93 protein-coding genes and 2 tRNA genes (1 of these 95 cut by a window edge) are annotated in these 90,270 nt (G+C 32.9%); 44 read left to right on the top strand and 51 right to left on the bottom strand.

From position 1 onward, the window contains the following. Positions 1-177 precede the first annotated feature (177 nt). Positions 178-396 (top strand): hypothetical protein, encoded by a 219-nt coding sequence (locus BGO27_08015; protein ID OJV15842.1) that lies wholly within the window; start codon positions 178-180, stop codon positions 394-396. An 8-nt stretch (positions 397-404) separates the two neighbouring features. On the opposite strand, the gene BGO27_08010 is transcribed toward BGO27_08015, so the two are convergent. Both BGO27_08010 and BGO27_08005 read right to left on the bottom strand, forming a co-directional pair. Continuing rightward, positions 405-932, bottom strand: a complete 528-nt coding sequence (locus tag BGO27_08010) for a hypothetical protein (protein ID OJV15841.1) — start codon at positions 930-932, stop codon at positions 405-407. A gap of 134 nt (positions 933-1,066) precedes the next feature. Beyond that, positions 1,067-1,264, bottom strand: coding sequence for a 30S ribosomal protein S21 (locus BGO27_08005; GenBank protein ID OJV15840.1), 198 nt, complete (start codon positions 1,262-1,264; stop codon positions 1,067-1,069). An 87-nt stretch (positions 1,265-1,351) separates the two neighbouring features. On the opposite strand from BGO27_08005, the gene BGO27_08000 reads away from it, so the two are divergent. Genes BGO27_08000 through BGO27_07985 form a run of 4 tightly spaced genes read left to right on the top strand, consistent with a single transcriptional unit; the run spans position 1,352 to position 6,278 of the window. Next, positions 1,352-1,987 carry a hypothetical protein gene (locus BGO27_08000; protein OJV15839.1) on the top strand — a complete coding sequence of 212 codons (636 nt, stop codon included), beginning with the start codon at positions 1,352-1,354 and terminating at the stop codon, positions 1,985-1,987. Continuing rightward, on the top strand, positions 1,984-2,487 hold the full coding sequence (locus tag BGO27_07995; protein OJV15838.1) for a hypothetical protein: 504 nt from the start codon (positions 1,984-1,986) through the stop codon (positions 2,485-2,487). The genes BGO27_08000 and BGO27_07995 overlap by 4 nt, the downstream gene beginning before the upstream one ends. Continuing rightward, on the top strand, positions 2,480-3,250 hold the full coding sequence (locus BGO27_07990) for a hypothetical protein (protein OJV15837.1): 771 nt from the start codon (positions 2,480-2,482) through the stop codon (positions 3,248-3,250). The genes BGO27_07995 and BGO27_07990 overlap by 8 nt, the downstream gene beginning before the upstream one ends. Continuing rightward, entirely contained in the window at positions 3,228-6,278 is a 3,051-nt protein-coding gene (locus BGO27_07985) for a hypothetical protein (protein OJV15836.1), read from the top strand. The genes BGO27_07990 and BGO27_07985 overlap by 23 nt, the downstream gene beginning before the upstream one ends. Positions 6,279-6,327: 49 nt before the next feature. On the opposite strand, the gene BGO27_07980 is transcribed toward BGO27_07985, so the two are convergent. The 3 genes from BGO27_07980 to BGO27_07970 all read right to left on the bottom strand — a co-directional run bounded on the left by BGO27_07980 (position 6,328) and on the right by BGO27_07970 (position 7,987). After that, complete coding sequence (locus BGO27_07980; protein OJV15835.1) at positions 6,328-7,194, bottom strand: hypothetical protein; 867 nt, start codon at positions 7,192-7,194, stop codon at positions 6,328-6,330. A 12-nt stretch (positions 7,195-7,206) separates the two neighbouring features. Continuing rightward, positions 7,207-7,830, bottom strand: a complete 624-nt coding sequence (locus BGO27_07975) for a hypothetical protein (protein OJV15834.1) — start codon at positions 7,828-7,830, stop codon at positions 7,207-7,209. A gap of 82 nt (positions 7,831-7,912) precedes the next feature. Continuing rightward, positions 7,913-7,987, bottom strand: a tRNA-Thr gene (locus BGO27_07970). A 267-nt stretch (positions 7,988-8,254) separates the two neighbouring features. Here BGO27_07970 and BGO27_07965 point away from each other — a divergent pair. From BGO27_07965 to BGO27_07950, 4 genes are all read left to right on the top strand, one after another. Beyond that, positions 8,255-8,950 carry a hypothetical protein gene (locus BGO27_07965; protein ID OJV15833.1) on the top strand — a complete coding sequence of 232 codons (696 nt, stop codon included), beginning with the start codon at positions 8,255-8,257 and terminating at the stop codon, positions 8,948-8,950. An 18-nt stretch (positions 8,951-8,968) separates the two neighbouring features. Further along, positions 8,969-9,763, top strand: coding sequence for a P-type conjugative transfer protein VirB9 (locus BGO27_07960; GenBank protein ID OJV15832.1), 795 nt, complete (start codon positions 8,969-8,971; stop codon positions 9,761-9,763). A 3-nt stretch (positions 9,764-9,766) separates the two neighbouring features. Then, the gene (locus BGO27_07955; protein OJV15831.1) at positions 9,767-10,414 is read left to right on the top strand and encodes a hypothetical protein; all 648 of its coding nucleotides are present in this window, start codon (positions 9,767-9,769) and stop codon (positions 10,412-10,414) included. 111 nt (positions 10,415-10,525) lie between these two features. Next, positions 10,526-11,920: a hypothetical protein gene (locus BGO27_07950; GenBank protein ID OJV15830.1), complete on the top strand. Its 1,395-nt coding sequence runs from the start codon at positions 10,526-10,528 to the stop codon at positions 11,918-11,920. Positions 11,921-11,963: 43 nt separating this feature from the next. Here BGO27_07950 and BGO27_07945 read toward each other — a convergent pair whose 3' ends face one another. From BGO27_07945 to BGO27_07935, 3 genes are read right to left on the bottom strand one after another with little or no spacing between them, the layout of a single operon-like run. After that, the gene (locus tag BGO27_07945) at positions 11,964-12,623 is read right to left on the bottom strand and encodes a hypothetical protein (GenBank protein OJV15829.1); all 660 of its coding nucleotides are present in this window, start codon (positions 12,621-12,623) and stop codon (positions 11,964-11,966) included. Further along, a complete protein-coding gene (locus BGO27_07940) occupies positions 12,589-13,425 on the bottom strand; it encodes a hypothetical protein (protein ID OJV15828.1) in 837 nt (278 codons plus the stop codon). Before BGO27_07940 ends, BGO27_07945 begins: the two co-directional genes overlap by 35 nt. A gap of 5 nt (positions 13,426-13,430) precedes the next feature. Beyond that, positions 13,431-14,750, bottom strand: a complete 1,320-nt coding sequence (locus BGO27_07935; GenBank protein ID OJV15827.1) for a cysteine--tRNA ligase — start codon at positions 14,748-14,750, stop codon at positions 13,431-13,433. Between the two features lie 217 nt (positions 14,751-14,967). Here BGO27_07935 and BGO27_07930 point away from each other — a divergent pair, with 217 nt between their 5' ends. Both BGO27_07930 and BGO27_07925 read left to right on the top strand, forming a co-directional pair. Next, positions 14,968-16,089, top strand: coding sequence for a hypothetical protein (locus BGO27_07930; protein OJV15826.1), 1,122 nt, complete (start codon positions 14,968-14,970; stop codon positions 16,087-16,089). Positions 16,090-16,129: 40 nt separating this feature from the next. Continuing rightward, a complete protein-coding gene (locus BGO27_07925; protein ID OJV15825.1) occupies positions 16,130-17,230 on the top strand; it encodes a hypothetical protein in 1,101 nt (366 codons plus the stop codon). Here the strand turns inward: BGO27_07925 and BGO27_07920 are convergent, their stop codons facing one another. Next, positions 17,231-18,001, bottom strand: coding sequence for a flagellar biosynthetic protein FliR (locus tag BGO27_07920; GenBank protein OJV15824.1), 771 nt, complete (start codon positions 17,999-18,001; stop codon positions 17,231-17,233). It abuts the gene before it with no gap. Further along, complete coding sequence (locus tag BGO27_07915; GenBank protein OJV15823.1) at positions 18,001-18,267, bottom strand: flagellar biosynthetic protein FliQ; 267 nt, start codon at positions 18,265-18,267, stop codon at positions 18,001-18,003. Before BGO27_07915 ends, BGO27_07920 begins: the two co-directional genes overlap by 1 nt. A gap of 419 nt (positions 18,268-18,686) precedes the next feature. Here BGO27_07915 and BGO27_07910 point away from each other — a divergent pair, with 419 nt between their 5' ends. Continuing rightward, positions 18,687-19,934, top strand: a complete 1,248-nt coding sequence (locus BGO27_07910; protein ID OJV15822.1) for a hypothetical protein — start codon at positions 18,687-18,689, stop codon at positions 19,932-19,934. 20 nt (positions 19,935-19,954) lie between these two features. Here BGO27_07910 and BGO27_07905 read toward each other — a convergent pair whose 3' ends face one another. Both BGO27_07905 and BGO27_07900 read right to left on the bottom strand, forming a co-directional pair. Continuing rightward, on the bottom strand, positions 19,955-21,445 hold the full coding sequence (locus BGO27_07905) for a hypothetical protein (protein OJV15821.1): 1,491 nt from the start codon (positions 21,443-21,445) through the stop codon (positions 19,955-19,957). A 110-nt stretch (positions 21,446-21,555) separates the two neighbouring features. Beyond that, positions 21,556-22,269 (bottom strand): alpha/beta hydrolase, encoded by a 714-nt coding sequence (locus BGO27_07900; protein OJV15820.1) that lies wholly within the window; start codon positions 22,267-22,269, stop codon positions 21,556-21,558. Between the two features lie 133 nt (positions 22,270-22,402). On the opposite strand from BGO27_07900, the gene BGO27_07895 reads away from it, so the two are divergent. The 10 genes from BGO27_07895 to BGO27_07850 all read left to right on the top strand — a co-directional run bounded on the left by BGO27_07895 (position 22,403) and on the right by BGO27_07850 (position 33,163). Continuing rightward, entirely contained in the window at positions 22,403-22,828 is a 426-nt protein-coding gene (locus tag BGO27_07895; GenBank protein ID OJV15819.1) for an Rrf2 family transcriptional regulator, read from the top strand. Further along, positions 22,821-23,942: a hypothetical protein gene (locus tag BGO27_07890; GenBank protein OJV15818.1), complete on the top strand. Its 1,122-nt coding sequence runs from the start codon at positions 22,821-22,823 to the stop codon at positions 23,940-23,942. The genes BGO27_07895 and BGO27_07890 overlap by 8 nt, the downstream gene beginning before the upstream one ends. Then, entirely contained in the window at positions 23,933-25,150 is a 1,218-nt protein-coding gene (locus tag BGO27_07885; GenBank protein ID OJV15817.1) for an IscS subfamily cysteine desulfurase, read from the top strand. The genes BGO27_07890 and BGO27_07885 overlap by 10 nt, the downstream gene beginning before the upstream one ends. A gap of 197 nt (positions 25,151-25,347) precedes the next feature. Then, positions 25,348-25,731 (top strand): Fe-S cluster assembly scaffold IscU, encoded by a 384-nt coding sequence (locus BGO27_07880; protein OJV15816.1) that lies wholly within the window; start codon positions 25,348-25,350, stop codon positions 25,729-25,731. Between the two features lie 8 nt (positions 25,732-25,739). Next, positions 25,740-26,093 carry a Fe-S cluster assembly scaffold SufA gene (locus BGO27_07875; protein ID OJV15815.1) on the top strand — a complete coding sequence of 118 codons (354 nt, stop codon included), beginning with the start codon at positions 25,740-25,742 and terminating at the stop codon, positions 26,091-26,093. 440 nt (positions 26,094-26,533) lie between these two features. Then, positions 26,534-27,103, top strand: coding sequence for a Fe-S protein assembly co-chaperone HscB (locus BGO27_07870; GenBank protein OJV15814.1), 570 nt, complete (start codon positions 26,534-26,536; stop codon positions 27,101-27,103). Further along, complete coding sequence (locus tag BGO27_07865; protein OJV15813.1) at positions 27,081-28,859, top strand: hypothetical protein; 1,779 nt, start codon at positions 27,081-27,083, stop codon at positions 28,857-28,859. The genes BGO27_07870 and BGO27_07865 overlap by 23 nt, the downstream gene beginning before the upstream one ends. A 1-nt stretch (position 28,860) precedes the next feature. Then, positions 28,861-29,190 carry a 2Fe-2S ferredoxin gene (locus tag BGO27_07860; GenBank protein OJV15812.1) on the top strand — a complete coding sequence of 110 codons (330 nt, stop codon included), beginning with the start codon at positions 28,861-28,863 and terminating at the stop codon, positions 29,188-29,190. A gap of 9 nt (positions 29,191-29,199) precedes the next feature. Beyond that, positions 29,200-30,417: a hypothetical protein gene (locus BGO27_07855; GenBank protein OJV15811.1), complete on the top strand. Its 1,218-nt coding sequence runs from the start codon at positions 29,200-29,202 to the stop codon at positions 30,415-30,417. Positions 30,418-30,538: 121 nt separating this feature from the next. After that, positions 30,539-33,163, top strand: a complete 2,625-nt coding sequence (locus BGO27_07850) for an alanine--tRNA ligase (GenBank protein ID OJV15810.1) — start codon at positions 30,539-30,541, stop codon at positions 33,161-33,163. Between the two features lie 266 nt (positions 33,164-33,429). Here the strand turns inward: BGO27_07850 and BGO27_07845 are convergent, their stop codons facing one another. The 6 genes from BGO27_07845 to BGO27_07820 all read right to left on the bottom strand — a co-directional run bounded on the left by BGO27_07845 (position 33,430) and on the right by BGO27_07820 (position 38,262). After that, positions 33,430-33,852 (bottom strand): hypothetical protein, encoded by a 423-nt coding sequence (locus BGO27_07845; protein OJV15809.1) that lies wholly within the window; start codon positions 33,850-33,852, stop codon positions 33,430-33,432. Positions 33,853-33,885: 33 nt separating this feature from the next. Further along, a complete protein-coding gene (locus BGO27_07840) occupies positions 33,886-34,566 on the bottom strand; it encodes a hypothetical protein (protein ID OJV15808.1) in 681 nt (226 codons plus the stop codon). 11 nt (positions 34,567-34,577) lie between these two features. Further along, entirely contained in the window at positions 34,578-35,555 is a 978-nt protein-coding gene (locus tag BGO27_07835; GenBank protein ID OJV15807.1) for a hypothetical protein, read from the bottom strand. Between the two features lie 15 nt (positions 35,556-35,570). Next, positions 35,571-36,299, bottom strand: coding sequence for a hypothetical protein (locus BGO27_07830; protein ID OJV15806.1), 729 nt, complete (start codon positions 36,297-36,299; stop codon positions 35,571-35,573). A gap of 262 nt (positions 36,300-36,561) precedes the next feature. Continuing rightward, positions 36,562-37,035, bottom strand: coding sequence for a hypothetical protein (locus BGO27_07825; protein OJV15805.1), 474 nt, complete (start codon positions 37,033-37,035; stop codon positions 36,562-36,564). 33 nt (positions 37,036-37,068) lie between these two features. Next, positions 37,069-38,262: a hypothetical protein gene (locus BGO27_07820; protein OJV15804.1), complete on the bottom strand. Its 1,194-nt coding sequence runs from the start codon at positions 38,260-38,262 to the stop codon at positions 37,069-37,071. On the opposite strand from BGO27_07820, the gene BGO27_07815 reads away from it, so the two are divergent. From BGO27_07815 to BGO27_07790, 6 genes are all read left to right on the top strand, one after another. Next, entirely contained in the window at positions 38,261-38,887 is a 627-nt protein-coding gene (locus BGO27_07815) for a YggS family pyridoxal phosphate enzyme (GenBank protein ID OJV15803.1), read from the top strand. The two genes, BGO27_07820 and BGO27_07815, sit on opposite strands and share 2 nt — an antisense overlap. A gap of 45 nt (positions 38,888-38,932) precedes the next feature. Next, on the top strand, positions 38,933-39,259 hold the full coding sequence (locus BGO27_07810) for a hypothetical protein (GenBank protein OJV15802.1): 327 nt from the start codon (positions 38,933-38,935) through the stop codon (positions 39,257-39,259). Positions 39,260-39,324: 65 nt separating this feature from the next. Further along, positions 39,325-39,400 (top strand) — tRNA-Ala (locus BGO27_07805). Positions 39,401-40,017: 617 nt separating this feature from the next. Next, a complete protein-coding gene (locus tag BGO27_07800; protein OJV15801.1) occupies positions 40,018-40,614 on the top strand; it encodes an orotate phosphoribosyltransferase in 597 nt (198 codons plus the stop codon). Between the two features lie 8 nt (positions 40,615-40,622). Next, entirely contained in the window at positions 40,623-41,453 is an 831-nt protein-coding gene (locus BGO27_07795; GenBank protein ID OJV15800.1) for a hypothetical protein, read from the top strand. 26 nt (positions 41,454-41,479) lie between these two features. Continuing rightward, positions 41,480-42,601 (top strand): hypothetical protein, encoded by a 1,122-nt coding sequence (locus tag BGO27_07790; protein ID OJV15799.1) that lies wholly within the window; start codon positions 41,480-41,482, stop codon positions 42,599-42,601. Positions 42,602-42,676: 75 nt separating this feature from the next. Here the strand turns inward: BGO27_07790 and BGO27_07785 are convergent, their stop codons facing one another. The 10 genes from BGO27_07785 to BGO27_07740 all read right to left on the bottom strand — a co-directional run bounded on the left by BGO27_07785 (position 42,677) and on the right by BGO27_07740 (position 50,903). Further along, on the bottom strand, positions 42,677-43,210 hold the full coding sequence (locus BGO27_07785; GenBank protein ID OJV15798.1) for a nucleotide exchange factor GrpE: 534 nt from the start codon (positions 43,208-43,210) through the stop codon (positions 42,677-42,679). A gap of 32 nt (positions 43,211-43,242) precedes the next feature. Further along, positions 43,243-45,057, bottom strand: a complete 1,815-nt coding sequence (locus tag BGO27_07780; protein ID OJV15797.1) for a hypothetical protein — start codon at positions 45,055-45,057, stop codon at positions 43,243-43,245. Between the two features lie 75 nt (positions 45,058-45,132). Beyond that, positions 45,133-45,573, bottom strand: coding sequence for a ribonuclease HI (locus BGO27_07775; GenBank protein ID OJV15796.1), 441 nt, complete (start codon positions 45,571-45,573; stop codon positions 45,133-45,135). Next, positions 45,570-46,661 (bottom strand): hypothetical protein, encoded by a 1,092-nt coding sequence (locus BGO27_07770; GenBank protein OJV15795.1) that lies wholly within the window; start codon positions 46,659-46,661, stop codon positions 45,570-45,572. The genes BGO27_07775 and BGO27_07770 overlap by 4 nt, the downstream gene beginning before the upstream one ends. Further along, positions 46,654-46,908 (bottom strand): hypothetical protein, encoded by a 255-nt coding sequence (locus BGO27_07765; protein ID OJV15794.1) that lies wholly within the window; start codon positions 46,906-46,908, stop codon positions 46,654-46,656. Before BGO27_07765 ends, BGO27_07770 begins: the two co-directional genes overlap by 8 nt. Next, a complete protein-coding gene (locus tag BGO27_07760) occupies positions 46,886-47,194 on the bottom strand; it encodes a hypothetical protein (protein OJV15793.1) in 309 nt (102 codons plus the stop codon). The genes BGO27_07765 and BGO27_07760 overlap by 23 nt, the downstream gene beginning before the upstream one ends. A 3-nt stretch (positions 47,195-47,197) precedes the next feature. Further along, complete coding sequence (locus BGO27_07755) at positions 47,198-47,470, bottom strand: hypothetical protein (protein OJV15792.1); 273 nt, start codon at positions 47,468-47,470, stop codon at positions 47,198-47,200. Further along, a complete protein-coding gene (locus tag BGO27_07750; protein OJV15791.1) occupies positions 47,439-48,851 on the bottom strand; it encodes a hypothetical protein in 1,413 nt (470 codons plus the stop codon). Before BGO27_07750 ends, BGO27_07755 begins: the two co-directional genes overlap by 32 nt. An 89-nt stretch (positions 48,852-48,940) precedes the next feature. Continuing rightward, positions 48,941-49,519: a hypothetical protein gene (locus BGO27_07745; protein ID OJV15790.1), complete on the bottom strand. Its 579-nt coding sequence runs from the start codon at positions 49,517-49,519 to the stop codon at positions 48,941-48,943. 67 nt (positions 49,520-49,586) lie between these two features. Continuing rightward, positions 49,587-50,903, bottom strand: coding sequence for a hypothetical protein (locus BGO27_07740; protein ID OJV15789.1), 1,317 nt, complete (start codon positions 50,901-50,903; stop codon positions 49,587-49,589). 157 nt (positions 50,904-51,060) lie between these two features. Here BGO27_07740 and BGO27_07735 point away from each other — a divergent pair, with 157 nt between their 5' ends. Both BGO27_07735 and BGO27_07730 read left to right on the top strand, forming a co-directional pair. After that, the gene (locus BGO27_07735) at positions 51,061-52,101 is read left to right on the top strand and encodes a hypothetical protein (GenBank protein ID OJV15788.1); all 1,041 of its coding nucleotides are present in this window, start codon (positions 51,061-51,063) and stop codon (positions 52,099-52,101) included. A gap of 10 nt (positions 52,102-52,111) precedes the next feature. Continuing rightward, positions 52,112-53,326, top strand: coding sequence for a 5-aminolevulinic acid synthase (locus BGO27_07730; protein OJV15846.1), 1,215 nt, complete (start codon positions 52,112-52,114; stop codon positions 53,324-53,326). Here BGO27_07730 and BGO27_07725 read toward each other — a convergent pair. Further along, positions 53,323-54,219, bottom strand: a complete 897-nt coding sequence (locus BGO27_07725; protein OJV15787.1) for a hypothetical protein — start codon at positions 54,217-54,219, stop codon at positions 53,323-53,325. The two genes, BGO27_07730 and BGO27_07725, sit on opposite strands and share 4 nt — an antisense overlap. A gap of 166 nt (positions 54,220-54,385) precedes the next feature. Between BGO27_07725 and BGO27_07720 the strand changes: the two genes are divergently transcribed. Continuing rightward, on the top strand, positions 54,386-55,165 hold the full coding sequence (locus BGO27_07720) for a hypothetical protein (GenBank protein ID OJV15786.1): 780 nt from the start codon (positions 54,386-54,388) through the stop codon (positions 55,163-55,165). A 26-nt stretch (positions 55,166-55,191) separates the two neighbouring features. On the opposite strand, the gene BGO27_07715 is transcribed toward BGO27_07720, so the two are convergent. Genes BGO27_07715 through BGO27_07695 form a run of 5 tightly spaced genes read right to left on the bottom strand, consistent with a single transcriptional unit; the run spans position 55,192 to position 59,135 of the window. Next, a complete protein-coding gene (locus tag BGO27_07715) occupies positions 55,192-55,878 on the bottom strand; it encodes a hypothetical protein (GenBank protein ID OJV15785.1) in 687 nt (228 codons plus the stop codon). A 15-nt stretch (positions 55,879-55,893) separates the two neighbouring features. Beyond that, complete coding sequence (locus BGO27_07710; GenBank protein OJV15784.1) at positions 55,894-56,994, bottom strand: redox-regulated ATPase YchF; 1,101 nt, start codon at positions 56,992-56,994, stop codon at positions 55,894-55,896. A 13-nt stretch (positions 56,995-57,007) separates the two neighbouring features. After that, positions 57,008-57,580 (bottom strand): aminoacyl-tRNA hydrolase, encoded by a 573-nt coding sequence (locus BGO27_07705; protein OJV15783.1) that lies wholly within the window; start codon positions 57,578-57,580, stop codon positions 57,008-57,010. Positions 57,581-57,588: 8 nt separating this feature from the next. Beyond that, positions 57,589-58,194, bottom strand: a complete 606-nt coding sequence (locus BGO27_07700) for a 50S ribosomal protein L25/general stress protein Ctc (protein ID OJV15782.1) — start codon at positions 58,192-58,194, stop codon at positions 57,589-57,591. Between the two features lie 11 nt (positions 58,195-58,205). After that, positions 58,206-59,135 (bottom strand): phosphoribosylpyrophosphate synthetase, encoded by a 930-nt coding sequence (locus BGO27_07695; GenBank protein ID OJV15781.1) that lies wholly within the window; start codon positions 59,133-59,135, stop codon positions 58,206-58,208. Between the two features lie 137 nt (positions 59,136-59,272). On the opposite strand from BGO27_07695, the gene BGO27_07690 reads away from it, so the two are divergent. Both BGO27_07690 and BGO27_07685 read left to right on the top strand, forming a co-directional pair. After that, positions 59,273-59,890: a hypothetical protein gene (locus BGO27_07690; GenBank protein OJV15780.1), complete on the top strand. Its 618-nt coding sequence runs from the start codon at positions 59,273-59,275 to the stop codon at positions 59,888-59,890. Between the two features lie 71 nt (positions 59,891-59,961). Continuing rightward, positions 59,962-60,867 (top strand): hypothetical protein, encoded by a 906-nt coding sequence (locus BGO27_07685; protein ID OJV15779.1) that lies wholly within the window; start codon positions 59,962-59,964, stop codon positions 60,865-60,867. Between the two features lie 320 nt (positions 60,868-61,187). Here BGO27_07685 and BGO27_07680 read toward each other — a convergent pair whose 3' ends face one another. From BGO27_07680 to BGO27_07665, 4 genes are all read right to left on the bottom strand, one after another. Continuing rightward, a complete protein-coding gene (locus BGO27_07680; protein OJV15845.1) occupies positions 61,188-63,602 on the bottom strand; it encodes a DNA gyrase subunit B in 2,415 nt (804 codons plus the stop codon). An 84-nt stretch (positions 63,603-63,686) separates the two neighbouring features. Then, the gene (locus tag BGO27_07675) at positions 63,687-64,814 is read right to left on the bottom strand and encodes a hypothetical protein (protein OJV15778.1); all 1,128 of its coding nucleotides are present in this window, start codon (positions 64,812-64,814) and stop codon (positions 63,687-63,689) included. After that, entirely contained in the window at positions 64,807-65,601 is a 795-nt protein-coding gene (locus BGO27_07670) for a hypothetical protein (protein OJV15777.1), read from the bottom strand. Before BGO27_07670 ends, BGO27_07675 begins: the two co-directional genes overlap by 8 nt. A 3-nt stretch (positions 65,602-65,604) precedes the next feature. Then, positions 65,605-66,291, bottom strand: coding sequence for a phosphatidylserine decarboxylase (locus BGO27_07665; protein OJV15776.1), 687 nt, complete (start codon positions 66,289-66,291; stop codon positions 65,605-65,607). A 286-nt stretch (positions 66,292-66,577) separates the two neighbouring features. On the opposite strand from BGO27_07665, the gene BGO27_07660 reads away from it, so the two are divergent. Beyond that, on the top strand, positions 66,578-67,813 hold the full coding sequence (locus BGO27_07660) for a sodium:proton antiporter (GenBank protein ID OJV15775.1): 1,236 nt from the start codon (positions 66,578-66,580) through the stop codon (positions 67,811-67,813). 2 nt (positions 67,814-67,815) lie between these two features. Then, the gene (locus tag BGO27_07655; protein OJV15774.1) at positions 67,816-68,757 is read left to right on the top strand and encodes a hypothetical protein; all 942 of its coding nucleotides are present in this window, start codon (positions 67,816-67,818) and stop codon (positions 68,755-68,757) included. Between the two features lie 69 nt (positions 68,758-68,826). Here the strand turns inward: BGO27_07655 and BGO27_07650 are convergent, their stop codons facing one another. Both BGO27_07650 and BGO27_07645 read right to left on the bottom strand, forming a co-directional pair. Next, on the bottom strand, positions 68,827-70,239 hold the full coding sequence (locus tag BGO27_07650) for a hypothetical protein (GenBank protein OJV15773.1): 1,413 nt from the start codon (positions 70,237-70,239) through the stop codon (positions 68,827-68,829). Positions 70,240-70,330: 91 nt separating this feature from the next. Then, positions 70,331-71,638, bottom strand: a complete 1,308-nt coding sequence (locus BGO27_07645) for a hypothetical protein (GenBank protein ID OJV15772.1) — start codon at positions 71,636-71,638, stop codon at positions 70,331-70,333. A 179-nt stretch (positions 71,639-71,817) separates the two neighbouring features. Here BGO27_07645 and BGO27_07640 point away from each other — a divergent pair, with 179 nt between their 5' ends. Beyond that, entirely contained in the window at positions 71,818-72,666 is an 849-nt protein-coding gene (locus tag BGO27_07640) for a hypothetical protein (GenBank protein OJV15771.1), read from the top strand. A gap of 7 nt (positions 72,667-72,673) precedes the next feature. Here the strand turns inward: BGO27_07640 and BGO27_07635 are convergent, their stop codons facing one another. Next, positions 72,674-73,441, bottom strand: coding sequence for an NAD kinase (locus BGO27_07635; GenBank protein ID OJV15770.1), 768 nt, complete (start codon positions 73,439-73,441; stop codon positions 72,674-72,676). A 227-nt stretch (positions 73,442-73,668) separates the two neighbouring features. Here BGO27_07635 and BGO27_07630 point away from each other — a divergent pair, with 227 nt between their 5' ends. From BGO27_07630 to BGO27_07615, 4 genes are all read left to right on the top strand, one after another. Next, positions 73,669-75,351 carry a hypothetical protein gene (locus BGO27_07630; protein ID OJV15769.1) on the top strand — a complete coding sequence of 561 codons (1,683 nt, stop codon included), beginning with the start codon at positions 73,669-73,671 and terminating at the stop codon, positions 75,349-75,351. Between the two features lie 93 nt (positions 75,352-75,444). Next, positions 75,445-75,570, top strand: a complete 126-nt coding sequence (locus tag BGO27_07625; protein ID OJV15768.1) for a 50S ribosomal protein L36 — start codon at positions 75,445-75,447, stop codon at positions 75,568-75,570. Positions 75,571-75,636: 66 nt separating this feature from the next. After that, positions 75,637-76,515, top strand: a complete 879-nt coding sequence (locus BGO27_07620) for a hypothetical protein (GenBank protein ID OJV15767.1) — start codon at positions 75,637-75,639, stop codon at positions 76,513-76,515. Positions 76,516-76,566: 51 nt separating this feature from the next. Next, positions 76,567-79,863: a hypothetical protein gene (locus BGO27_07615; protein ID OJV15766.1), complete on the top strand. Its 3,297-nt coding sequence runs from the start codon at positions 76,567-76,569 to the stop codon at positions 79,861-79,863. A 36-nt stretch (positions 79,864-79,899) separates the two neighbouring features. On the opposite strand, the gene BGO27_07610 is transcribed toward BGO27_07615, so the two are convergent. The 10 genes from BGO27_07610 to BGO27_07565 all read right to left on the bottom strand — a co-directional run bounded on the left by BGO27_07610 (position 79,900) and on the right by BGO27_07565 (position 85,913). Continuing rightward, on the bottom strand, positions 79,900-80,133 hold the full coding sequence (locus BGO27_07610; protein OJV15765.1) for a TonB box-like protein: 234 nt from the start codon (positions 80,131-80,133) through the stop codon (positions 79,900-79,902). After that, positions 80,133-81,398, bottom strand: coding sequence for a serine--tRNA ligase (locus BGO27_07605; GenBank protein OJV15764.1), 1,266 nt, complete (start codon positions 81,396-81,398; stop codon positions 80,133-80,135). The genes BGO27_07610 and BGO27_07605 overlap by 1 nt, the downstream gene beginning before the upstream one ends. Continuing rightward, the gene (locus tag BGO27_07600) at positions 81,391-82,137 is read right to left on the bottom strand and encodes a twin arginine-targeting protein translocase TatC (GenBank protein ID OJV15763.1); all 747 of its coding nucleotides are present in this window, start codon (positions 82,135-82,137) and stop codon (positions 81,391-81,393) included. The genes BGO27_07605 and BGO27_07600 overlap by 8 nt, the downstream gene beginning before the upstream one ends. Continuing rightward, positions 82,085-82,393, bottom strand: a complete 309-nt coding sequence (locus BGO27_07595) for a hypothetical protein (protein ID OJV15762.1) — start codon at positions 82,391-82,393, stop codon at positions 82,085-82,087. Before BGO27_07595 ends, BGO27_07600 begins: the two co-directional genes overlap by 53 nt. Further along, a complete protein-coding gene (locus BGO27_07590; protein ID OJV15761.1) occupies positions 82,371-82,826 on the bottom strand; it encodes a hypothetical protein in 456 nt (151 codons plus the stop codon). The genes BGO27_07595 and BGO27_07590 overlap by 23 nt, the downstream gene beginning before the upstream one ends. A 12-nt stretch (positions 82,827-82,838) precedes the next feature. Further along, a complete protein-coding gene (locus BGO27_07585) occupies positions 82,839-82,973 on the bottom strand; it encodes a DUF1674 domain-containing protein (protein OJV15760.1) in 135 nt (44 codons plus the stop codon). Beyond that, a complete protein-coding gene (locus BGO27_07580; protein ID OJV15759.1) occupies positions 82,939-84,177 on the bottom strand; it encodes a hypothetical protein in 1,239 nt (412 codons plus the stop codon). Before BGO27_07580 ends, BGO27_07585 begins: the two co-directional genes overlap by 35 nt. 129 nt (positions 84,178-84,306) lie before the next feature. Continuing rightward, positions 84,307-84,522 (bottom strand): hypothetical protein, encoded by a 216-nt coding sequence (locus BGO27_07575; GenBank protein OJV15758.1) that lies wholly within the window; start codon positions 84,520-84,522, stop codon positions 84,307-84,309. A 163-nt stretch (positions 84,523-84,685) separates the two neighbouring features. Next, entirely contained in the window at positions 84,686-85,342 is a 657-nt protein-coding gene (locus tag BGO27_07570; GenBank protein ID OJV15757.1) for a DNA polymerase III subunit epsilon, read from the bottom strand. After that, entirely contained in the window at positions 85,317-85,913 is a 597-nt protein-coding gene (locus BGO27_07565; protein OJV15756.1) for a dephospho-CoA kinase, read from the bottom strand. Before BGO27_07565 ends, BGO27_07570 begins: the two co-directional genes overlap by 26 nt. A gap of 94 nt (positions 85,914-86,007) precedes the next feature. Between BGO27_07565 and BGO27_07560 the strand changes: the two genes are divergently transcribed. The 4 genes in view from BGO27_07560 to BGO27_07545 are tightly spaced (at most 13 nt apart) and all read left to right on the top strand, a layout consistent with a single transcriptional unit that may run on beyond the window. Next, the gene (locus BGO27_07560; GenBank protein ID OJV15755.1) at positions 86,008-86,550 is read left to right on the top strand and encodes a hypothetical protein; all 543 of its coding nucleotides are present in this window, start codon (positions 86,008-86,010) and stop codon (positions 86,548-86,550) included. Between the two features lie 11 nt (positions 86,551-86,561). Then, positions 86,562-88,091 carry a F0F1 ATP synthase subunit alpha gene (locus BGO27_07555; protein ID OJV15754.1) on the top strand — a complete coding sequence of 510 codons (1,530 nt, stop codon included), beginning with the start codon at positions 86,562-86,564 and terminating at the stop codon, positions 88,089-88,091. Between the two features lie 12 nt (positions 88,092-88,103). After that, positions 88,104-88,991, top strand: a complete 888-nt coding sequence (locus BGO27_07550; protein ID OJV15753.1) for a hypothetical protein — start codon at positions 88,104-88,106, stop codon at positions 88,989-88,991. Between the two features lie 13 nt (positions 88,992-89,004). After that, positions 89,005-90,270 carry the 5' portion of a F0F1 ATP synthase subunit beta gene (locus tag BGO27_07545; GenBank protein ID OJV15752.1) on the top strand. 162 nt of this gene lie beyond the right edge of the window, so the window shows 1,266 of its 1,428 coding nt (coding positions 1-1,266); the start codon lies at positions 89,005-89,007; its stop codon lies off the right edge, out of view.

The following is a 90,270-nucleotide window of genomic DNA, read 5'->3' as shown; positions in this document are numbered from 1 at the left end:
GAAAGCGTTTTACACAACCCTTTCAGACTTATTGTCAACCCTTTTCACTCAAAATTCCGTCACCGATACTCCGAACCTATACAATTGCGAAAAATATGAAATATTTTGAAGCAATCCATATAAATATAAAATGACAAGCGAAGAGCCTGGTAATGCTTCGGTTAGTGAGAGTAATAGATGCACCAGAGTTATAAAGACTTAACTATAGTTATGATACATGCTGGAAGTTTAGGTGTAGAAAAAAATATGTTATCTCAAAGTCTTTCCAAATCATCAGTTACTGTCGTTGCGAAAAATATGAAATATTTTGAAGCAATCCATAAATCTACATGTATCCATAAGGTACTTGGTTGTAAGTGTATAATTTATGTGTCAGAAGGGTTGATAGTGGATTAGTAAAACCCCTACCTTTTAGCAATAGATTCTGCTTTTGCAAGTTCAGTAATAAGTGCAATTATATTTGTTGAAATTTCTACGTTAATCTTTTTGATCCTTGTTAGGTTCGTGTGATATTTAATAGCATTTTTAGAACTTGGAGTTTTTACTATTGATGTTGCAAGCTCTTTAAGTAGCGTTATAGTGTTGGTAGTTAAGTTTTTACATATATGCATTGATAATTGCATTGAAAGTTTTTTATATTCAGGTGAAATTTCTTGAAAATCCCTAAGGCTATATGCAACCGATAAATAGTCATTTGCTCCTATAATATCAAGTTTATAAGCTTTTGACTCTTCTGGGAAATTATTATCTATGAGTATTTTAATCGCTTTTGCCAAATCTTTTCTAAGTCCGGATATTTCATTTGTAGCTGTATCTGGTCTGTCATTGTTAACATAGGATTCTATCGCAGATAATCTGACTTGTGTATCTGCTAATATAGTTATCGCTTCTGCTGTGCTTGCTACTTTGTCAGCTGAATTTAAATAATTCATGAAATCAGAACCTTTGCCTGCAAAACTGGTACAAGGTATTAGTGAAAGCAACAGTATAATGAAATATTTTTTTATCATAATTGTATATATGTATTTAAAAAAAAAGGTCGGCAATTGAACCGACCTTTTTTTATTTATTTATCTTCGTTTTTAGACTTAAGCTTACGCTGACGCTTTATGCCTTCAGTTTTCTTGCGTTGTCTTTTTTCGCTTGGCTTTTCGTAATGCCTGCGTTGTTTCATTTCGCGATAAACTCCTTCTCTTTGCAACTTTTTCTTTTGCGCGCGAAGTGCCTGCTCAACGTTATTATCTCTTACAACAGTATTTACCAATTTCTTTACCCCCTTTCCGGTCTTTTTTGACAAACTATTAAATAGCTGGTAACCTGATCCCGAGATAATAATACACAAATTACCAACATGCAAGTAAATTTAAGTTTTTTAAGAAAAAGCATTGTAAATCAGCTAGTTAATCATATACCGTTTGATGGCTGGACAGATGTATCGCTTAAAGCAGCCTATAGTGATGCCAATATCGACTATGCTTTAAATGATGTAATCTTTCCAAAAGGTTTTGTTTCAATAATGCAGGAGCTTATTAATATAATAAATGCTGACTTTATTGAGAAATTAAACCAGGCTGAATTTCACAATATGGGAATCAGGCATAAGATAGCTCATGTTATTATAAAAAAACTTGAGGCTGCTCAGCCATATAAAGAGATTTTAGAAACTGGTTCATCAATGTTGCTGATTAAGGACAGAAAATTGCTGCTTAAGCAAATTTGGAAAGAGTCAGACGAAACATGGAGAATAATAGGGGATAAAGCCTTAGATTTTAATTATTATTCAAAGCGTTCATTATTATACATTGTATATACAAAAACTATATTGTTCTGGTTTAAAGATAAGTCGCTAAATAACTCCGATACAATAGCTTATATGTACAAAGAATTAGATAATACTGTAAAATTTGGACAAATGCTTGGCAAATTTAAAGATTTTGGTAAAATAGTAACAAAACTACCATTTATCAGATTGCTTTTTATAAAATGAACAACCGGCATATTATCACTATAAGTTTATATATTATTCTCAATAGCTTCTTTATATTAATAATATCACAATCAAAATTTACGCCCCATAATGAAAAGCCTGTATATGATGCTTCAACAAATGAGCATACCATGCAAAAGAAAGTAGAATCTTCAATGGTTGGAACCTTAGAAGAAAGCTCAAGACTTGCAATGTGGGTTTTTAAAAGGAATTATCAGGGTGAATATGAAATTAGCATAGACATTAACGACTTATTTGAAAATGATACATTAAAGCCGCAGCACCTAAATTTTTTTAAAACAGTTTTCGCAGTAATTAATGACAATAAAAAGCTTATGAAGCTTAAAATTGAATTGCCTGAATATCCTAAATTTTCCTCACGCGACAACATATCATATTTGTTTGATCTTTTTAGCACTCAGCTTGATAGAAAAGATTTGCTAACATTGATTATAGTTCCCAATAGTAAGCTTACAATGAGGATCAAGAGCAATGACTGATGATGCAGAATTTATTTTTTACCGTAAGCCATCCTCTGAAGCTTCATCTGAAGATTCAGATAAAAAAGACGCAGATGATAAAGAAATAAATTCTAAAAAACTATATAATAGCTCAAATAGCAAAACTTTAGATTTGGTTATTCGTAATTTATCATCTACCTCCGAAGTATCGCAGCCATGGATGATGATACTTGGCGACTTACTTTCTCTGATACTTTCATTTTTTATCTTGCTATACATTGATATTATGCCTACGCAAAAATTATGGGATAACATAGTAGCATCAGTAAACCTAAGGCATAATGTTAAAAACTTTCACGAAATAGAAAATAATATGAAGAAAGTTTCAGAAATGCCAAAAGTTGAAGGTATTAAAAACGTTTACCTAGAGCAGGTGATTAAAAATCATATTGAAAATTATGAAGGTAAGTTTATAGCAGAAGTTTATTCAGATATAGACGGTATCATAGTTTCTGCGCCAGAAAAAGAAATTTTCCTGCTTAACGAATATGTTGATGACGAAGCTAAAGACTTTATAAGCTTTTTATCCACTATTTTATTCAATATGCAGAAAAAATTAAAAGTCAGAACATATATACACACCGAAGACTTAACGCAGCAAACTTTTATAGACAGATCAAATAAATGTTTGAGAATTGTAAAATTCTTGAGAAATGCGACAACATTAGATAATATCAATTGTGAATTAAAATATACTAATGGTTTAGGTGAGAATAGCTTTGAAATTATTATTAGCAATTAGTTTGATAATTATATCATTCATATGTTCTTTAAGCTCAGCAAATGCTGCGGCTATAAACTCTATTAAAGTAAGAAATCTTGATACTACCAATGAAAGGCTTATTTTTAACGCTAAATATAATAAAACTATTAAAGTAATTCACAACGATACAAAAGTTATCATTATTTTAAAAGATCCAGTGAAGGGTAAAATATCTGCCCCTAAAAATTCTAAATATATTAAGTCAATTATATCAAAAAAAAATGAGATAATTATTACACTAAAAAGTAATCCTGGAAAAGTTAGAAAATTCCTAGGAGATAATGCTTTTGGTATAGAGATTATTAAAACTGCTAATATTCAAAAAAATGCTGATCCTAAAAAACAGCTTGATGCAGCTAAAAAAGATACAAAGTCCATTACTAAAAAAGAAGAGAAAAAAGTTGTAAAAACAGAAGAAACTAAAAAAGTAACCCCTTTAGATAATGGTAAACTTAAGCAGGTTGAAACTAAAAAGATTGAAACTGTAAAAACTGAAACAAAAACAGTAAAGGCGGTTAAGTCTCCAAAAAATCCTGAGCCAAAAAAAGAAACTCCCGTTCCAACCTTAAAATCAGATCAGGTTTTGAAGCTACCTTCTAAAGACGAAGCAAAAAAAGAAGAGCCAGCTGAAAAAGAAGAGATTGTAAAAGCACCAATAACAAAGGTTAAAGAAAAAATAACCGAACTTAATTTAATAAAATTTGCCCAAATTGGTACTGACCTTGAGTTAAATTTTGAATGGCAAAACCCTGTTGGTGCGGCAATCTTTAAGAGATCTGGTTATATTTATGTAGTCTTTGATAGTAATGATAATCCTCCGGTAATGCCTAAAGATGCGCCTATTAAGTTAACTTCATCAGCAATGGGTAATTATGTATATTATAAAATTCCATCTAACAAAAATATAAAAGTAGCCAGAGAAAGAAGTTCATGGCTTATTACACTTACCAGAGACAATGTGCCAAAAGATGCTTATGAGGTTGGTGAAAATCAAATTACACCAGAGTTTCAAATCTCTTTTACCATACCAGGACTTACAAATAGCGTAAATATTATAGACCAGGATACAGGTGAAAATTTTATAGTTTATACAGTAAATAATGATGTAATAAACGTTGAGAAAAATTATCACTTCACTGATTTTGATCTTATTAGAACTGTACTTGGTGCAGCATTACTTAAGAAAAATGATAATATTAAAACGTCTATTAAGAAAAATAATTTAATAATAGATTCCCCAAGTTACAAAAAAACCAGTATGAATTATCAAACCAGCGATAGTATGTTTAATTTTGGTAACTGGAGAGAGCCAGTGCCTGACTACAGCAAAAAGCTTGGAAAAATACTTTATGATCTGACTAAAACTGATACTAAATACAAATATATTCAAAGATTAAGGCTTGCGGATTTTTATTTTCAAAACGGAATGACAGAAGAAGCAGAAGCGGTAATTGAGAATGCCATTATTTATGACCCGCAAATTCAAAAAAATATAGACCTGAAAATCAAAATGGCGCTACTTAGTTTTTTAAACAATAAATTTGTGGTAGCGAAAAACAGGTTTAATGAATTAGATATGAGTAAAGTACATTCAAAATATCATAATGAACTGAGCATGTGGATAGCGGCGGCAAATCTTAAAGTTAACGATGAGTACAAAGACCGTAGAATAAATTATGTTATAAATAGCGAATTTTTTTTAAAAAAGTACCCGCTATTAGTTAGCAGTAAGCTTGCGTTAATTGAGCTTGAGGACATGCTTGATAACGAAGAATATGATGCCGCAGCAAATATTATTCAGCATGCTTCTATGGCTATGCATAGTAAGTATGTTAATGATTTTAAATATTTTCAGGCAATGCTTGCCGAGAGAAATAAAAATAACAAGTTTGCGATGAAAGTACTTAAAGACCTTTCAGATGATTCAGGCGACCTTAAAAACAGAGCAAAAGCAATTTTTAAAATTGCTCAAATTGAGTATGAAGAAAAAAAAATTGATGCGACAGCCGCTTTGGATAAAATGGAAAAAGCTTTATCTATATGGAGAGGGGATGCGACCGAAGCTGAAATGCTAATTGGTTATGGTAATCTTGCTTATGAAAACGGTATTTATAATAAAGCATTTAGAGCATGGCAAAATGTTGTTGAAAATTTTATAGGTATTCCAGAGGCTATCGTACTAGCATCAGATATGAGTAAAAAGTTCGTAGAATTATTTAGCCAAACCGAGCTTCCTAAAAGTATTAATGAAATGGAATATGCAAATTTGTTTTTTGAATTTCGAGAGCTTACACCAATTGGTGATAAAGGTGATGAAATTGTAAGGAAAATGGTGAACAGACTGGTAGATATAGATTTGTTAGACCAGGCTCAAAACATTCTGAATCACCAGATAAGATTCAGGTCGAAAGGCTTAGAACGAAATAACTTAATTAAGCAACTGGCTTATTTATACTTGGTTGATAATAAACCAAAAGAGGCAGTAGAAATTTTAGCCTTACCTTTAGAGATAGAGCCTGACTTTGATGAAAGCCGTAAATTTAAATATTTAAAAGCAACTGCATATGCTGAAAATGAAAAATATGACATAGCTCTGACAATGCTGAAAAATGATCTTAGTACTAATGCAAGCGGTATCAGAACAGATATTTACTGGAGGCAGCGAGACTGGGCTGCAATAAAGAACGAGCTTAATCTTGCAACAGAAATTTGGTCAGAGTCAGAAGGAAAGATTGACCAACTTCAGGAAAAGCTTATAGTCAAGCTTGCAGTTGCTTATGAAATGTTAAACGATAAGGGTGCAATTTTGCGTCTTAGAAAGCAATTTTTCATGCGCTTTAATGATGGTAATAACAAAGAACTTTTAAACTATCTTTGTGAAGAGCCAATTAAAGCAGACGTAAGGTTGATTGCAAACAATATGGATGCTAAAATGCTGGATAATTTTGCAAGTAATTACAAAGACTTTATAAGCAAGAATTACAATTTATCAACAGCTGCTTATTAAAATCCTGTAAAAGCACAGGATTTCAATTGATTGTTATAAATTCTCAGTCTTACCTTTTACCTACATCTAAATCATGCGCAAGTTTTGCAAGTTCAGTAATTTCTCTAAAGCTTTTAGCATTTTCTTTATCATGGTATGGGTGGGATGCAAGTAACTTAGCTATCTCAACATATCCTTCCTGAAAAGCTATATCGATCGGGGTATCGCCTGCTAGGTTTTTAATAGAAGGATTGATTAGCATATAATTATTAGATCTATCATGCTTTAAAAACGCTTCTACAAGCTTTATCATTCCGTTTTCAACAGCTTCATGAAGAGCGGTTTCTCCGAAAATATTCTGAGCTTTAGGATTAATACGTCCATCCCTAAGTATAGTTTCTATGTTAACAGCGGTAAGGGCGGTATGTAGCGCAGTATTACCAAAATTGTCGCAAATTCCAGGTTTTATATTTTTATGAGATAGCAGAAGTTCAGTAATCCTTGAATTGCTAAGCATTGTTGCATAATGAAGTGGCGTTCTGCCCATTTGATTCTGAATATTTGGATTAATATCTTTATGAGATAAAAGCCTTTCAACTTTATCGTAGTAACCAATATTACATGCATCATGAAGCGGCGCATTGCCTTTTGTATTAAGTAAATTGGGGTTTACAGGGAACTTAAGAAAAAACCTTGTTACAACACTATCAGCCGCGTGAAAAATGCTACCCAACTCTTCTGATACATGATTCAAATTTATAGGCTTAGTTAGATAATATTTAACTTCAGGCTTGTTCTTTTCTTTTACAGCTTTTAATAAACTTTCTTCCATAGGAATGGGCTTATGGCTATTAAAATGCATGGTTTGCGTGAAAGCCCCTTTAAATGTATTTTTACTAGCATATGTGGAAGCTTTAATGAATAATTGTTGTAACATGATATTCCTATATTAATATTTCCCTGTTGAAACTGCTGAAGAATTAGCAAGCACTGCTTCAGAGTCAATTTCCGAACGCCACTTGGGAACAGGGCTTGGCATAGACTCTTTATCTTCTATAAACTTTGTTAGCTGCACTTGGTTAAGTTTAGTAATAACTGAGCGTGCCATTTTTATGGGATTGGTTGATAAAATAATTTTTTTAATTTTTTTATCATCAGATTCTTTGAATCTTATTTCCGCGCCTTTAAGTATCAGCGCGGCTGTAACTTCTAAATGATTATTAAAAATCGCAATATCTAAAGGTGTTTGTTTGAGTTTGTTACAAATTTCAATACATGCGGGTTTTTGAAGTAGAAGAACAGCAATATTATAGTCATTATTCTCAGCTGCATAATGTAGGGCTGTATTGCCATTAATATCTTGCATAGTTTTATCAGCGCCTTTCTTTAACAATATGCCCACTATCTTTTCATGTCCAAGTTCACATGCTGAAATAAGAGGAGTAGTGCCATTTTCATCAACAAAATTAATATCAAAATCGCCATGAATTATTTCCAGCACTGCATCTTTATTATTATCGAAAATAGCGTTCATTAAGGCTTCTTTAAGCTGGCAAGTAAGGCTGGATCCCATATATTTTCCTGCAATCACAATGGATTTAACTAGTTATACTAAAGTTTTTTTTAGGAAAATCAATAATTTAAGGGAAATTTAATGGTGCCGCTAGAAAGAATCGAACCTTCGACCTCTTCATTACCAATGAAGTGCTCTACCACTGAGCTATAGCGGCATTATAGCTAAGTCTTTATAATATTGGTATGCGTCATTTCCTTGCTCATGTAGAGTATTTCTACACTTCGCTCGTCATTCCTTTACCATTATTAAAATATCTTAGCTCTAATAATTTGTAACCATTTACATGTAATGGAATTATGAAAACTTATATAATTACCGTAAATATTTTGCAAGTAATTTCTGTAATAGGCTGCTAACAGTTGTAGTAAGTAAAATATTATGATAAAGTATTAATAATAAATGAATTGTTTCTGCTAAAATAATGGATGATATTCAAAAATCAATATTTAGAAACTTAAAGTCTGGGGATTATTATCATGATGCCCTTGAGTGGTATTCATTTAATTATGTTTATCCAGCCAGTCAGCGTATCTTCATAGCTCTTATATTAACCCTGATCATGGCCATGACTTCTATTTTGTTTGCTACATATAAAGACGGCACATTTGGCACAGAAGAATATTTCTACTTTACCAGTATTAAAGATGAAACAAAGCAGAAGCTGACATTAACAGAGCTTACTCACCCAATTTCCGAACAATTGGCTGTAGCAGAATTTATGCTTAAAAAATACGTTAGTAAATACGAAGTTTATGATACTGCAAATATCACTCAGCAAATAGATTATATTAGAAGAAATTCATCAAAATCAGTGCTTAAGAGCTTCTTTAAAGATATTCAAAATTTTGAAAATGACGCCCAAATTAGCCAAAATAAAGATTTTATTAAAATTATGCCACAAAATATTAATATAAGATTTTTATTAGACCAGAATCAAAATGCAGAAGAGGCTGAAGTTACTATTAAAAGTATGAAAATGGACTATGCCAAAGGTGAACAGGTAACTATTGATAAAAAAGTCTTCCTCCGTTTTGAGCTTACAAATATTAAAGATATTATTGAGTATCAAAAACCTTTGATTTTTCAAGTTAATGAGTATAGAATTATTGATAAATAAGATATTGGATGTATTTATATGAAGGTAATCGCTGCTTTTATTATAGTTTTATTAACAACAACAAGCGCTCATGCGCTTAGAGAACCTAAGCCTACAATGATTGATGGAAGGCTTCGTGTTGTTGTTTACAACCCTGAAGATGTAATTAAGTTTACGGGATTTTTCGGATATCAGGCAAGCATTGAGTTTGAGGAGTCAGAAACAATTGACAATATTTCAATAGGTGACTCGGTTGCATGGCAGTTAGTCCCATCAGGAAAGCGTTTGTTTTTAAAGCCAGTTGAAGCAAATCCTACTACAAATATGACTTTAATTACTAATAAAAGAGTATATCATTTTGAGCTTCACGGTAAGGAAGCTACAGATATTAACGATCCCGAAATGGTATTTAACGTAAAATTCGTATATCCTGAAGAGGGTACAGCTGGCATTGGCGCTGGTATTGGCGGTAATGGTGGTATAGCTTTACCTGACTTATCAAATCCTGAAAAATACAACTTTAATTATACTATGAGCGGTCCTGATGCCATGGCTCCTGTTAAGGTGTTTGATGATGGTGAATTCACCTATATGGAATTTAGAGATAAAAATGCTGAGGTTCCTGCAATATTCTTAGTAGATTCTCAGGCAAAAGAGTCTGTTGTGAACTTCCGTGTAGCGGGAAAATACATTGTTATTGAAAGAGTTGCTAGCAGATTTACACTTCGTAATGGTCCTGACATTGTTTGTATTTTCAATGAAACATTGCCTTTAGATCTTGCAGATAGTGTGAAAAAGAAGAAACCCTCAGAAAAGGTTACCCTTAGAAAGTAAGATATGTTAAAAAAATATTTGCCGTTTTTAAAAGAAGAGACAATAAATCCAAAGCTTTTGGTATATCCTCAAAAAACTGGTGAGCTAAATATTTCATATCCAAAAGTTTCTCGCCGCATTTATGCTGCTTCTTTTGATCTTATGCTTATTACATTTATATCTTATCCGCTTATACATTTCATAACCTGGATTTTTAAATCGAAGTTTGAAGTTGTAAAGGAAGGTCAGCAAATTATTATGTCATATCTGTCGAAAGACCCTGGATTTCCAAGTCTGATAAAAGCGTTTAATGACCCTCGAATCATGAATATGGATTTTATGAATAATTATATATTATCTCAGATTCTAACTCAGGGAACAGTGCTTGCATTAAGTATAGGTTTTTTAATTTGGGTTAATAATAAATACTCAACTTCTCCAGGAAAATGGCTCTTTGGTCTTAGAATTCTTGATAGCAGAACGTATTCTAAACCTAATATATTCCAGTTAGTCGTTCGCAATATATCATCTGTTATTACTGCGATAACCTTTTTAGTTCCTATGATTTTTGCTAAATTTGAGCTTCGTCACAGGGCAATTCATGATCTTATAGCAAATACAGTAGTTGTAAGACTTACCAAACCTAAAGCCCCTAAAGTGAAAATCAGTTAGTAAAAATTACTATACATATCATATTTTCCCATATAAATTTTAATAAATATTGACATTTTATTAATGAAACGTTAGTTGTATTGTATTAATTAATGGTTTAGAAAGGTGGTAATGAAGTTTAGTATATTAAATGAAAAACAATTAATTGAATATATCAAGATAAATAAAGATAAGATTGATCCAGAATGCTATATGGATTTTCTTCTACATCTTGATGATATTATACAATTATTTCATACTGATAAAATGAGTTTGGAGAATATAATTACTCTCCTAAAATTTAAGAGTACACATTATAGTAGTTCAACTAATATATTTAGTAATGTTATAACACTATTCAACGCAAATATTAGTTTCGATCAAATTATGATTCTTTTGGAAACTAATGAGTATGTTATTGATATTAGTGAAAATATCATAGAATTGCTGGATTCAAATATTACCTTTGATCAAATTATTAAATTATCTAAATACACGACCACAAATAATTTAATAATTAAAAGCTCTGCTAACATTATAGAATTATTAGATGCGAATATTACCTTTGATCAAATTATTTACCTGATTAATAAAAATATAGATTTGTTTTATAGTGATCGTATTATAAAATTATTAGATTCACATATTACCTTTGAACAAATTCAAAGTCTTATTGAAATAAGTATATATTCTATATCTGATCATCATGAATTGATTGTTTTATTATTAAATACTAAGCAAATAAGCTTTGATGAAATAGTTGATATATTTAAATGCAATGAATCAAATGAAATTAGCTCTAGAATTTTTAATATTATAGAACTGTTAATGCAGACTGATCTTACTTTTAATCAAATTAGAAGTCTGAATAATGTTGATTGTTTTGCTTTGCTAAATTCAAAAGGAATTATCAATTTACTGAGACTAAATGTTAGTTTTGATCAAATTATTAATTTAGCTAAATGTGATCCTGTTCTCTTAAATGATATAACAAATGATAATGCTATAAATTTATTAAATTCTAACTTACAAATTGTAGATCTAATAAAATATGATTTTAGATTATGTTCAATAGTATTAAAAAAGTATCAATCATTAAATCAAAACATTATCGTAAAAATTATTAGTGTTATTGATCAGATTATTCCAAATTTTATTGAAGATTTTTCAATAGAAGATTTAGTCAAGTTTGTTACCAACCCTGATTTAGGTAATGAAATGTTTAAAGAAGCTATGCAAAAAACACAAGCTTTAACTAAAGACATGACAAAAAGTTTAATTAAAAACGCTACTGAAGAGGTTCCTGCTGTTTCAACAGAATCAGATGCTGAACTTACAAACTCTAATACATGCCTTAACGCTCTACCATTTGAAATAGGTACAGAGCATATTGCTAAATATCTAAGTTCAAGAGATTTGCAATCTTTATCGATTATCAATAGAGAAACTGCAAGTAAGTCAAGGGACTTCAAGCAGAGGATTATAGATGAGCGTAATAAAAAGTCTAATACTATACATATGAGCTAAGAATCGCTAATGAGTAAAGCCCTGAATGTTTGCAGGGCTTTACTTATATGGTATTTGCAAGCCAGTTGTATAAATCATTTGCTTTAATGCGGTCGTTTTTAGCTAGTTCAATTCGGTCATGTTTTTCAAATATATAAGCTCGTTTTAGGTAGCAAATGGCTGCATTTTTATGATATAAATCATGTTTTTCTTCTATCAAATTAATTGCATCATCAATGAATTTTTCAGCGTTTATAATGTCATTATTTCTATAAAATTCAGTTGCTTGCATGAATAATTTTCTATGGCTAAAAAGTAGTTCTGCTGGGGTGTAATCAATTAGCGCAAATTTTAAAAAGTCGTCATCTGTCCTTATATTGTGCGGGTATCCAAGGATGTCTTCTATGCCTAATTCCTTACCATTTTTAGCATCTATTGCCGCTTTATTCTGATGATCCTGAAATAAGGATTTTTCAATATAATACGCGCTCTTTTCTTTATTTATCAAAGCCTTGAATAGGTACAGTGCGGTCTGCTCAAAATGAAAATAGCTATGAAACTTGTTGATGATCAGTATAGATTTCATGATATTATCAACATCCTCATCGCCTAAGAAATACCAGTATTCTGCGGTATAGATATGGTTTTTGATTGCTTTATCAGGTATGCCTAAAACATCCCTGGAGATATTAAAACTCGTGAATAATGTGGCTTGGTCTTGCATTATACTTACTGCTTAAGTCGTTGATATTATTAGTAAATATACTATTCTCTAAATGTTTGCCAAGTTTTTCGTTAAAAATTCCCTGAGTAACAAGGCAGGAATCTATACCAAAGTTATTTGCCCCCAGAATATCTGTATACAAACTATCACCCACTGCCAAAATCCTGGACTTTGGGGTATCATAGTTATGGCATACAAGATTATAAATATCCTCGTATGGCTTGCCGAAATATTTAACGTTTCCGCCCATGTCTTTATATTTTTCAGCTATTTTACCAGCGCAGTAAAGAGTTCTTCCCATGTTGATAACTGTGAGGTCAGGATTTACACAGATCATGGTTAAATTTTTAGAAATTCCCATTTCTAGAATATTGTGAATTTCATCATCACGATTATCTCCAAAATATCCATGGCACAGGATAAAATCAGGATAATATCCTGGATTTATCCTAAAATATCCTAAATCATCAATCATGCCGATATCTTTATCAAGACCAATATAAGTATATTTTTCACCATAAGTTTTAGTTTTAAGCATCTCATAGCAGGTATCGCCAGATGAGGTTATACCACTGTATAGGTCAGGGTTAACGCCAAGCCTTTCAAGTACGGGTTTTACAGCCGAATTAAGGCGAGGGGCGTTTGATATAAAATGCACCTTTTTATTTTGACGTTTTAATTCTTTTAAGGTGTTTAACACATTGATATATAATGAATTTCCATCATGCACAACACCCCAAAGGTCAAATAAAAATAGGTCGTATTTTTCTATTAAATCATTAAACTTTGAAATTTTATGCATTGTTGTTACCTGTAATATTTAGTCCCATCCTTAGTATCCTCAATCGTAATCCCTTGATCAAGAAGGTACTGCCTTATTTTATCGGCTTCAGCATAGTTTTTCTGGAGTTTTGCATCTTGCCTGTCATGTATCAGACTTTCTATCTCTAAGTCACTGATTGTATGGATTTTTGTAGTATAATTTAGACCAAGTAAGTCTAAAGCCCAGTTTAGTTTAGCAACTGACTCGTCAGTATTGTCGCGGCTAAGCTCATGAAGGCGGGCTATAACCATGGATATATTAAGGTCATCAGCTAAATACTCTAAGATCTCATCATCCCTGAAATGATCATTATGACTTAGATTTTTTCTAAATGCCTTAAGTGCTTTTTCGGAGTCATCAAGTAATTTTTCGTTAAAATCCAGTGGTTTACGGTAATGCGTGCTAAGAAGTGCTAAGCGAAGAGCGCTACCATCTATGCCCTTTTCTCGCATATCATATACGGTTGTAAAATTGCCTAAAGACTTACTCATTTTTTCGCCATCTACTGTCACAAAGCCATTATGAACCCAGTATTTTGCATAATGTGATCCTTTGAAAGCGCAGGTACTTTGGGCGATTTCGTTAGTATGATGTGGGAACATAAGGTCTGCACCACCACCATGGAAGTCAAAATTATTACCCAAATATCTACTGCTCATAGCTGAACATTCTATATGCCAGCCGGGTCTGCCTTTGCCCCACGGGCTATCAAAAACGCTGTCTAAGGTATCTTCGCTATCCATAGGCTTCCAAAGTACAAAATCCGCCGGATGGTGCTTATTTTCCTCAACTTCTATCCTTGCCCCTGCTTTTAGTTCATCTAAGTTCCTGCCTGCAAGTTTGCCATAGTTTTCATCAGTCTCAACGCTAAAATATACGTGGTTATTAGCTACATATGCATGCTTATTTTGAATAAGGTGTGCTATGATTTCTATCATTTTATCAATGTTTTCAGTAGCTTTCGGCTCAAAATTAGGTAGCAAGCAGCCAAGATAATTAAGGTCGTCATGAAATAAATCTGTTATTTCGCGGGTTAAATCATGGACTTTAACACCATTTTCCTTAGCTTTTGCTATGATTTTATCATCTACATCTGTAATATTTCTAACGTAAGTTACGTTTTCACGGCCATACATTTCCCTGAAAAACCTGTAAAAAAGGTCATATACTAACGCCGATCTTGCATTTCCTATGTGTGGTCTGTCATAAACCGTAGGGCCGCAAACATACATTTTTATATTATCACTTTCAGGCATAAACTCTTCTACCTGCTTAGTAAGAGTATTATGAACATATATTTTCATGATATTTAACCTTTTTTATATTCTTTCTGGCTCTCACAATAATACTTTTTTCAGGAAAAGAAATACTTAAATTGAGGAATTTGAAGGGGCTATAATAAGTTATCATAAATTTAAATAGCTCTATAAATAGAAATATTATATTAAAACTATATTGACAAATAGTTAATATTATATTATTTTTTGCTTAAATTTTTAAGAATTATTAATGGTATAAATTATGAAAAGTATGGAAGAAGCTTTAGTAGAAGCTGTTATAAAAGGTGATTTAGATACACTTAATGTACTTATAGCCCAAGGTAAGGATGTCAACTTAAAAGATAAAGAGGGAAACCCACTGCTACATTTGGCAATAGAAAATGGTCATGTAGATATAGTTAAATCTCTTATAGCTTTAGGTGCAGACGTTAATGCAAGGGATAAAGAAGGCAAAACATCTTTAAATAAAGCAATAATTTATATCAAATCTGAAGAAATTATACATATTCTTGAAGGTGCAGGTACAAATGACAAACTATTAGATTATTGGAAAGATTGGGCAAGGGTTATACTTGAAAAAGCTAAACATGATCCTCAAGGGTTTTCAAATTTTTTACAAAATTTAAATGATCAAAGATTTTCTGATAATACTTTGTTATACATGACTATTCAAATTAATGAATTAAAACCTGCGCTTTTATATATTGCATTAGGTGTTGAAGTTAATACAAAAAATGAATTAGGTATGTCACCATTACACATTGCAGCATTGTCTGGATACCTAGAGGTAGTCAATGCTCTTATATCAGCAAAAGCGGATCTTAGTTTATATGATGAATTTGGCCATACAGCTTTACATTGTGCAGTAATTGGTCGTCATTTAGAGGTAGTAAAAGCACTTATAGCAGCAAAAGCGGATGTTAATATAAAGACTATAAATAATAAAACACCTTTACAGTCGGCAAAAACCGATGATATTGCAAATGCTCTTAAAGCTGCTGGAGAAAAGCAATTTAAGGAATTGTTAGCCAAAAATAATATTCCCGATATGCCACTTAATTATTTTGAAAACCTCTCGCCTAAGTATTATAACAAACTTAAGGAATCTTTGCCTTACATCGGTAAGATGATAGCGGCTGATTATAAAGCGAATAGCGAGCCACTTACCGATGCTCAATTTGAGGCATATATTACAAAGTTTCGTGACTACGCATCAGTATGCAAAAAATTTAATATAGAAGGACTTCTTCCTGAGATTTCTAACCTAATATTAAATGAGTTAGGAACTAGCCATAAAGCTATAGCTGATTTTAGAAGCATGGTAGATCAAAAGGCACAAGAAAATCAGGCGAAAGGGAAGTAATAAATCTATAGAACAGATAATTTTAAACAGGACGAAAAATATGAAAAATACGAATGAAGCTTTATTAAAAGCAGCAAGGAATGGTCATTTAGAGGTGGTGAATGCACTAATAGCAGCAAACTGTAGTGTTAATTTTAAGGATGCATATGGCAATACAGCTTTACACCGTGCAGCAGGGAATGGTCATTTAGAGGTGGTGAATGCACTAATAGCAGCAAAAGCAGATGTTAATTTACAAGATAAAAATGGCAATACAGCTTTACACCGTGCAGCAGGGAATGGTCATTTAGAGGTGGTGAATGCACTAATAGCAGCAAACTGTAGTGTTGATTTCAAGGATGCATATGGCAATACAGCTTTACACATTGCAGCAAGGGATGGTCATTTAGAGGTGGTCAATGCACTAATAGCAGCAAACTGTAGTGTTGATTTCAAGGATGCATATGGCAATACAGCTTTACACATTGCAGCAAGGGATGGTCATTTAAATGTGGTGAATGCACTAATAGCAGCAAAAGCAGATGTTAATTTACAAGATAAAGATGGCAATACACCTTTACACTTGGCATCAGAGAATAGTCATTTAAATGTGGTGAATGCAATTATAGAGGCAAAAGCGGATGTTAATCAGAAAAGCACAGGTGGCGATACAGCATTGTATTTAGCAAGAATTGATGGTGATTTTGAAGTAGTCAGAGTTCTAGAAGTAACTAGTGAAAAACAGTTTAAGGAATTGTTAGGCAAGCATAATATTCCTGATATGCCACTTAGTTATTTTAATAAATTATCATATAAGTACTATAACAAGCTTAAGGATTCGTTACCGTTTTTAGGTAAGATGATTGCTGCTGATTATAAAGCAAATAGCGAGCCACTTACAGATGCTAAGTTTGAGTCATATATTGAAAGATTTAAAATGACACAGCAAATTGTATCAATATGTAGAGATTTTCAATTAAGTTTGGAAGTTACGAGTACTAATAACTCTAATCAACAGTCAGAAACTAACGTAATTGTTATTCCTTCGGATATTATAAACTACCATATATTACCAAAATTAGGAACAAGCCAGAAAGATATGGTTGATTTTAGAGCTATGGTTGAGCAAAAAGCTAAAGAAAATCAGGCAAAAGGGAAGTAACTAAAGCCCGAACATTTTGTTGATGTTTTCGCTTAAAAATTCAAAATACCACATTATTATTGAACCGAGTGTTAGGGTCATAAGTGTGAAGCTTACCAGAATTTGTATTGGCATAAGCAGGAAGAAAATTTGAATATTCGGCATAAGCCTTGATAAAATACCAGCAGAGAACATCAAAATAATGCCCACAACAATATGTGGGCTTGCCATTTTAAATGCCATGATAAAACTCTGGCCGATCAGGTGTGAAATGTCGTTTGCTAAATGCTCATAGTTAATAGTATGAAGCAGTGGGAAAACTTTATAACTGTGGACAATACCATATAATAAGTGATGGTGCATGTCGGTTACGAAAATTAACACAACAACCACCGCACTTAAAAAGTTACCCTCTACAACACCTTGTGAATCTGTATTAGGGTCAAACATCATGGCAGATGAAAGCCCTGATTGTGATGAAATCATAATACCGCATAAGCCAATAGTTGCCATGAGTACCTTAACCAAAAACCCCATTATAACGCCTATAAGAACCTCATTAAATATGCGGAGGGTCATGATCATAACATTTTCATGAACTCCTTTAAATGCGTTGTCAACAACAGGTACAATTACAATGCTGGTAATAATTGCTGCTATAAGCCTGATTCTTGTGGATATATAAGCCTCACCAAGTGCTGGCATTGTCATATATGCCGCGCCAATACGGCAAAATATAAGGAAGTAACTAACAACTACCTGAGTAGTAAGGTCTGAAAGGCTGTTAAGCATTATGGTATTCCTATGATTTTTTCCATAACCCTTTCATTGAAGGTTCTGAGCTGAGATCCCATCCATGGCATAGCAATCATAAGGCATACTAAAATAGCTATCATTTTAGGAACGAAAGATAATGTATTTTCCTGAATCTGTGTAAGTGCCTGAAATAGCGAGATTATCAAACCAACCGATAAAGCAACAAGCAATATAGGCGCACCAACTTTCATTAGTACTATAATAGCATCGTGTGCAATAGTTAAAACTTCCTGTTGTTCCATTTATAAAGTATTTTATATTGATTATATATGCGTCATTTCCTTGCTTACCTAGATTTTACTAGGTTTCGCTCGTCATTCCTGTATTTAATCTAACCTAAAATACTTTATATCTCAAGGTTTAAAAAATGAATATATTTTAAACTAAAAGATATTTTAAGCTTGCCATATTTTACTCGCAGAATGGCTTTTACGTCTAAGAAGTTAAAAATTGGTTGACTAAAAATTATCATGATGCTAGTTTATCACTATTATGGAAAAAAGTTTTTATACATCAACTAATCTTTTTATTCATGTCGCTGTGATGTGCGCAGCGGCCACAGTCGCGGTTTGTCCGCTATAATATCTTTTTACTCTTGCATCTTTGCAGCCTTATTTTCAAAACTAAATCAACAAATAATATCAATAGGAGAGCGATCAAAATGAGCACTTCACAGGAAAACAAAGTTAATCCAATTTTACTATGGGCTATAGGTTCTGTATTTTTACTATATCAATATATTGTAAGAGTTGCGCCAAGTGTAATGATTACGGATATTCAAAACCGTTTTCAGGTGGATTCTGCGGCTTTCGGTCAGTTTTCTGGTGTTTATTATATTGGTTATTCCTTAGCGCACGTTCCAATTGGAATAATGCTTGATAGGTTTGCCTTAAAAAAACAAATGCTTGCTTATGTGTCGCTTGTAATACTGGGTATTGCGCCAATAGTATTTTCTGATTCATGGTCTATGGTAGTTATAGGCAGGCTTATTACAGGTATTGGTTCATCTGCGGCAATACTTGGATTATTTAAGATAGTTTCAAGCTGCTTTGCGCATAATAAATTCTCACAAATGATTGGTTATTCGGTTACAATTGGTCTTATGGGTCCTTTATATGCTGGTGCGCCACTTAATTTAATAAAGAATACATTTGGTTTTGATTATGCTGTAAATCTTTTAATGATATTAGGTGCAGTTTTATTTGGCTTAATTAGCGTTCTGTTTAAAAATGAAACTAACAATAGTGAAGTTAGCGTTAAAGATATGATTAATGACGCTAAAACTGTTTTACTCAACAAGTACGTTATCAATATTAGTATTATGTTAGGTCTTATGGTTGGTGTTATTGAAGGTTTTGCCGACATTTGGGGCCCGCTTTTCATGAAAAATGTAAAAAGTTTTGGAGAATATGAAGGTCCTGCGCTTGTTTCTGTTGTGTATGTGGCAATATGCGCATTTACCCCAATACTTGGAATACTCACAGAGAAAATGGGCAAATATTTTTTAATGCTTGCTATATGTGCATTCATGATGGGTTTTGGAATGTTATACGTAATTTTCCTCATGCCTACAAACCAGTTTATTGCAGGGTTTATGATGGTTATGCTTGGTTGTGCAGCTTCGTATCAGGTAATTGGAATATATAAGGCTTCTGAATATGCTCCTGAAAAAAGCAGAACGCTTGCTGCTTCGGTTGCAAATATGATGATCATGATTTTTGGTTACGTTTTCCACAGTATTATTGGTCAGGCAATTACAAGTCTTCAGGCTGGTGGTATGATGGAAGCTGAAGCAATGCAGTGGGGTCTTACTATTATACCTGGGCTTTCAATTATAGCAGGTGTTGTAATGCTTGTTCTAAATGGAATGGAAGTTTCGTCTAACAATAAAATAGTAAAAGCCCAATAATTTTTGGGCTTTTACGAAATCTAAAAATTTCTGGTTGGAGTTTGCTTACTAGTAGCGTTAGCCCTATTTCTAGTATTTGTATTAATACTAGGTTTTTTCGGTTCAGTTTTAAATTCTTCCAAAGCTTTCCTCATTGTATCTGAATCTAAATTCTGATTTGTACTATTACGACGGCTTCTGTTAACTGGTCTTGCATTTTGTTTTGCTGTTTCTGTTTGTTTTTCAGGTTCAGCTTTTGGCTTTAAAGGATTTCCTACTTTAGCTTTAACTTCATGCTGCGCTTTAATCTCATTTTGAACCTTATGTTCTATTAGATCAACTGCTAAAGTATCAATGTTCATAGATGATTTAGATCCTACGCCTTTTGATTTAACTTTACTTGCATTTTCTTTAACGTGTTTTTCAATAATGTTTGCTGTATTTTTATCAATTTCTGCTATGTGATTTTCTTCACAAATTTTATGAATTAAATTGGTCAGTTTACCAGCTGATTCTTTATTTAAACCTAAAGCTTTAGTCATTTTGTTTGATAAACTTTCAGGGCTTTGACCTTTAAGTTCTTTTACATCATTTATAAGATCTTTTTCAATTCTTTTGATAGATTCTGAAGTTAAATGACGTATTGGTTTGCCATTTTCATCTTGTTCTTTAATTGCAGAATTCTCTTTAATGCGTTTGATGATTAGATCTGTAATAGTTGGGTTTAAATTTTCTATCTTTGATTCCTTGCAAATTTTATTAATCAAATCCACGACTTTTCCTTTAGATTGCTTAGTATAATTAAGACTATTAGATATTTTATCTGTAAGCCTCGATACCTGATCTTTTAAGCCATGTTCTTTATGCATTTTTTCTAAAGAATTGCCCGCAATTTTTTTGATAATATCTGGATTTATAGGATCTTTCCAGTTTAATGAATCTTTAATTTGGGATATGTAAGGTTTTAATTCAGGTAAAATAGTTTGGTAATTTTTGCTAACATTGTGTTCTGATAATGTATGAATATAGTTATCGTAAAAGTTTTTTAAGGGTAAATTAGCATTTTTTACAGATTTAAGTACTGCATCTATTGCCTTGTTTTTTTGATTATTATCTTCAATATTTAAATTATTCACTATCATTTTAGTTAAAGCCATATCGGCATAATCTTTAAAACCTTTTTTATAAAAGTCTTCTCTTTTCTTGGGGTCTTGTAGAGAATTTAATAATTCCTGAGTTTCTTTTAATTTTGCGGCAACCTTTGGATTATTTTGGTAAGCAGCGGCATCTTTAAATGTTGATTTAGCTAAATCATTCATTAATCTTATATGCGACTCTACAGGGCTGTAACTGCTTTTAGTGTCCGCTTTCTGTGAATAATCTAAGTTAGTGTAAGCCGATTCTCTTAAAAGATCTTTAAACGGAATATTTTCAAGCTGAAGATGATTAGCTGTAGTGTTAATTATCTTGCTTTGAATTTGGTCGCATTCATCTAATATATTTTGAATGCTTGCTTGACTCTCTTTGCCCATATTACCCTTCATTATTTGTGATATTTATTAATAATTTAATGATATCACAAAATTGTAAAAGGCTAAAGCAAAATTAGAATTTCAATTAAGTTGTTGAATTTTAAAGAATTTTATTCTTCGTCATCTTCAGAAATTGTTACTTTTCTTCTGCGTCTGTCAACTTTTTTATATCCGCCTTCTGATAGCTGAATTAGTCTTCTGTCAATATATTCATTAACTGCCTGATTAAACTGATCCATAGTAGTACGGAAATAATGATCTGCACCTTGTATTACAGTGTAATCGATTTCGATATTTTTTTGTTTAGCAACTTTAGAAACCAGCTTACTTACTGATTCTTCTGTAGAAATTGAATCTGCATCACCCTGAATAATAATACCTGAAGAAGGGCAAGGTGATAAAAATGAGAAGTCATATTTATTTGCAGGAGGAGAAACAGCAATAAAGCCTTGAATTTCAGGTCTTCTCATAAGAAGCTGAAGGGCAATCCATGAGCCAAATGAGAATCCGCCAATCCAGAAGCTTGAAGCAGATGGATTGTGAAGTTGTAGCCAGTCGAGCGCGATAGCTGCGTCGATAAGCTCACCAATACCATGGTCAAAAGTACCACTAGATCTTCCAACGCCCCTAAAATTAAAGCGAAGTACTGAAAATCCCTTAGCAGCAAACTGGCTGTATAGATTATAAACTACCTTATTATTCATAGTGCCGCCATATTGCGGATGTGGATGAAGTATAAGTGCCGCAGGTGCATTAGGTTCTTTACCTTGTGTATATCTTGCTTCGATTCTACCTTCTGAACCACTAATAATAACTTCTGGCATGTAATTTATTCTCCCGGAATACTTGACTAATTTAATAGGGTATTATATAACTTTCTTCAATATATTAGAAAAATTTTTTACGAAATGCAATGTTTTTGCATAAGTGGCAACATTTTTATGGTACTTTCTTATCATGATGCTAACAACCAAGGGTAGATACGCTGTGATGGCTATGGTTTATTTGGCCATGAATAAAAACCGCAATACCCCAACAACTATAGCGGATATTGCTGAAAAACAAAGTATCCCTCTTAATTATCTGGAGCAGATTTTTGTAAGACTCCGTAAAAATGATATAGTTCAGTCTGTTAAAGGTCCTGGTGGGGGTTATACACTCGCTAAAGATTTATCAGAAATATCAATCGCTGAAATTATTCATGCAGTCGAAGAGCCTATAAAAATTGTAAGATGCACTAACGACGGATTAGCTGGTTGTATGCCAAATGGGGCAAAGTGCGCAACCCATGACTTATGGGATGAGCTTGGTATCAAGATTGAAGCTTATTTAACATCTGTGACACTTGAAGATTTTAAAAACGGTAAGTTTAGCAATGCATAATATATATTTAGATAATAACGCTACAACTAACATACTTCCTGAAGTGTGGGCGTATATGTCTGAATTTGTGTCAAAACCTATGAATTCTTCTTCGGTTCATAATTTGGGAAGAGAAGCAAGAAAGTACATCGAAAATGCCAAAGATATTATATGTAAGTCTCTGAATATAAATAAAAACGATTATAGAATTATATTTACTTCATCTGGCACTGAGACAAATAACTGGGTGGTAAACTATATTGAAAATGTAAAAGTTATTACATCTAAAACAGAACATGCTTCTATACTAAATAGTAGAGAAGACTTAATGCTTATAGATGTTGATAATAATGGTCATATAGACCTAAATCAGCTTGAAGTAGAGATTCAAAAACATAACAAGCCGCTAGTATCTGTTATGTATGCTAATAATGAAACTGGTGTGATTCAGGACATTGTAAAGATACGCGAAATCACTAAAAAATATGGCGCTATGCTTCATTCAGATATGATTCAGGCAGTTGGCAAGGTTAAAGTTGATTTAGCAAGTTTAGATTTAGATGCATTTACATTATCAAGCCATAAAATTCATGGCGCTCAGGGAGTTGGGGCGCTGTTTATCAAACGCGGCATACCGCTTGCGCCAATGCATAAAGGTGGCGGTCAGAATCAGGGGCTTAGGGCAGGTACTGAAAATACTATAGGCATAATTGGTATGGCAAAGGCAATTGAAATTGCTGTAAGTAATATAGACAGTTATACCAGTATTTGTGTTGATAATCAAAAATTCCTTGAAACCGAGATTCTTAAAAGAAAAGGTGCAAAAATTATATCGCAAGGCTCAAAAAGGCTTCCTAATACAAGCTTAATATATATGCCAGATGTTCCAAATGAAACGCAGTTAATATCGTTTGATATGGCAGGCATTGCAATAAGTTCGGGTGCTGCATGTTCTTCAGGGAAAATTGCAGCCTCTCATGTACTGCTTGCGCAAGGAATGAATGAGAGTGAGGCGAGGTGCGTGGTAAGGGTTAGTACTTCGCAGTTTACTACTAAAAATGAGATTGAAGAGTTTATAAAAGTTTGGGATGAAATATACCAAAAGAATGTAAAAACAGAGGAAATATGTCGTTAAAATTACCAATTTATCTGGATTATCAAGCTACAACTCCGGTTGATCCCAGGGTTATGGATAAAATGATTCCTTATTTTACCGAGAAATTCGGTAACCCACATTCCAGAAGCCATGCATATGGCTGGGAAGCAGAAAAAGCAGTAGAAAATGCAAGAGAAGAGATAGCGAAGCTTATAAAAGCAGATAGTAAGGAAATAATTTTTACTTCAGGTGCTACTGAGTCAAATAACCTTGCAATTAAAGGTGTGGCAAGGTTTTATAAAGATAAAAAAAACCATATTATAACTGTTGCAACCGAGCATAAATGTGTTCTAGATGCTTGCAGGCATTTAGAAGAAGATGGATTTAAGGTAACTTATCTGCCAGTTAAGCCAAATGGACTCATTGATTTAGATGAGCTTAAAAACGCAATTACAGATCAGACTTCTATTGTTTCAGTTATGTTTGTAAATAACGAGATAGGTGTGATTCAGCCACTTAAAGAAATTGGTGCAATTTGTAAAGAAAAAGGTGTGTTTTTCCATACAGACGCTGCACAGGGTTTTGGGAAGCTCCCAATTGACGTGAATGAAATGAATATTGATTTACTAAGTATTTCAGGTCATAAGGTCTATGCTCCAAAAGGAATAGGCGCTCTTTTTGTGCGTAGAAAACCAAGAGTAAGACTTGAGCCAATTATTAATGGTGGAGGTCAGGAAAGAGGAATGCGCTCTGGTACTTTATCAACACCGCTTATTGTGGCGCTTGGTGAAGCGGCAAAAATTGCTGGTGAAGAAATGCAGAAAGACCATGATATGCTCAAAAAATATTTTGATATGTTCTATTCTGAAATAGTAAGAGATATTCCTGAAGTATTCTTAAACGGTGATAAAGACGCTAGATATCCTGGTAACCTAAACCTTAGCTTTGCATACATTGAAGGTGAGTCAATGATTATGGCAATTAAAGATTTAGCAGTGTCTTCAGGTTCTGCCTGCACATCAGAGTCACTTGAACCGTCATATGTTTTAAGGGCTTTAGGGCTTGATGAAGAGCTTGCTCATACATCAATAAGGTTTGGTTTTGGAAGGTTTACTACAGAAGAAGAAGTAAAACATGCGATTGCTACAGTAAAAAGCAGCATAGCAAAATTAAGAGAAATGAGCCCACTTTGGGAAATGTTCCAGGATGGTGTAGATTTAAAATCAATCAACTGGGCCGCCCATTGATAAATTTTTGAAATACGTCAACTAGTGCGTTGCGCCTCGCTCAGCTAGGTTTTACTAGCTTTCACTCGTTGCGCCTACTATTTGAAATATTTGAAAAATTTATTTTAAAGGAATAAAAATATGATTTTTACTAATTGGTAGTAGATTTAAAAAACTGCTTTTGATCATTGTGATCAAGGGTAAAACGGAGGAAAAAAATGGCATATAGTGAAAAATTAATCGATCACTACGAAAATCCAAGAAACGTAGGATCACTAAATAAAGATGATGAAAACGTAGGTACAGGCTTAGTTGGCGCGCCAGCTTGCGGTGACGTAATGAAACTGCAAATTAGAGTAAATGATCAGGGCATTATTGAAGATGCTAAATTTAAAACATTTGGCTGCGGATCTGCAATTGCATCAAGCTCATTAGTTACAGAATGGGTAAGAGGCAAAAGTGTCAATGAAGCTATGACCATTAAAAATACCGATATAGCTAAAGAGCTTGCATTACCACCTGTAAAAATTCACTGCTCAATTTTAGCAGAAGATGCAATTAAAGCAGCAATCGAAGATTATAAAAATAAGCATAAAGCTTAAAGGTTAAAATGGAAAAGACTGCAAGGCCGAGACGTGCCGTAATAAATATAAGTGAAAACGCTATAAAACGTATTAAAGAGTTACTCTCTAAACGTGATAAAGAAAGCGCAGGTGTAAGAGTAGGCGTACGTTCAGGCGGCTGCTCAGGGCTTTCCTATACCGTAGAATATGCAGATTCAGTAACAGAATTTGACATAGTAGTAGAGCAAGACGACGTAAAAGTGCTAATCGACAGAAAAGCAGAGCTATATCTATTAGGCACAACAATGGACTTCGTAGAAGAAAAATTTAAGTCAGGTTTTGTTTTCGTAAATCCCAATGAGAAGGGTAGGTGTGGTTGCGGCGAATCCTTCCACATTTGAATTAACTTATCTTTTATTGCATTACTTCGTCGTTCCTTGTTCAGCTAGGTTTTACTAGCTTTCACTCGTTACTTCTTGTACTGCAATAAAATTTAAATTAATTATCGTAACTACGTCAGGTAAAAAATTATCTCCTATAAATTCTCTAATAAAATCGAATTTCAGAAAAGATTTAACTTAAATACAGAAATTTCTATGCATCATTACTTTAGAATTTCATAATTTGGTGACGGAAATCTCTGTAAGTCATTGCGAAAAATGCACAGCATTTTGTGGCAATCTAAATCTGTTATAGCCTCAAATAATCAATAGCCTTGTTTATAATATGGATCACCACGGAAAATTTCATTTTCCTCGTGATGACGTCAGGTTTTGTAGTAATGTCTATTAGCAAAAAATACGTAGTATTTTGTGGCAATCTATTTATAAAGTAATTGCTTATGTGGTGTAATTCAATTAAGCTCACTGCAACAAAAATTCATAAGTATTCTTATGCCAATTATTTAATAAAATTAATCATGAACTATTTTGAATTATTTAATCTACCTGAATCTGTAATAATTGATAAAGATTATTTGCGTGGTAAATATCAGGATCTACAAAAGGAATTTCATCCTGATAAAGTAAATGAAGTGAGCTTTAATATACTTGATAAGTCTGTTATGGTGAACGAAGCTTATAGAGTACTTTCGCATGATGTTAGGCGTCTTAGCTATATTATAAAGCTTAAAGGCATTATAGTTAATGAAGAGAATGCAACCATAAAACCATCTATGAACCTTTTAATGGAAGTTTTAGAGATTCATGAAATTATAAATAGAGCAAACGACGTAAAAGAACTCAAATCTCTGGAAGCTAATTTAAAAGCGAAATTTTCTAAAATGTTAATGGATGCAGATAATAGCTTAAAAAACGACGATCTTGCAAAAGCTGCAGAAATTGCTATATCTATGCAGTACATAGATAAGATTCTAATAGAGATTAAAAATGAAATTATACGACATATCTGAGCCAGGCGAGTCTAAGCTTCCACATCAGGAAGACAGTGAAATCGCAATCGGTATAGATCTTGGTACTACTAACTCACTGGTAGCTTTGTCACATGAAAGTAAAGCAAGTATAATAGAAGATAGTGAAGGCAGAATTATACCTTCTATTATTAATATAGGTGATAGTTCAGCAGCATCTTTTAAAAGACTTATGGGTAAAAGTTTGCTTGAATCAGCAGCTTTTAAAAAGTTTTACGATATAGAGCCAGTTTTTGGAGATAATCCAGGTATAAAATTTGCTGATAAGGTTTATTCTGCTCCTGAACTCTCAGGAATGATACTTAAAAGACTTAAGGATAAAGCTGAAAAAGCAACTAATAAAAAAATTAAAAAAGCTGTAATAACAGTTCCTGCTTATTTTGATGAAGCCGCAAGAATAGCAACAAAAGATGCCGCAAATATTGCAGGACTTGATGTTATGCGTTTAATAAACGAACCAACAGCGGCAGCAATAGCATACGGGCTTGATAAAAATGCAAATGGTATATACTTGGTATACGATTTAGGCGGCGGTACATTTGATGTATCTTTACTACGTATGGAAAATAATGTTTTCCACGTAGTTGCATCAAGCGGCGATAGTGAGCTGGGTGGGGATGATTATGATGACAAAATATACGATTATTTAATAGCAAACTTTGAAAGTGCAAAAAATTTAGAGCCTCTTAAGCTAAAAGAAATAGCTAAAAAATTAAAAGAAAATCTAACTTTAGAAGAAAATGCTACTATTGATGACTTTTCTATTTCACGCGAAATATTTGAAGAAATTACCCGAGACCTTACTTCTAAAACTTTAAAGTTAGTACAGAAAGTAATTATCGATTCAGGCATCGATGAATCTGAAATTAACGGAATTATTATGGTTGGCGGATCAACCAGAATGCCTGTTATAAAACAGTCTATAGCCAATATTTTCGATATAAATATATTAGACGATTTAAACCCAGATGAAGTTGTAGCAATGGGCGCTGCAATTCAGGCTGAAAGCTTGATTAAAGGCTCAGGTCACTTGTTACTTGATGTTTGCCCTATGTCGATAGGAATAGAAATTATGGGCGGAATAGTTGAAAAAATTATTCCAAGAAATACCACAATTCCGGCAAGTTTTACCCAAAGTTATACTACGTATACAGATGGTCAAACTGCTATGAGCTTTCATATTGTGCAGGGTGAGAGGGAAATGGCCGAAGATAATAGGTCACTGGCTAGGTTTGAGCTTAAAAATATTCCGCCAATGAAAGCAGGGATTCCAAAAATTCATACCAAGTTTATGATGGATGCTGATGGCTTGCTTACAATAACTGCGTGGGAAGAAATTTCAAACTCAAGGCAAACAATTGAGGTTAGCCCGTCTTACGGTTTGCCAAAGGAAGCTATTAGAGAGATGATCTTAGATGCTATGGACTTTGCTAGAGAAGATTTTAATAAACGAAAACTCGCCGAAAAAAGGGCGGAAATCAGGATTTTAGCAAGTCAGATTAATTCTGCCATAGCTGATATGCCAATTTTAAAAGTGAAGAGTTTAGATAAACTACTTGAAACTTTAAATAATCTTGATAATTATAACGATATCGAAAATCTTGAAGAAATTTTTATAGAATTTGAACACATCGCTGAATTTGTAGCAGAAAAACACTTGGAATTTGGTCTGACAAATAAGTTAAAAGGCATGAATATCAAAGACTTGGAAAATACTTTAAAAACAAAAGGAGAATAATATGCAGACTATTAAAGTAAATTTTCTTGAAACGGACGGTACTGTAAAAACAGTAGAAGCTCCACTTGGAGTTTCTCTTTTAGAAGTTGCGCATTCAAATGATATAGACCTTGAAGGTGCTTGTGAAGGGTCGCTTGCATGTTCAACATGTCACGTGGTTGTCGATGAAGAATGGTTTGATAAACTACCAGAAGCTAGTGAGGATGAAGAGGATATGCTTGACTTGGCCTTTGGTTTGACACATACTTCCAGACTAGGTTGCCAAATAATCATGACAGAAGGTTTAGATGGCCTTACCGTAAAATTGCCAAACGCAACAAGAAATATGTGAGATTAAAAAATGAACGCAAAAAGAATATCAATATTAAGTGCAATTCTATTATTAGTATACTTACTAGTATGGAATCTTGCACACTCAAATTTAAGCCACCATTTAAAACATACGTTAGCTCAGGATTTCCCTGCACTAACTTATGAAGATATGAAATCAGGTGGTTTCCCTTTCAGATTTGATTTTGTACTTACAAAACCAAAACTTACTTTAACTGCGCCTGAACCATCAGGGAAAAATATTAAAACAGAATTTGAATCTGATCATGAGCTTGTTCTTTCAGCGAATGTGATGGCTGATAATTTTAGATTAATTATGCCGAAAGAACTTGCAATTAAAACAGAAGGTTCTGATAAACAAACAGTCATGGAATTTGGAAGCAATAACGCTTACGACTTGACTCTTGAAAAATCAATGCACTTTGCTAAGAAAGATATGACATCTGAAGAAGTGATGAATATGATTAAAAGCTTTGAATATAATCAACCAAATCAGCTTAAAACATATGAGCTAGCTGGAGATAAAAAAGAGCTTATAAATACAATCGATAAATCTAATTTTTCTGTAACAAAAAAAGATAAAGAAAAGAAGCTTTACGATGTTAAATTGTATATTCAAAACTATAAAATAGCTCATATCGGTGAAGAGATTAACAATGTTCCAGAAAAATTACGTGAATATGTAAAATCACTAGCTGCTAAAGATAATGAAATGAAGATTAATGCTGAAGTTGATCTTACAAATGGACAAGAATTTGTTATCGAAGACTTTAGCTTTGTGTCAGATTATTTTAATTATTCTGCTAAAGGTGATATTAAACATGATGCAATTAAAGTTACATTTGTTGTTAAGAATCACGAACTGTTAACTAAAGTTTTATCGGTATTATTTAATACAGATGAAAATGTTGTTAACGAAAAAATTAAGCTTTATGCAAATACTGCTACAGAAGCTGACGAAGCTAACAAAACACCAGCTATTGTTACATATGATTTAGTATTTAACAAAGCAGGCAACGAAATGAGCTTCGGCAAACTTAATAGCCAAGATTTATTAGGTGCGTTCTTAGGACTTACATCAGGTGCAAATGTTACAACTCCTGATGCTATACCTGGAAAACCAGAAGAAAATAAACCAGCTATTACGAAGCTTCCTGCTGTAAATGAAAAAGAAGTTGCTCCAAAAATTGAAGCAACTCCAAAGAAAGAAGAAGCTCCTAAACAATAAGTTTAGTTAGTTTTTCATAAAAAATATTTCCCCCAGCTTTCAAATTATTTGAATTATAAGTCTGGGGGAAATATTATTTAAGTAGTTTTTTATATAAATAAATTTTTGTAAGATGTAGATTATGATTACGGTTAATGACATTCGTAAAAGCTTTTTAGATTATTTTGTTGATAAAGGACACTCTCACGTTCCTTCAAGCTCGCTTATTCCACATAACGATCCAACCCTTATGTTTACTAACTCGGGAATGGTGCAGTTTAAAAACTATTTCACAGGTGTAGAAACTCCGCAGTTTTCAAAAGCCACAACTTCACAAAAAAGTGTTAGAGCCGGTGGTAAGCATAATGACCTTGAGAACGTTGGTTATACTGCGCGTCACCATACATTTTTTGAAATGCTCGGTAATTTCTCATTTGGTGATTATTTCAAGGAAGAGGCAATTTATTTCGCATGGGATTATTTAACACGTGAACTAAAAATCGATAAGTCTAAATTATACTTTACAGTGTATCATACTGATGAAGAAGCTTATTCTTACTGGAAAAAATTAGGTGTTGAAGAAAGCAGAATTATCAAAATTGCTACATCTGATAATTTTTGGTCAATGGGTGATACAGGCCCGTGTGGTCCTTGTTCGGAAATTTTCTATGATCATGGCGCGCATTTATCGGGTGGACTTCCTGGTCAGCCAGATGAGGGCGGCGAAAGATATGTAGAAATCTGGAACCTGGTATTCATGCAGTTTGAACAAAAAGCTGGTGGTAAAATGGATCCGCTTCCAAAGCCAAGTATTGATACAGGTATGGGCTTAGAGCGTTTTGCAGCTGTAATGCAAGGGCAGTATGATAACTATCAGATTGATATGTTTAAAAACCTAATATCGGCAACTTCTGAGCTAATTAAAGTAAAACCAACTGATGACATATTACCTTCATTTAAAGTAATTGCTGATCATTTAAGATCAACATCATTTTTAATTGCAGATGGCGTTATTCCTTCTAATGAAGGCAGAGGATATGTTCTTCGCCGCATTATGAGAAGAGCAATGAGGCATGTGAACCAGTTAGGTTCTAAAGACAATATTATGCATAAGCTTGTTCCAAGTTTAATTCGTGAAATGGGTGAGGCATATCCTGAGCTTATCAGAGCTAAAGATTTTATTACCGATACAATCTATCAGGAAGAAGAGAGATTCTCTGAAACACTTGATAGAGGGATGAAAATTTTAAAAGAAGAAACTCATAAACTTGGCTCACAAAAGACCCTAAGCGGTGAAGTTGCATTTAAGCTTTATGATACTTACGGTTTCCCGCTTGATTTAACATGTGACGTTTTAAGAAAAGATGACATAGCGGTCGACACAGAAGGCTTTGAAGCAAGCATGCAAAAGCAAAAAGAACTTGCGAGAAAGTCATGGCTTGGTTCTGGTGAAAATAAAACAGATACAATCTGGTTCGATCTTAAGGCTGAACACGGAGCAACTGAGTTCTTAGGATATAACTCTGAAAATTCCACAGGTGTAATTCTAGAATTAATTAAAGACAACAATAAATTAGATAGTGCTAAAGAAGGAAATTCTGTATTATTTATTACAAACCAAACGCCATTTTATGGTGAGTCTGGCGGACAAGTAGGTGACATGGGAACAGCTAAAACTGATACAGCGGATCTTGCTATTAAAGATACTAAGAAGTTTAATGATCTTCATGTTCACTTTGCAGATGTTATAAGTGGTGAAGTGAAAAAAGGTCAAACTGTACAGCTTCATATTGATGTTGAAAAACGTTTGAAAGTTAGAGCTAACCATAGTGCAACGCATTTACTCCATGCGGCGCTTCGTAAGATTTTAGGTAACCATGTTACCCAGAAAGGATCGATTGTTACTGATGAAAAATTACGTTTTGATATTAGCCATAACAAGCCAATAACATTTTATGAAATCAGGCTGATTGAACAAGAAGTAAATAAGCTTATCAGAAATAATACTGAAGCTACTACTAAACTCATGAAACATAGTGATGCTATGGAAAGTGGCGCTATGGCACTTTTCGGTGAAAAGTATGGTGATGACGTACGCGTAGTTGCAATGGGTGATGAGCTTGATAACGCAAAAAGATATTCTGTTGAGCTTTGCGGCGGTACGCACGTTAGAAGAACAGGTGATATTGGCTTATTTAAAATCACATCTGAAGGTGCAATTGCTGCGGGCGTAAGAAGGATTGAAGCTGTAACAGGCGAAGATGCTATAAAATATACTCATGATAAAGAGCAGATTTTAATTGATGCTTCAGCGCAGTTAAGAGTGCCAGTTAATGATTTTGTTACCAAGGTTGATAGCCTACTTTCTGGTCAGAAAAATTTAGAGAAAGAGCTGTTTAACTTACAAAGACAAATTTTAGCTACAAGTTTTGAGAGTACTACAGAGATTGAAGGAATTGAAGTTGCAATTTGCAGAATTAGTAATATGAACCCTAAAGACCTTAAGTCTTGGGTTGATAATAGCCTTAAATCGCAAAATGATAAAGCTGTAGTAATATTAAATGAATCAACAGATAAATCTATTGTAGTTGTAGCACTTGGTGCAAGTCTTACAAGTAAGCTAAATGCTGCTGAAGTTGCTAAACACATTGTAACTAAAATGGGCGGAAGCGGAAGCGGCGGCTCGGCTAACTTTGCACAAGGGGCAGTTCCAACCTCAAAAGGACTTGAAGAAGCAGTAAATGAGGCTATTTCTAATAATATATAGTATTTGAAGATATTGTGCGGCGTTAATTCGCCGCTCAATAAGGAATGATAATATCGGTTAATCGTACGTGAAGCAACTGCTCTAAAATTTAGTTTTTATAGGTGCAGTCTGCTAGTATACTTAAGTCTTTATAATTATGGTATGGTTTTTTAAGTTTAGGTTTTCATGCGTCACATTTACTAGGTTTCGCTCGCTATTCCTATGTCATAATTCAAATACTTTAACTATATTATCAAAACATATAAAGCAACTGTTACATTGGTTCTTTATTTGTCTTTCTTAAAATGACCTTTTTTGCCTTTAAAAGCGTTCATCTCATGTAAATATGTGGTGTAATGCTCTCTATAAGTCTTATAAACTAGCACACCTGCCTTACATGTAACAGTATCTTTGATAAACTCGAAATTATCTATTGGCATTTCTTTCTTGGAAAAATGGTTTTCCCTGTTTTCAAAGAATTCATTGTCAATTAAATGCTTCCAGTCGTAACCATCATATACGTAAAGTTTGAAATATCCAGCATATCCTATTTTGTAGTACTCACCTTTAAATGGACTTGTTGCGTCATTATTGAGTACAAACATTATGTCGCCGGTTTCAAAAGTTTGTTCTTCCTCGTATTCGTATTTGAGGAAAATATTACCTGTAAGAGTAATTGATTTAACTTCTTTTTTTCTGCCTCTGGTCATGATTTTTTAAAATTTAAAATGAAATATATAGTATTAATAATCAGCAGAATGATCTTTAAGCAAACAATCCATCATATCTGCAAGGTATTTTCGTGGGTAGATATTATAGAAAGAATGGTTATCCGTCAAAACATTTGCTGATTCATCAAGCATTTCGGCTAAATGTCCAATAAAATAACTTTTATTTATCTTAGAAATGCCATAATAATCTTCATTATACGGCTTTAATAAATTATCAACCTGATTTTTAACTAGCTCTGAAATTTCAGCTATATCACCATATTTTCCAGAACTGGCTAAATTATCCAGAAATTCACAATATAACTTTGTAGTTAAGCAAATATCATTTTGGACAGCAAATTTGCAAGCTTTTACTATGCCATATCTATCAGCTATCAGTTTTACAAAATCATTTTCTGCAAATATAGAAAAGCTCTCATGCTTTCTTACTGAGTTTAGTACAATCATTGCTGCATGAGAATTTACCAAACTATAATCATCAGCTATTAAGCTTAATAATTTGCTGGTTAAAAGCTCATCAGATGGAAGTGATTTAATAATATCTTCTTTAGAGTCTTTAGAAAAAAACGATGTTGAAATATATGATAAATACTCAAGCCCTACAGCGTTATCGTCATTTTTAAACGCATCTAATGCATTCTTATAAAGAGACTCATTGCTACTAAAATAGTTTATAAAGCTAAATATTCCCATATTAAAAACACCTACATATCCATATAAGGGGCAGAAGCCATATCTGGGTAATTTACAAGCTGATAATAACCATTTACATGATCGTAATACAAATTATTTGTAGGATCATAATAAACATTCATTGCTGGATTATAATACAGGTTTGTATTTTGATCGTAATAAAACTGATTATGATTCTGATAGTTATTATACGTATTATCAGGGTAGTGGTTTACTTTTGTTTCTTCTACTTTTGTATGCGGATGATACTTAATTTCTTCCTGCTTTTTATGCTCTTCAAGTATTTTCTTTTCTTTCTCGAGTTCTTTTCTATCAGCTTCAATTTTAGCTTTCTCTCTCTCAACTGCTTCTTTTTCCAGAATTTGATCGTAATGAATTTTAGCAGCAAGTTTTGTTGTTTTGTAAAACTCGATTGCGTCTACTTTTTCATAATATGTATAATTATTGAATCTGTTTATGCTTGAATCCCTTAAAAGTTTTTCCTGCTGATCCATAAACTTTATAAAATTTAGTAAGTCAGCTTTTGAAGATGAACAGTCAATAAGCATTGAATTTGTATCTTTAGGACTTAGAATAATTCCATATTCTGAAATTAAATGCATAGCATTTTTAACTTTATGATCAACTACGCATTCATGAACAAGGCTTGTAAGGTATGGGTGATCGACAACGCCGTACATGTTCCCTGCAATAATACCAAAGTCAGCGGCGCTATCCCAGCCTCTTGCTAGGGCTTCGGATATAATTTTTCTGGAATACTGGGCAATGAGATCTGAATCTTTTGAAAATTTTATTACAGATTCAGGACGACTTACATAAGATAAATGTAAAGTAGCCTCCCAAATGTCATTCGGGGAATAATAGCCAAGATTATCCACAACTTTTTTTAGAACTGCTTCTGAAGCTTTTAAGTGATCTTGGTCATTCCAAAACAACTTATAGTACATCCATCTAAAAGGTGGTATCTTTTCTATAAATCCCATTGCCATATTTTTCCCTATAAATTAAGCATTTACCGGTGTATTATGTCTTAAACAGTAACCTACCGATCTGATTGTTTCGATGATTGGAAGCTCATCTTTTGTAAGTTTGAGAACAGAACGTAAACGGTTAATGTGTACGTCAATTGTTCTTGGCTCGATAGAGTCAGAATGTCCCCAAACATACGCCATAATTTGCTCTCTTGAAAGAGTAGATTCAGCATTTTCCAGGAAACATTGTAAAATTTTGAACTCTGTCGGACCTAATTTTAAGTCTTTAGTCTTTCTTGTTACAACATATGAATCTAAGTTCATTGTGATATCACCATATGTCAGCTCTGTGTTTGGTTTTGTAGAGCGTCTAACAATATATTGATATTTAATTTTAGAAATAAAGTCTAAGTCAGATTTATCTTTTAAAATGTATGCATGTGGACGTTTTTTTGCATCTTGCTCTTCTTCAGTATTAGAATCAGCAAATTTTGCCATTACTACAACTGTATCTTTAAGATTATCTAATGTTTTTGTGTATAAACAAAGCTCAGAACCTGTTGTAATACCAGAAATTTTCTCTGAAATTACAATAATTGTTGGGTAATGAGTACTTAAATACTTCATAGCATTTTGTATATTTGTCTCATAAGAAGAAATAAAGCCATGTTGCTTTATTATTGAGTCAATGTTTTTTAAAGATTCCGATTTATCATCAATGATGTAAATGGTGGGCTGAAAAGCGTTTCTTACAATAATCATGTCACACCTATTTTTATTATTACGTTAATTTATCGGCTCGAGTATATAATATAATTAAACAAAAGTAAACAATTTATTTATAAAATAATTACCTTTCACATTGACGAAATAATTTTCAAATAAATCAATAATTTAATACTAACTTACAATATGTATATACATTATTTAATAAAAATAAAGCCAATTTTTATGATTTATTAGAAAAATATTAAGGTTATGTGGGATTAAATGCGATTTTTACTGATAAAATTTGATAACTTTACTATTCATCATCATCGTCTGATGAAATAGCTTCGCCTAAGAACTTCTTTTTAAAGCCAACTTTTGGCCCCCATTCGTCGTAAAGTTTTTTTTGCTCATCTAAGTAAGTTTTAATTTTTCTTTCTTCTCTATATACAAAATAGCTGCCAAAAACTTGCGGTACAACCCAAATTAAAATCCACCCAATACTTGCAGATCCGTAAACTATAAACCAGACGGTAAGGTCAGTAAGCATTGCCTGAGCTTTTGAACTTGCACCCAAACCTTCCTGAAGTAATTCTACTGCATATGGAAGAACGCCTAATATATTGAATCCACCAATAGTATTTGATGCAGCACGGCTGGATCTTTTATCTATTGAAACGGCAACAATAGTAGGAAGTAATGCAAGCAATACAAAAACAAATGCATAACCAGAAATAAGCAGCATGCCAAAAGCCACTAAAAAACCGATTACTCTTAGAAAAATTGTCATTGCTATACTATATCAAATTAATTACTAACTTTTTTATGATAATTTAATTTTTTTATTAATCAATAAATAGATAATATAAGATGATATATTTAACAAGAACACTACTGCTGCAATTGGAATAATTGTTCCGTCAAAGAATAAGCCAGTAGCTGAAAGTATTAGTGAAGTTGAAAGCAGTCTAAAGAATGTGCAGAACGATGATGTTATACCTTTATTATCTGCAACTTGCTCCATATAATCACCAAACGATATTGTAATAAATAGCGCAAGACCAAGTGAAATTAAGCACATAAACGCTGTAATAATATATGGGTTATTAGGATTTAAAACCGAAAAAATAATAAAACCAACAGAAGAGCTACCAGTAATAAATGCAGATAAATTTCGTGTAGTTACATAACCAATTTTTTTAATAATCAGCGAAGTAAATACACTCATGAAAGCATATGAAGCGGTAATTGCAGCCTGTAAATAACCATACGTAATTTTTTCAACGTGTAAGTAGTCAATAAATATAATCGATAAATACGTTACATATACAAAATAAGATGCGACAGTTAAGGCAACTATCATAAGCAGCCCTAATGCAATTTTGGATGTCACTATATTTTTATATGCAGTTAGCACTTCTGTAGCTGATAATTTTTTGCGGCTTTCGACTGGTAAAGTTTCAGGAACATATTTTAAAGTTACTAAAGTTGAAAATAAACTTGCTATAAAGATTACATAAAAATTATATTTCCAGCCTAAGGTTTCATTAATTACACTTCCAAGTATTGGTGACCCTGCCATAAATAAAGTAATTACACTATTCATGTATCCATATGTCTTAGCAGCATCTTCTTTATTAAAAATATCAAAAATAATAGCACTGCTAATTACAAATACAGAACTACACCCAAATCCCTGAATAAAACGGAATATTAAAAGCTGTGTAAAATTGTTAAGTGATAGAGCGCATCCTAAAGATCCGGCTAAAAATATAAACTGACCTATAAGTAAAGGCAGCCTACGTCCATATCTTTCTGATATAATTCCATAAATGAGGCTTGAGATACAAACGCCAAGGTAATTAAGCCCAACAACAAATTGCATTAATTGAGGTGTTGTATTAAAGTGGTCTAACATATCAGGAAAGCTAGGTATATTAATTTCAGTTTCAGCGGAAGCTACTATATCTAGTAACATTAAAACCCAAATTAATATTTTATTGCTCGAACTTGCCATGATAAAACCTATGAATCAGAAAATATTAGCACACCTGCCTTCTAATATCAAGCTCATTGCAGTTACTAAAGGAAGACCAGCAATCGATATAATAAATCTTGATACTCAAGACTTCGGGGAAAACCGTATAGAAGAAATTGAAAGTAAATGGGAAGCAGAACCTTTACTACGAAACTTATTAAATAATAAAAATGTAAATATTCATTTTATTGGTAAGTTATCAGGCAAAAAAATTAAAAGGATTGTTAAGTTCTGCAGTTACATACATTCTCTTGACTCAATTAAGCATGCTGCTCTTATTGATAAGGCAGCTAGTGATAGCAATAAAATTATAAACTGCTTTATACAGGTAAATTTAGCAAAGGAGCCACAAAAGTCTGGTATAGATGCAGGCGATTTAAATAAATTTATAGAAGAGTGTAATAAATTTCATAATTTGAAAGTTATTGGTCTTATGACAATGCCGCCTGTAGATGTTGATCCGTCACCATATTTTCAGGAGCTACAGAACTTAGCTAAGCAAAATAATTTAAGCGGCTTAAGTATGGGAATGAGTGATGATTATGAAATTGCGATTAAATATGGCGCAAATTATATTAGAATAGGTAGAAAACTATTTGAATAAAATAATTTTTAGTTTAATCTCTCAAAAAAATTATGAGGGAAAGTTATGCAGAAATTATATTTTTACATGGAATCTAATACTCTAACGCAGCCTGATGCTGCATTTAAATTTGCAGACTATGTATTTAGTGAGAACGAAAAAAACTTTTTGCTTCATATTGATTTTGTCGATCAGGAAAGTTTTAAGCTCAAAATATATAAAAATGATTTTTCTGAAGATTTTAAAAATGACCTTATGGAGTCTCTATCACAATGTAACTTTAACGTTGAAAAATTCATGGAAGCAGAAAAACTTTTAGTATCTAAATATGGATTTACTCATGTAGATACCGAGTTTCCACTGGCTTTTGCAGAAGGAACATGGATTTTTTAAAAATTTTTTTAAGTATCTATTGACAACATAAAACCTGTATGCTAAAAAATGCGTATCTTTCTTATGGGGGTGTAGCTCAGTTGGTAGAGCACTTGCTTTGCAAGCAAGATGTCATCGGTTCGATCCCGTTCACCTCCACCATTTTTAAATTTCCCTTAAATAAAATTTAATATACAAAGTGCAAAGTTTTTTGCTATTGTTCATATGTTGTATTTTTAATACAAAAGACAGAATATTTATGTGTTTTTGTAAAAAAACTATTCCAAATAATTTAAAAATGTGTAGAATGAACTTGTACTTAATTTAGTAGTACTAATAATCAACACAATTTTTGGGTATAAATAATATGTCTAAAGTACTTTTAGCTCTTATCGCTTCTGTATTTGCATTCAACGTTGCTTCTGCAGCGGTTGCAGCTGATGAACACAAAGATGGTGACAAGCCAGCTGAGCAAACAGAAGAAAAGAAAGAAGAAGCTACAGAAGAACACAAAAACTAATTTAGTTTTTTTCTTTTATAAAATAGGGGGCGCTTTCGTCCCCTTTTTTATTTTTAGAGAATTTTTTTAAACCTCATTTATTTTGCTAGTTTAATTTATATTATTACATCAACTTAATAATTCACAAATTTCAATAAGCTTTTGATAAAAGTTAAAATTTTAATATATTTTTAATATTTTATGCAAAATTGCTTGAGCTAAAGTTTCTTTTGTGGTATAATGCCTAAACATTGATAAAAAATTATAGGAATTACCAGAGATGAATGAGCAACAAGTAATTGATATTCTTACAAAATCTGAAGCTGTAGTAAAAGGTCATTTTAAACTCTCATCAGGTCTGCATAGTGATACATACGTACAATGCGCAAAACTTATGATGTTAGGTGATCAGGCTGAAATTTTATGTAAAGAACTTGCTCAAAGAATCTTACAAACAGTACAAAATTTAGGTATTACTAAAGTTATTTCACCAGCAATGGGTGGTTTATTAGTAGGTTATGAACTTTCTAAGCAACTAAAAATGCCAAATATTTTTTGTGAAAGAGTAAACGGCACATTTGAACTTAGAAGGGGTTTTACAGTAAACCCAGGTGAAAAATTAATAGTTGTTGAAGATGTTATTACCACAGGTAAATCATCTTTTGAAGTTGTAGAACTTATGAAGTCGCTTGGTGGAGAAGTAGTTATGCTAACTTCACTTATCAATAGAAGCGGTAAAAAAGATATAAATGGTATTCAGGTTGAGTCATTACTTAACTTAGATATCCCGGCATACCAAGAATCAGAGTTGCCGGAGCATTTAAAGAACGTGCCTGTTACAAAACCAGGAAGTCGGTATTTATCAACTGTATCATGAGGTAAATCATGTCAATTAAATTAAGAGCTGTTTTTTTGTCGCTATTAGTAGTAATTACTGGTTGTAGACAACACGTTCAAGATACAACTGAACATGATTATGGTTATATTAATCAACCATATGATGGTCACTATAAAATTGGTGAGCCATATAAAATTAAAGATAAATGGTATTATCCTGAAGTTAATGAAAAATACGTAGAAGAAGGTGTAGCTTCTTGGTATGGAACAAGTTTCCACGGTTCAAAAACTGCAAACGGTGACCAGTATAATAAAAAGTCTCTTACTGCAGCACACAGAACTCTTCCGCTTCCAAGCATGGTACGTGTTACAAATATGGAAAATGGACATTCTGTGATTGTTATGATCAACGACAGAGGACCTTTTGCAAACGATCGTATTATTGACGTATCAGAAAGAGCTGCCGAACTTCTTGATTTCAAGAAAAAAGGTACTGGTAATGTTAGAGTAGAATATTTACCTAAGCAAACCGCAGATTTAAGAAGCGTTTTAGGTTTAAGCCAGGCTTCTAGCAAGGTTCAGGCAACTGGTGCGTCTGTTAAAGATACAGAACTCGAAGAAGTAATGACTGAAAATTGTGATGCAAATTGCGGTGCATATTATGTACAAGTTGGTGCTTACAAAAATAAAGTCACTGCAAAAAAACTTGCTGCTAAATTTGCAAAACTAGGTGGAATTGAAGTCAATCAAATTACTAAGGCTGATGTAAAACTACACCGCGTTAGAATCGGTCCATTCGAGAATGAGACAAAAGCAAAGAAAATTGTTGCAAAAGTTAAAGAATTGGGTTCTTATAAAGCTATAGTTACTCAGGATTAATTAACAATTTCAACAGGTTAAAAAGAATGAAAAAAGCTTCTTTGGCTTTGTTTACATCAATTTCAATAATATTTTCTTTCAACGCTTTTGCATTAGAAACAAAAGCACCACATGCAATACTTGTGGATTATGATACTGACACTGTAATTTTTGAAAAAGAAGCAGATGTACCAACAGTACCATCATCCATGAGTAAGCTTATGACTGTTTACGTTATCTTTGATAAGCTTAAAAAAGGCGAACTTAAACTAAATGAAAGATTTTTAGTAAGTGAAAACGCATGGAGAAAGCAAGGATCCAAAATGTTCCTGCATGTTGGCTCAAGTGTAACACTGGAAGACTTAATCAAAGGAATCATCATTCAATCAGGAAATGACGCTTGTATTACAGCAGCTGAGGGTATTGCAGGTACTGAAGAAGAATTTGTAAATATTCTCAACGAAAAAGCAAAAGAACTTGGTCTTACAAACAGCCACTTTGTAAATTCAACAGGCTGGCCTGATGATAATCACAAAATGTCTATGCGTGATTTATCTATACTTTCAAAACACCTAATTAATGACTTTCCAGAATATTACAGCTATTTTGCTGAAAGAGAATTTGTATACAACAATATTAAGCAACAAAATAGAAACTTATCATTAAATCGCTTTAACGGTGTGGATGGTTTAAAAACAGGTCATACTGATGCTGGTGGCTACGGTATTGCAATGTCAGCGCAGCAGAAAAACAGAAGGCTTATAGTTGTTGTAAACGGGCTTTCATCTATGAAAGAGAGAGCTGAAGAAGCTGAAAGACTTTTAAGCCATGGCTTTATTTCATACGACAACGTACATTTAGTTAAAAAAGATGTTACTATTAGCTCTATTCCTGTATGGTTAGGTGATAAAAACAGCATAGAATGCTATTCTAAAGAAGACTTAGTAGCTACTTTACCAAAGTCTGATATGTCCAGGGTATATATTACTATTAGGCATTTAGAGAAAATCCCTGCACCTATTGCTAAAGACTCACATATTGCTAATTTAGTTATAGATGTTCCTGGCAGCTCTGCAAAAACATATAAACTTTATGCTAAAGAAGATGTATCTAGCCTTGGTATGATTCAAAGAGCTATATTTAAGATTAAGCACAAATTCTCTTTGTAGAAATTAGTCACATCTACTATATAAAAAAAGCGGGGAAAATTGATCACCCCGCTTTTTTTGTTGTAATTAATTCGCTTACTTAACTACAGCAACCATTGCAGGTCTAAGTAATCTGTCATGAATCATGTAACCGTTTTGCATAACGCCAGATATCTGACCAGATTTAAGATCAGCATTGTCAACGTGCGCTACAGCCTGATGAATATTATGATCAAAACAATCACCAATATTTGGCGCTATCATCATAATTTTATTCTTTTCAAAAACGTTTAAAAGCTCTTTACGTGTCATTTCAACTCCATCATATAAGCTTTTAAGAAATTGATTTTCAAGATTTTCAGCAGTAACGCTTGAAAGTGCTCTATGAATATTCTCAGAAACATTTATTAGGTCTTTAGCAAAATTAGAAACAGCATATTTAGCCATATCCTCAGATTGTCTTTCCATACGCTTACGAACGTTTTCGCTATCTGCCACAGTTCTTAAAAGCTGATCTTTAAGCTGCTCAACTTGCGCTTTTAAAGTCTCGATTTCTGAAACAGGTTTTTCCTGATTTTCAGCAGCCATATTCTCTGTAACATCTTGATCTTTATTCATTTCTTCTGTCATGTTTAATCCTTTATTAAAATTCTATGACAGTATTATGGGTACTGATTGAGAAAATTCAAGCACTTTATATTCATTTTATTATCAATAATATTATCACAATCCTTATAATGCGTTATATTTTCCCTTCCATAATAAGCGCTTATAATACTTTTGGTAAATTTGGTGAGCTTTGGTGATATAACGACAGTTTCATTCGCATTATTCACAATGTAAATTGGCTTTCCGCCAAAATTTACATACTTTTCAGATAGTTTAGGAGCATTTAAAGAAACAATTAAGCAAATTACTGAGCATGCCGCAAAAATTCTCCTTATTTTTCCTTCAAAATACCAAAAACCCATAATGGTAATTGTAAGCAAAAACAAACTTTCAATTGGGATTGTAGGGATTATGATATTTGCACTATTTAAACTTCCAAAAAGTTGCGCTACAAATAAGAAATATTTTATTGATACTGAAAGTATGTAATCAATTAACCAAACTGAACTAAATGGGTATAAAAATAAAAATATAATTGCAGCAGGCATAATCAGAAATGATACCACAGGCAGAACCGCAAGATTAGCCAATACAGAATAAATAGGCAATTTTCCAAAGTGGTATAAAGTAAATGGCATGGTAAATAAAGTTGCTATCACTGATGATATACAAATACCTATTAGATTGCGCAAAACTTTACGCGCAAAAATATTATTTACAAACTTTAAATCTACATATTTATCAATCATCTTATAGCAAAACACTAACCCTGATACAGCCGCAAATGACATTTGGAACCCTGGCTTTAAAATATTTTCGGGAGCAAATAATAATATAATAATAGCTGCAATTGTAATCGTCCTTTCAAATGTAATATTTTTATCAAAGATAATTGCAATAAGCACTAAACTACTCATAATAAAAGCGCGTATGGCTGATGCATGAAACCCTGAAATCATCATGTAACAAAAACTAATAATAATCGCAACCGTTCCTGCAAATTTTCTTAAGTCAAAATTAAGCGTAAGGTATGGAAATAGCGCTAAAAAATTTCGGCTCAGCATAAAGCAGAAGGCTACTACTAAGCTAATATGCAGTCCCGAAACTGCCATAACGTGGGCAAGTCCTGAGTTTCTAATAACTTCAATATTTTGATCAGAAATTTCTCTAGTATCACCTAAAATTAATGCTTTAATAATTGGCGCTACTTTTAAATCAAAATGCTGATTTATATAGATTTCTAAACTGTTTCTTATTCTTTCAATCGCAATAAGCAGACCAGCTTTGTCCCTTGGGTAAATCTTTGCTCTAGAAATCCCAAACCCTACACCCGATATACCTTCAAACTTACTTACTAAATTAAAATTATACATACCATCAAATATAGGTTCAGCTGGTGGTGAGATATTAGCTTTTATATAAACTCTAGATCCTGGCTCAATGCTCTCATATTTACCTTTTATAGTTAGCTTAATTTTGTTTAGTTTTATAGAATCATCATCTCTGACCTTAACATCGCCTACTAAAAGCTTATAGCTCCCAAATGCTTTACTAACTTCTAAAATAGTCCCTTTAATCGATAAGTTTTCATAAGACTTTTTGATTATATGATTAGCACCTTGCTCATACCTAAAAAATGCAGAAATCAGACCAATTACAAAAAACAAAACAGCCCATCTAACTTCTTTTAGCTTTATAATAAATAGAGATATCAGTGATAAAAATAAACTTATGTAAAAAGTAAAATTATGGTCTTTGATTAAAATAAAATATGTGATGCCAAGTATTTGGAAAAGAGGAAGCCATAAAAACCAGTGATAATAATTGTCAAAAAACTCATCTTTTAATTTTTGACAAAAGGCTTTCATGACTCCTCATTTAAAGTTATGTTATTATCTGCCGTAATTCTAGCCAGTCTGGCAGGCATCATCTAAATTGATTTCTTAAACCCATTCTGCAGGTTTTGGGCTGTTTTTGATAGCAAGATCACGTGCTAGTTTATCAACGCGGTTATTTAGAGCATTCGTACTATGAGCTTGCACCCAGTGCCACGAAACTTTATGACGTTCAGCTTCTTTTTCAAGCTCTATCCAAAGGTCTACGTTTTTCTTGTTCTTAAAATTAGTTTGTCGCCACTTTGGAAGCCATTCAGTAATACCTTGTTGTACATACCTGCTATCTGTATATAGCTCTACTATGCAACTTTCTTTGAGCGTTTTAAGAGCTTCAATTGCAGCCATAAGCTCCATGCGATTATTTGTTGTTTCAGCTACAAATCCGCAAATTTCTTTCTCTTTACCCTGATACTCAAGGATTGCAGCCCATGCTCCAGCCCCAGGATTGCCTAAGCAAGAGCCGTCTGTATATATTACGACTTTTTTCATTTAACCTCTACAGTATTAGGAATAAAGACATAATAATTTCCTCGTGATTTCATATAGCTTGCAAGCATTTCTGCTTTGCTGCCATATCCAAAGAATACATCCCCTCTGATTGCGCCTTTAATTGCGCCACCAGTGTCCTGCGCCATAAACATTCTGGCAATTTTCCTATTTCCTGCTTTATATAACTCTTTTGGATAGTCTGTGTCAAGCCATACAGGCGCTCCAAGCGGTATATACCTTCTATCAACTGCTAAAGATCTAAATGGCGTAAGTTCAACCGACTGAGCGCCAATTGGTCCATCTATTGCGTTAACCTCTCTAAAGAATATATAGGACTCGTTTTGATCCATAACGTCATCTGCTTTCTCAGGGTTATGCTTAAGCCACCTACGAATAGTATGAGCTGATAAATCTTTTTGGCTTATGGCTTTAATATCAAGCAGTATTCTGCCAATTGCAGTATAAGGATAACCGTTTTGTCCTGCATAACCAACTCTGGTTACAGTACCATCTGGCATGTGTATGCGACCTGATCCCTGAATATGCATAAAGAACAAATCAACATTGTCATCTACCCAGATAAATTCCAAGTTATTGCCTTTTAAGCCGCCTGATTCTATTTCAGCTCTGGTCATAGTTCTTAGCTTTTCATCTTTTGGAAGTTTATATAAAGGGTATTTATAACGCTGAGTAGGGGCAATGCTACCTTTTAGGCTTGCTTCGTAGTAGCCTGTAAATAAGCCATGTTTACGAGTAGTTGATTCAACTTTATAAATGTTATAATTAGCTAATAAAAAATCATGGTAGTTATTATTTACATTTTGAGAAAGCAAGCATTTTTCTTTCCAGTCAGCAGAAGTTCCTGCGTAGTATTTATTACCTATATAAATTTTATTATTAGATTTTGAATTAATCATTTTAGCACATGATTTTTGATATGCTATCCAGAAATCCTTCATTTCATCATCATAAAAACCTTTGAGTTCATAAGCTTTAATATGCTTTAAAACAGGCTCCTCTAATTTTTTCTTTGATGTTACGCACGAAGAAATAATCAGCATGAAAAATATAATTAAAAATTTAGACATCGGTTTTATCCAGTAATAAATTATGGTTGCTATTTAGTAGTAAGGTATATTTTTTAGAGTCTATTTCAATAATAACGATTTTATTAGTGTTATCTAGCATTGTTGTAGATATTTTATGAGGAATCTTAGTAAGACCTAATTTTTGAAATTTGTACCCAAATTTTTTAATGATAAGCCATATACCTGTTATTGTTGCAAGTACTAATATTAGGCTGATTAATGATTTAATTACTGCTGCTGTTTCCATCTAGTAAGGTACTGTTTGTTATATAATTTTTAAATGCATTCTTATTATATGTACTATCAGTTATGCGTTTTGACAATTCTGTTTTTTGATAATTTAAATTTGCTATAACAGAATAAATTTTTTGGGAGATAATTTTGATATACTCCGGCTCTACATTTTCAAGTTTTATAAACTCTATAATATCGTGATTTAGCTTTTCAACATTTCTTAAATCATCTTCAGTTACTTGTTTATTTTCATATTCTGATAGCTGATCCATTAGTATTTGATATTTGTTGTTATCCATAATTTATGCCTTTTCATAGATGTAAGATAAAATTTCGGCAACAGCAACATATGCCTCAACAGGAATTACCGAATCAACATCAAGCGCGGACAATATTTCGGTAAGTCCTTTATCCTGATGAATTTCAATACCATTAGCTTTAGCAATTTCGATTATACGCTCAGCAACCGTACCTTCGCCTTTGGCAATGACCTTTGGTGCTTCATCTGAGTTGTTGTCATAAGATAAAGCTACAGCCTTTGTTTTATTTGCGTTTGGTCTTTCTTGCTGGCTCATTAATGCTATCTATAAAGTTATTCGCTGTATTTAAATGATTTTTGATAAAATTTATATCAAGGATTACTTTATCTAAATATTCTGTAGAAGCTTTAATATAACGTTCACCAGGACCTGTAACGCTAATGTCATTCATAACCCTGTTAATTTCATTAACTATACGGTTGAAAACGTCTAATTTAATATTACCAGAATTAAACTCATGTTTTAGATTGATTAAGCATAATTCAAGTTTAGTACGTATAAAATTTGTATCAAAATCTTCCTGAACAGTAATACTACCTGTGCGATTAGCTTCGATCAGGTCTTCGATATTATGGATGTATGAAAAACATCCTCTAAAATTTTCTTTTAAATTATCTAAGTTAGGAACAATATGCTTATTTTTTGATCTTTTTGAATCGAGCGGTTTGTTAAGTAACAGGTATAACATGAATAGCATGATTATAACCTGAAGAATAAGGGCGATTGATAATAATAAAACTTTAGAAACTATCCTTTTCTCATTGGTTTTAATATTATCAACTATTTTTAGATTTAACTTATCGCTCATGTCGATCAGAGATAAAACAACTCTGTTTGATTGTTTAATAAACATCTCTAAGTCAAATGAGAAGTTTATATCATTTTTAACATCTAAAACCTGGCGCTTGGTTTTAATATATTTGTTCATGTATTCTTCATGAAAGCTATTGAGTGATTTTTTAAAATCTTTATCTATAACTATATCATCAAACCCAGAGATATCCTGCCAAAGAGATTCGATTTTTTTATTAATAAAATCCAGTTCGTTATGATTAATACGGTGGTTTTGTACGAACATAAACCCTGAAATAAGGGATCTTTCTAAGCTAATATTATAAATAAGGCTCAGAATTTTTTGATAGTAAAAATACATTCTGTGATCAACATTATGGTCAAATTTAAAAAACGCATGACCAATAGATTCGTTTAAAGTATCTATATTAGACATAGATGATAAGAAATTGCTATGTATGCGTTCATAACTTTTTTCTTCGCTTGAGGTATTTTTGATTTTATCAAAATTATCAAATACTCGGTCAATAATTAGTCCTAAATTATCTTTAATATCATTTAACTTTCGAGCTTTTTCAATATCGCTGCTAATGATACTAGCGGGTATTAGCTTAATATTTGCGCTTAAGTCATAGACATTATCTGAAAGTGTGTCGATGTATATTTCAGAAGCATAAACAGTGAGGTTAACTAAACGCTGATTTACGGATAAAATCTGCTCTGCTCTTAACGTAGTTTCTTTGGTTTTTCTAAATTCATCAAGGCTTGAATCAATGTTTGCAACAAAGCCAGTAATTATTACTGCAATTATTATTAAAGGATATACAAAGGCAACTTTGCGCATAAACTACTTTATAACTAAAACATTTTATATCTATAATAGTTATAAAATACTAAAAATTAAAGAAATTTTATAAAAATATGCAAAATTATTTAGTCGTGACCAGCATCTTTCTGTTTTTTATTGCGGCGCGGTTTATTTTTAGGAGTAGATTTAGGTTTAATAGATCCGATTTCATCAAGGTTATTATCCATGCTATTTAACTTTTTGCCAATTTCATTCATTTTGTTATTAGCACGTTTAGTAGGTTTAATTTTTTCTTCTGGTTTACCAATTTTTGATGACTTGTCATCAAATGACGGAAGATCTTTAAAAATATCTGCTAAATGACCCAGATCAAAATCAGGATCCATTGGTGGTAAAGATTTAATATCAGGGAATTTTGGTCTGTCGTCGAAAGATCCAAAGCCTTTATTTGGTTTATCAAGCCCAAAAGGATTCATACTGGTATTAAACATTTCGGGATTGAACCTTGGAACTACAGGTTCATAAAATTGTTCAAGCTTTGGTTTGTGATCGGTTTTATGTCTTGCATATAAATTAAATAACATATGCATATAATTATCAAATTTCGGTGATGCACCCTGATGGTTTTCCTCTGATCTTTTTTTTGGATCATTTAAATTTTGGTTGTTTTTACCCCAATTTCCTCCAAAAAGTCCCCAAACCATGACATTACCTCGTTTTCTTAATTCTTACATTATAAGCTATCAAATTTCTAACGACAACTCAAAATCCTTATTTAAATTTATTAATTTTGTAAAAGCATTTTAACACAATTATAATAAATGTCAAGCCAGAAATGATGGCGATCAAGCCCCCTGCGCCCATAAAACCCATAGAAATCTTGAGCTTTACTGATAAAATCTCACCATGATTCTTTCTTAAAGCACCGTAACCACCTGACCATGCAAGTCCTGTTATATGTATAGCCTGACCAATTGTATATGTAATAAGCTGCCATTTCATTCCTTTAGACTGCTCCATATTAAAATATTCTATAAATATCATATATATAAAGCACATTAGCCCTATGGTAATTCCAACTGTTGAGCCATGGTAATGAGCAGGTATTGTAACATCTGTGCCGCTAATATATAGGGCAATAATACCTCCTGCGCCAAAAAGCAGCATAGAAAGTATCAGACCTAATCGGTACAAAGGTTTGATATCCATAACTTTTTTATAATAAATACTAAGGTAAATCACTAATAAGACGAAAGGCACGCCACCATAATACTTCATATGCTCTGTATAACCATTTATGTAGTCATCAGTATTTATTTGATTATAAATCGCAATAACTGGGAGTAGGGCGTTAATGATTGAAATTAAACCCAGTGCTAAGTCATTTTTAGGACTATCTTTAATTAAGGAAATGATTTTGTAGACAAAACCTAAGTATACGGCGAAGTAAACAAACTGAAGTATATGCCCGAATCCCCAAAACATCAGCTCGTAAAATTCGTGTTTACTATAGTTATGATGGACAAGTGTTAGTAACTTTGATCTGGTTATAAAAAGAGAGAAAAAAGCCGAAACCAGTAATATTGCGACCGAATATGAAATTGCTTTCTGACCTGTGATATTTGGCTTAAAAATAAAGCGGTTGCATACCGTTATGCTGGATAAGAAAATTCCTGTAAAAAACAAGAACAGCCCTATGAAAAAAGGCATGTTTTCAATTACTGGTACGTAATTATTAAGTATTGGAGTATGCTTAATAAAAGGAGAAATCGCCATAAGCATCATACCAAAAAAGGCAAGTAATGCTGTTATAAACGACAGGTATTTATTTTTAACCTCAAAGCTAAGCCATATGGTTGCAATAGATAGCATAAAGATTAGCACTGACATATTAACATGTATTACAAGGCTACTTGAGAAAAATGATTTAAAAGGCATAATCGTTTGTATGCCAGGGCTTCTAAGTAGCACTATTAAAATAGAATAAAAGCCCGAGATAGCTAAGGCAAATATAGCAATGTAAAGCCAAGATAATAATTTTGTTCTGTTGTTAGCAAATTCGTCAGTATCAGGTAAATAATTATACAATCTTAACTCTCCGGTAAAATTTATTGCTTAAGAATATTGTTTTATTTGCAAATTTGTCAATAGTTACAAATTACTTTAACTATAAAAGCATGGACAATAACTATAAATTACAGTATGTTCAAAGCATATTTAAATTTCTATCCTGATTAGTTTAATTATGTCTGATTACCTATCACTTAAAAGATACTGGATTACCCTAACTGCTATCTGCGTGCTTTTAATGGTTTTAATTGGTGGGTATACAAGACTTACAAACTCAGGTCTGTCAATCACTGAGTGGAAGCCAGTTACTGGCACTTTTCCTCCTTTCTCAGAAGAAAACTGGGAGACAGAACTTGAAAAATACAAAGCTTCTCCTGAGTATAATAAAATTAACTACGGCATATCAATGCCTGAATTTAAACGTATATATTTAATTGAATACTTTCATAGACTTTTTGGTCGTATAACAGGTTTTGTATTACTTGTTCCTGCATTATTTTTTATGTATAAAAAGCAGTTTAACAGTAATGAGACAAAATTTTTGATCACTACTTTAGCTTTAGGAATGTTACAAGCATTAGTGGGCTGGATTATGGTAGCAAGCGGTTTAATAGATAATCCGCATGTTAGTCATTATAAACTTGCATTGCACCTTTCGATGGCGACTATTTTGTTTAGCTATATTATATGGAGCGGTATGCAGTTTTATTATAAAAAGGTGCAAATTAATTTTACCAATCTAAATCATCTAATTGTTGTATCAGCTATTTTACTATTATTTACCCAAATTATTTGGGGGGCTTTTGTAGCTGGTCTTGATGCTGGTATGATTTATAATACTTTCCCACTAATGAATGAGTCATTTTTCCCAAGTGAAACTTTATCATATACTCCAAAATTGGTCAATTTTACTGAAAATCACGGATGGGTTCAGTTTACTCACAGAATTTTAGGATACGTTGTATATATGTATTTATTCAGTCTATATTTTAAAATACTCAAAAATAACAAAAATTTCCGTACAAATGGTAAAATAATTATGATATTATTAAATTTACAGTTAATACTCGGTATTTTAACGGTGGTTTATCAGGTTCCGCTTGTAATGGCTCTATTGCATCAGCTAAACGCCCTGATACTACTTGGTTCGGTGATAGTACTGCTTCATAAGATTTGCGATTTGCAGCACTACACTTTAGGAGTTGTACATGATTGAGCTAAAATATATAAACTATGATCAGTTTTTCAAAGAAGCAGTTGATAAAATAAAGGCAGAAGGAAGATACAGGTCGTTTCTAAACCTTTCCAGAGAAGTTGGCAACTTTCCCTTTGCTACTAATCATAATACTAATCAAAAAATTATTCTATGGTGTTCTAATGACTATTTAGGTATGGGACAGCATAAAGATGTTATTGAGGCAATGGTTAAAACTACAAAAGAAATGGGTACAGGTTCTGGCGGTACACGTAATATTTCAGGAAACAATTCCGCTATAGTTGAACTTGAAGCTGAGCTTGCAAGTCTTCACCATAAGGAGAGGGCGCTTGTATTTACATCTGGCTATGTATCAAATGATGCAACAATATCTACACTTGCTAAAATATTACCTGATTTAGTTATTTTCTCAGATTCTGATAATCATGCTTCAATAATTGAAGGCATTAGACGTAGCGGACTTGAAAAAGTCATTTTTAAGCATAATGATATGGCTGATTTAGAAGAAAAAATATCTAAATATGACATAAATAGACCAAAAATAATAATATTTGAGTCAGTTTATTCAATGAGTGGTGATATAGTTCCACTTAAGGAAATTTGTGATATTGCTGATAAATATAGGGCACTTACATATATTGACGAAGTTCACGCTGTTGGTATGTATGGTAAAAACGGTGGGGGAATTGGTGACCAGATGAATATGATGGAAAGAATCACCATAATTCAGGCTACATTAGGTAAGGCATTTGGCGCAATGGGTGGGTATATTGCATCAAGTAATAATATTGTTGATGCTATTCGTAGTTATGCCTCAGGATTTATTTTTACAACATCGCTACCGCCTTCACTTGCAAAAGCTGCAACATCAAGTATTAAACATCTTAAAGTAAGCACAAAAGAAAGAGAAATGCTACATGAGCAGGTAAATAAGGCTAAAGAGGCTCTTACTAGAAATGGTATTAAGTTTGTAGATGCTAAAAGCCACATTATACCGATTATTATCGGTGATCCTAATAAATGCAGGCAGGCTTCTCAGCTACTTTTAGAGAAGCACAATATTTTTGTTCAGCACATTAATTACCCAACTGTACCGCGTGGAAAGGAAAGGCTTAGAATTACGCCTACCCCATCGCATACAGATAGTATGATTAACCAAATGGCAGAATCTATTGCGTCTGTATTTGCGGAGCTTGGTATAGTCCAAGCAGAACAGGCTGCTTAGCTGATAATGCATCCTTTATTAGAACTTCTTAGCTGCATTTGAGATCTAAATTCATTGGTTTCTTTAATTTGTTGAGTTTCCTTTATTGAAGCCATCACACTTTCTGACTTATCAGTAATATATTCAAATACTTTAAGCTGAATTTCAGAAGGAAAATCTGGTAAAATGTGATTTTCAATTACAGAATATAAGTTAGATTTTTCAATTATGTTAAGTGCATCTAATAAGTTAACCCTTGATTTTTTAGCTTTTGAAAGTGCAATGATGGTGTCCAGATATGCTGCAATAAAGTTTTTAATATCAAGTTCAGATGTGTTGCAATATTTTTCTATAATTTCCGAATATTTAGATTGAATTTTTTCATTGAAATACTGAGTAATAATACTAGACACATCAACTTTGAAAATTTTTTCTAAATCTATACATAAATTAAATAATATCAAATCATGATAATTTAAAGTAGTAAGGAATTCAGTTTTTTTATTTTGACTTAAATTTTTATACAATAAATATGTTATATCAAAATTATTTTCATTTAATGTCTCTTTTAATAACTGGAAATTGTCATTACATAAACTATCAAAATCTTTTCCAGTTAATAATTTTAAGCTAACTAAATAATCCAGCGCCTCGATTTTTTCATGTTTTATTAAGTTACGGATAGCTTCACAATTATTCGCTGTTACCATAAATTTATGTAATGTCTTAGAAGTATTAATTACCCACTTTATAAAATCTATATTTCCGCTTCTTGCAGCTAACCTAAATGTTTTATAATTATCATTTGAAAACCAGTGAAGTTTCTGATCGGGAGGGGTTTTATCATAAATGCGTTTTACTTCGATAAAATCACCTTTTAAACAGGCATTGAGGAAGGTTTGTTCTAAGCTCATTTTAATACTCAAATGAAAATAATTAATATATAGTTAAGATTATATATCAAAATTAATGAAAAGTGTCAATTTTTAAATATACAAGTAGAGATTTATAATATATAATAGAATTTTGGTTCTTCTAGTTCAATAGAAGTAATTACTAAATATTTAGGAAGTTATTGAAATGTATAAATTTGTATTATTATGTTCATTAGTTACGGCAAATTCTGCTTTAGCAGATATGTGTTTCATAGCTAAGGAAAATGGAAAAGTTGTAAAGCAAGAAGGTGAGTGCGAAAAGCGCCATTCCCCATTTTCATCATTTAAAATACCAATAGCACTTATGGGATTTGATTCGGGTATATTGAAAAATGAAAACAGTCCAAAAGTAGATTTTACTGAAGAAACGCGTAAGAATTTTGAGCCTTGGTATTTTCCGCACAAATATCCAATTCAAATGTTCTCTGCGCGCAGCCAAACCCCAAGCAGTTGGATGAAATATTCAGTAGTGTGGTTTTCACAATATGTCACAGTAAAGCTGGGTATGGAAAAATTCCAAGACTATGTAAACAAGTTTGAATATGGAAATAAAGACATCTCTGGAGACAAAGGTAAAAATAATGGACTTATGAATTCATGGATCCAAAGTTCTATTCAAATATCGCCAATTGAGCAGGTAAACTTTATAGAAAAATTAAGTAATAAAAATTTGCCAATAAGTAAACAAGCTCAGGAGCAGACAATTAAAATTATCAAACTTGAAGATGTTTGGGATGATTGGAAGCTTTACGGCAAAACAGGCGGTAGTAAAACAAACGGCTGGTTTATTGGCTGGGTGGAAAAGGATGGCAGAACAATTCAGTTTGCTCAATACTTAGCACAGCCAGCAGATTCTCTTATGAGTGGTGGCAGAGTTGCTAAAGAAATTGCAAAAGATAATTTAATTACTTTAATGCTTAAATAAAAAAAGGGGTTAACCCCTTTTTTTTATTATCTGCTTACCGATACAAAGCTTGATATGGGGTTAAGCATATGCACAAAACTTTGGTGTGTTTGGTGTGATTCATGTAAGCCTGATGCAATATTACTACCAAGTTGCTGAATTCTTCTATTAACATGTGAATTATCATCAAAAAATATTTTATTAGATGCTTTACACAATGCTTTTTCAGCAATGTAGAATATTGTTGCTGGTATTAAATTAGCAGCAAGTCTTAAGGCTGGGTTATTAATTGAATTAATTACAGGTACTACTGGGTAAAACAAATAAAATAAACTAGCTCTTGCAGCAATATCAAGTAATACGGTAGCATTATTTTCTGTATAGATTAATTTACTGCTACCTAACGTAGCCCATGCAGTAATAAAGCTTGCGATTGTAACGGGCATTAAAATAGCTGGATTTAGAATATTAACTGCGGAGTTAACAGCAAGTGCTACTGAGTAAATGCTAAAAAAGCGGTAAGCTGTATATGTTAAGCGTGCTGTAAATGTGCTTTGGCTTACTAAAAAGTCCCTTCCATTTAAAATATTTGCCAAAAATACCGAAGTTAGACCTAATGCGAGACCTGTTGGGGTTTTACCAAAATGTCTGAATACGTACGGTAATAATTTCCATAAAGCTGCTGTTTTGATTAAAAAATCTGTTAAAGCTCTTTTATTAATATGAATTTGCATTTTATATTTCCTTAATTATACATTAAATCTGAAGTGGAAAATGTCACCGTCCTGAACAGTATACTCTTTTCCTTCTAAGCGCATTTTCCCTGCCTCTTTTGCGCCAACTTCCCCGTTATACTTAATATAATCGTCGTATGCAATAGTTTCTGCGCGGATGAAACCTTTTTCAAAGTCAGTGTGAATAACGCCTGCTGCTTCTGGTGCTAATGCTCCTTTTCTAACTGTCCACGCATGTGCTTCTTTTGGACCGATTGTAAAAAAGCTAATAAGACCTAACATCTGGTAGCCTGCTCTGATAATCTTACTTAAGCCTGTTTCACTAAGTCCTAATGATTCTAAGAATTCTTTTTTATCGTTTTCATCAGCTAAGGTTGAGATTTCAGACTCAATTTTAGATGAAATAATAACGCAGCTAGATCCTTCACTTTTAGCTCTTTCTTCTACTTTTTTAGTATAATCATTCCCGCTTGCAGCTTCGGTTTCTAAAACGTTTGCTACATATAGTACTTTTTTAGTAGTAAGTAATTGAAGTGTTTTTACTACCGCTGAGTCATATGAAGAAAAATCAAACTTACGCGCTGGCTTTCCTTCTTCTAATAGTGGAGTTAATTTTGTAATAATTTCAATAGTTTCTTTGGCAGCTTTATCACCTGATCTTGCTTTTTTCTCTAAGCCCTGCATACGTTTATTTAAACTTTCTAAATCCGCAAGGATTAGCTCTAGCTCAATTGTCTCTAAATCCCTTATAGGGTCAACGTTACCCTCTACGTGCGTAATATCTTCATCTTCAAAGCATCTTAGCACGTGAATGATAGCATCAACTTCGCGAATGTGACCAAGGAACTGGTTACCTAAGCCTTCGCCTTTACTTGCGCCTCTAACTAAGCCTGCAATATCCACAAATTCAAGCTGAGTTGGAATAAGTTTTGCCGATCCCGCAATTTTTGCAAGTTTATCAATTCTTTCGTCAGGAACACTTACTTTACCTACGTTTGGTTCAATTGTACAAAACGGATAGTTTGCAGATTCAGCAGCCTGAGTTGCAGTAAGAGCGTTAAATAAAGTTGATTTTCCTACGTTTGGCAGTCCTACTATACCGCATGCGAAGCTCATAATATCCTCATATTTATTTTAAAAGTAATGCAATTTTATTTGAAAATTTGTTTATATCATCATCTAGCAATAAATCCAGACAATCTATAATGTGCCTGTAAGCACTCTCTAAAGTATCAAGCTCATCAGATTTAAATTTTGATAATACGTAATCTGCTGTATTACCTTGTTTTCCTACACCGATTCTAAGTCTTTTATAATTATTGCCAATCATGGAATCAACTGACTTAAGACCATTATGACCGCCGTGTCCACCACCTAGCTTAAATTTTACACTACCCATAGCCAGGTCAACATCATCGTGAACAACAATAATGTTTTTATTATCAACTTTGAAAAAGTTTTTAACCTGAAGTAGTGAATTCCCTGACAAATTCATATAAGTCATAGGTTTGTGTAAAATGATATCTTGTGATTTGTAACTGAACTTAGCGTATTCGCCTTGCCATTTAGAGGTGTAAGATAAGTTTGCTGAAGTTTGTCTTGAAATAAAATCAAGTAACAAATCAACAAAAATAAATCCGGCATTATGCCTTGTTAGTAAATATTCAGGGCCCGGATTACCGAGCCCACAAATAATTTTCATAATCTAAATTATGCTGTAGCTGTAGCTGTAGCTGTTTCTTCTTTATCATCACCTCTACCAACAACGGCAGCAAGTGTAATGTTTTCAGATCCAGCAAATTTAACGCCTTCTGGTAATTCAATATCATTGATATGAACACTATGGTTAATATCAACGTTTAATAAGTCAATATCAACTACTGTAGGAATGTTTTGTGGCTTACAAACAAGTTCAACCTCACGACGAGCGATGTTAATAACACCACCACGTTTAATACCAATACATTTGTCAGAATTAATAAAGTGTAATTTAACGTGAACTTTAACTTCTGAATTTTCATCAACGTGAATAAAATCAACGTGTTCAACATTATCTGTAACTGGATGTGTATGAATTTCAAAAGGAATAGCAAGGAAAGCTTCTTTACCAACTTTAATATTGAAAAGCTGTGATGTGAAACCAACTTTGTTATATCTTGTGTTAATTTCTTTGCTATCTAAAGCAATGTGTACGTTTTCCTTATTTTTGCCATAAATTACAGCAGGAACCATACCTTGTCTTCTAATTTCTCTAGATGGACCTTTACCTAGTTCTTCTCTATACTGACCATCTAAAACTTGTACCGCAACACTCATTTTAATCTCCTTTAATCAAATAAACTTGAAACCGAACTCTCTTCAGACACTCTTTTTATAGCTTCGGCCATAAGCCCCGCTACAGAAATTTGTCTAATATTTCGAGCATTTTTAATTTCATTTTTGTGGATACTATCCGTAATTACTAAATTTTGCAATTTAGATTTTTCAACTCTCTCAATTGCGCCTTGAGACAAGACACCGTGAGTTATATAAGCAGTAACACTGATAGCACCATTATTTATCAGGGCTTCTGCCGCATTACAAAGAGTACCAGCCGAATCTACTATATCATCGACTATGATACACTCTTTACCTCTTACATCACCTATAATATTCATAACTTCTGAAACGCCTGCTTTTTCGCGGCGTTTGTCAACTATTGCAAGATCAGCATCAAGCTTTGAAGCATAGCTTCTTGCTCTAACAACACCACCTACGTCAGGTGATATTATAAGTAATTTATCTTTATCAAAATTTTTGCTTATATCTTCTAAAAATACTGGCATTGCTTGCAAATTATCAACAGGTATATTAAAAAACCCCTGAATTTGTCCAGCGTGTAAGTCCATAGTTAAAACTTTATCAGCGCCTGCTGTAGTAATTAGATCTGCAACTAATTTTGCTGTAATTGGTGATCTTGGACCTGCACGTCTGTCTTGTCTTGCATAACCGAAATATGGAATAACAGCAGTAATTCTGCCTGCGGATGCTCTTTTCAGTGCATCTATTGTAATAAGTAATTCCATTAAATGATCATTTGCAGGATATGATGTTGACTGCACAACAAATATGTCGCCACCTCTGACATTTTCGTGAATTTCAACGAAAACTTCGTCATCCTTAAATCTTTGGATATTAGATTTAACAAGTTCTACACCCAAGCGCGAGGCTATGTTTGCAGCAAGTTCTTTATTACTATTACACGACAGTATTTGCATTTTCTGAAAAAATTTATATTATTCAATATGTTATAGAATTTATAGCACTTAAGTTACTTTAACGTTTCACGACTTTTAGCATAGTTTGTGGTATTTGTAAACAATTGCTTGTGATTTTAAAATATTAGGAGTCAGAAATGCAAATTATTAAAATTTTAACTATATTTTTCGCTTTATGCAACGTAGCATTAGCAGCCGATTATTCACACCCAATTTCCAGTGATCATGTTTTAGGTGACGCTGCTTCTAAGGTTGTGGTTATAGTCTATTCATCACTTACTTGCCCACACTGCGCAACCTTTTATAATAATGTCTTTCCATTATTAAGACAAAATTATATAGATAACAAAAAGATAGCATATGTAAGCCGTAGTATGATAACAGATCAGGCATGTATGGCAGCCACAATGATAAGTTACTGTAAAGGCGAGCAAAATGCACATATGATGACAATGAAGTTTTTTGAACACTATGATACACTGATAAAGCCATTGCTAATATCATCTGGTGAAGCTGCTATGAACCAGTATTTAAGTAATTTACAAAATATAGCAGCGCTTGCAGATATTAGTAAGGATCAGTTTAAAGTTTGTCTTGAAAATACAAATTTGCAGGATAGTTTGCTTAAGACTCAAAAGAGTGCTTCTGAGCAGTTAGAGATAAAAACTATACCTTTTATATTAATTAATGGTAAAAAGTACGAAGGTGCTTTTACTTATGAGGCGATTTCAGAAGAAATTAATAAAAATTTGTAACAAATTGCTTGAAATTATTCTTCATCTAAATTATAAGTTAACCTATACAATTTATAATAGAGAATGGAGATATGGATCACAACCCCTTTCAATCAGCAGAGAAGATTTATCTGGTTTCTTGTTCAAGCTTATTTAAACATACAGGTGATATTTCTACTTTACTTGAGGAATATGGCGCTACAGTTAGTTATTTTGAGGAAGGGGTTACAACGCATATTGATCCACTACCAGACGATGAGTGGAAAGTAGAAGCCTATTTTAATGATAATGTGCCAACCAAGGCTATTGAAGAATTAAATAAGTTGGCGCTTAAATTTAAAATTGATCAAATTGACATTCAGGAAATTGAAGATAAAGACTGGGTAACCGAAGTTCAAAAAAATATTCCTGTTATTGAAATTCCCCCATTTATTATTAGTGATCCAGTAAAACTTGAAAATGTTACAGGTCAGCATGTCATTGCTATTGAGGCGGGCAGGGCATTTGGTACGGGTACGCATGAAACAACTTCACTTTGTATCGAGGCACTCGTTTCACTTACACGTTCTCAGCCACTTAAACGTATTATAGACGTAGGAACAGGCTCAGGAATACTAGCAATCGCAGCGTCAAGGCTTACAAACGCCAGAGTTTTTGCAAGTGATATAGACAAAGTTGCAGTAGAAGTTGCAAGAAGAAATCTAAAAATCAACAATGTAAAAAATGTAAAAACATATATTAGCAATGGTATTAATAACCGTATTATGTTTTTAGACCCGTTTACTCTAGTAATTGCAAATATTTTAGCTCAGCCGCTTATTGATATGGCAAAAGATATTAGCCGTATTGTAGAGAAAAATGGCTTTATTATATTATCAGGATTTCTCAAAAATCAGGAAGCAAGCGTCGAAGCAGCTTATGTTAAGCGTAAGTTTAAAAAAGTTGAAGCTAAATATAAAGGCGACTGGGTTATGTTACTTATGCAGAAGAATGTGTAATAACTTCGTTGCTTTATAAGATAATTTATAATTGTATTTAAACTTATATTAAAGGTTTTACGCTAAGAAAATCTTGCGAAAAACGCATTAGCATTTATTCGCTTAAAATGGATGTTAGTTTTAAAAATAATTCACAGGATTAACTCCCCCAGCTCACCCATTTTTAATCTTAAACCGCTGAATCAGTATAATTAAACTTATTAAAGTTTCTTATCCAAATAATTTGGATATAGCTCATTAATATCGTTATCTGAAAATCATTTTTGAATAATATAAAGGGGTTGCCACCTCAAATTCCATAGCAACCCTTATCTTATTACTTAAGCGTCAATATTAGATACTTTAAGAGCATTTTCCTGAATAAAGTCACGGCGTGGTTCTACAACGCTTCCCATGAGTGTCGAGAATACTTCTTCAGCACCTTCATTAGAGTTCACTTTAACCTGTAAAAGTGTTCTTGTAGCGGGATCTAAGGTTGTTTCCCAAAGCTGCTCTGCATTCATCTCACCAAGACCCTTAAAGCGCTGAATATTCAAACCCTTCTTCGCCATATTCATAATATGATCTACTAACGATGCTGGGCATCCAATATCATACGGCTCCTCACGGCGCTTAAATACTGCACTTGCATCAAGACCAATAATATCTTTCAATTCTTCGGTAAGCTTGCAAATTTCAGAAACGTCTAAAAGTTTCACAAAATGGCTGTCAAAGAAATGTTCATTATCCATCCCTCTTACAGAATGAGTAACTCTGATTTTATCTTCAAAAATACTAAACTTCCATGAATCATCAATGCTATTCATTTCATAAATATCTAAAAGCTCATTTGCACGTTTAATTTTAGATTCATCAGCATTAATAGTTCCGCTTGTAACTAAACCAGTCAGCGCTAAAATTTGAATGATTTTAGCATGAGATTTTCTTCCAAGACCACGTGCTAAGTTATTAAATCTAATAATTTTTTTAACAGCAGTTTTTAATTCAGCAGATTGAAGCAATTCGGTTTTTGTTTGAATCGATGCATTATCAAGTGAACCATCAAGTAAATAATCTTCTAATGCCTGCTCATTTTTAAGATATGTTTCATTGCTACCTTTTTTCACTTTGTAAAGTGGAGGCTGCGCAATGTAAATATAACCATTATCTATAAGCGCACGCATATGACGGTAGAAGAAAGTTAGAATAAGTGTACGAATATGTGAACCATCTACGTCGGCGTCAGTCATGATAATGATTTTATGGTATCTGAGTTTATCAATATTAAACTCATCATTACCAATACTTGTGCCAATAGCTGTAATAAGCGTACCAATCTCATTTGAGCTTAGCATTTTATCAAAGCGTGTTCTTTCTACGTTTAAAATTTTACCACGAAGCGGTAAAATCGCCTGGAACAATCTGCTTCTGCCCTGTTTAGCAGAACCACCCGCAGAGTCACCCTCTACGATGAATAATTCAGATTTTTTCGGGTCTCTTTCCTGGCAGTCTGCAAGTTTACCTGGAAGGTTTGCAACATCAAGTGCGCCTTTCCTACGGGTAAGTTCTCTGGCTCTTCTTGCTGCTTCCCTTGCATGTGCAGCATCAATGATTTTTGATACAATTATTTTTGCCTCATGAGGATGCTCTTCAAACCACTTACCAAGCTTATTGCCAACAAAATTTTCTACAACTTGTCTTACTTCAGAGCTTACAAGTTTATCTTTAGTTTGAGATGAGAATTTTGGATCTGGCACTTTTACTGAAATAACAGCAGTTAAGCCTTCACGTGAGTCATCACCGCTGAGTGCCACTTTTTCTTTTTTAAGTAATCCTGATTCATTTGCATAGTTATTGATAATACGGGTTAAGGCTGCTTTAAAGCCAATAAGGTGAGTACCGCCATCACGCTGTTTAATATTATTTGTAAAGCAAAGAATATTTTCGCTATAGCTGTCATTCCATTCAAGTGCAATATCAACGCCGATATTTTCTTCTTCCCCTGCAACAGAAATTGATGCATGAACTGGATTTTTACTACGGTCTAGGTACTTAACAAATGCTTCAATACCACCTTCATAGAAAAATTCTTGTTCGTGTTCAGTTTCTTCACGTTTATCAGTAAGTAGGATTTTTACGCCTGAGTTTAAGAAAGCAAGTTCTCTAAATCTTTGTTCTAGTATACTGCGATCAAAAGTAATATTTGAAAATATCTCAGTTGAAGGCATAAATGTTATAGCTGTACCTTTTTTATCTTTGGAATCGCCTACTACTTTTAATGGAGCTTCACTAACGCCATCACGGAAACGTATATAATGTTCTTTATCATTTCTCCAAATACGGAGTTCTAACCATGTAGATAAAGCATTAACTACCGATACACCTACGCCATGAAGACCGCCAGAAACTTTATATGAATTATGATCAAATTTACCGCCGGCGTGAAGCTGAGTCATAATAACTTCTGCTGCAGAAATTCCTTCACCAGGGTGAATGTCTACCGGAATACCACGACCATCATCTTCGACTGTTACAGATCCATCTTCATTAATCGAAACTTTAACAGCTTTACAATGCCCTGCTAATGCCTCATCGATTGAGTTGTCAATAACTTCATATACCATGTGGTGTAATCCTGATCCATCATCAGTGTCACCAATGTACATTCCTGGTCGTTTGCGGACTGCTTCTAAACCTTTTAAAACGGTAATGGAATCAGCGGTATAAGATTGTTGTTCTGGCCTTTCAGTTGTCATGGTATCAGTCATTGTTTTTGTTAATTAATTTCACGATTTTTTTAAACTTGTAGCTAAATTATTTTTATAAAACTTAGCTAGATATCACTCTACACGATTAATTTCTGATATTCCAGCATTTTTTACCTCATAAAACTTTGCAGGGAAGTTTATTTCACTCCAGAACTCAGTATGAGTACTTGTTATGAAGCTTTGTATGTTCATTTGCCTGATAGTATCGATGAGTCCTTGTCTTTTATCATCATCTAAATGCGCCATAATTTCATCTAATAAAAGTATAGGTAAAGGCAATTTTTGATCTCTAAGTGCCATTGCCTGGAAAATAATAGTCCCGATAATCATGGATTTTTGTTCACCAGTAGAGCAAATATGAAAGCTTCTTCCAGATTCTTCATGAATTAAATCAAGATCGGATCTGTGGCATCCAAAGTTTGTACGACCTGATAATTTATCAACTTGTCTTTTATCTTTATATTTTTGTTGAATTTCTTCAGTAGATACGTCATGTCTGATTAATTTTGCAACTTCACATTTTAAGCCAATTTTTGTTCTTGGGAAGAGACCTTCATAAGAGAAAATAATATTATTAATTATTTCTATAACTTTCAGGCGTTTATGAGTGATTTCAAGATTAAGTTTGGCAATGTCTGATTCTAAGATATCCAGCCACTTTTCATCAAGAATATGCATTTTTAGAATAATAGATCTTTCCCTGATTTTCTTTTCATATTCAGTGATTTTTTCGGCATGGGTTTCGTCAAAATTATACACAATTCTGTCTAGAAATTTGCGTCGGTTCTGAGATGAAGACAAAAATACTGAATCAATTTGCGGGGTAAGCCATAACATTTTGATTTTATTTAAAAATGCCTGAGATGACTTAACATTTTCGCCATCAATTTTATATAACCTTTTTGAGCCGCTTTTAGTTTCAACTAGACCTGTGGACATATTTATTGTCTCAAACCCATTTGATAAGCCAATATTAATAGCCCAGTTATCTGAAAAATGATGTTTAAGCTCATCTGGGGAGGCATTGCGAATACCGCGACCAGGAGTAAAATATGATATAGCTTCAAGTACGCTAGTTTTGCCAGCACCGTTGTGACCTGCAAGTAATACAGATTTTTCTTCACTGCTTATATGGCAGTTTGTATAATTACGAAAATTATGTAGTTTAATATCAGTAATCTTGAATGAATTATTATTCATGTATATGTGAATTTTTTATTTTATAATAGTACTTTATGCTAAATGGTATTGTAACTAAATAAAGGCATAAAAATACTGAAATTGTAATCCATGGCTCCATGATTAGCATGCCTAAAATAAAACCTGCAGAAAGCATTACAAGCCAAACCATTTTAGGATTAATGGCTATTTTTTTACCTGAAAACGTAGGGACTCTGCTTGCCATTAAAAAGCCAACTATAACAAGTACACACAGGTTAATTTTTGGATCAAATGTGCCTCCAATTTCAAACTGAATCATTAAAGGCAGTAACGCGAGTAATGAGCCAGTTGGAGAAGGTACGCCTATAAAAAACATTTTGTTTAGTTTTGCGCTCATTTCATCTTCGGTATCTAAGCTTACATTAAATCTTGCAAGTCTGATTGCGCAGCATATTGCGTAAAATAGAACAGCTGCCCATGTAACATTGCCAGTAGGGATTATTTTTATTGTCCAGAGATAGGTAATTAGAGCAGGGCATATACCAAAATTTACAAAGTCAGATAATGAATCAAGCTGCGCGCCAAAAGGGCTTGTTGCATTAAGTAATCTTGCAAGTCTTCCATCAATACCATCTAAAAAACATGATATTAGTATACAGGCAACTGCAAGCTCCCATTTACCAACTAATGCCAGCTTTATCGAAGTGAGACCAAAGCAAAGTGCCATTAAAGTCACGGCGTTTGGCACTAATCTGCTGATTGGCAACCTGCCGCGCTTAATTTCTTCCGCTTCGTCTTTGTCTTCCTCAATAATGCTGGTATTCATGATTTACCTGATTTCGGCTTTAAACTCTGCTTTTGTGGTCTCTAAATCAGCGATAACTGTTTCTCCACCAATAGTAATCTGACCTTCAGCAACACAAACTTTTGTATCTTTTGGTAAGTAAATATCCATTCTGCTACCAAATCTGATGATACCAAATCTTTCGCCACCCTTAACTTCTTGATTATGCTCTAAATTACATACAATACGTCTTGCAATAAGACCCGCAATTTGTGTAAATGCAATATCAAGGTTTTTATACTTAGTAGTCATACGAACAGACTGACGTTCATTATCAACGCTTGCTTTGTCTAAAGTAGCGTTTAAAAATTTACCAGGGCGATAATGAAGGGCAGTAATTGTACCACTTGCAGGAACACGGTTAACGTGAACGTTAAATACGCTTAAGAAAACGCTAACTCTGAGCATTTCTTCTGCTGGCATTCCTAATTCTTCAGGTGGAAGAGCAAAAGCAATTTTATCTACAAGTCCATCTGCAGGGCTTATAATTAATGAATCATCACATGGTGATTGTCTTGGTGGATCGCGGAAAAAATAAGTACACCAAATTGTTGCAACTGCACCAATAATACCAAGTCCTGAGCTTATTAAAGCCAGAACTACCGTAACTATTGCAAATATTAACACAAAAGGGTAACCTTCAGGGTGTATTGGATGAATAAATTTTTTCATATTTCCTATCATAAAAAGCACTCTAAATTATAGATTATTTGGATAATACATCTACTCCTTATTTAATAAATTAGCAAGGTTTAAAATAGATAAATTTATGAAATTATTGGTAAATATAATATGAAGGATATTTTAACTTGCATAAATCGAATAATATTCTATAAATAAACTTTGTATTGAAATGTTTATAACCAATTAAAAGGTCAGTTTTGTACTGTGTAACTAGCTTTTATATGGCGGTTAATTCAGGTAAATAGCCTTCTTAAGTGAAGATAAAGAGGTATTTATGAAGCTTTGGCAAAAAGTAAGTATTGGTCTTATAGCCGGCGTAATATTTGGTGTTACAGTCAAAAAGTTAGGACTGCTTAGCTATGTAGGCTATGTAAAGCCTGCTGGTGACATATTCATCAACTTAATTAAAATGATAGTGATGCCTCTGATATTCTTTTCTATCGTATCAGGTATTACAAGTATTAGCGACTCAAGAACGCTTGGCAGAATTGGTTTAAAGGCTACAATTGCCTACATGACGACCACAACTTTTGCCATCATTATTGGTCTTGCTGTCAGTTTAATACTGAAGCCAGGGGTAGGTGTAACGCTCAATTTTGAAGAATCAATGGAAGCAGCAGCTGCCAAAAAGTTTGATTTCATTCAGATGATTGTAAACATTGTTCCATCTAATATTTTCCAGACACTTGCTGAAGGTGATGTGCTTCAAATCGTATTCTTTGCTATATTTACAGGTATTACCTTAAATAAAATGAATAACGAAATTGGGCGTAAAATCATTGGTGCTTGCCAAACAATGAATTTACTCGTGCTAAAAATGATTGAAATGATCATGCAATTATCGCCTTATGGTGCCTTTGCTCTCACCTCATGGGTGGTTGGTACTCAGGGTCTGGACGTTATTAACAGCCTGTTTAAGCTTGTAATGTGTGTGATCATTGCCATGACACTGCAATACTTTATATTCGGTCTTATGATTTACTTTATTGGTCGTATGTCGCCAATTCCGTTCTATAAGAAAAGCTTTGAATATCAGGCGCTTGCATTTTCTACAAGTAGTAGTAAAGCAGCACTAGCTACTACAATGAATATTTGTAGAGAGCAGCTTGGGATTTCTAAAACTTCAACATCTTTCGTATTGCCGCTTGGTACATCTATTAACATGGATGGTATGGCGATTTACCTTGGTATGTGTGCGGTATTTTTTGCGCAGGCTACAGGTTTTGATCTTCAGATACATGATTATTTCATTATCATTATTACCGCAACATTAGGTTCTATTGGTGTTGCTGGTATCCCTGGTGGTTCAATGGTAATGCTTCCAATGATATTATCATCTGTTGGTATGCCGATTGAAGGTGTAGCATTAATTGCAGGTATTGACCGTATACTTGATATGCTTAGAACAACTATTAATATCACAGGCGACGTTACTGTAACAATGTTAGTTGACAAATCCGAAAATATGATGAATGTTGATGTTTATTACAACATGGATAATATGAACTAACAATGTTAAAAAAACTTACATTTATTGTAATCATAGCAGCTGCTAATATTGCGGCAGCTGCTTCTAATATGTATTCTTCTTACAGATTTACTTCCGGTGACAAACTTGGACTTTATTACTCAGCAGCAGACAAAATTTGCTACATTCAGGATTATGTTTCACAAAAAAACGTCTGTGATCCGCTTGAATCTGCGGGAAGCTTAGAAAACCTTATTAGAGTTAAAGCTGGAAAAGCCGAATACGGTATAGTACAGCTTGATCACTTAAATGAAGAATTAATGGTAAATCCTTCGACTAAAATTCGTCAGGTAATTCAACTTTACCCAGAGTCATATACAATTGTTACAAAAAGAAGCTCTCATATTTGGAGTGTACCTGATTTAGTAGGTAAAAAAGTTGTAACAAACGGCAATAAAAGCGGTGCAGTTTTAGTAACTTCAAAACTTGCTGAAAGCTTTGGTGTAGAAAAAGATGCAATTAAGCTTGATACTACAATGCCTTCGGGTAAATTTGCCGACAATCTTTGCTCAGGTAAAATTGATGCGGGCGTATTCTTTATAGCTCATCCAAATGCAATGTTACATGAAATGTCACGTGAATGCGAGATTAGGATAGTTCCAATTCCTGAGAAAATTATAAAAGATATTACTGAAAGACACAGATATTATAAAAAACAGCTTATTCATGAAAATATATATCCTGGCGTAATTATACCTGTATTTACTTTAGGATCATATGCGGTGGTTGTAGCAAGCGAGTCTCAGTCAGATAAAGATGTTTCCATATTCATACGTAATATAGCGAATAATATTAAGTATATAAGAAATACGTATGATGCGCTAAACGAGCTTGATGAAGAAACAATGGAACCAGAAGACTATAACTTCCCTGTACATAGTGGTGCTAAAAAATTCTTTAGTAATGTAAGAATGCAAGGAAAGTAGTATTAGACTACATCATGTACCAAGAAATATTAGAACTTTATAATCAAGATCGTATAGAGGCAATAAATTTTAAATACCAGATTTTAATATACTAAGTTTTTTAACCTCTGGATCCTTAGAGTTGTCATGGTCAATTCTATGTGAGTTAAGAGGATAGCTTAGCCTTTGTATACTTAATGGCTGACTATCTAGATATTTAACTCTAAAACCCATCTCTACATTATCTATGTTTTTTACGCTATTTTTAAAAATATCCAAATGATGAGAAAACATTTGTGTATAGGTATTTATGCAGTCGATGCCTAGTTTCCTGGTTTGAGGATCGGTATTTTTTTCATCATATAAAACTTCAAAATGAGTAAGTATTGAATGATATAATGAATTTATATGATATTGCTTAATACTTGAGGCAATATTTATTGCTTTAGCTACGCTTTCACTTGGAATATTAGATAAAATATCGAAAAAGTTAACTCGTAACGTTCCTGGAAATTTTTCATGTTCTATTGCTATAAATTTACCAATAACAGATTCTTGTGGAGGGCAGGTATTTATAAATGTTGGAAATTTTGCCTGAGGATTAAAGCTTGGCTCGCCTTTTTCGTTATAAATAATCCAGTTAGGTATTTCTTTTAAATAATGAAAATAAGAAGGATGACCAAATTCATCAGCAGGCGTATCATATAAAAAGATTTCGTCATTTAAGGAATTGCATTTAAGAGGAAACGCATATTCATAATCTATTTTAGCCGCATATAGTTTATTGTTTTTATGGTCTATCACAAATCCCAAATTTTGCATTGCATAACCGATTCCGTCAATATCATGTGTTAGCAATATGTATAGCATTACTACAGCAACAGAATCAAAATCTATGGTATAAAAATTATCTTTGTACCATATTTTGAGATCTGGTTTAAAAAAATCTGTAATAAAATACATTGGGAGCGTTGAATATCTATGTGGTACATTATTATGTGATTTTATCAAATGGCTTAATTCGACGTAGTTCATGATTTTTTTTGAAACTAGTAAATGATGATTTTTATACATTAAAATCTTATCTTGAGCAAAATAAGCTTTAGAGCCGCTAAATAGCCTCGTAAAAATCGATCCCATATATTCTCTGATTAAATAATCATGATAAGCTTTATCTTTGATAAACCCCTGAATTATAATACTTCCATCCTCAGCTTTTCTTTTTTCAATATTACCTATATTGGTGTTCTTGCTAAAAATATGCCTGCTTTCAACTTCGTTAAGGTTAATATTTCCAAATATGGTATTTAAATCTTTAATCTCAAAATTATAAGCTTCTGTACGGTTAGTTTCTGTTAAAGAATTAGGGCTATTAGAAGAGCTTGAATATATTGACCCAGAACTTGAGTCGTCATCAAAGTCATCTTCGGAGCATGAATAACTAGAAGATCTTGATGATGAAGATTTAGGATTTGATGGGCTTTGACCACATGATTTGCTCATATAATACCTAATTTAAAGGATAAAAATCTATTTATGTATTAATTATATTAACACAAAATAAACTTCCATCCATGAAAATTAGTTAAAATATTTACTTTTTTAGAATTTTACTTTTAGCTTTGTCAAAATGATTGAACTTTTCAGGTGAGTTTTTACAATGTTTAGACCTATAGCAAAGTTTTTTCACTGTCATATTTGTTAAATCTAACGTTTTTCTACGTTCTTCAGTTTTAATACTAAGATCCGAATCGTTAGATACTACTGATTTTAAATGATGTTTTAAGCATGCAACGTTGTGACTAAATAACTTAGTAAACACTTCCAAAGTTTCAATCATTTCAGCTTTATGAGTTATTTTTTCATTTGTAAAATGCTCTTTTATAGATCTATGTAGTAAATTGATATGATCCTGCTCTATAGCTTCAAAATAACTAATAGCGTTTCTAATGCTTTTACTCGGAATGTTACTAATTAATTTTAGTAAATTAAGGTGACGATCGCTATATACTATTTGGTTTATGCTTTCACCCGTAATGCAATCGTTGTCGTTGTAATCAACATGTAGCATTTGAGGGAAATTGCCTTTTTCATTAAATATTAGGTTGCCTTTATCAGTTTTTGATACCCACGAACCCATCAATTTAAGGTAATTACTATAATATGGCATTATCAGATTAGTAGCAGATGTTTCATATAGTAATTTATTGTCAAAATCATATTCCATTGGTAAGGCATATCCATAATCAATCTTTGCAGCTTTAAGTGTCATTGTTTCATCACACGGAACAAAACCCATATTTAGTAAGCCATAGCCGATACCGTCTATATCCTGAGTAACCATAATAAACATCATAACAATTGCTAATGAATCGAAATCAATGGTATATTCCTTGTTTTTGTAAGAAATTACTTGCCCAGGATTAAACAGGGTTTCCAAATGCTCAAATTTGTAGTCATACCTGCGAATTTCGTTTAGCTTAAGCTGGAAAGTAGACGCTATAATAGTTCCGATATCAACATAGTTATTGATTCTCTTAGATAAAACGTAGTTTACTCTTCCTTTTTTTAGTGTCTTACGGGACATCATTTTATTCTGAGCAAAATATGCGCCTGAGTTTTTAAAAAGTCTTGAATATACAGATACCATAACTTCTTTCACATAATCATCGCAATATTCAATTTCCTTTCTGATTATATGCACTTTATTTTTTGTTTTTTTGATATGACCGATATCACTTTTTTCATTTTTAATTATCTCTTTATTTTCCAGAGCTTTTTGATTGCTAGGTCTTAATTCAATATGGCTAAATGAAGATGGTTCTATTGCCTGATATTTATCAACTTCCCTTATAATTAAATTTTCAGTAAAGCTATTTCTCTTAATATTTTTTATTCTCATAAATCTATTTGTTAAGTAAATGTTAATTTAAGGTTAATATATATAAACAATTTGTTAAAATAATCAACATATTTATTTAAGGGAATATAAAAACGATAGAAAAATATTTAATTAGTGCAGGTTGACGTTACATTAATAACATGATAAATGTTGGATAAACCATTGATAAAAAAGGAAAAATGCGTTTTTTGCAGCAAATATATCAAAAATACATTGCTACTAATTCAAGTTTAATATCTTCAGCCATTGAACATACAAAACAGGAAAATGAAAGTTCGTATATGAAGGCTGCAGAAGCACTTAGTTACTTTAAGCCTTCTTACTTTATATCAAATATCAATAATTATCAAACACTTAAGAGCAATCTAGAAAAATTTGTAAGCAACTACCATACTGACGAAGCTGTAGGTAAGCATTATATAAAACTTGTTGAAAGTCTTGTTAAGATTACCGCCAGTAATTTTGAACTTGGAATCACAAGCTTTATGAGATTATATCCCAATAGTGGATTTTATTATATCTTTAAAAATGCTAAAAAATATGGCTTTTATAATCACGAAGAAGCAAAAAGTATTTTAGAAATGATTGATACTAATAACAAAGCTCATAATACAAGTGTTATAAGTATACCAGCATTTTGTTATTATAATGATATTCTAATTGATCAGGATATCTTTGATAAATATATAAAGAATCAGCTAAAAGACTATTATTCCAGTCTTTATATTATGAATCATCAAATACATGATATTATTGTAGAAAACAATTATGAGAAATATGGCGGAAAATTTGATCTAAATAAATTAATCTCAGGATGGAAAAGCTCATTAAGCTGCATTCAGGAAGAAGTAAATCACATGGGTTACGTCAACATAGTAAATAAGTATCAGTATACAGCAGATTTGCAAAAAATGTATGAGCAGTTAGATTACGAGAATCACACACATGAGGAAATTGAGATGCTAAGTAATGAAGTATCGCTGGATTTTTATGATTACTTTATATCGCACCATAATTACTGGCTATAGATTATATCTATACTTTAAACTGCTCATTAATTAAGCGGTCTTCTAAATTGTGATCGTGATCAAATAATAAATCAATGCTTATACGTTGTTCTTGCTGAATGTTTACGCTAACAACATTATGGATCTCAAAAAAGTCAGCCGATACGTTTACAGGTCTTTTGGAGTTTTCTAGCACGCTTATATCTATTACTGAATTAATTGGTAGTAAAGCGCTTTTCCATCTTTTAGGGTAATAAGCGTTGATTGCAGTTAAAGCGATAAGATTTGATTCTATAGGCATGATGGGGCCTCCTGCAGAAAAATTATAAGCACTGCTTCCAGCAGGTGTTGCTATAATAACGCCGTCACCACTAATTTCTGGTATTTTAAGCTTTTGATTAATATGGACTTCAAGTTTAGCTGACTGGTTAGTTTGTCTAAATAATGAAACTTCATTAATCGCAACCTTTTCGTGAATCATGCCACTTTGATCTTTTGCCCTTAGTTTTAATGGATGAAGTGTTGATAATTCAGCAGTTTGAATTTTTTCTATAATATTGTCAGTATATTCATTAAGTAAAAAACCAACTGTTCCTGTATTTATACCGTAGAACTTAAATCCATAACCCATATAGTTGTGTAATGTTCTTAACATGAATCCATCGCCACCTAATACTAATATCAGGTCACCTGGCTTTGCATCGTCTAAATTCGTATTGGCTTTAATATGGTTTGTAAGCTTTTGATAAGTTTCAATGGTTTTAGGTGTATCATTATAAATAACAAAAGTTTGCATAAAATTTAAGTCCAGCGTAATTAAGATAACTCTTTGGATTATGGCGCTTTTTTTATTATTTGTCTAATAAGTTATAAGAATTTTATTATAATATTTATCCACAAGAATTATATATTTATCCACAATCTATACAAACTTATCCACATCTTAATTAACATAAAAATCCACATAGATTAAAAAAGAAATTATGTTATAATAAATTTATAAAATTCAAAGGGATATACACAGTGCGTATTTTTTATTTATTTATAAGCTTACTTATGCTTGTTAATATTGCCAAAGCTGAAGAAGTTCTTACAGCAGTAATGTATAACAAAAGTAGTATCATAGAAGTTAAGCCAGCAAAAGGCTGGAAGGTATATTATAAAAATCCTGGTTCTTTCGGGGAACCTATGCAAATTTATCAGGGAAATCAGGAGATCAGCTTTATATCATCTCCGCCTGACAGAATATCTACAATGAAATTTGAAGAGTTCGCTTATACAGGTAAATTTTATATTAAGCCTATTTTTTCAGAAAATTCTAATGATCAGGCGCTGATTTTGCAATATACTGCTTGTAATAAAATTTGTGTTGCTGGAAAAGCCGAAGTAGCAAATTTAGATGAAATCTTAACAGAAGCTGAAATTCCCGCTTATGCTGAATTGCCCAAAGTTAAAGACTATAATATTACGCTAAACATTAAAAATAACTTACAAATAGTTAGCGACTATGATGATATTATCTTTAGTGATCCTGGTATGATAACCAGAAAAGAAGGTGGCAAGATTTATCTTCTTTTAAATCCTGAAATGCAAAAGGGCAAAGAGGCTTTAATAAAAAATGATGGGAAATATGAAGTAATTACTATTGCATTAAATGGTAATATAGAAGTTTTAGAAGATAAGGTTTATGTTCCAACATTAAGTATTATAGCAATGGCATTTTTAGGAGGGTTAATACTCAATATTATGCCATGTGTTTTACCTGTCCTTTTCTTAAAAATCTGGGGGATTGTAAAATATAATAATATATCACGCAGGCATATATTAGCTACAATAGCTGGTATTTTTAGCTTTTTCATTATTATAGCAGGACTTAGTATGTCATTTAAGGCTTTGGGTAATGAACTTGGATGGGGTATACAATTTCAAAACAAGTATTATGTTATATTTCTAATGCTTATAACATTGGTATTTGGTCTTTCATTCTTTGGTATTATTAAACTTCCTCAAAAAATCATCGAGATAAAAACTAAATATGAATTTGCTGAGCATTACTTAATGGGTGTTCTTGCTTGTTTACTTGCAACGCCCTGTACAGCACCATTTTTAGGAAGTGTTCTTGGCTATACAATCTCTCTCGGATATTTTGAAAATATACTAATATATTTATTTATATTTGTTGGATTTGCATTTCCATATTTTATTATGCTTATTAAACCTAAACTTCTGTTATTTATGCAAAATTTGGGTATGTATTCAAAAATAATAAACAAAATTTTAGGCACAGCACTAATAATAACGTCACTTTGGTTATTTATAGTTTTATTGTATCAACTTGATATTATTGAAAATAAAGAAAATAATTGGATGAAGTTTACTCAGGAAAAATTAAAAGAAGAGTTAGAAGATCATAATTTAGTATTTGTTGATATTACTGCTAAATGGTGTTTAACATGCCAGTTTAACAAGGTAAGGGTGTTAGATACAGAAGAAATAAGAGATATTTTTGCGACTCATAATGTAAAGCTGTTTAGAGGCAATTATAATATCCAAAGTACTGATATTGAAGATTATTTACATAAAAATGGTAGAAAAGGTATACCTTTTAATGCCCTATATGATAAAAAAGGTAAAATATACATATTTTCGGAAGTTTTAGATGCCGATACTATCAAAAAGAAAGTAGAGCAATTTTCGTCTCATTAAATTATCAAGAAAAACACAGTAACTTCTTGACAACTTAAGCGTATTTGATTATAAGCTTTTTAAGTATCGAAATTTTTTTAGGTGGCAAGTATCATGAAGATTGTTAACTCACTCAAAACATTGAAAAAAAGAGATAAAAACTGCAGAATCGTAAGAAGAAAAGGCAGAGTTTATGTAATTAATAAAAAGAATCCTCGTTTTAAAGTACGTCAGGGTTAATTTATAAATTAAAAAAATTTTTAAGTGGTTTAGAATATTTTCTAAGCCACTTTTTTTTATACTTTTATGGTTCACAAAATTACATATATTTCAACACTTTATAATAAATCTGACTATATAATCAGAGTTTTAGAATCTATTTGTAATCAGGATACAAATAATTTCATTAAAGAAATAATTGTAATAGATGATGGTTCTACCGATGATTCCTATCAAAAAGTATTAGATTTTAAAAGATATTCACCAATTCCTATAAATGTTATTTCTCAGGCAAATAAAGGACCTAGCGCTGCTTTAAATGCTGCGCTAAGGGTTTTGAGTGGTGATTTTGTGTGTTTTGTAGATGCTGATGACGTGCTTTTACCATACGCTACAAGCCTAATGATTGAATATCTTGAAAAAAATAAGGTAGATGTGGTTTTTGGTAAAATTGCCGAAAACTATAATGAAATTGAAGATTATTGTATTACAGATTTCAAAACTAAGAGATATTCAAAACCCATTAAAGAAACCTTACAGTCTTTAAGTGTTGTTGGTGCTACCAGGTCACTCGCAAAGGTCGATATTATTAAAAAAGCAGGATTTTGTAACGAAAATATAAGGACTCAGGATTATCAGCTGACATTAAGTATCTGTAGATTTACGGATTTTCTGTTTATTGACAAGTATTTAGCATATAATCTTGCCCCAAAATCTGAAAGATTTTCTTTTGATAAAAAACGGGAAATAAATGATATAAATTTATCGTTACTTGATTTTTTGCTTAAAAATCAGGATCTTCCCAAAAATCTTATCAAATTTGGTATTAATCGCTGTTTAAGGCGATTAAAAAGATTTAAAAAAATTAGTTTCTTTAAGTACATAAAGTATAAGATTTTGCTTATAATTCATATCTCAAATCCTTCAAATATTATTACAAACATATTGACATTTATTAATAAATAGTTTATAATTGGCTAAATTTTTAAATATTATTATTAATTTGTGTGGTAAACCATGGTGCAAAAATTTAAGGATTATAAAGAAGTTATTGCTCATTTAGAAAGCGAAAAAAGAAAAAATGGTAATCAGACTCTTAAACTAAAACCTTCGGAGATTTTTAGTTATTTTGATCATGCTTATCACTATTTTGATGTAATGAAAATTATAGATTATGTTGATCTAAGTTACGCAATGTCAAACGCAAACTGGTTGATTGATGGATTTAGAGCTTTTAAATCTTATTTAAAATTTAACTTTAGATACAATGGTACTTTAGATGTATTTTCCACAATGCGCGAAAATAAGCTACAATCAAGCGCGCTTGTGCTATCAGAAGTAGCCAGATATGCAACGCAGATGATGGCTCCTATTTACTTTGCTAGGTTTTTAAATATTGCAATTACCTCAGGATCAATACTTACTATGCCAGGTTTGTTTTCTATAAGCAGCTTAGTATTAAGCAGAGTATTTGATGCTACAAGTAAATCAATTGTTGAAAATTTTAGAGAAAAGTATGTAGATAGATTCTATGATAAAAAAGTTAAGCGTTTAGAACAAGAGTCATTCTTAAATTACCAAACAGTAACAGGTAAGGTAATTAATAGAGATATGATCAAAGACTCTTTAGCAAAAGGATTTACATCAAACTTTACAACTGTTGAAGCAGTATTTAATTTACTTCTATTAACTTCAAGCGGTTTATTTACTTTATATTCTCTTAGAGCGAATCCACATACAAGTATCGCAATTCATGGCTTAAACTTAGTAAGTAAGGTAATACCAGCAGTAATTACGGCAGGTAGCATATTGGCTGGATATTTAGCGATGTTCAGGCTAAGAGATTTTGTGAATTTAATGAAATCATTTTTTAGCGCAATAACGTTAGTTCCAGGCTTTCGTAGAGGAATAAACTTTATCACTCAAGCTAAAGCAATGTCTAATTTGGCTGATCAGGACTCAGCTGCTCTGTTTCAAGCAATCCATGAGAAAAATAGAGATGGAATTATCAGTGGCGCGGTTAATATTCTAATGAAAAATTCGAGTATTCTAGCTTCAGATAAAGCTGTGGTAAGTCAAGAATTAAAAGTACTAATAAATGATCCTAAGAAAAAAGCTGCTATAATAAATGCTATAATTGGTAATACTGCAGTAGTTAATCTTTATAATGTTTTAAAAATCGATTCTTTAGCTGCAAATTATTTGAGTAAGTTGAATATGGTTAAAGATGAGGCTTTAGAAGACTCAGATTCAATGAGCTTATTAGGATCAGTTCTACTGGCTGTTATAAAGCCAGATGTAGCAGAAGCTCAGGGTATAAATTTATTTCAGGAATTAAATAAATTACCTGAAGGTGATTTTAAAAATAACATTATATATTTATTAGAAAATAAATCAGATTTCATAGCAGTTTGTAAAAAAGAAATTCCTAACATTACTAAAGTATTTGAAGTTAAAAATCTAAAATCAATTACAAATGTAATGTTAGAGCAAATCGATGCTAAAAGTGCGCCAAATGCATTCAAAAATAAAAAGACTATTACTAAAGATTTAAATAAATTAATTGGTAACATTGCATATGTTAGTAAGGTCGTGAACTTCGGTCTTACATTAGTTGCAAGGATTCAGGGGCTTTATGTTTGGGAGCTTATGGGGCTTTATTCAGAAAGAAGAACTGCGGCTTCTAACGTTGCTAAAGATACAGTAAATGCGCCAGAAGCTAAACAATTAAAACAGACTGAACTTAATAGTCTTAAAATTGAAAATGATTCAAAAAAATTAAAAGCGATTGATAATAAGCTGGCATTTACAAACTTTGTTAAGAAAACGCTTAGAAAAACAGCTGATATGATATCTAGCATTTCTACAATTATTACTGGTATTTTTGGTATAGCATACGGCATTACTGATGCCATTACCGAGCTTGCAAGATTTATTGTAGATATTTACATGGTTCAAAACCGTCAGGATGGTCAGATCCTTTCAGAGCGTGGTAACAGTCATGCTAAGGAACTTGCTGAAGATGGAGAAGGTTTAAAGCTTGCAAGTATATTTTTAGAACTTGAGTCACACAGAACGGAGGCATATCAAGCTGCTTACAAAGGTAAGGCAGAGGTTATGAGTGATGCAGAAGTTAAGGCAAGTAATGGAACTTTAATTAGGTTCAATGAAGGATTTAAAGTGGGACTTCCTAAAAATCTAACAGGTATAAGTATTATGGATCAGTTTCTTGAAGGTTTTGGTCCTTTGGTTTCATCCGTTTTGGGTTCTTTTAATCCACCAGGTAAAGATACTTTCCATTCAAAAGCAACACCTCTTATGGAGCTTAAAAATAAAATTGAAGTAAAAGAAGGTGATATCATTATATTTAAAGGTCAGACAGGTGGTGGTAAAACAACACTATTACTTACTACAACTATGTGGAATATATTTAATGGTCATATCAAAATGCACCCTGATGTTCCTGAGGCTTTCGCAATAGTACCGCAAAAAGGCTATAAAATGCTAAATGGTATTAGTATGCTTGACTTTATTAAAGTTGGTATGAAAGATACCGCAATTGCTAGTCATCAGGCAACTGATCCAAATAAACCTATTGATGAAGTTTTAATCGAAAACTTGAGAAAAGAAATGGTATGGCTTGGTTTAAGTTCTAAGCATTATTTTGTACAAAAAATTGGTTCTAATAATACAGATCCTTTAAAAGGTGATATATCTACAAATTATTCAGGTGGTGAGTCTGTAAGAATGCTGATTGCCAGAATGATAATGCAAAGAGAAAAAGTTATTTTCCTTGATGAGTCACTTACTCACCTTGGTAAGATGGATCCTGATTTAAGTGCAGAAAATTTATATAGAGGTTTTTGTACATTATTTGAAGTTCCATATAACCCGGAACATGAGAAGACTTTAAAAGAAAAGCCAAATTTAAAGAAAATAGTGAAAGAAATTTGGAATATGCATCCTGATAAACAAACTCAGGAAGTGAAAGATTTCTTAATGTCAAGACTGACGCCAAATAGAAATCTGGTGCAAATTAGACTTAAGAAATATGTGAAAGATCATAAGGCGGCAATTATTTCAGTTCAGCACGACGAAAGCTATAATGATTTTGCTGATTTTGCGACTAAAGAATGGAATTTGAGAACTAGTAAATATAGTGCAGATAATAATATTTCATGTTGCACAATTGAAGAAAAAGGCTTAGTTCCAAATGCCGCTCCGCAAGTTGCTGCTCCTCAGGTTGTCCCGCAAGTTAGCTGGAAGGAAGTTGTAGAAAAAATTGATAGAGCTTTAATTGTTCCGGTAGTATAATGTTTGAATAAAAAAAGGGTCATTTTGACCCTTTTTTTATGAAAATTCAGGTGCGCAATTAAACACTTCGCTTAAGAATGTAAACCTGGACTGAACTTGGTTATTTATTTCAACTGTCTCTTCAAACATGGCTTTTGGTCTTACCCATATGCCATAATCCCCATAAAGACTATGATACACAACCATTTCCTCTAAAGTTTCTGTATGACGTGCTAACCCTAAAACTCTGTACTTCTTACCTGAATAATGCTCATAAATTCCTAGTTTCATTATAAAGCCTCAATTTTTTTTACACCACCCATATAAGGTACTAATTTCTCAGGAATTATTATGCTCCCGTCTTCTTGCTGATAGTTTTCTAAAATTGCAACCATTGTACGGCCAACAGCAAGTCCTGATCCGTTAAGAGTATGAACAGGGAAATTTTCGCCATCGCGTTTAAATCTTGCTTTCATACGTCTACCCTGAAAGTCACCACAATTTGAGCAGCTTGAAATTTCACGGTAAGTATTTTGCCCTGGTAGCCATACTTCAATGTCATAAGTTTTCTGTGCAGAAAAGCCCATATCACCGCTACAAAGTAGCATTACCCTATAAGGAAGCTCAAGCTTTTGTAGAATAGATTCTGCAGCAGCAAGCATTCTTTCATGCTCAGTATTAGAATGTTCTGGCGTTGTAATACTTACAAGTTCAACTTTGGTAAACTGATGCTGCCTAATCATACCGCGCGTATCTTTACCTGCGCTACCAGCTTCTGATCTAAAGCATGGGCTGTACGCAGTAAACCTTAGCGGAAGCTCTTTCTCATTTAAAATAGCATCAGCTACAATATTAGTTAGTGATACTTCTGATGTTGGGATAAGTCTATAACCATTTGTAGTCTGGAAAGATTCTTCAGCGAATTTTGGAAGCTGACCTACGCCAAACATAGCCTGATCTTTAACCAAATATGGCGGAACAATTTCAGTATATTCCCAGTCGTTTACGTGACTGTCTAGCATAAAGTTTTGCAATGCTCTTTCCATGCGGGCTAAGTCTTTTTTAAGCAAAACAAATCTGCTTCCTGATATTTTTACAGCTGTTTCAAAATCCATTTGCTTTAGGTTTTCACCAAGCTCCCAGTGGTTTTTAGCTTCAAATGGCAATATATTAGGTTCTAAATAGTGCTTAATTGAAACGTGATCATTTTCATCTTTGCCAACTGGTACTGTTTCATCTGGCAAATTTGGAATTTCGCATAAAATCTTAGTAAGCTCATTATTTTCTTGAGCAGCTTCAAAGCTAGCAATATCTTCTTTAAGTTTGCTGGCTTCTGCTAGCATTTGTTTAAATTCAGGAGATCCTTTATCTTTGAAATTACCAATTTCTTTCGCTAAGATATTGCGTTTTTGCTGCATGTTTTGCAGTTCTGTGATCGCGTTTCTATTCTTTTCGTCTAACTGTAAAATATATTCGGCTGTAATTTCGAGACCGCGTTTTTTCATCCCCTGGTTAAATAAATCAGGATTTTCTCTAATAAAATTTATATCATGCATGATTTTGTCTGACTTTAGTTATTTTTTGAGCAATTAATATCGATAATTCATATAATATTATAAGGGGCAGGGCAAGACAAATCTGGCTTATAATATCTGGTGGGGTTACTATTGCAGCAACTACAAACATTATTACAATAGCATGGCGTCTTTTAGACTTCAGGCTTTTCACAGATACTAAATCTAGCATTACTAAAATTACTAATAGTATGGGTAGTTCAAAAGCTGTACCAAATGCCATCATGATTTTTACAGCTATTTCCGCATATTCACTAACCCGAGTTTCTAATGCTAGAGATAGACCAATTTTTGAGCTAAACTGAAAGCCGGCAAAAAACTCCCACGCGAGCGGAAAGACAAGATAGTAAGCGAAAACAACGCCAGTGATAAATAAGAAAAGTGCAGAAACAAATAAAGGTCTTATAAAACGTTTTTCTTTTTTATAAAGCCCAGGTGCTAAAAATGCGTAAATTTGATATAAAATAAACGGCATAGATATGAATATAGCATTGTACAAAGATATAGTAATATATGTAAAAAATGCTTCACCAAGCCCTGTGTATATAATTTTAATATGATCGCCACTTATTTTTTTGAGTGGTTCCACTAAGAACATAAGTATATTTTCAGAGAAATAATAAGATATTCCAAAGGTTATTAAAATACAAATTACGACTTTGATTAATCTAGATTTTATCTCCGCTATGTGCTGCGATATTTTGAGGTTTTTCTGGTTCATTTTCTTTTATATCTGGTTTAATTAAATCAAGATTATACGCTATATATTCTTTACCGTCATCACCTTTAATCTTGGTTACAAAATCATTTTCACCTGTAACCTCATCAATAAAATCGAATGCTGATTTTCTAAAACTTGCGATTTGTTTTTTGATAGATTTAATAGTTTTCATAATCTGGCTGTAGTCTTCTTTTTTATAGACCATAACCATAACAATAAGTACTATTAAAACTTCAGATAATGAAATCGAAAACATTTTCCTGCTCTTGTTTTTGACCTGTATACTCAACTTCTACGCCTTCCTGAGAAGTTATAGTAATTGATAACAAATTTTTGCTATTAATTTTCTTTGTAATCCAGTCCCAGATGACCACTGCCATATTTTCTATTGTAGGGGGTATATGCTCAAATTCAGCAACATCTTTATTCAAAAACTTATAATTGATCTTCGATAAAACATGTTCATTTACCGCATCATTAATTTTTGCTGGCTTTACAATCATACCTGAAACGGGATCTATTGTGCCGAATAAAGTAAGTTTCAAGGTAAAATTACCACCCATACCGTTAGGATTCTGGCTGTTACCGTATAATATTATATTTTCCTGATCATTCATTTGAGGGTTATAAAGTCTGTAACCACATCTGAAATGATATGTATAAACTAATTTCAGTAAGCTCTTTGACATAAATCCCCCTAATTAAAAATCACTAACTCTGCCTTTGCGTTCCCAGTCACCATAACGTGTTGGCTCTAAGCCACTTGGCCCTCCGAATTCTTCGGGTTTGTTTTCTGATTCTTTAGGTTGCTTTGATTCTTGCGTTTGTTCTTTCATAAGATTTCATCATATAAAGTGCTATTATGGCAAGTACCATAATTAATATTCCATGAGTATAAATCATTCCTGTTTTATTGTAAATGGAAAGGCTCAAAGTAGGGGCATAAGCACCAACCTGACTACCTATAGAATAAGCAAATGATATATTGGTATAGCGCTGACGTACCGAAAACTGTTCAACAGAATATGGGTGAAACGGTACAATAAATATTGCGCAAAGTGATATCATAAGACATTTAAAGATGAGCAGTCCGATAATGCTATCCATTCCTAAAATAGCAAATGCAGGGAAGACCATTACAATTGAACCAATTAAAGATACTACCATTAAATTCCTTGCGCCAAGTTTATCGGTAAGCATACCTGCAAATGGTAAAAACGCTGTATAGTATATTAAAGATACTGTGTTAACCTTCATTACATCTTTAATATCCATAGTGGTTACAACAGTAATAAATGAGTTTACCATAACTGTTGGAATCATGTACAAAGCGCTCACAAAAGAAGTAAGGGCTACTATTAAAAATAGCCTTGGCATATCTTCAATATTGTAATGCTTTTCATGAAATGATTCGTCATCTGATTTTTGAAATTCAGGCGTTTCCTGGGCATACATACGAAAGTATATGCAAACAATCACAGTTATTGATGCAATGTAGTATGGAATTCTCCAGTATTCATTGCCGTAATGAATGATAACATTAGTTGCAAAAGATGCTAATAAAAAGCCTACTGCAGTAAATGCGCAATAAATCCCGCTTGCTAAACCTTTTGCTTTATTTGCGTCATGCTCAATGATATAAATAGCTCCGCCATTATATTCACCAGCAACAAAAAATGCCTGCATAGCTCTGCATAAAATTAGTAAAATAGGGGCGAATATTCCCAAAGTTTCATATGTGGGTAATATTCCCATAGAAATAGTAACCATTGCCATTCCTAAAACCGATATAAGTAATGCTCTTTTACGCCCGAATTTATCACCTAAATACCCGAAAAATAATGCTCCGAATGGTTTACATAGCAAGCTTACCCCATATCCTGAAATCATAAATATTAAGGCAGTCATATCATCTAAGTTTGGAAAAAATAGATTTTTAAGTACTGGGGTCATAAACCCATATAAAGCGGTATCATAGTGTTCAACCATAACACCTAAGTAGGCAGATAATTTTCGGTGATTTGATTTAGTAAAACTCATGGTTACCTATGTGTAAAAAATTTGCATCACATTAAGATAATTTTATGAAATAGTCAATCTTTGGTTATAAAAATAAAAAAAGGTCATACCAGAAAATGTAGTATGACCTTAAAGACATTAAAGCTTATATTAAGCAAGGTAGTCTAATTCAGCTGTTTGAGCAGTTTCTTCAGCTTTGATTTCTTCAAAAACATCACCTAATGTTACTTCAGCAGTTTCTTCGGTTTTTTCTTCAGCTGCTTCTGATAATTCTTTAACTTCGTTTGTATCTTCATCAGTTGGAAGACCAATTGTTAATGTTTCTTCTTTTGTTTCTTCTTCAACAATCACTACTACTTCTGTCATAGCGTTTTCTCCTTAAATAATATAAGTAAAACTAAATTAATTAGACATGAACTATATATAACAAAAAGTTAATATAGCATGATATTCTGAAAGCTAACAACTAAAAGTAACTATGTCAATAACATAATTTACTACTAAAAGTTAATAAGATTTGTGAGAAAAATTATTTATTAATTATCTCGAGAAATTGTTCATGAAGCTGTATTTCTTCAGCTGAGGGAGGAAATTCTCTTGCTTCTCTAAAAATTTTTATTCGCTCTTTTTTAATAACAGTAATTTGTTCGCTTTGAATTGCAAAAGTACGCTGAAACCCGCCTGTTAGGTTAATATATACGTCTGCTAAAAGCTCAGAATCCAGTAATGCTCCGTGTTTATCGCGTTTAGATAAATCAATCTTAAATCTACGGCATAAGGCATCTAAGTTCGCAGGGGAGCCTGGAAATTTAGAGCGACATATTTTTAAAGTGTCGATTACATGATTGGTTATTTTTGGAAATCCAACTAAAGATGCTTCAAAATCCAGGAATTTTAAATCAAACGCGGCATTGTGAATTACTAAGTCATGACTACCTATAAACTCATGAAATTTATGATAAACATCTCTCATAAGTGGCTTATCTTTAAGAAATTCTGTGCTTATTCCATGTACTTTATATGCTTCTTCTGGTACATCACGTTCAGGGTTAATGTAAGCATGAAAAAATCTGCCAGTTTTTGAGCCATTTATCAGTTCTACAGCACCGATTTCTACAACTCTATGACCTTTATATGGGTCAAGACCTGTGGTTTCAGTATCAAGACATATTTTTACATCTTGCATTGATATCTCCAATGATTTTATTTAATTTACGCACTACAAAACTTTCACCAAAATCAGATACTAAACTATAATCCGATTTAGCTAATTTATATGCGTTAGAAGTTTGCCGTTTCAATATAAACCTTACCTGGTCTTCTGTAAAATGGTTTCTTGCCAAGGCTCTGGAAATGCATATTTTTCTGGGTGCTGTTACAGTTATTATGAAATCGCAAATATTTTCACTTTTAGATTCAAACAAAGTTGGCGCTTCTAAAATTAAATAATTATATTTCTTGGTCATGCGAATCCTTGCAATTTCTTTGACAATTTCTTTTCTAAATTTAGGAAAAATATATGATTCAAGTTTATCTAAATCAGTACGATTTTTAAAAACTTTTTCAGCAATTTTTTTTGTATCAACTCCGTTTGAATTTAGACAATCGGGAAATATTTCTGCTAAATCATTTACATCTAGAAGAGTTTTAGCAAACTGATCTGCATTTATAACATAAGCATTGATCATACGTGATAAAATATTAGAAACAAAACTTTTACCGGAGCCAATGCAACCAGTAATCCCAATGACATGCATAAAAAATAATCAATAATTAAATTAGACTCTTGCGTTATAAAAAACTATGTGTTAGTTTCCTGTACATTTGCAAGAATATCATTTTGTACGTTGTATGTCTAATTCGTTGATTAATTTATATGCAAAATCTTTAGTAGAAGTCATTGAAGGCGGAAATCTCTCCAAATTTAAAGACGAACTTCAGGTTTTAACCAAAGTTTTATGTGAAATGAAAGCTGATATAAGAGCTTGCCATTTTGACAGGGCTTTACAAAAAAAGTTTATTGCCAGTATTAATGCTGCCAAAGCTTTCAGGATAGAAATAATAAATTTTTTAAAATTGCTCGCTCAAAATTCAAGATTAGTTTTAGCTGAAAAAATAATTATTCAGGCAATTTCTATAATTAATCAAAAACTTAAAATTAAAGAGATGACCATACTCAGTTCATATGAACTAGATAGTAAAACAAAGTCAGAACTTGAGAGTAAGTTAAGTAAGAGCCTTGGTTTTGAACTACATGTAACATATGAAGTTGATGAAAAGGTTTTGGGCGGCATTAAGATTATAGTTGATAATAAAGAATATGATGCAACAATCCTAGGCAAAATTAATGCTTTTAGGCATTCTGTATTTTCGAAAATTGAACAAATAAAGTAGGCGGGTAGTAAATGGACGTAAAAGCTTCAGAGATTTCAAAGATCATTAAAGAACATATTAAAGACTTTGATTCAGCTGTTCAGGAGAAAGAAGTTGGTCACGTATTATCAATAGGTGACGGTATTGCCAGAATATACGGACTAAACGGTGCTGAAGCAGGTGAAATGCTTGATTTTGAATCGGGTATTAAAGGCATGGCTTTAAACCTTGAAGAAGATAGTGTTGGTGCTGTAGTATTCGGTCACGACAGAAACATCCGTGAAGGTGAAAGAGTAGTAAGAACTAAAGAAATCGTTCAGGTTCCGGTTGGTAAAGAATTACTTGGAAGAGTTGTTGACGCGCTAGGTAATCCTATTGATGGTAAAGGACCTCTTAATGCTTCGATAAAAAGAAGAGTAGAGCTTAAAGCGCCAGGTATTACACAAAGAAAATCAGTTCATGAGCCTATGCAAACTGGTATTAAAGCAATTGACACTCTGATCCCAATTGGGCGTGGTCAAAGGGAATTAATTATTGGTGACCGTCAAACAGGTAAAACAACACTCGCAATCGATACTATTCTTAATCAAAAAGAAGTAAATAAATCAGGCGATGAAAGCAAAAAATTATACTGTATATATGTCGCGATTGGTCAAAAAAGATCAACTGTTGCTCAGGTAGTTAAAACACTAGAAGAAAAAGGTGCGATGGAATATACAATAGTTGTAGCTGCTACCGCTTCTGATCCTGCGCCGCTTCAGTTTTTAGCGCCTTATACAGGTTGCGCAATGGGTGAATTTTTCCGTGATAATGGAATGCACGCATTAATCGTATATGATGATTTAAGTAAGCATGCTGTTGCTTATCGTCAAATGTCATTACTTCTTAGAAGACCGCCAGGGCGTGAAGCTTACCCAGGGGACGTATTCTATTTACACTCACGTTTACTTGAGCGTGCTGCTAAAATGTCTGATGATATGGGCGCAGGTTCACTTACTGCACTGCCTATTATTGAAACGCAGGCTGGTGACGTATCTGCTTATATTCCAACAAACGTAATTTCTATTACAGATGGTCAAATTTTCTTAGAAACAGACTTATTCTTTAAAGGTATTAGACCTGCTGTAAACGTTGGTTTATCTGTAAGTCGTGTTGGTTCTGCAGCTCAAACTAAAGCTATGAAACAGGTTGCTGGTTCTATTAAGCTTGAACTTGCTCAGTACCGTGAAATGGAAGCATTTGCTCAGTTTGGATCAGACCTTGACGTATCTACGCAAAAATTATTAGCACGTGGTCAAAGGCTTACAGAGCTTTTAAAACAGCCACAGTTTGCGCCACTTGCATTTGAAGAGCAGGTAATTGTAATTTATTCGGGTGTTAAAGGTTACCTTGATAAAATGCCAAAAGATAAAGTACAGGCTTTTGAGAAAGATTTGCTTTTAGCTTTAAGAACTAAATATATTGATCTTCTAAAAACAATTAGGGAAGAGCAGAAAATTTCTGACAGTTCAGAAGCTCAAATCAAAAAGATTCTTGAGGATTTTGTTACAAATTACAAATAGTAGATATTTATTATGGCAAATTTAAAAGTCCTTAAAAACCGCATTAAAAGTGTGAAATCAACGCAAAAAATTACAAAAGCGATGAAAATGGTTTCAGCTGCTAAGCTAAGAAGAGCGCGTGAGAAGCTTGAGTTAAGTCTTCCTTATTTTCAGGCGCTGGATGAGATGACTAAAAATGTGGTCGCAGCATGTGATTTTTCTGAAGAAATTTCACCTGAACTAAAAAAATTGCTACTAGGATCCGGTAAGGATGAAAAATATTTAATTATTATCACTTCATCTGACCGTGGTCTTTGTGGTGCCTTTAACAGTTCTATTACAAGATCTGCAAAAAAGTATATGCAGGAGCTAACAGCGGTTGGTAAAAAATTTGAACTGGTTTTAGTTGGTAGTAAAGCCTGTACACTGCTTAAGGCAACACATAATCAATATGTAATCCATCATGAAGAAGGTATTACTAAAAAGCCTATTACTTATACAGCAGCGCATGCCATAGTAGAAAAGATTACAGACCTTTATATGAATGGAAATTACGACAAAGTTGTAATATTTTACAATGAGTTTAAGTCTGCAATATCTCAGGTAGTTAAAAATGTCCAGATACTGCCTTTTGATATTAAACAGGATACAGATACTCAGGACAAAACAACATTTGAATATGAGCCAAATCAAACAGTTATTTTAGAAAAATTACTTATTAAAGCCCTGGCGTCAAAGATATTCCACGTTCTTTTAGAGAACTCAACAAGCGAGCAGGGATCAAGGATGACAGCGATGGACAATGCAACTCGTAATGCTGGTGATATGATTTCTAACTTAACATTAGAGTATAACAGAACTCGTCAGGCGCTTATTACTAAAGAACTTATAGAAATTATTTCAGGCGCGGAAGCTATATAAATTGGAGAAAATTATGTCAAAAAACGTAGGTAAAATTACACAAATTATTGCGGCAGTAGTAGACGTGAAATTTGAAAGTGGCGAAGTACCTCAGATACTTAACGCTCTTGAATGTGATCATAATGGTAAAAAACTAGTACTTGAAGTTGCTCAGCATATTGGTGATAACTCAGTAAGAGCAATTGCCATGGACGCAACAGAAGGTTTAAGACGTGGCATGGACGTAACTGATACTGGTGATCAAATCAGAGTTCCCGTTGGTAAAGCTACTCTTGGCAGGATCATTAACGTAATTGGTGAGCCGATTGATGATATGGGTGATCTTAACGTTGAAACATTAGCTGGTATTCACGCAGATGCTCCAAAGTTTGTGGATCAATCAACAAAAAAAGAGATTTTAGTCACAGGTATCAAAGTTATCGATTTATTAGCACCATATGCCAAAGGTGGTAAAGTAGGTTTATTTGGTGGTGCGGGCGTGGGTAAGACCGTACTTATTATGGAACTTATTAATAATATTGCTAAAGCACATGGTGGATATTCTGTATTTGCAGGTGTTGGTGAGCGTACTCGTGAGGGTAACGATCTTTATCACGAAATGATTGAATCAGGTGTTATTAACCTCAAAGATCAGTCTAAGTCAAAAGTAGCTCTTGTATACGGTCAGATGAATGAGCCTCCTGGGGCGCGTGCAAGGGTTGCGCTTACTGGTCTTACAATTGCTGAAAATTTCCGTGACCATGAAGGTCAGGACGTATTATTCTTCGTAGATAACGTGTTTAGGTTTACGCAGGCTGGTTCAGAAGTATCGGCGTTATTAGGTCGTATTCCTTCTGCTGTAGGTTATCAGCCTACACTTGCTACAGATATGGGCGCGATGCAAGAGCGTATTACATCAACTAAGAAAGGTTCTATTACATCTGTACAGGCGATTTACGTACCTGCCGATGATTTAACAGATCCTGCGCCTGCCGCATCATTTGCCCACTTAGATGCTACAACAGTACTTAGCCGTCAGATTGCAGAGCTTGGTATTTATCCTGCGGTAGATCCCCTTGACAGTACATCACAAATGCTTGATCCAGCGGTGATTGGTGAAGAGCATTATAATGTGGCGCGTGAAGTACAAAGAGTGCTTCAAACATATAAATCGCTTCAGGATATCATTGCAATTCTTGGTATGGATGAGCTTTCAGAAGAAGATAAATTAATTGTAGCAAGGGCTCGTAAAATACAAAGGTTCCTTTCTCAGCCGTTCCACGTGGCTGAAGTATTTACA

It is taken from the genome of Alphaproteobacteria bacterium 33-17, from assembly GCA_001897445.1.
Classification (GTDB): Bacteria; Pseudomonadota; Alphaproteobacteria; order Rickettsiales; family 33-17; genus 33-17.
This window is presented reverse-complemented; position numbering and strand designations above follow the sequence as displayed.

What these genes read in the sequence shown, in the direction of transcription:
- BGO27_08015 (OJV15842.1), top strand. Translation starts at nt 178, where the DNA reads ATGCACCAGAGTTATAAAGACTTAACTATAGTTATGATACATGCTGGA.
- BGO27_08010 (OJV15841.1), bottom strand. Translation starts at nt 932, where the DNA reads ATGAATTATTTAAATTCAGCTGACAAAGTAGCAAGCACAGCAGAAGCG.
- BGO27_08000 (OJV15839.1), top strand. Translation starts at nt 1,352, where the DNA reads ATGCAAGTAAATTTAAGTTTTTTAAGAAAAAGCATTGTAAATCAGCTA.
- BGO27_07995 (OJV15838.1), top strand. Translation starts at nt 1,984, where the DNA reads ATGAACAACCGGCATATTATCACTATAAGTTTATATATTATTCTCAAT.
- BGO27_07990 (OJV15837.1), top strand. Translation starts at nt 2,480, where the DNA reads ATGACTGATGATGCAGAATTTATTTTTTACCGTAAGCCATCCTCTGAA.
- BGO27_07980 (OJV15835.1), bottom strand. Translation starts at nt 7,194, where the DNA reads ATGTTACAACAATTATTCATTAAAGCTTCCACATATGCTAGTAAAAAT.
- BGO27_07975 (OJV15834.1), bottom strand. Translation starts at nt 7,830, where the DNA reads ATGGGATCCAGCCTTACTTGCCAGCTTAAAGAAGCCTTAATGAACGCT.
- BGO27_07965 (OJV15833.1), top strand. Translation starts at nt 8,255, where the DNA reads ATGGATGATATTCAAAAATCAATATTTAGAAACTTAAAGTCTGGGGAT.
- BGO27_07960 (OJV15832.1), top strand. Translation starts at nt 8,969, where the DNA reads ATGAAGGTAATCGCTGCTTTTATTATAGTTTTATTAACAACAACAAGC.
- BGO27_07955 (OJV15831.1), top strand. Translation starts at nt 9,767, where the DNA reads ATGTTAAAAAAATATTTGCCGTTTTTAAAAGAAGAGACAATAAATCCA.
- BGO27_07950 (OJV15830.1), top strand. Translation starts at nt 10,526, where the DNA reads ATGAAGTTTAGTATATTAAATGAAAAACAATTAATTGAATATATCAAG.
- BGO27_07945 (OJV15829.1), bottom strand. Translation starts at nt 12,623, where the DNA reads ATGCAAGACCAAGCCACATTATTCACGAGTTTTAATATCTCCAGGGAT.
- BGO27_07940 (OJV15828.1), bottom strand. Translation starts at nt 13,425, where the DNA reads ATGCATAAAATTTCAAAGTTTAATGATTTAATAGAAAAATACGACCTA.
- BGO27_07935 (OJV15827.1), bottom strand. Translation starts at nt 14,750, where the DNA reads ATGAAAATATATGTTCATAATACTCTTACTAAGCAGGTAGAAGAGTTT.
- BGO27_07930 (OJV15826.1), top strand. Translation starts at nt 14,968, where the DNA reads ATGAAAAGTATGGAAGAAGCTTTAGTAGAAGCTGTTATAAAAGGTGAT.
- BGO27_07925 (OJV15825.1), top strand. Translation starts at nt 16,130, where the DNA reads ATGAAAAATACGAATGAAGCTTTATTAAAAGCAGCAAGGAATGGTCAT.
- BGO27_07920 (OJV15824.1), bottom strand. Translation starts at nt 18,001, where the DNA reads ATGCTTAACAGCCTTTCAGACCTTACTACTCAGGTAGTTGTTAGTTAC.
- BGO27_07915 (OJV15823.1), bottom strand. Translation starts at nt 18,267, where the DNA reads ATGGAACAACAGGAAGTTTTAACTATTGCACACGATGCTATTATAGTA.
- BGO27_07910 (OJV15822.1), top strand. Translation starts at nt 18,687, where the DNA reads ATGAGCACTTCACAGGAAAACAAAGTTAATCCAATTTTACTATGGGCT.
- BGO27_07905 (OJV15821.1), bottom strand. Translation starts at nt 21,445, where the DNA reads ATGGGCAAAGAGAGTCAAGCAAGCATTCAAAATATATTAGATGAATGC.
- BGO27_07900 (OJV15820.1), bottom strand. Translation starts at nt 22,269, where the DNA reads ATGCCAGAAGTTATTATTAGTGGTTCAGAAGGTAGAATCGAAGCAAGA.
- BGO27_07895 (OJV15819.1), top strand. Translation starts at nt 22,403, where the DNA reads ATGATGCTAACAACCAAGGGTAGATACGCTGTGATGGCTATGGTTTAT.
- BGO27_07890 (OJV15818.1), top strand. Translation starts at nt 22,821, where the DNA reads ATGCATAATATATATTTAGATAATAACGCTACAACTAACATACTTCCT.
- BGO27_07885 (OJV15817.1), top strand. Translation starts at nt 23,933, where the DNA reads ATGTCGTTAAAATTACCAATTTATCTGGATTATCAAGCTACAACTCCG.
- BGO27_07880 (OJV15816.1), top strand. Translation starts at nt 25,348, where the DNA reads ATGGCATATAGTGAAAAATTAATCGATCACTACGAAAATCCAAGAAAC.
- BGO27_07875 (OJV15815.1), top strand. Translation starts at nt 25,740, where the DNA reads ATGGAAAAGACTGCAAGGCCGAGACGTGCCGTAATAAATATAAGTGAA.
- BGO27_07870 (OJV15814.1), top strand. Translation starts at nt 26,534, where the DNA reads ATGTGGTGTAATTCAATTAAGCTCACTGCAACAAAAATTCATAAGTAT.
- BGO27_07865 (OJV15813.1), top strand. Translation starts at nt 27,081, where the DNA reads ATGAAATTATACGACATATCTGAGCCAGGCGAGTCTAAGCTTCCACAT.
- BGO27_07860 (OJV15812.1), top strand. Translation starts at nt 28,861, where the DNA reads ATGCAGACTATTAAAGTAAATTTTCTTGAAACGGACGGTACTGTAAAA.
- BGO27_07855 (OJV15811.1), top strand. Translation starts at nt 29,200, where the DNA reads ATGAACGCAAAAAGAATATCAATATTAAGTGCAATTCTATTATTAGTA.
- BGO27_07850 (OJV15810.1), top strand. Translation starts at nt 30,539, where the DNA reads ATGATTACGGTTAATGACATTCGTAAAAGCTTTTTAGATTATTTTGTT.
- BGO27_07845 (OJV15809.1), bottom strand. Translation starts at nt 33,852, where the DNA reads ATGACCAGAGGCAGAAAAAAAGAAGTTAAATCAATTACTCTTACAGGT.
- BGO27_07840 (OJV15808.1), bottom strand. Translation starts at nt 34,566, where the DNA reads ATGGGAATATTTAGCTTTATAAACTATTTTAGTAGCAATGAGTCTCTT.
- BGO27_07835 (OJV15807.1), bottom strand. Translation starts at nt 35,555, where the DNA reads ATGGCAATGGGATTTATAGAAAAGATACCACCTTTTAGATGGATGTAC.
- BGO27_07830 (OJV15806.1), bottom strand. Translation starts at nt 36,299, where the DNA reads ATGATTATTGTAAGAAACGCTTTTCAGCCCACCATTTACATCATTGAT.
- BGO27_07825 (OJV15805.1), bottom strand. Translation starts at nt 37,035, where the DNA reads ATGACAATTTTTCTAAGAGTAATCGGTTTTTTAGTGGCTTTTGGCATG.
- BGO27_07815 (OJV15803.1), top strand. Translation starts at nt 38,261, where the DNA reads ATGATAAAACCTATGAATCAGAAAATATTAGCACACCTGCCTTCTAAT.
- BGO27_07820 (OJV15804.1), bottom strand. Translation starts at nt 38,262, where the DNA reads ATGGCAAGTTCGAGCAATAAAATATTAATTTGGGTTTTAATGTTACTA.
- BGO27_07810 (OJV15802.1), top strand. Translation starts at nt 38,933, where the DNA reads ATGCAGAAATTATATTTTTACATGGAATCTAATACTCTAACGCAGCCT.
- BGO27_07800 (OJV15801.1), top strand. Translation starts at nt 40,018, where the DNA reads ATGAATGAGCAACAAGTAATTGATATTCTTACAAAATCTGAAGCTGTA.
- BGO27_07795 (OJV15800.1), top strand. Translation starts at nt 40,623, where the DNA reads ATGTCAATTAAATTAAGAGCTGTTTTTTTGTCGCTATTAGTAGTAATT.
- BGO27_07790 (OJV15799.1), top strand. Translation starts at nt 41,480, where the DNA reads ATGAAAAAAGCTTCTTTGGCTTTGTTTACATCAATTTCAATAATATTT.
- BGO27_07785 (OJV15798.1), bottom strand. Translation starts at nt 43,210, where the DNA reads ATGACAGAAGAAATGAATAAAGATCAAGATGTTACAGAGAATATGGCT.
- BGO27_07780 (OJV15797.1), bottom strand. Translation starts at nt 45,057, where the DNA reads ATGAAAGCCTTTTGTCAAAAATTAAAAGATGAGTTTTTTGACAATTAT.
- BGO27_07775 (OJV15796.1), bottom strand. Translation starts at nt 45,573, where the DNA reads ATGAAAAAAGTCGTAATATATACAGACGGCTCTTGCTTAGGCAATCCT.
- BGO27_07770 (OJV15795.1), bottom strand. Translation starts at nt 46,661, where the DNA reads ATGTCTAAATTTTTAATTATATTTTTCATGCTGATTATTTCTTCGTGC.
- BGO27_07765 (OJV15794.1), bottom strand. Translation starts at nt 46,908, where the DNA reads ATGGAAACAGCAGCAGTAATTAAATCATTAATCAGCCTAATATTAGTA.
- BGO27_07760 (OJV15793.1), bottom strand. Translation starts at nt 47,194, where the DNA reads ATGGATAACAACAAATATCAAATACTAATGGATCAGCTATCAGAATAT.
- BGO27_07755 (OJV15792.1), bottom strand. Translation starts at nt 47,470, where the DNA reads ATGAGCCAGCAAGAAAGACCAAACGCAAATAAAACAAAGGCTGTAGCT.
- BGO27_07750 (OJV15791.1), bottom strand. Translation starts at nt 48,851, where the DNA reads ATGCGCAAAGTTGCCTTTGTATATCCTTTAATAATAATTGCAGTAATA.
- BGO27_07745 (OJV15790.1), bottom strand. Translation starts at nt 49,519, where the DNA reads ATGGTTTGGGGACTTTTTGGAGGAAATTGGGGTAAAAACAACCAAAAT.
- BGO27_07735 (OJV15788.1), top strand. Translation starts at nt 51,061, where the DNA reads ATGTCTGATTACCTATCACTTAAAAGATACTGGATTACCCTAACTGCT.
- BGO27_07725 (OJV15787.1), bottom strand. Translation starts at nt 54,219, where the DNA reads ATGAGCTTAGAACAAACCTTCCTCAATGCCTGTTTAAAAGGTGATTTT.
- BGO27_07720 (OJV15786.1), top strand. Translation starts at nt 54,386, where the DNA reads ATGTATAAATTTGTATTATTATGTTCATTAGTTACGGCAAATTCTGCT.
- BGO27_07715 (OJV15785.1), bottom strand. Translation starts at nt 55,878, where the DNA reads ATGCAAATTCATATTAATAAAAGAGCTTTAACAGATTTTTTAATCAAA.
- BGO27_07710 (OJV15784.1), bottom strand. Translation starts at nt 56,994, where the DNA reads ATGAGCTTCGCATGCGGTATAGTAGGACTGCCAAACGTAGGAAAATCA.
- BGO27_07705 (OJV15783.1), bottom strand. Translation starts at nt 57,580, where the DNA reads ATGAAAATTATTTGTGGGCTCGGTAATCCGGGCCCTGAATATTTACTA.
- BGO27_07700 (OJV15782.1), bottom strand. Translation starts at nt 58,194, where the DNA reads ATGAGTGTTGCGGTACAAGTTTTAGATGGTCAGTATAGAGAAGAACTA.
- BGO27_07695 (OJV15781.1), bottom strand. Translation starts at nt 59,135, where the DNA reads ATGCAAATACTGTCGTGTAATAGTAATAAAGAACTTGCTGCAAACATA.
- BGO27_07690 (OJV15780.1), top strand. Translation starts at nt 59,273, where the DNA reads ATGCAAATTATTAAAATTTTAACTATATTTTTCGCTTTATGCAACGTA.
- BGO27_07685 (OJV15779.1), top strand. Translation starts at nt 59,962, where the DNA reads ATGGATCACAACCCCTTTCAATCAGCAGAGAAGATTTATCTGGTTTCT.
- BGO27_07680 (OJV15845.1), bottom strand. Translation starts at nt 63,602, where the DNA reads ATGACAACTGAAAGGCCAGAACAACAATCTTATACCGCTGATTCCATT.
- BGO27_07675 (OJV15778.1), bottom strand. Translation starts at nt 64,814, where the DNA reads ATGAATAATAATTCATTCAAGATTACTGATATTAAACTACATAATTTT.
- BGO27_07670 (OJV15777.1), bottom strand. Translation starts at nt 65,601, where the DNA reads ATGAATACCAGCATTATTGAGGAAGACAAAGACGAAGCGGAAGAAATT.
- BGO27_07665 (OJV15776.1), bottom strand. Translation starts at nt 66,291, where the DNA reads ATGAAAAAATTTATTCATCCAATACACCCTGAAGGTTACCCTTTTGTG.
- BGO27_07660 (OJV15775.1), top strand. Translation starts at nt 66,578, where the DNA reads ATGAAGCTTTGGCAAAAAGTAAGTATTGGTCTTATAGCCGGCGTAATA.
- BGO27_07655 (OJV15774.1), top strand. Translation starts at nt 67,816, where the DNA reads ATGTTAAAAAAACTTACATTTATTGTAATCATAGCAGCTGCTAATATT.
- BGO27_07650 (OJV15773.1), bottom strand. Translation starts at nt 70,239, where the DNA reads ATGAGCAAATCATGTGGTCAAAGCCCATCAAATCCTAAATCTTCATCA.
- BGO27_07645 (OJV15772.1), bottom strand. Translation starts at nt 71,638, where the DNA reads ATGAGAATAAAAAATATTAAGAGAAATAGCTTTACTGAAAATTTAATT.
- BGO27_07640 (OJV15771.1), top strand. Translation starts at nt 71,818, where the DNA reads ATGCGTTTTTTGCAGCAAATATATCAAAAATACATTGCTACTAATTCA.
- BGO27_07635 (OJV15770.1), bottom strand. Translation starts at nt 73,441, where the DNA reads ATGCAAACTTTTGTTATTTATAATGATACACCTAAAACCATTGAAACT.
- BGO27_07625 (OJV15768.1), top strand. Translation starts at nt 75,445, where the DNA reads ATGAAGATTGTTAACTCACTCAAAACATTGAAAAAAAGAGATAAAAAC.
- BGO27_07620 (OJV15767.1), top strand. Translation starts at nt 75,637, where the DNA reads ATGGTTCACAAAATTACATATATTTCAACACTTTATAATAAATCTGAC.
- BGO27_07615 (OJV15766.1), top strand. Translation starts at nt 76,567, where the DNA reads ATGGTGCAAAAATTTAAGGATTATAAAGAAGTTATTGCTCATTTAGAA.
- BGO27_07610 (OJV15765.1), bottom strand. Translation starts at nt 80,133, where the DNA reads ATGAAACTAGGAATTTATGAGCATTATTCAGGTAAGAAGTACAGAGTT.
- BGO27_07605 (OJV15764.1), bottom strand. Translation starts at nt 81,398, where the DNA reads ATGCATGATATAAATTTTATTAGAGAAAATCCTGATTTATTTAACCAG.
- BGO27_07600 (OJV15763.1), bottom strand. Translation starts at nt 82,137, where the DNA reads ATGAACCAGAAAAACCTCAAAATATCGCAGCACATAGCGGAGATAAAA.
- BGO27_07595 (OJV15762.1), bottom strand. Translation starts at nt 82,393, where the DNA reads ATGTTTTCGATTTCATTATCTGAAGTTTTAATAGTACTTATTGTTATG.
- BGO27_07590 (OJV15761.1), bottom strand. Translation starts at nt 82,826, where the DNA reads ATGTCAAAGAGCTTACTGAAATTAGTTTATACATATCATTTCAGATGT.
- BGO27_07585 (OJV15760.1), bottom strand. Translation starts at nt 82,973, where the DNA reads ATGAAAGAACAAACGCAAGAATCAAAGCAACCTAAAGAATCAGAAAAC.
- BGO27_07580 (OJV15759.1), bottom strand. Translation starts at nt 84,177, where the DNA reads ATGAGTTTTACTAAATCAAATCACCGAAAATTATCTGCCTACTTAGGT.
- BGO27_07575 (OJV15758.1), bottom strand. Translation starts at nt 84,522, where the DNA reads ATGACAGAAGTAGTAGTGATTGTTGAAGAAGAAACAAAAGAAGAAACA.
- BGO27_07570 (OJV15757.1), bottom strand. Translation starts at nt 85,342, where the DNA reads ATGCAAGATGTAAAAATATGTCTTGATACTGAAACCACAGGTCTTGAC.
- BGO27_07565 (OJV15756.1), bottom strand. Translation starts at nt 85,913, where the DNA reads ATGCATGTCATTGGGATTACTGGTTGCATTGGCTCCGGTAAAAGTTTT.
- BGO27_07560 (OJV15755.1), top strand. Translation starts at nt 86,008, where the DNA reads ATGTCTAATTCGTTGATTAATTTATATGCAAAATCTTTAGTAGAAGTC.
- BGO27_07555 (OJV15754.1), top strand. Translation starts at nt 86,562, where the DNA reads ATGGACGTAAAAGCTTCAGAGATTTCAAAGATCATTAAAGAACATATT.
- BGO27_07550 (OJV15753.1), top strand. Translation starts at nt 88,104, where the DNA reads ATGGCAAATTTAAAAGTCCTTAAAAACCGCATTAAAAGTGTGAAATCA.